Origin of the sequence: Pseudomonas sp. KU43P, assembly GCF_033095865.1 — a bacterium.
Taxonomy (GTDB): Bacteria; Pseudomonadota; Gammaproteobacteria; order Pseudomonadales; family Pseudomonadaceae; genus Aquipseudomonas.
Window position 1 is genome coordinate 4,293,456 of sequence record NZ_AP019365.1, and the last position, 112,533, is coordinate 4,405,988.

105 protein-coding genes, 6 tRNA genes and 4 pseudogenes (2 of these 115 running past the window's edge) are annotated in these 112,533 nt (G+C 61.1%); 39 read left to right on the top strand and 76 right to left on the bottom strand.

Annotation, left to right across the window (positions count from 1 at the left end):
• The 5 genes from KU43P_RS19600 to KU43P_RS19620 all read right to left on the bottom strand — a co-directional run.
• Nucleotides 1-32: the 5' portion of a Trm112 family protein gene (locus tag KU43P_RS19600; protein ID WP_003247142.1), read on the bottom strand. The gene continues 154 nt to the left of window position 1, outside the view; 32 of the gene's 186 nt are visible here — the first part of the coding sequence; its start codon is at nt 30-32; its stop codon lies beyond the left edge, outside the window.
• Nucleotides 33-75: 43 nt separating this feature from the next.
• Entirely contained in the window at nt 76-1,083 is a 1,008-nt protein-coding gene (lpxK, locus tag KU43P_RS19605) for a tetraacyldisaccharide 4'-kinase (RefSeq protein ID WP_317659108.1), read from the bottom strand.
• A complete protein-coding gene (locus KU43P_RS19610) occupies nt 1,083-1,517 on the bottom strand; it encodes an ExbD/TolR family protein (RefSeq protein ID WP_317659109.1) in 435 nt (144 codons plus the stop codon). The genes lpxK and KU43P_RS19610 overlap by 1 nt, the downstream gene beginning before the upstream one ends.
• Complete coding sequence (locus tag KU43P_RS19615; protein ID WP_317659110.1) at nt 1,514-2,149, bottom strand: MotA/TolQ/ExbB proton channel family protein; 636 nt, start codon at nt 2,147-2,149, stop codon at nt 1,514-1,516. Before KU43P_RS19615 ends, KU43P_RS19610 begins: the two co-directional genes overlap by 4 nt.
• A gap of 68 nt (nt 2,150-2,217) precedes the next feature.
• Nucleotides 2,218-4,446 (bottom strand): DNA internalization-related competence protein ComEC/Rec2, encoded by a 2,229-nt coding sequence (locus KU43P_RS19620; RefSeq protein ID WP_317659111.1) that lies wholly within the window; start codon nt 4,444-4,446, stop codon nt 2,218-2,220.
• A 142-nt stretch (nt 4,447-4,588) separates the two neighbouring features.
• Between KU43P_RS19620 and KU43P_RS19625 the strand changes: the two are divergent.
• A pseudogene (locus KU43P_RS19625) lies at nt 4,589-5,086 on the top strand (DUF2062 domain-containing protein); the annotation flags it as partial.
• Nucleotides 5,087-5,098: 12 nt separating this feature from the next.
• Here KU43P_RS19625 and KU43P_RS19630 read toward each other — a convergent pair.
• From KU43P_RS19630 to KU43P_RS19640, 3 genes are all read right to left on the bottom strand, one after another.
• The gene (locus KU43P_RS19630; RefSeq protein WP_317659112.1) at nt 5,099-5,878 is read right to left on the bottom strand and encodes an ABC transporter permease; all 780 of its coding nucleotides are present in this window, start codon (nt 5,876-5,878) and stop codon (nt 5,099-5,101) included.
• On the bottom strand, nt 5,875-6,807 hold the full coding sequence (locus tag KU43P_RS19635; RefSeq protein WP_317659113.1) for an ABC transporter ATP-binding protein: 933 nt from the start codon (nt 6,805-6,807) through the stop codon (nt 5,875-5,877). The genes KU43P_RS19630 and KU43P_RS19635 overlap by 4 nt, the downstream gene beginning before the upstream one ends.
• A gap of 135 nt (nt 6,808-6,942) precedes the next feature.
• A complete protein-coding gene (locus KU43P_RS19640) occupies nt 6,943-7,566 on the bottom strand; it encodes a glutathione S-transferase (RefSeq protein WP_317659114.1) in 624 nt (207 codons plus the stop codon).
• Nucleotides 7,567-7,825: 259 nt separating this feature from the next.
• Between KU43P_RS19640 and KU43P_RS19645 the strand changes: the two genes are divergently transcribed.
• Together KU43P_RS19645 and KU43P_RS19650 are read left to right on the top strand one after the other, a co-directional pair.
• Nucleotides 7,826-10,273: an acyl-CoA dehydrogenase gene (locus KU43P_RS19645; protein ID WP_317659115.1), complete on the top strand. Its 2,448-nt coding sequence runs from the start codon at nt 7,826-7,828 to the stop codon at nt 10,271-10,273.
• A gap of 152 nt (nt 10,274-10,425) precedes the next feature.
• Nucleotides 10,426-10,836 (top strand): PA2817 family protein, encoded by a 411-nt coding sequence (locus KU43P_RS19650; RefSeq protein ID WP_317659116.1) that lies wholly within the window; start codon nt 10,426-10,428, stop codon nt 10,834-10,836.
• A gap of 109 nt (nt 10,837-10,945) precedes the next feature.
• Here the strand turns inward: KU43P_RS19650 and KU43P_RS19655 are convergent.
• From KU43P_RS19655 to KU43P_RS19675, 5 genes are all read right to left on the bottom strand, one after another.
• Nucleotides 10,946-11,021 (bottom strand) — tRNA-Gly (locus KU43P_RS19655).
• A gap of 86 nt (nt 11,022-11,107) precedes the next feature.
• A tRNA-Gly gene (locus KU43P_RS19660) sits at nt 11,108-11,183 on the bottom strand.
• Nucleotides 11,184-11,186: 3 nt separating this feature from the next.
• Nucleotides 11,187-11,262: transfer RNA gene (locus KU43P_RS19665), tRNA-Glu, on the bottom strand.
• Nucleotides 11,263-11,354: 92 nt separating this feature from the next.
• Nucleotides 11,355-11,430, bottom strand: a tRNA-Gly gene (locus KU43P_RS19670).
• A gap of 2 nt (nt 11,431-11,432) precedes the next feature.
• Nucleotides 11,433-11,508 (bottom strand) — tRNA-Glu (locus tag KU43P_RS19675).
• A gap of 318 nt (nt 11,509-11,826) precedes the next feature.
• Here KU43P_RS19675 and KU43P_RS19680 point away from each other — a divergent pair.
• Complete coding sequence (locus tag KU43P_RS19680; RefSeq protein WP_317659117.1) at nt 11,827-12,594, top strand: hypothetical protein; 768 nt, start codon at nt 11,827-11,829, stop codon at nt 12,592-12,594.
• Between the two features lie 108 nt (nt 12,595-12,702).
• Here the strand turns inward: KU43P_RS19680 and KU43P_RS19685 are convergent, their stop codons facing one another.
• Together KU43P_RS19685 and KU43P_RS19690 are read right to left on the bottom strand one after the other, a co-directional pair.
• Nucleotides 12,703-13,185, bottom strand: a complete 483-nt coding sequence (locus KU43P_RS19685) for a GAF domain-containing protein (protein ID WP_317659118.1) — start codon at nt 13,183-13,185, stop codon at nt 12,703-12,705.
• Nucleotides 13,186-14,073, bottom strand: a complete 888-nt coding sequence (locus tag KU43P_RS19690) for an ATP-binding protein (RefSeq protein WP_317659119.1) — start codon at nt 14,071-14,073, stop codon at nt 13,186-13,188.
• A 189-nt stretch (nt 14,074-14,262) separates the two neighbouring features.
• On the opposite strand from KU43P_RS19690, the gene KU43P_RS19695 reads away from it, so the two are divergent.
• Nucleotides 14,263-16,620 (top strand): response regulator, encoded by a 2,358-nt coding sequence (locus tag KU43P_RS19695; RefSeq protein WP_317659120.1) that lies wholly within the window; start codon nt 14,263-14,265, stop codon nt 16,618-16,620.
• On the opposite strand, the gene KU43P_RS19700 is transcribed toward KU43P_RS19695, so the two are convergent.
• Together KU43P_RS19700 and msrB are read right to left on the bottom strand one after the other, a co-directional pair.
• Nucleotides 16,610-17,098 (bottom strand): glutathione peroxidase, encoded by a 489-nt coding sequence (locus KU43P_RS19700; protein WP_317659121.1) that lies wholly within the window; start codon nt 17,096-17,098, stop codon nt 16,610-16,612. The genes KU43P_RS19695 and KU43P_RS19700 overlap by 11 nt on opposite strands.
• A gap of 2 nt (nt 17,099-17,100) precedes the next feature.
• Nucleotides 17,101-17,502 (bottom strand): peptide-methionine (R)-S-oxide reductase MsrB, encoded by a 402-nt coding sequence (gene msrB, locus KU43P_RS19705; RefSeq protein WP_317659122.1) that lies wholly within the window; start codon nt 17,500-17,502, stop codon nt 17,101-17,103.
• A gap of 168 nt (nt 17,503-17,670) precedes the next feature.
• Here msrB and KU43P_RS19710 point away from each other — a divergent pair, with 168 nt between their 5' ends.
• Both KU43P_RS19710 and htpX read left to right on the top strand, forming a co-directional pair.
• On the top strand, nt 17,671-18,882 hold the full coding sequence (locus KU43P_RS19710) for a pyridoxal phosphate-dependent aminotransferase (protein WP_085675507.1): 1,212 nt from the start codon (nt 17,671-17,673) through the stop codon (nt 18,880-18,882).
• 262 nt (nt 18,883-19,144) lie between these two features.
• Complete coding sequence (htpX, locus tag KU43P_RS19715; protein ID WP_317659123.1) at nt 19,145-20,032, top strand: protease HtpX; 888 nt, start codon at nt 19,145-19,147, stop codon at nt 20,030-20,032.
• 158 nt (nt 20,033-20,190) lie between these two features.
• Here the strand turns inward: htpX and KU43P_RS19720 are convergent, their stop codons facing one another.
• Nucleotides 20,191-20,838, bottom strand: coding sequence for a thiopurine S-methyltransferase (locus tag KU43P_RS19720; RefSeq protein WP_317659124.1), 648 nt, complete (start codon nt 20,836-20,838; stop codon nt 20,191-20,193).
• A 101-nt stretch (nt 20,839-20,939) separates the two neighbouring features.
• Between KU43P_RS19720 and KU43P_RS19725 the strand changes: the two genes are divergently transcribed.
• Entirely contained in the window at nt 20,940-21,707 is a 768-nt protein-coding gene (locus KU43P_RS19725; RefSeq protein WP_317659125.1) for a DODA-type extradiol aromatic ring-opening family dioxygenase, read from the top strand.
• Nucleotides 21,708-21,859: 152 nt separating this feature from the next.
• On the opposite strand, the pseudogene KU43P_RS19730 reads toward KU43P_RS19725, so the two are convergent.
• Together KU43P_RS19730 and KU43P_RS19735 are read right to left on the bottom strand one after the other, a co-directional pair.
• A pseudogene (locus KU43P_RS19730) lies at nt 21,860-23,573 on the bottom strand (DEAD/DEAH box helicase).
• Nucleotides 23,574-23,961: 388 nt separating this feature from the next.
• On the bottom strand, nt 23,962-24,717 hold the full coding sequence (locus KU43P_RS19735; protein ID WP_317659126.1) for a spermidine synthase: 756 nt from the start codon (nt 24,715-24,717) through the stop codon (nt 23,962-23,964).
• A 117-nt stretch (nt 24,718-24,834) separates the two neighbouring features.
• Here KU43P_RS19735 and KU43P_RS19740 point away from each other — a divergent pair, with 117 nt between their 5' ends.
• Nucleotides 24,835-26,181, top strand: coding sequence for a class II 3-deoxy-7-phosphoheptulonate synthase (locus tag KU43P_RS19740; RefSeq protein ID WP_317659127.1), 1,347 nt, complete (start codon nt 24,835-24,837; stop codon nt 26,179-26,181).
• Here KU43P_RS19740 and KU43P_RS19745 read toward each other — a convergent pair.
• Together KU43P_RS19745 and KU43P_RS19750 are read right to left on the bottom strand one after the other, a co-directional pair.
• On the bottom strand, nt 26,162-27,382 hold the full coding sequence (locus KU43P_RS19745; RefSeq protein ID WP_317659128.1) for a winged helix-turn-helix domain-containing protein: 1,221 nt from the start codon (nt 27,380-27,382) through the stop codon (nt 26,162-26,164). The two genes, KU43P_RS19740 and KU43P_RS19745, sit on opposite strands and share 20 nt — an antisense overlap.
• Before the next feature lie 132 nt (nt 27,383-27,514).
• A complete protein-coding gene (locus KU43P_RS19750; protein ID WP_317659129.1) occupies nt 27,515-27,733 on the bottom strand; it encodes a DUF1127 domain-containing protein in 219 nt (72 codons plus the stop codon).
• Between the two features lie 96 nt (nt 27,734-27,829).
• On the opposite strand from KU43P_RS19750, the gene KU43P_RS19755 reads away from it, so the two are divergent.
• The gene (locus KU43P_RS19755; RefSeq protein WP_317659130.1) at nt 27,830-28,681 is read left to right on the top strand and encodes a LysR substrate-binding domain-containing protein; all 852 of its coding nucleotides are present in this window, start codon (nt 27,830-27,832) and stop codon (nt 28,679-28,681) included.
• A gap of 26 nt (nt 28,682-28,707) precedes the next feature.
• Here the strand turns inward: KU43P_RS19755 and KU43P_RS19760 are convergent, their stop codons facing one another.
• Nucleotides 28,708-29,457 (bottom strand): sulfite exporter TauE/SafE family protein, encoded by a 750-nt coding sequence (locus KU43P_RS19760; protein WP_317659131.1) that lies wholly within the window; start codon nt 29,455-29,457, stop codon nt 28,708-28,710.
• 114 nt (nt 29,458-29,571) lie between these two features.
• Between KU43P_RS19760 and KU43P_RS19765 the strand changes: the two genes are divergently transcribed.
• The 3 genes from KU43P_RS19765 (at nt 29,572) to KU43P_RS19775 (ending at nt 31,609) form a co-directional block, all read left to right on the top strand.
• Nucleotides 29,572-30,528 (top strand): LysR family transcriptional regulator, encoded by a 957-nt coding sequence (locus KU43P_RS19765; RefSeq protein WP_317659132.1) that lies wholly within the window; start codon nt 29,572-29,574, stop codon nt 30,526-30,528.
• A gap of 55 nt (nt 30,529-30,583) precedes the next feature.
• Nucleotides 30,584-31,039, top strand: a complete 456-nt coding sequence (locus KU43P_RS19770; RefSeq protein ID WP_317659133.1) for a MarR family winged helix-turn-helix transcriptional regulator — start codon at nt 30,584-30,586, stop codon at nt 31,037-31,039.
• Nucleotides 31,040-31,180: 141 nt separating this feature from the next.
• On the top strand, nt 31,181-31,609 hold the full coding sequence (locus tag KU43P_RS19775) for an organic hydroperoxide resistance protein (RefSeq protein WP_317659134.1): 429 nt from the start codon (nt 31,181-31,183) through the stop codon (nt 31,607-31,609).
• Nucleotides 31,610-31,798: 189 nt separating this feature from the next.
• Here KU43P_RS19775 and efp read toward each other — a convergent pair whose 3' ends face one another.
• Both efp and earP read right to left on the bottom strand, forming a co-directional pair.
• Nucleotides 31,799-32,368 carry an elongation factor P gene (gene efp, locus KU43P_RS19780; protein ID WP_317659135.1) on the bottom strand — a complete coding sequence of 190 codons (570 nt, stop codon included), beginning with the start codon at nt 32,366-32,368 and terminating at the stop codon, nt 31,799-31,801.
• A 48-nt stretch (nt 32,369-32,416) separates the two neighbouring features.
• Nucleotides 32,417-33,550 (bottom strand): elongation factor P maturation arginine rhamnosyltransferase EarP, encoded by a 1,134-nt coding sequence (earP, locus tag KU43P_RS19785; protein ID WP_317659136.1) that lies wholly within the window; start codon nt 33,548-33,550, stop codon nt 32,417-32,419.
• A 133-nt stretch (nt 33,551-33,683) separates the two neighbouring features.
• Between earP and KU43P_RS19790 the strand changes: the two genes are divergently transcribed.
• Both KU43P_RS19790 and KU43P_RS19795 read left to right on the top strand, forming a co-directional pair.
• Nucleotides 33,684-34,076, top strand: coding sequence for a hypothetical protein (locus tag KU43P_RS19790; RefSeq protein WP_317659137.1), 393 nt, complete (start codon nt 33,684-33,686; stop codon nt 34,074-34,076).
• A 2-nt stretch (nt 34,077-34,078) separates the two neighbouring features.
• Nucleotides 34,079-34,549, top strand: a complete 471-nt coding sequence (locus tag KU43P_RS19795; protein WP_317659138.1) for a transcription elongation factor GreAB — start codon at nt 34,079-34,081, stop codon at nt 34,547-34,549.
• 22 nt (nt 34,550-34,571) lie between these two features.
• Here KU43P_RS19795 and KU43P_RS19800 read toward each other — a convergent pair whose 3' ends face one another.
• Nucleotides 34,572-35,510 carry a LysR family transcriptional regulator gene (locus KU43P_RS19800; RefSeq protein WP_317659139.1) on the bottom strand — a complete coding sequence of 313 codons (939 nt, stop codon included), beginning with the start codon at nt 35,508-35,510 and terminating at the stop codon, nt 34,572-34,574.
• A 117-nt stretch (nt 35,511-35,627) separates the two neighbouring features.
• Here KU43P_RS19800 and KU43P_RS19805 point away from each other — a divergent pair, with 117 nt between their 5' ends.
• Complete coding sequence (locus KU43P_RS19805) at nt 35,628-36,377, top strand: 3-oxoacyl-ACP reductase family protein (RefSeq protein ID WP_317659140.1); 750 nt, start codon at nt 35,628-35,630, stop codon at nt 36,375-36,377.
• A gap of 43 nt (nt 36,378-36,420) precedes the next feature.
• Here KU43P_RS19805 and KU43P_RS19810 read toward each other — a convergent pair whose 3' ends face one another.
• The gene (locus KU43P_RS19810; protein ID WP_317659141.1) at nt 36,421-37,299 is read right to left on the bottom strand and encodes a LysR family transcriptional regulator; all 879 of its coding nucleotides are present in this window, start codon (nt 37,297-37,299) and stop codon (nt 36,421-36,423) included.
• A gap of 107 nt (nt 37,300-37,406) precedes the next feature.
• Between KU43P_RS19810 and KU43P_RS19815 the strand changes: the two genes are divergently transcribed.
• The 3 genes from KU43P_RS19815 to KU43P_RS19825 all read left to right on the top strand — a co-directional run bounded on the left by KU43P_RS19815 (nt 37,407) and on the right by KU43P_RS19825 (nt 41,300).
• A complete protein-coding gene (locus KU43P_RS19815) occupies nt 37,407-38,600 on the top strand; it encodes an MFS transporter (RefSeq protein WP_317659142.1) in 1,194 nt (397 codons plus the stop codon).
• A 93-nt stretch (nt 38,601-38,693) separates the two neighbouring features.
• A complete protein-coding gene (locus KU43P_RS19820) occupies nt 38,694-39,074 on the top strand; it encodes a hypothetical protein (RefSeq protein ID WP_317659143.1) in 381 nt (126 codons plus the stop codon).
• 87 nt (nt 39,075-39,161) lie between these two features.
• Nucleotides 39,162-41,300, top strand: a complete 2,139-nt coding sequence (locus KU43P_RS19825; RefSeq protein WP_317659144.1) for a TonB-dependent siderophore receptor — start codon at nt 39,162-39,164, stop codon at nt 41,298-41,300.
• A gap of 95 nt (nt 41,301-41,395) precedes the next feature.
• Here the strand turns inward: KU43P_RS19825 and KU43P_RS19830 are convergent.
• Nucleotides 41,396-41,485 (bottom strand) — tRNA-Ser (locus tag KU43P_RS19830).
• 289 nt (nt 41,486-41,774) lie between these two features.
• Here KU43P_RS19830 and KU43P_RS19835 point away from each other — a divergent pair.
• From KU43P_RS19835 to KU43P_RS19845, 3 genes are all read left to right on the top strand, one after another.
• Nucleotides 41,775-42,464, top strand: coding sequence for a crotonase/enoyl-CoA hydratase family protein (locus KU43P_RS19835; RefSeq protein WP_317659145.1), 690 nt, complete (start codon nt 41,775-41,777; stop codon nt 42,462-42,464).
• Between the two features lie 120 nt (nt 42,465-42,584).
• Nucleotides 42,585-43,304, top strand: a complete 720-nt coding sequence (locus tag KU43P_RS19840; RefSeq protein WP_317659146.1) for a lysophospholipid acyltransferase family protein — start codon at nt 42,585-42,587, stop codon at nt 43,302-43,304.
• Nucleotides 43,305-43,367: 63 nt separating this feature from the next.
• Nucleotides 43,368-44,339 (top strand): magnesium and cobalt transport protein CorA, encoded by a 972-nt coding sequence (locus KU43P_RS19845; RefSeq protein ID WP_317659147.1) that lies wholly within the window; start codon nt 43,368-43,370, stop codon nt 44,337-44,339.
• 86 nt (nt 44,340-44,425) lie between these two features.
• Here KU43P_RS19845 and KU43P_RS19850 read toward each other — a convergent pair.
• Nucleotides 44,426-45,159 (bottom strand): annotated as a pseudogene (locus KU43P_RS19850) (amidotransferase).
• Nucleotides 45,160-45,685: 526 nt separating this feature from the next.
• Here KU43P_RS19850 and KU43P_RS19855 point away from each other — a divergent pair.
• Nucleotides 45,686-46,486 (top strand): cytochrome c, encoded by an 801-nt coding sequence (locus tag KU43P_RS19855; RefSeq protein WP_317659148.1) that lies wholly within the window; start codon nt 45,686-45,688, stop codon nt 46,484-46,486.
• A gap of 117 nt (nt 46,487-46,603) precedes the next feature.
• On the opposite strand, the gene KU43P_RS19860 is transcribed toward KU43P_RS19855, so the two are convergent.
• From KU43P_RS19860 to KU43P_RS19875, 4 genes are all read right to left on the bottom strand, one after another.
• On the bottom strand, nt 46,604-46,936 hold the full coding sequence (locus KU43P_RS19860) for a ribonuclease E inhibitor RraB (protein WP_016391955.1): 333 nt from the start codon (nt 46,934-46,936) through the stop codon (nt 46,604-46,606).
• A 174-nt stretch (nt 46,937-47,110) separates the two neighbouring features.
• Nucleotides 47,111-47,347: a hypothetical protein gene (locus tag KU43P_RS19865; protein WP_317659149.1), complete on the bottom strand. Its 237-nt coding sequence runs from the start codon at nt 47,345-47,347 to the stop codon at nt 47,111-47,113.
• 152 nt (nt 47,348-47,499) lie between these two features.
• Nucleotides 47,500-49,554, bottom strand: a complete 2,055-nt coding sequence (locus KU43P_RS19870; protein WP_317659150.1) for an LTA synthase family protein — start codon at nt 49,552-49,554, stop codon at nt 47,500-47,502.
• A 144-nt stretch (nt 49,555-49,698) separates the two neighbouring features.
• Nucleotides 49,699-49,890 (bottom strand): PLD nuclease N-terminal domain-containing protein, encoded by a 192-nt coding sequence (locus KU43P_RS19875; protein ID WP_317659151.1) that lies wholly within the window; start codon nt 49,888-49,890, stop codon nt 49,699-49,701.
• Nucleotides 49,891-50,017: 127 nt separating this feature from the next.
• Between KU43P_RS19875 and KU43P_RS19880 the strand changes: the two genes are divergently transcribed.
• Complete coding sequence (locus KU43P_RS19880; RefSeq protein WP_317659152.1) at nt 50,018-50,956, top strand: ZIP family metal transporter; 939 nt, start codon at nt 50,018-50,020, stop codon at nt 50,954-50,956.
• 120 nt (nt 50,957-51,076) lie between these two features.
• On the opposite strand, the gene KU43P_RS19885 is transcribed toward KU43P_RS19880, so the two are convergent.
• A complete protein-coding gene (locus KU43P_RS19885) occupies nt 51,077-51,607 on the bottom strand; it encodes a hypothetical protein (RefSeq protein ID WP_317659153.1) in 531 nt (176 codons plus the stop codon).
• 60 nt (nt 51,608-51,667) lie between these two features.
• Nucleotides 51,668-52,192 carry an ankyrin repeat domain-containing protein gene (locus KU43P_RS19890; RefSeq protein ID WP_317659154.1) on the bottom strand — a complete coding sequence of 175 codons (525 nt, stop codon included), beginning with the start codon at nt 52,190-52,192 and terminating at the stop codon, nt 51,668-51,670.
• Between the two features lie 267 nt (nt 52,193-52,459).
• Here KU43P_RS19890 and KU43P_RS19895 point away from each other — a divergent pair, with 267 nt between their 5' ends.
• Nucleotides 52,460-52,732, top strand: coding sequence for a DUF3509 domain-containing protein (locus tag KU43P_RS19895; RefSeq protein ID WP_317659155.1), 273 nt, complete (start codon nt 52,460-52,462; stop codon nt 52,730-52,732).
• A gap of 122 nt (nt 52,733-52,854) precedes the next feature.
• On the opposite strand, the gene KU43P_RS19900 is transcribed toward KU43P_RS19895, so the two are convergent.
• The 3 genes from KU43P_RS19900 to aroC form a co-directional block, all read right to left on the bottom strand.
• Nucleotides 52,855-53,391 (bottom strand): oxidase, encoded by a 537-nt coding sequence (locus tag KU43P_RS19900; RefSeq protein WP_317659156.1) that lies wholly within the window; start codon nt 53,389-53,391, stop codon nt 52,855-52,857.
• Nucleotides 53,391-54,545, bottom strand: coding sequence for an MFS transporter (locus KU43P_RS19905; protein ID WP_317659157.1), 1,155 nt, complete (start codon nt 54,543-54,545; stop codon nt 53,391-53,393). Before KU43P_RS19905 ends, KU43P_RS19900 begins: the two co-directional genes overlap by 1 nt.
• 132 nt (nt 54,546-54,677) lie before the next feature.
• Nucleotides 54,678-55,769, bottom strand: coding sequence for a chorismate synthase (aroC, locus tag KU43P_RS19910; RefSeq protein WP_317659158.1), 1,092 nt, complete (start codon nt 55,767-55,769; stop codon nt 54,678-54,680).
• A gap of 236 nt (nt 55,770-56,005) precedes the next feature.
• Here aroC and KU43P_RS19915 point away from each other — a divergent pair, with 236 nt between their 5' ends.
• Together KU43P_RS19915 and KU43P_RS19920 are read left to right on the top strand one after the other, a co-directional pair.
• Nucleotides 56,006-56,968: an alpha/beta hydrolase gene (locus KU43P_RS19915; protein ID WP_317659159.1), complete on the top strand. Its 963-nt coding sequence runs from the start codon at nt 56,006-56,008 to the stop codon at nt 56,966-56,968.
• A gap of 81 nt (nt 56,969-57,049) precedes the next feature.
• On the top strand, nt 57,050-57,838 hold the full coding sequence (locus KU43P_RS19920; protein WP_317659160.1) for a hypothetical protein: 789 nt from the start codon (nt 57,050-57,052) through the stop codon (nt 57,836-57,838).
• Between the two features lie 109 nt (nt 57,839-57,947).
• Here KU43P_RS19920 and prmB read toward each other — a convergent pair whose 3' ends face one another.
• Complete coding sequence (gene prmB, locus KU43P_RS19925) at nt 57,948-58,856, bottom strand: 50S ribosomal protein L3 N(5)-glutamine methyltransferase (protein WP_317659161.1); 909 nt, start codon at nt 58,854-58,856, stop codon at nt 57,948-57,950.
• Between the two features lie 179 nt (nt 58,857-59,035).
• On the opposite strand from prmB, the gene KU43P_RS19930 reads away from it, so the two are divergent.
• The 5 genes from KU43P_RS19930 (at nt 59,036) to KU43P_RS19950 (ending at nt 61,768) form a co-directional block, all read left to right on the top strand.
• Entirely contained in the window at nt 59,036-59,626 is a 591-nt protein-coding gene (locus tag KU43P_RS19930; protein WP_317659162.1) for a cysteine hydrolase family protein, read from the top strand.
• 72 nt (nt 59,627-59,698) lie between these two features.
• Entirely contained in the window at nt 59,699-60,019 is a 321-nt protein-coding gene (locus tag KU43P_RS19935; protein ID WP_317659163.1) for a hypothetical protein, read from the top strand.
• A gap of 142 nt (nt 60,020-60,161) precedes the next feature.
• Nucleotides 60,162-60,722 carry a Smr/MutS family protein gene (locus KU43P_RS19940; protein ID WP_317659164.1) on the top strand — a complete coding sequence of 187 codons (561 nt, stop codon included), beginning with the start codon at nt 60,162-60,164 and terminating at the stop codon, nt 60,720-60,722.
• 70 nt (nt 60,723-60,792) lie between these two features.
• Complete coding sequence (folE, locus tag KU43P_RS19945) at nt 60,793-61,338, top strand: GTP cyclohydrolase I FolE (RefSeq protein WP_054900422.1); 546 nt, start codon at nt 60,793-60,795, stop codon at nt 61,336-61,338.
• A gap of 58 nt (nt 61,339-61,396) precedes the next feature.
• Nucleotides 61,397-61,768 (top strand): glutaredoxin, encoded by a 372-nt coding sequence (locus KU43P_RS19950; RefSeq protein WP_317659165.1) that lies wholly within the window; start codon nt 61,397-61,399, stop codon nt 61,766-61,768.
• A gap of 114 nt (nt 61,769-61,882) precedes the next feature.
• On the opposite strand, the gene KU43P_RS19955 is transcribed toward KU43P_RS19950, so the two are convergent.
• A complete protein-coding gene (locus KU43P_RS19955) occupies nt 61,883-62,485 on the bottom strand; it encodes a glutathione S-transferase family protein (protein ID WP_317659166.1) in 603 nt (200 codons plus the stop codon).
• 144 nt (nt 62,486-62,629) lie between these two features.
• On the opposite strand from KU43P_RS19955, the gene KU43P_RS19960 reads away from it, so the two are divergent.
• On the top strand, nt 62,630-63,820 hold the full coding sequence (locus tag KU43P_RS19960) for a benzoate/H(+) symporter BenE family transporter (protein WP_317659167.1): 1,191 nt from the start codon (nt 62,630-62,632) through the stop codon (nt 63,818-63,820).
• 105 nt (nt 63,821-63,925) lie between these two features.
• Here the strand turns inward: KU43P_RS19960 and KU43P_RS27110 are convergent, their stop codons facing one another.
• The 3 genes and pseudogenes from KU43P_RS27110 to KU43P_RS19970 form a co-directional block, all read right to left on the bottom strand.
• A complete protein-coding gene (locus KU43P_RS27110) occupies nt 63,926-64,798 on the bottom strand; it encodes a methyl-accepting chemotaxis protein (RefSeq protein ID WP_411567263.1) in 873 nt (290 codons plus the stop codon).
• Nucleotides 64,799-64,834: 36 nt separating this feature from the next.
• Nucleotides 64,835-65,866: pseudogene (locus tag KU43P_RS27115) on the bottom strand (methyl-accepting chemotaxis protein); the annotation flags it as partial.
• Between the two features lie 214 nt (nt 65,867-66,080).
• Nucleotides 66,081-66,842, bottom strand: coding sequence for an SDR family oxidoreductase (locus KU43P_RS19970; protein ID WP_317659169.1), 762 nt, complete (start codon nt 66,840-66,842; stop codon nt 66,081-66,083).
• Between the two features lie 170 nt (nt 66,843-67,012).
• Here KU43P_RS19970 and KU43P_RS19975 point away from each other — a divergent pair, with 170 nt between their 5' ends.
• Both KU43P_RS19975 and kdsA read left to right on the top strand, forming a co-directional pair.
• On the top strand, nt 67,013-68,014 hold the full coding sequence (locus KU43P_RS19975) for an NADP-dependent oxidoreductase (RefSeq protein WP_317659170.1): 1,002 nt from the start codon (nt 67,013-67,015) through the stop codon (nt 68,012-68,014).
• Nucleotides 68,015-68,202: 188 nt separating this feature from the next.
• Nucleotides 68,203-69,045 carry a 3-deoxy-8-phosphooctulonate synthase gene (kdsA, locus tag KU43P_RS19980; protein ID WP_317659171.1) on the top strand — a complete coding sequence of 281 codons (843 nt, stop codon included), beginning with the start codon at nt 68,203-68,205 and terminating at the stop codon, nt 69,043-69,045.
• Nucleotides 69,046-69,100: 55 nt separating this feature from the next.
• On the opposite strand, the gene pyrF is transcribed toward kdsA, so the two are convergent.
• Nucleotides 69,101-69,802 (bottom strand): orotidine-5'-phosphate decarboxylase, encoded by a 702-nt coding sequence (gene pyrF / locus KU43P_RS19985; protein WP_317659172.1) that lies wholly within the window; start codon nt 69,800-69,802, stop codon nt 69,101-69,103.
• Between the two features lie 181 nt (nt 69,803-69,983).
• On the opposite strand from pyrF, the gene KU43P_RS19990 reads away from it, so the two are divergent.
• Nucleotides 69,984-70,151 carry a DUF2897 family protein gene (locus KU43P_RS19990; protein WP_003252762.1) on the top strand — a complete coding sequence of 56 codons (168 nt, stop codon included), beginning with the start codon at nt 69,984-69,986 and terminating at the stop codon, nt 70,149-70,151.
• Between the two features lie 118 nt (nt 70,152-70,269).
• Here KU43P_RS19990 and KU43P_RS19995 read toward each other — a convergent pair whose 3' ends face one another.
• The 3 genes from KU43P_RS19995 to rfbB form a co-directional block, all read right to left on the bottom strand.
• Nucleotides 70,270-70,602, bottom strand: coding sequence for a ComEA family DNA-binding protein (locus KU43P_RS19995; protein WP_317659173.1), 333 nt, complete (start codon nt 70,600-70,602; stop codon nt 70,270-70,272).
• A 171-nt stretch (nt 70,603-70,773) separates the two neighbouring features.
• Nucleotides 70,774-71,673: a glucose-1-phosphate thymidylyltransferase RfbA gene (gene rfbA, locus KU43P_RS20000; protein WP_317659174.1), complete on the bottom strand. Its 900-nt coding sequence runs from the start codon at nt 71,671-71,673 to the stop codon at nt 70,774-70,776.
• Nucleotides 71,670-72,752 carry a dTDP-glucose 4,6-dehydratase gene (gene rfbB / locus KU43P_RS20005; RefSeq protein ID WP_317659175.1) on the bottom strand — a complete coding sequence of 361 codons (1,083 nt, stop codon included), beginning with the start codon at nt 72,750-72,752 and terminating at the stop codon, nt 71,670-71,672. The genes rfbA and rfbB overlap by 4 nt, the downstream gene beginning before the upstream one ends.
• Before the next feature lie 180 nt (nt 72,753-72,932).
• Between rfbB and KU43P_RS20010 the strand changes: the two genes are divergently transcribed.
• Nucleotides 72,933-73,514, top strand: a complete 582-nt coding sequence (locus KU43P_RS20010; protein ID WP_317659176.1) for a hypothetical protein — start codon at nt 72,933-72,935, stop codon at nt 73,512-73,514.
• Nucleotides 73,515-74,077: 563 nt separating this feature from the next.
• Here the strand turns inward: KU43P_RS20010 and KU43P_RS20015 are convergent.
• From KU43P_RS20015 to mtnA, 29 genes are all read right to left on the bottom strand, one after another.
• On the bottom strand, nt 74,078-75,712 hold the full coding sequence (locus KU43P_RS20015; RefSeq protein WP_317659177.1) for a D-glucuronyl C5-epimerase family protein: 1,635 nt from the start codon (nt 75,710-75,712) through the stop codon (nt 74,078-74,080).
• Between the two features lie 92 nt (nt 75,713-75,804).
• Nucleotides 75,805-77,799: a nucleoside-diphosphate sugar epimerase/dehydratase gene (locus KU43P_RS20020; protein WP_317663870.1), complete on the bottom strand. Its 1,995-nt coding sequence runs from the start codon at nt 77,797-77,799 to the stop codon at nt 75,805-75,807.
• A 120-nt stretch (nt 77,800-77,919) separates the two neighbouring features.
• Entirely contained in the window at nt 77,920-78,939 is a 1,020-nt protein-coding gene (locus tag KU43P_RS20025) for a glycosyltransferase family 4 protein (protein ID WP_317659178.1), read from the bottom strand.
• Nucleotides 78,940-79,003: 64 nt separating this feature from the next.
• The gene (locus KU43P_RS20030; RefSeq protein ID WP_317659179.1) at nt 79,004-79,963 is read right to left on the bottom strand and encodes an NAD-dependent epimerase/dehydratase family protein; all 960 of its coding nucleotides are present in this window, start codon (nt 79,961-79,963) and stop codon (nt 79,004-79,006) included.
• The gene (locus KU43P_RS20035) at nt 79,960-81,201 is read right to left on the bottom strand and encodes a glycosyltransferase family 4 protein (RefSeq protein WP_317659180.1); all 1,242 of its coding nucleotides are present in this window, start codon (nt 81,199-81,201) and stop codon (nt 79,960-79,962) included. Before KU43P_RS20035 ends, KU43P_RS20030 begins: the two co-directional genes overlap by 4 nt.
• Before the next feature lie 41 nt (nt 81,202-81,242).
• Nucleotides 81,243-82,307, bottom strand: a complete 1,065-nt coding sequence (wecB, locus tag KU43P_RS20040; RefSeq protein ID WP_317659181.1) for a non-hydrolyzing UDP-N-acetylglucosamine 2-epimerase — start codon at nt 82,305-82,307, stop codon at nt 81,243-81,245.
• Nucleotides 82,308-82,315: 8 nt separating this feature from the next.
• Nucleotides 82,316-83,425 carry a glycosyltransferase family 4 protein gene (locus tag KU43P_RS20045; protein WP_317659182.1) on the bottom strand — a complete coding sequence of 370 codons (1,110 nt, stop codon included), beginning with the start codon at nt 83,423-83,425 and terminating at the stop codon, nt 82,316-82,318.
• A gap of 14 nt (nt 83,426-83,439) precedes the next feature.
• Nucleotides 83,440-84,573 (bottom strand): N-acetyl sugar amidotransferase, encoded by a 1,134-nt coding sequence (locus KU43P_RS20050; protein WP_317659183.1) that lies wholly within the window; start codon nt 84,571-84,573, stop codon nt 83,440-83,442.
• A gap of 147 nt (nt 84,574-84,720) precedes the next feature.
• Nucleotides 84,721-85,476: an AglZ/HisF2 family acetamidino modification protein gene (locus KU43P_RS20055; RefSeq protein WP_317659184.1), complete on the bottom strand. Its 756-nt coding sequence runs from the start codon at nt 85,474-85,476 to the stop codon at nt 84,721-84,723.
• A complete protein-coding gene (gene hisH / locus KU43P_RS20060; RefSeq protein ID WP_317659185.1) occupies nt 85,476-86,084 on the bottom strand; it encodes an imidazole glycerol phosphate synthase subunit HisH in 609 nt (202 codons plus the stop codon). The genes KU43P_RS20055 and hisH overlap by 1 nt, the downstream gene beginning before the upstream one ends.
• Nucleotides 86,081-87,316, bottom strand: coding sequence for a lipopolysaccharide biosynthesis protein (locus tag KU43P_RS20065; RefSeq protein WP_317659186.1), 1,236 nt, complete (start codon nt 87,314-87,316; stop codon nt 86,081-86,083). The genes hisH and KU43P_RS20065 overlap by 4 nt, the downstream gene beginning before the upstream one ends.
• Entirely contained in the window at nt 87,313-88,629 is a 1,317-nt protein-coding gene (locus KU43P_RS20070; protein ID WP_317659187.1) for a hypothetical protein, read from the bottom strand. The genes KU43P_RS20065 and KU43P_RS20070 overlap by 4 nt, the downstream gene beginning before the upstream one ends.
• 3 nt (nt 88,630-88,632) lie before the next feature.
• On the bottom strand, nt 88,633-89,715 hold the full coding sequence (locus tag KU43P_RS20075; protein ID WP_317659188.1) for a DegT/DnrJ/EryC1/StrS family aminotransferase: 1,083 nt from the start codon (nt 89,713-89,715) through the stop codon (nt 88,633-88,635).
• A gap of 2 nt (nt 89,716-89,717) precedes the next feature.
• The gene (wbpD, locus tag KU43P_RS20080) at nt 89,718-90,293 is read right to left on the bottom strand and encodes a UDP-2-acetamido-3-amino-2,3-dideoxy-D-glucuronate N-acetyltransferase (protein WP_317659189.1); all 576 of its coding nucleotides are present in this window, start codon (nt 90,291-90,293) and stop codon (nt 89,718-89,720) included.
• Nucleotides 90,290-92,134 carry an acyltransferase family protein gene (locus KU43P_RS20085; RefSeq protein WP_317663871.1) on the bottom strand — a complete coding sequence of 615 codons (1,845 nt, stop codon included), beginning with the start codon at nt 92,132-92,134 and terminating at the stop codon, nt 90,290-90,292. Before KU43P_RS20085 ends, wbpD begins: the two co-directional genes overlap by 4 nt.
• Nucleotides 92,135-92,251: 117 nt before the next feature.
• Nucleotides 92,252-93,202 carry a UDP-N-acetyl-2-amino-2-deoxy-D-glucuronate oxidase gene (wbpB, locus tag KU43P_RS20090; RefSeq protein WP_317659190.1) on the bottom strand — a complete coding sequence of 317 codons (951 nt, stop codon included), beginning with the start codon at nt 93,200-93,202 and terminating at the stop codon, nt 92,252-92,254.
• Nucleotides 93,203-93,277: 75 nt separating this feature from the next.
• Nucleotides 93,278-94,588, bottom strand: coding sequence for a UDP-N-acetyl-D-glucosamine 6-dehydrogenase (gene wbpA / locus KU43P_RS20095; protein ID WP_317659191.1), 1,311 nt, complete (start codon nt 94,586-94,588; stop codon nt 93,278-93,280).
• A 296-nt stretch (nt 94,589-94,884) separates the two neighbouring features.
• Nucleotides 94,885-96,321, bottom strand: coding sequence for a Wzz/FepE/Etk N-terminal domain-containing protein (locus KU43P_RS20100; RefSeq protein WP_317659192.1), 1,437 nt, complete (start codon nt 96,319-96,321; stop codon nt 94,885-94,887).
• A gap of 66 nt (nt 96,322-96,387) precedes the next feature.
• Complete coding sequence (locus tag KU43P_RS20105) at nt 96,388-97,455, bottom strand: LPS O-antigen chain length determinant protein WzzB (protein WP_317659193.1); 1,068 nt, start codon at nt 97,453-97,455, stop codon at nt 96,388-96,390.
• A gap of 215 nt (nt 97,456-97,670) precedes the next feature.
• A complete protein-coding gene (locus tag KU43P_RS20110; RefSeq protein ID WP_317659194.1) occupies nt 97,671-99,098 on the bottom strand; it encodes an MBL fold metallo-hydrolase in 1,428 nt (475 codons plus the stop codon).
• A gap of 101 nt (nt 99,099-99,199) precedes the next feature.
• On the bottom strand, nt 99,200-99,463 hold the full coding sequence (locus tag KU43P_RS20115; protein WP_317659195.1) for a LapA family protein: 264 nt from the start codon (nt 99,461-99,463) through the stop codon (nt 99,200-99,202).
• Between the two features lie 19 nt (nt 99,464-99,482).
• Entirely contained in the window at nt 99,483-99,779 is a 297-nt protein-coding gene (gene ihfB, locus KU43P_RS20120; protein ID WP_012313292.1) for an integration host factor subunit beta, read from the bottom strand.
• Nucleotides 99,780-100,032: 253 nt separating this feature from the next.
• The gene (gene rpsA / locus KU43P_RS20125; protein WP_008095150.1) at nt 100,033-101,709 is read right to left on the bottom strand and encodes a 30S ribosomal protein S1; all 1,677 of its coding nucleotides are present in this window, start codon (nt 101,707-101,709) and stop codon (nt 100,033-100,035) included.
• 123 nt (nt 101,710-101,832) lie between these two features.
• Nucleotides 101,833-102,519, bottom strand: a complete 687-nt coding sequence (cmk, locus tag KU43P_RS20130; RefSeq protein WP_317659196.1) for a (d)CMP kinase — start codon at nt 102,517-102,519, stop codon at nt 101,833-101,835.
• Entirely contained in the window at nt 102,516-104,723 is a 2,208-nt protein-coding gene (locus KU43P_RS20135) for a bifunctional prephenate dehydrogenase/3-phosphoshikimate 1-carboxyvinyltransferase (RefSeq protein WP_317663873.1), read from the bottom strand. Before KU43P_RS20135 ends, cmk begins: the two co-directional genes overlap by 4 nt.
• Before the next feature lie 210 nt (nt 104,724-104,933).
• Nucleotides 104,934-106,028: a prephenate dehydratase gene (gene pheA, locus KU43P_RS20140; protein WP_317659197.1), complete on the bottom strand. Its 1,095-nt coding sequence runs from the start codon at nt 106,026-106,028 to the stop codon at nt 104,934-104,936.
• A complete protein-coding gene (serC, locus tag KU43P_RS20145; protein WP_317659198.1) occupies nt 106,028-107,113 on the bottom strand; it encodes a 3-phosphoserine/phosphohydroxythreonine transaminase in 1,086 nt (361 codons plus the stop codon). Before serC ends, pheA begins: the two co-directional genes overlap by 1 nt.
• Before the next feature lie 236 nt (nt 107,114-107,349).
• Nucleotides 107,350-110,112, bottom strand: coding sequence for a DNA gyrase subunit A (gyrA, locus tag KU43P_RS20150; RefSeq protein ID WP_317659199.1), 2,763 nt, complete (start codon nt 110,110-110,112; stop codon nt 107,350-107,352).
• A gap of 346 nt (nt 110,113-110,458) precedes the next feature.
• Complete coding sequence (mtnA, locus tag KU43P_RS20155) at nt 110,459-111,535, bottom strand: S-methyl-5-thioribose-1-phosphate isomerase (RefSeq protein WP_317659200.1); 1,077 nt, start codon at nt 111,533-111,535, stop codon at nt 110,459-110,461.
• A gap of 110 nt (nt 111,536-111,645) precedes the next feature.
• Here mtnA and ubiG point away from each other — a divergent pair, with 110 nt between their 5' ends.
• Together ubiG and mupP are read left to right on the top strand one after the other, a co-directional pair.
• The gene (gene ubiG / locus KU43P_RS20160) at nt 111,646-112,344 is read left to right on the top strand and encodes a bifunctional 2-polyprenyl-6-hydroxyphenol methylase/3-demethylubiquinol 3-O-methyltransferase UbiG (protein WP_176514224.1); all 699 of its coding nucleotides are present in this window, start codon (nt 111,646-111,648) and stop codon (nt 112,342-112,344) included.
• 2 nt (nt 112,345-112,346) lie between these two features.
• Nucleotides 112,347-112,533 carry the beginning of an N-acetylmuramic acid 6-phosphate phosphatase MupP gene (gene mupP / locus KU43P_RS20165; RefSeq protein WP_317659201.1) on the top strand. It continues 485 nt past the right edge of the window, so only the first 187 of its 672 coding nucleotides appear in the window; it begins with the start codon at nt 112,347-112,349; its stop codon lies off the right edge, out of view.

Genomic DNA, 112,533 nt, shown 5'->3' on the forward strand with positions numbered 1-112,533 from the left:
CAGGCCAGGATGTCGAGCAGTTTGGTGTCCATGGAAGCTTCCTTGAGGCCAGGTGGCCGGAAATTGAAAACAGGCTCAGGGCGTGCGCTGGGCCAGCAAACGTTGCAGCTGGCTGTCGAACCAGGCGGCGAAGGCCGGCGTGGGCTGGGCTTCGACAGCCAGGTACCACCAGTCATCAGCGGCGAAGGCCCGGCATTTCACCGCATCCTTCTCGGTCATCACCAACGGCAATGGCGGGCTGAACGCCAGGCGCTCGGCGCTGAATTCGGCGTGGTCGGCGAAGGGGTGCGGCACAGGCTGCCAGTTTAGCTCCAGCAGGGTGTTGAAGAAACGTTGCGGGTTGCCGATACCGGCGACCGCATGCAGGCGCTGGCCTGCGGGAAAGAAATCGAGTTCGCGTCGCTCGCCGCTGCGCAGGTTGACCAGGGCGCTGGGCTGCAGGCGGAACGCGAAGCCATCGCGGCGATCTTCGCTGGCGCCGTTGAACAGTACCGCATCGGCCTCCTGCAGGCGTTCGGCTGGCTCGCGCAAAGGCCCGGCTGGCAGGCAGCGGCCATTGCCCAAGCCGCGGGCCGCATCGATCAGCACCAGCTCCAGGTCTCGCGCCAGGCGATAATGCTGCATGCCGTCGTCACACAGGATGAGGTCCAGCGGCTCGCTGGCCAGCAGCGCCTGCACGGCGCGGGAGCGGTCCGGGTCGATCATCAGCGGCACGCCGGTGCGCTGGACAATCAGTAATGGCTCATCGCCGGCCTGTTCGGCAGACTGCTGCGCCTCGACGCGCCACGGCAGTTGCGGCGGCTTGGCGCCATAACCCCGGCTGACCACGCCCACCTTGAGGCCCTGACGACGGCAATGCTCGATCAGCCAGAGGATCATCGGCGTCTTGCCGGTACCGCCAATGGTGATATTGCCCACCACGATGACCGGTACCGGGGCGCGATAGCTGGCACTTTCACCACTGAGAAACCGCGCACGCTTACGCGTGACCACGCGGCGATACAGGGCCTCCAGCGGACGAAGCAGGACAAGCGCGGGATGCCCGGCATACCAGGCCGCCAGCAGACGGTCGGCGAACGCCATCAAGGCGTCCCCTGCGCCGCCTCGACAGTGGTCATGCGCAGGTGGCTGAAACCGAGCTTGCCGGCAGCATCCATTGCGGTGATCACGGCCTGGTGCGGCGTCTTGCCGTCAGCGCTGATTGCCAGGGGCAACGTGTTGTCGCCACCCGACTCGCGCTCGATGGCCTCGGTCAGGGTGGCCAGGTCGCTCTTGGGCAGCAGGTGGTTGTTCACCGAATACACCCCTTCGGCGCTGATGGTCACTTCCACCAGTTTGTCCTGGTCTGCGGGTGGCTGCTCGGCACTGGCGGCCTCGGGCAGCTCGACGCGCAACTGGGTCTCGCGTGTGAAGGTGGTGGTCACCACGAAGAACAGCAACAGGACGAACACCACGTCGATCAGCGACGCCAAGTTGATGTCGACGTTCTCCCGCTGGCGATTGCGCCGGAACTTCACGCCTTGCCTCCGGCCACTTCGACTTCGCGGTCGCCCTGGATGACTTCCACCAGCTTGATCGCTTCCTGCTCCATGCCCACCACCAGCTCATCGATGCGCCGCAGCAGGAAACGGTGGAAGAACACGGCAGGGATACCGACCATCAGGCCGGCCGCGGTGGTGACCAGGGCTTTGGAGATACCGCCCGCCAGCACGGCGGCATTGGCGGTCACCTGCGAACCCATGAAGGCGCTGAAGATGTCGATCATGCCCAGTACGGTGCCCAGCAGGCCGAGCAGCGGGGCCATGGCGGCGATGGTACCGAGGGTGCTGATGTAACGCTCGAGTTCGTGAATGACGCGCGAGGCGGCCTCTTCGATGCACTCTTTCATGATCTCGCGGCCATGGCGCGAGTTGGCCAGGCCGGCAGCGAGGATCTCGCCCAGGGGCGAGTCGGCGCGCAGGGCCTTGAGCTTGTCACTGGTGAGCTGCTTGTCCTTGATCCACATCCATACCTGGCCCAGCAGGTGCGGCGGCGTGACACGGCTGGCGCGCAGGGTCCACAGGCGCTCGACGACGATAGCCATGGCGGCGATGGAGCTCAGAATGATCGGCAGCATCATCCAACCGCCGGACTTGACCAATTCCCACACAGTAAACGCCCCTTCGGAAAAAGGCCGCCACTCTACCATACGCACGCCGAGGGCTCATCTGCCGAAGGTCAGGGAATTGGCGTCACGTCGCGCCAGAAACGGCGCTGTGCTCGCACCCCTTCAACCTCGCCCTGGCTGCCCAGCAGCAAGCGCAACGCGCCTTCCCGCGCCGTGTCATGAATCGCCAACCCATGCTGTCGATAGCGCGCCACCACCTGCGCATGGGGGTGGCCGAAGCCATTGTTGCGGCCGCGCGAAATCATTACCCCACGCGGCGCGGTGGCACGGATGAATGCTTCGGTGGACGAACTGCGGCTGCCATGATGCGGCGCCTGCAGCCAATCGATGGATTGCACCGGATGGTCGGCCAGCCACGCGCTCTCGGCGCCGGCCTCCATGTCACCGGCCAGCAGCAGGCGCTCGCCCTGCGCTTCGACCAACAGCACACAAGAGCGATCATTGCTGCCCTGCCCTTCGTCCCAGTGCCACAGCGAAAAACGCACGCCATCCCATTCCCAACTGTCCTGGCTGACGCACGGTTGCGCCGACAACGGCTCGGCAAGCGCCGGCGCCTCACCACTGAGCACCCGCGCCACCGGCAGGCCACGAGCGACCGCCAGCGCACCACCCGCATGGTCGGCGTGGGCATGACTGATCAGCATCAGGTCCAGTTGCTTCACACCCAGCTTGTACAACGTCGGCAGCACCACACGCTCGCCAATGTCGACGTCGCCCCGCGCCGGGCCCGCGTCGTACAGCAAGGCGTGATGACGCGTGCGCAGCAACACCGCCAAGCCCTGGCCGACGTCCAGGTGCCAGACCTCCACCTGCCCGTGCGGCAGGGTGTCTTTCGGCACCCACAGGGCCAACAACATGACGCCACCCAGGCCGCGCAATGGCAAACCACGCGGCAGCAGCACCAGCAGCGCCCCCAGGCAGACCAGGAACCAGGCCCAGAGCGGCAGGGCCGGCGGCAGCCAAGCCGGGCGCCAGCCCGCCAAGACCGCCAACGCCCGCAGCAGGCCATCCAGCAGCCCTCCCGCCAGCCACAGCAACGCCTCGCCAACGCCTGCCAACGGCAGTAGCAAGGTACCGAGCAGCGCCAACGGCAAGACCGCCAGACTGATCCAGGGCACCGCCACCAGGTTGGCCAGCGGTGCGCTCAGGCTGACCGGCAGCCCGGTGGCCAACAATGCTGGCAGCAAACCCACCGCGATCACCCACTGGGCGCGGGTCCATGCCTGCCATGGGCGCCAGCCGCCCAGGCGGGCACTGAAGCAGTAGACAAGGATGGCCACTGCAGCGAACGACAACCAGAAACCCGGCAGCAAGGCGGCCAGCGGCTCGATGATCAGCACCAGGTCAAGCGCTGCCAGCAAGGGGAAGAACGCTCCCAGGTGGCGAAAGCGCAAGCGCCACAGCAGCACCACCGCCAACATCAGGCAGGCGCGTTGCACCGGCACCCCGGCGCCGGCCAACCAACCGTAGGCCAGCGCCGCCGCCAGGGCCAGGCCACACGCCCATGGCAGCCAAGGCAAGCGCCGCGGCCATAGGCCCCAGCGCGCCAGCACCGCCACGAGCCCGTAAAGTAGCGCGGCCACGAGGCCGATATGCTGCCCGGAGATCACCAGCAAATGCACGGTGCCCGTGGCCTGGAGGACTTGCCAGTCGCTGCGGGCCAACCCCGAACCATCGCCGAGCACCAACGCCACCAACGCCGCTTCCCGGCCATTGGCCTCGACGGCCAACAGACGCTGGCGCAGTGCGTCGCGCCAACCCGGCGCCTGCGTTTCAAGCAACTGGCCGGCCTTGACCGTGCCAGTTGCGCCAATTCGCCGCGCCAGCAGTTGCGCCTCACGGTCAGGCCCGTGGGGGTTCAGCAACCCAGCTGGCCGCTGCAGCGTCACCGCAAGGCGCCAACGCTCGCCCGATCGTACTGGCGGGCCATCGAACCAACTCAGCTGCAGACGCGAAGGCAGCTCGGCGCGGCGCGACTGGGGTTGCGCCAACTCAAAGCGCACGCCCTGTCCGGTCTGGCCTGGCAGCCCTACCACCTCGCCCTCCAGCCACAGCGTACGGCCATCGAGCTGCGGCGCCAGACGCTGGTTCAGCGCCTCCTGCGCCGACCAGCAGGCCCAACACAAACCCAGCAGGAAACAGCCCACCGGCCACCCCCGCGAGCACAGGCAAAGCAGCCCGCCGCAGAGCAGCAGCCATAGCCATCCGACCGACGGCAATGCGGGTATAAGGCCCAGGCACAACAGCCCGAGTGCCAGCGCAAGCATCCCTGTGCGCATGAGGTAGAGCTCCAGAAGCACAATCGCTTACTGAGGCATAGCTGAAATGCCGGTCAGGCTCGCTCAACAATTGTCACAAACTCTGAACGAGCCTGCCTTGGAATCAAGGCATACTGCCTCGATCAACGCGCCAGGAGCCTACATGCCGCGCCGACTTTTCAAACGGTACATGCCGGATCCAACCAGCATCAGGGAACACAAGTCCCTGCGCTTTTTCGGCAAGTTGCTGCACGACCCGAACCTCTGGCACCTGAACCGCCATTCGGTGGCGCGGGCCATGGGCGTAGGCCTGTTCGCGGCGTTGATCCCGATTCCGATGCAGATGCTGCTGGCGGCGGCGCTGGCCATTCCGGTCCGTGGCAACCTGCCGATCGCAGTCAGCCTGGTGTGGCTAACCAACCCGTTGACCATGCCTCCGGTGTTCTTCGTCACCTACATGACCGGCGCCTGGCTGATGCAGGTGCCACCACGCACCTTGCCCGACGAACTGACCTTCGAATGGATCACCAACCAGCTGGCCACGCTGTGGCAGCCGTTCCTGCTGGGTTCGGTGGTGTGCGGGGTGGTGCTGGGCATCGCTGCCTACTTCACCACCATGCTGTACTGGCGCTGGTGGGTTGGCCGGCAGTGGCGCCGGCGCAAGCAAAAGGCTTCAGGCGCGCATGCCGCGGCCGCTGACCAGCAGGCGAATGCACAGCAGATAGAGCAGCGCAGTGGCCACCAGCATGAAGGTGATCGCCGTCCCAATGCTGATGTCCGACACCCCTAGGATGCCGTAGCGGAACGAGTTGACCATGTGCAGTACCGGGTTGGCCAACGACACGGTCTGCCAGAACGGTGGCAGCAGGTTGATCGAGTAGAACACCCCACCCAGGTAGGTCAGGGGTGTCAGCACGAAGGTCGGGATGATCGAGATATCGTCGAAATTGCGCGCGAACACCGCATTGACGAAGCCCAGCAGCGAGAAGATGGTGGCGGTCAACAGCACCACGATCACCGTCACGCCCAAGTGATGCACCTGCAGGTCGGTGAAGAACATCGACAGGATGGTCACGATCACCCCTACCGCCAAACCTCGGAGCACACCGCCCAGCACATAGCCGACAAGAATGGTATGCGGCGACACCGGCGACACCATCAGCTCTTCGATCGAGCGCTGGAACTTGCTGCCGAAGAAGCTCGACACCACGTTGCCGTAGGAGTTGGTGATCACCGACATCATGATCAGCCCCGGCACGATGTACTGCATGTAGGTGAAACCACCCATGTCGCCGATCTGACGACCGATCAGGTTACCGAAGATGACGAAGTACAGGACCATGGTGATCGCCGGCGGCAGCAGGGTCTGCGGCCAGATGCGCAGGAAACGTCGTACTTCGCGGTAGACGATGGTGTTCAGGGCGACCCAGTTGGTGCGCAGTTCCACACTCATATGGCCACCTTCGACAGGTTTTTTTCCACCAGGGACACGAACAGCTCCTCGAGTCGGTTGGTCTTGTTGCGCAGGCTCTGCACCTCGATGTTCTGCAGCGCCAGCTGGCCGAACAGCGCGGTGATGCCGATGTCTTTTTCCACCTGCACTTCCAGGGTGTGCGGTGTCAGCAGCCGGCAGGGGTAGCCTTGCAGGGTCGGTGCCTGGGCCAGGTCCTGCTTGAGGTCAAGCACGAAGGTCTCCACGTGCAGCTTGCCCAGTAGCTTGCGCATGCTGGTGTTCTCGACGATGGTGCCGTGGTCGATGATGCCGATGTTGCGGCACAGCTGCTCGGCTTCTTCCAGGTAGTGGGTGGTCAGGATGATGGTGATGCCTTTCTGGTTGAGCTCGGTGAGGAAGCTCCACATCGAACGGCGCAGCTCGATGTCCACCCCGGCGGTAGGTTCGTCGAGAATCAGCAGGCGCGGCTCGTGGATCAGTGCCCGGGCGATCATCAGCCGGCGCTTCATGCCGCCGGACAGCGAACGCGACTGCACGTCACGCTTGTCCCACAGGCCCAACTGGGTCAGATACTGCTCGGCACGCTCCTTGGCCAGCTTGGGCGGGATGCCATAGTAACCGGCCTGGGTCACGACGATGTCGAAGGTCTTCTCGAACTGGTTGAAGTTGAACTCCTGCGGGACCACGCCCAGGCAGCGCTTGAGCGCCGCCGGTTCACGGTCCAGGTCATGGCCGAACACGTTCACCGTGCCGCTGGTCTTGTTGACCAGGGTCGAGAGGATGCCGATGGTGGTGGACTTGCCGGCGCCATTGGGGCCGAGCAAGGCGAAGAAGTCACCTTCGGCAACCTCCAGGTCGATGCCCTTGAGGGCCTGGAAGCCGTTGCCGTAGGTCTTGGTCAGCTGTCGGATGGACAGGGCGGAACTCATAGCGGGTCACGTACCGAGTAAAGAATGGTTCAGGACACGCCAGGCGAAGTCACTGGCGCAGTGAGTGCGGCCATGGTGCAAGGCCAGGCCGCACAAGTACAGTCACATCTATTGATAATGACTATCGAAGCAGGGTCAGGTCAGCGCGGTCATCACCGCTGCCTGGTAGGCCGGACGCCGTTTCAGGCGTTCGTACCAGGCTTCGAGGTGGTGCATGGCCGGGCGTTCGATGGGCATTTCGAACCAGGCGTAGGCGAAGCTCCCAAGTGGGATGTCGCCCATGCCGATCTGGTCACCGGAAAGGTAAGGCTGATGCGCCAGGGTTTCGTCGGCAATCGACAGCAATTGGGCGCACTGCTTGTGCGCAGCGTTGATTGCCACCCAGTCGCGCTGATCCTCGGGCGTGCGCAGCAGGCCCCAGAACAGCGGGCGGAACGGGATGGCGAACGATGAGGTGGTCCAGTCCATCCACTTGTCGGCCAGTGCGCGCTGGCGCGGGTCGTCCAGGTACCAGCCCTGCTCGGCACCGTATTCGGCACAGAGGTAGCGGACGATGGCATTGGACTCCCACAGCACCAGGTCGCCATCTTCGAGCATGGGCACCAGGCCGTTGGGGTTGCGGGCGCGATATTGCGGCTCGTTGACCACGCCAAAGGCGCCGCCGGCGTCGATGGATTCGAAATCCAGGCCCAGCTCGTGGGCGATCCATAGTGCCTTGCGCACATTGCTCGAATTCTTGCGGCCCCAGATCTTCAGCATGGCAACGTCCTTATGAAATGCGGTGAGCGGACAGTCTACTCCAGAGCTCTGTCGCCTGTACTGGCCCAATCGCCGGCAAGCTGGCTCCCACAAGAACCCCACTGTGCGAGCCAGCTTGCCGGCGATTGGGCCAGTACAGGCGCTGATGAACTGAAACTCCCACCGCCACACCCTGTCACTGTTCTGACAGTGCCGCTCATTGCGTTGCGTCTAAGCTCTGTGGGACGGCCCAAACCCCTGGTTCCAAGGAGGACCGATTATGTTGCTGTTGTGGTTGGTAGTGCTGGTGATCGGCGCGGCATACCTCACGCACCGGCGCCTGGCGCCCTTGCAGATTCTCGGCATCATGGCGGCCTACGTGCTGCTCATGGGTATCTTCAGCACCGCCCCCGGCTGGCTGCTGACCCTGATCTGGGCCATCCTGGCGGTGAAAGTCGCCCTGGTGGCGCTGCCGGAATGGCGGCGCAAGGTGTTCACCGGCCCGGTGTTCAAATGGTTTCAGCGCACCCTGCCGCCGATGTCGCAGACCGAACGCGAAGCGATCGACGCCGGCACCGTCTGGTGGGACGGCGAGCTGTTCAGCGGCCGCCCCGACTGGCGCACCCTGCTTGATTACCCAGCACCGAAGCTGAGCGATGAAGAGCAGGCATTCATCGATGGGCCAACAGAACAACTGTGCGCGATGGTCAGCGACTGGCAGATCGGCCAGGACCTGGACTTGCCCGCAGAAGCCTGGGCCTTCATCAAAGAGCACGGCTTCTTCGCCCTGATCATCCCCAAGGAGTACGGCGGCAAGGGCTTCTCCGCCTACGCCCACTCCCAGGTAGCGATGAAATTGGCCACCCGCAGTGGCGACCTGGCCTCCACGGTGATGGTCCCCAACTCCCTGGGCCCAGCCGAGCTGCTGCTGCACTACGGCACCGACGAGCAGCGCAACCACTATCTGCCCCGCCTGGCCCGCGGCGATGAAATCCCCTGCTTCGCCCTCACCGGCCCGTTGGCCGGTTCCGACGCAGGCGCCATGCCCGACACCGGCGTCATCTGCAAAGGCCAGTGGCAAGGTGAAGAAGTCATCGGCTTGCGCCTGAACTGGGAAAAGCGCTACATCACCCTCGGCCCGGTAGCCACGCTGCTCGGCCTGGCTTTCAAAGCCTACGACCCGGAACACCTGCTTGGTGAGGAAGAAGAACTGGGCATCAGCCTTGCGCTGATTCCCACCGACACACCCGGCGTGGAAATCGGCAAGCGCCACCTGCCCCTGGGTGCCGCTTTCATGAATGGCCCCAACAGCGGCAAGGACGTTTTCGTGCCGCTGGACTTCCTCATCGGCGGCAAGGCGATGCTCGGCAAGGGCTGGATGATGCTGATGAATTGCCTGTCGGTGGGCCGCTCGATCTCGTTGCCTGCAGTAGGTACCGGCGCCGCCAAATATACCAGCCTGGTCACCGGCCAGTACGCCAACATCCGCGAACAGTTCAACGTGCCACTGGCGGCCTTCGAAGGCATCCAGGAGTCGATGGCGCGCATCGGCGGCAACGCCTGGCTGATGGACAGTGCCCGCTTGCTGACCGCCAAGGCGGTGGACCTGGGCGAAAAGCCGTCGGTGCTGTCGGCGATTCTCAAGTATCACCTGACCGAACGCGGCCGCGAATGCATCCAGCACGCCATGGACGTGCACGGCGGCAAGGGCATCATCATGGGCCCGAACAACTACCTTGGGCGTAACTGGCAGGGTGCGCCGATCTTCATCACGGTCGAGGGGGCCAACATCCTCTCGCGCAACCTGATGATCTTCGGCCAGGGCGCCATCCGCTGCCACCCGTTCGTGCTCAAGGAAATGGCCTTGGCCGGGCGAGAGGACCGCGACCAGGCGCTGAAGGAGTTCGACGACCTGCTGATGAAACACATCATGTTCGCCGCCGGCAACGCTGCCAGCACACTGATCTTCGGGCTGGGCCTGGGGCGCTTGGAACGCGTGCCGGGTGATGCGTTGAGCCAAGGTTACTTCCGTGCCCTGAACCGCCAGGCCGCCGCTTTCGCCCTGCTGGCGGACCTGTCGATGATGTTGCTGGGCGGCGCCCTCAAACGCCGGGAACGGCTGAGTGCAAGACTGGGTGATGTGCTCAGCCACCTGTACTTGTCATCGGCCGCACTCAAGCGCTACCACGACCTGGGCTCGCCGGAACATATGCAGCCACTGCTGCGCTGGGCCATGGAAGAGAGCCTGGGCCAGGCAGAACGTGCACTGGACCGCCTGCTGGACAACTTCCCCAACCGTTTTGTCGGCTGCGCACTGCGGGTACTGGTATTCCCGTTTGGGCGGTGCCACACCGGCCCGAGCGATGAGCTGGACGCCGAAGTAGCAGCGCTGATCGGCCGCAGCAAGGGTGATCCGGCACTGGAGGAATTGCTTGCCGGTTGCTTCAGGCCGCAGGCTGAAGGCGACCCGGTGGCGGCCCTGCAGCGGGCGAGCGATCTGCTGGATGAAGCGGTACCGTTGCACAAGGCGCTGCATCAGGCGACCAAGGACGGCAAGCTGAAACCGGCACCTGGGCAATCGGCGATCGATGCGGCAATCGAAAACGGTGTGCTGCAGCCGGGTGAAGGCCAGCGGCTGCATGAAGCAGAGAAGGCCCGCCGCCTGGTGATCGATGTGGATGCGTTCGACAAGGAAGAGTTATTGCCTGAACAGGGCAAGGTTCGCTGAAACAGAGGGGCCGCTTTGCGGCCCTATCGCCGGCAAGCCGGCTCCCACAGGAGCGCAGTGCATTCAGAGGCCGGTACCCTCTGCACATCCCCATACCCGTCCCAACCGGCGTATACTCCGCCCCCCGTTTCAACCACCCGAGGTCCGCCACCATGGCCAACCCCCACCTGGAATACCACCTGCAACTGCTCAATCACCTGCGTACCATTCTGGTCGCTCTAGGTGAAGCCGACCAGGTACCGGAGGAAAGCCACGCCCTGTTCCTAGAACGCTTCGACGAGTTGCTGACCCTGCTGCCGCAAGATCCACTGGAAAGCCAGTACCTGGGCCAGGACCTGATCTGCCAGGTGATCCAGCGCTATCCGCAGATCGCCCACCTGGTGCCCCGCGACCTGCTGTGGTTCTTTGCCGGCGACTGCCTGCACTTCATGCCCGACGAGGAGCTTGATATGTACCAGCAGCTGGAAGAACGTCGCTATGAAGCCGAGCAGAATGACGAACCGTTCGATTGGCACCTGGAAAAGCAACTGATGAGCACGCCGCCCCAGGGTGGCACGCACTGATCAGTGCCGAAGGCATGAAGTTGCGCTGAAACAGGCGCAGCTTCTGCCTAGGGCTCATTGTGCAGGGCAAAAAAAAACGCCACCTCGTAAGAGATGGCGTTTTCTGATTTGGAGCGGGAAACGAGACTCGAACTCGCGACCCCGACCTTGGCAAGGTCGTGCTCTACCAACTGAGCTATTCCCGCAATTTGAAGCTTTACCGCTAATCGGCGTGAAGCGCCATGAAGACCTTCACCACCACTGCACCGTGCGAACGCCACAGTATTTAAACTGGAGCGGGAAACGAGACTCGAACTCGCGACCCCGACCTTGGCAAGGTCGTGCTCTACCAACTGAGCTATTCCCGCAAATGGCGTCCCCTAGGGGACTCGAACCCCTGTTACCGCCGTGAAAGGGCGGTGTCCTAGGCCACTAGACGAAGGGGACACACAACACTTTTCAGTGCACCAGCTATTGAACCTCACGATTCAACCTGGATTTTCTTTTCCTGCCCCGCCGTGAGGCGTTGCCGGAGAAACTGGAGCGGGAAACGAGACTCGAACTCGCGACCCCGACCTTGGCAAGGTCGTGCTCTACCAACTGAGCTATTCCCGCATTGGCGTCCCCTAGGGGACTCGAACCCCTGTTACCGCCGTGAAAGGGCGGTGTCCTAGGCCACTAGACGAAGGGGACACGCTACAAGCATTGCTGCTTGCTTTCACTCCCTGCCGCGTTTCGCTGTGTGCTTTACGCTGCAAGTGGCGCGCATTCTATGGATGCCGTGAAAGGTCGTCAACCCTTTTCTATAAATTTATTTAAATCAATGACTTCGCTCTTTATAGAGGGTGATGGCGAGAGGCGCCCAAGGATTGGCGTTGATTTTCTGACGGCCTGGACGCAAAGTGCCATCACTGAAGAAATCCGGCGACGAGCCGACACAGTGTCACGTGGCGACCTGCCTGGCGTGTTCGCTACACTCTCAATGTAAAACTTCCTGATGAGGCGTTAACGGTGACACCACTTCTGATCACACTGCTCATCGTTGCGGGTATCGCGTTGCTGATCGTGATCGGCTACCTCAACAACGTGGTCGAGAACAGCAAACTGGAACGCGCGCGGCTGAAGATCGAACTCGCCGACCGCGTGCGCCGCTGTGGCGAAATCACCGAAACCTTCCCCGGCCAGTTCATGACTCCGGCCCTCAAGCTGCTGCTGGCGCGCCTGGAACTGAGCCTCAACCAGCGGCAACTGGCGCTGGACAAGCACAATGCCCAACTCAAGGCACGCATTGCCGAACTGGAAGATTTGATCGGCCAGGGCGAGCGGATTCCGGTGAACAATCCACCTAGTCCGATCCAGACCGAGGTCAAGGCCAAGGATGTGCGCTTCCTGCTCGAAGCCCTGCACACCCAGATCGTCAAGGCGACCCAGGAGAATGTGCTGCAGAATGCCGAGGGCAAGCATTGGGTCAAGGAGATTCGCCATCTGCTGGTGCTGCTGCACATCGAGTTCTTCAACAACCTCGGCCAGCAGGCGCTGCAGCAAGAGCAGCCGGGTCAGGCGCGCCTGGCGTTCGAGCGGGGGGTGCAGTACCTGCGCAAGCAGCCTGAGCCGAAGGTATATGAAGAGCAGCTGACTTATCTTGAGAAGCTGCTGGCAAGGGCCAATGCCCAGGTGCTGGACAAGATGGAGCCAGCCGAGAACGAACAGAACGAACTGACCGAGGGGCTCAAGACCGATGAGGACGAGACCTGGAAGAAGCGGGTGATCTACGACTGAGTTCTCCTGCACCGGCCTCATCGCGTATGAATCCGCTCCTACAGGTTCATCGCCGACCCGGTAGATGCGGATTCATCCGCGATGAGGCCGGCACAGGCAAAGCCTCAATCAGCAGTCAGTCAATTCCAGAAAGATCGCCACCAACCGCTCCAGCCCCACCTGGTCTGCCTCACTGAAACGCGCCAGCTTAGGGCTGTCCAGGTCCAGCACGCCAATCAACCTGCCCTCTTTCACCAGCGGAATCACCAGCTCGCTGTTCGACGCACTGTCACAGGCGATATGCCCGGGGAAGGCATGCACGTCCTCCACCCGCTGGGTCTGCCGGGTAGCCGCCGCCGCACCACACACGCCCTTGCTGAACGGAATACGCACACAGGCCACCTGCCCCTGGAACGGGCCAAGCACCAGCTCTTCGTTGCGGTTGAGGTAGAACCCTGCCCAGTTCAGGTCGTCCACCTGGTTATAGAGAAACGCCGAGAACTGCGCGGCATTGGCGATGAAGTCGCGCTCGTCGGCGAACAGCGCTTGTACTTGCGCCGCCAGCAGGTTGTAGCCGTCGAGGCCGGCGCCACTGGCATTGAGGTCGATCATTTATTTCTGCTCCAACAATTGCAGCCCGACCCAGTAGCGGGCGAACTGATAGGCACAACGGCCATTACGGTTGCCGCGGCCGGTGGCCCAGCGCACGGCGAGGATGTCGAGTTCTTCGCTGCGCTGCCATTGAAGGCCCGCAGCCTGGGCGAGCTGGCCGATCCAGTGCTCGACCACATCGAGGAAGTGTTCCTGGGTGAAGGGGTAGAACGACAGCCACAGGCCGAAACGGTCGGACAGGGCGATCTTGTCTTCCACCGCTTCGCTGGGGTGCAGTTCGCCGTCGACGCGCTTCCAGTTCTCGTTGTCGCTTTCCTTCTCCGGCACCAGGTGGCGACGGTTGGAGGTGGCGTACAGCAGCACGTTGTCCGGCGCCTGCTCCAGCGAGCCGTCGAGCACGCTCTTGAGCACCCGGTAGTCGCCCTCCCCGGCTTCGAACGACAGGTCGTCGCAGAACAGAATGAAACGCTGCGGCAATTTTTGCAGTTGCTCGACCACCCGTGGCAGGTCGGCCAGGTGATCGCGCTCGATCTCGATCAGGCGCAGCCCGGCGCCGGCGTGCTCGGCCAGCAAGGCGCGTACCAGCGACGATTTGCCGGTGCCGCGCGAGCCCCACAACAAGGCGTGGTTGGCCGGCAGGCCGTGGATGAACTGGTGGGTGTTGCGACCGAGCTGGTCGCGTTGCTTGTCAACACCGATCAGGTCGGTCAGGCGGATGTCCAGGCTGACTTCCAGCGGCATCAGGTAGCCCGTGCGGCCATCGCGCTGCCAGCGGGCGGCCAGGGTGCTGGACCAGTCGATGGTCGGGCGTGGCGCTGGCAACAGCGGTTCGAGACGCGCCAGCACCGATTCTGCGCGTTCCAGGAAAGCGTTCAAGCGAGCGTCCATGAGGACTCCTTCAGATTTCAGTTCTTTGGGGCCGCTTTGCGCCCCATCGCCGGCAAGCCGGCTCCCACAGGGTCTGCATGAGTTCCAGGTGGGAGCCGGCTTGCCGGCGATGGGCCGCGTAGCGGCCCCCTCATCAGCGATCAACTGAAATGAATAGACAGACCCGCCAGCAGCCGGGGCTGATCGGCTATGCTTGCGCAGCGCAAGGGACGTGAAACCGGCTCGGGACTCATGGATATCAAGTTCACCAATCGCCTGTCATACAAGCAAGCCCGGTTGACAGTCCTGGTCGGCTTCATCCTGGGTACATTGCTCAGTCTCATCCAGATCGGCATCGATTATGCCAGCGAAGACGCATCCATCAACCGCGAAGTGCAGGCGCTGCTGCAAATCAGCCACAACCCGGCCTCGCGCATCGCCTACAACATCGATTCGGAACTGGCCCTGGAACTGACCCGCGGCCTGCTGCAATCGCCTGCGGTCATCCGCGCCCGGCTGATCGACAACAACGAGACCGTGCTGGCCGATGTCGAGCGCCCGCGCTTGCAAGATAGCTACCGCCCGCTGAGCGACTTCCTGTTCGGCGACCAGCGCCAGTTCCAGGACCGGCTGTACCTGGCGCACATGCCACAGGATTACCTCGGCACCCTGTACCTGCAGGTGGACACCTTCGCCTTCGGCAGCCGCTTCCTCGACCGCGCCGAGGTCACGCTGCTCAGCGGCTTCGTCCGCAGCCTGGTGCTGACCGGGATCCTCCTCGGCCTGTTCTATCTGATGCTGACCAAGCCCCTGGTGACGGTGATCGGCGCCCTCAGCGGCGGCGACCCGCGCCAGCCCCGGCAAACCCGCGTGGAATGCCCGCCCGGCCACGAGCTGGACGAGATCGGCGTGCTGGTCAAGGTCGCCAACCAGCAGTTCGTCAGCATGGCCACCGAGATCCAGCAGCGGCGCAGCGCGGAAAATCGCCTGACCGACTACCTCAACGAGCTGGAAAACATCGTTTCGGCGCGCACCGACGAACTCAAGGCCAGCAACGCCCGCCTCAGCCAGTCCAACCAGGAGCTGGAAGAAGCGCGCCAGCGCGCCCTCGACATGGCGCAGGCGCGGGCGGCGTTTCTGGCCAACATGAGCCACGAGATCCGCACCCCGCTCAACGGCATGCTCGGCATGATCGCCCTGGCCCTGGACAGCCCGCTGGCCAGCGAGCCGCGCCAGCAACTGGCAATCGCCCACGACTCGGGCAAGGTGCTGGTGGAGTTGCTCAACGATATCCTCGACCTGTCCAAATTCGATGCCGGGCAACTGGAGCTCGAGCGCATCCCGTTCGACATGGGCGCGATGGTTGAAGACACCGCCAACCTGCTCTCGCAGAACGCCGCCCAGAGCGTCGAGCTCACCTGCCTGATCGCCAGCGACTTCCCAAGCTCGGTGCTAGGCGACCCGACCCGGGTGCGCCAGGTGGTCAGCAACCTGCTGTCAAACGCCCTCAAGTTCACCCGCTTCGGGCGCGTCGACATCCGCTTGGTGCGCATCGTAGCCGGCGTGCGCCTGGAGGTGAGCGATACCGGCATCGGCATCCCCGAGGAAGCCCAGGCGCGGATCTTCCAGCCGTTCGCCCAGGCCGGGGCGGGCATCACCCGCCAGTATGGAGGTACAGGCCTGGGGCTGACCCTGACCCATAACCTGTGCAAGGCCATGCAAGGGCGCCTGCATATCTACTCCGAGCCCGGCTTTGGCAGCCGCTTCAGCGCCGAGCTGCCGTTGCTTACTCACACCGAAGCCATCGCTCCTGCGCCGCTGCATGGCCGAGTGGTAGCCCTGAGCGGCGCCGCCAGTGGCCTCAGCGAACTGCTGCAGAGCCTGCTGCCGCGCTGGGGGCTGAGCTACCAGCGCCACGACAGTGTCGCCAGCTTGCCCGCCGACGCCATCGACCTGCTCATCACCGATGACATCGACCACCTGCTGCAACTGCGCCCCGCGCTGCAGGCGCCGATCCTGCTGGTGACCGCGTACGGCAACTTCCTGCCTGCCGAGCAGTCGGCGCAACTGGCGCCACTGCACCAGCTGGCACGCCCCCTGGCGCGCAATACCTTGTACCAGACATTGCGCCGCACCCTCCAGGGCCAGGCGCCGGAGCACCCGCTGGCCGCCCCGACGCTCAATACCGAAGACGGTCGCGCACGCATCCTGCTGGTGGAGGACAACCCGGTGAACCAATTGGTGGCCAAAGGCATGCTGGCCAAGCTCGGCTGCCAGGTAACGCTGGCCACCCAGGGCGCCGAGGCCCTGGAGCTGCTGGCGCAGGAAGATTTCGACCTGGTGCTGATGGACTGCAACATGCCGGTCATGGACGGCTACGAGGCCAGCCGGCGCATCCGCCAGAGCGGCCGCTGGCCCGACCTGCCAATCGTCGCGCTTACCGCCAATGCCATGCCCGAAGAGCGCGAGCGCTGCCGCGCAGCGGGCATGAACGACTATCTGGCCAAGCCGTTCCGCCGCGAAGAGCTACTGGCACTGATCGACCATTGGGTGCCGATCAGCGGCTGAGCAGGCGCTCGATATCCGTTTCCAGGGCCTGGGGCTTGGTGGTGGGAGCGTAGCGCGTGACCTTGCCAGTGGCCGGGTCGACCAGGAACTTGGTGAAGTTCCACTTGATCTTCTGCGACCCCAGCAGGCCCGGCGCACGCTGCTTGAGCTCGACGAACAACGGGTGCGCGCCGGGGCCGTTGACCTCGATCTTGCGAAACAGCGGGAAGCTCACGCCGAAGTTGCGCTCGCAGAACTGCGCGATCTCACGTGCCTCACCCGGTTCCTGCTTGCCGAACTGGTTGCAGGGAAAGCCCAGCACCACCAGGCCGCGCTCGCGGTAATCCTGCCAGAGCTGCTCCAGGCCTTTGTACTGCGGGGTGAAGCCGCACTGGCTGGCGGTGTTGACCACCAGCAGCGCCTTGCCCGGGAAGTCGCCCAGCACCTTGTGCTCGCCGCCCAGGGTCACGCAGGGAATGTCCAGCATCGATGCGGCCATGATCAGGCTCCGTCGCGGGGTTTGAAGTCCAGGCACACCGAGTTGATGCAGTAGCGCAGGCCGGTCGGCTTTGGGCCGTCGGGGAATACGTGACCCAGGTGGGCATCGCACTGGGCGCAGGTGACCTCGGTGCGGATCATGCCGTGGGAGGTGTCACGGATCTCGACCATCGCGCTTTCCTCGATCGGTGCATAGAAGCTTGGCCAGCCGCAGCCGGAATCGAACTTGGTCTGCGAGTCGAACAGCGGCAGGTCACAGCAGATGCAGTGGAACACACCGGCGCGGCGCTCGCTGTTGTACTTGCCGGTGAACGGCCGCTCGGTACCCTTCAGGCGGCACACCTGGTACTGCTCCGGGTCGAGCATTTCACGCCATTCATCCAGGGTTTTTTCGATCTTTTGCATGTGGGAACCTCGGCAGGCTGAATTTCACCTCACGCCGTCTTTTCCAGGGCGCGGGTGGCACGTATATTAGTTGGCTTCGTGTGCAAGGCTCCAAGTCTGGCACCCGCGCCCTGCCCTTTCAAACCTTTCGACGGCGGCGCACCGCGTATTCTCAATCGGGATCACATCATGCAGTTCAGCAAATCGAACAAGCTCGCCAATGTCTGCTACGACATTCGCGGCCCAGTGCTCAAGCACGCCAAACGCCTGGAAGAGGAAGGCCATCGCATCCTCAAGCTGAACATCGGCAACCCGGCGCCGTTTGGCTTCGAGGCGCCGGACGAAATCCTTCAGGATGTGATCCGCAACCTGCCCACCGCCCAGGGCTACAGCGATTCCAAAGGGCTGTTCAGCGCCCGCAAGGCGGTGATGCAGTACTGCCAGCAGAAGGAAATCGAAGGCGTCACCATCGAGGACATCTACCTCGGCAACGGCGTTTCCGAGCTGATCGTCATGTCGATGCAGGCGCTGCTCAACAACGGCGACGAAGTGCTGATCCCGGCCCCGGACTACCCGCTGTGGACCGCCGCCGTGAGCCTGGCCGGCGGCAAGCCGGTGCACTACCTGTGCGACGAGCAGGCCGACTGGTTCCCTGACCTGGAAGACATCAAGGCCAAGATCACCCCGAACACCAAGGCCCTGGTGATCATCAACCCGAACAACCCGACCGGTGCGGTGTACTCCAAAGAGCTACTGCTGGGCATGCTGGAGCTGGCTCGCCAGCACAACCTGGTGGTGTTCTCCGACGAGATCTACGATAAGATCCTCTATGACGAAGCCGTGCACATCAGCACCGCCTCGCTGGCCCCGGACCTGCTGTGCCTGACGTTCAACGGCCTGTCCAAGTCGTACCGAGTGGCCGGTTTCCGCTCTGGCTGGCTGATCATCTCCGGGCCCAAGCACCACGCCCAGAGCTATATCGAAGGCATCGACATGCTGGCCAACATGCGCCTGTGCGCCAACGTGCCGGCCCAGCATGCCATCCAGACCGCCTTGGGCGGCTACCAGAGCATCAACGACCTGGTGCTGCCGCCTGGCCGCCTGCTGGAGCAGCGCAACCGCACCTACGAGCTGCTCAATGAAATTCCGGGCGTGAGCTGCGTGAAGCCGATGGGCGCGCTGTATGCCTTCCCGCGTATCGACCCTAAAGTCTGCCCGATCCTCAATGACGAGAAGTTCGCGCTGGATCTGTTGCTGTCTGAAAAGCTGCTGATCGTCCAGGGTACTGCGTTCAACTGGCCGTGGCCGGATCACTTCCGTGTGGTGACCTTGCCGCGAGTGGATGATCTGGAAGCGGCGATTGGCCGAATTGGCAACTTCCTGCGCACATATTCGCAGTAAGTACTGGCCTCATCGCCGGCAAGCCGGCTTCCACAGTGCCTGTGGGAGCCGGCTTGCCGGCGGTTGAGCTGCAAAGCAGCCCCTTACACCCCCAAAGAAAGTTTCTTACATCCTGCAACGCTCTAGCTCACAGCCCCCGCCACATCCTCTGCCATACTCCGCCGTACACAGTTTGAAATAGTCGCCCGATTGAAACCGTGCGATCAGCCCCTTATATACCCCGCATACGCAACAACCCTTCCGTCAGGAGAACGTAACAACCATGATGCGCATTCTGTTGTTTGTAGCCACCAACCTTGCGGTGGTGCTGGTTGCAAGCATTACCCTGAGCCTGTTCGGCTTCAACGGGTTCATGGCCGCCAACGGGGTTGACCTCAACCTCAGCAGCCTGCTGGTGTTCTGCGCCGTGTTCGGCTTCGCCGGCTCCCTGGTCTCGCTGTTCATCTCCAAGTGGATGGCGAAGATGACCACTGGCACCCAGATCATCAGCCAGCCGCGCACTCGCCACGAGCAGTGGCTGTTGCAAACGGTCGAAGAGCTGTCGCGCGAGGCCGGCATCAAGATGCCCGAGGTGGGTATCTTCCCGGCCTACGAGGCCAATGCCTTCGCCACCGGCTGGAACCGCAACGACGCCCTTGTCGCCGTTTCACAAGGCCTGCTGGAGCGCTTCTCGCCCGATGAGGTGCGTGCGGTGCTGGCCCACGAGATCGGCCACGTGGCCAACGGTGACATGGTCACCCTGGCGCTGGTGCAAGGCGTAGTGAACACCTTCGTGATGTTCTTCGCCCGCATCATCGGCAACTTCGTCGACAAGGTGATCTTCAAGAACGAAGAAGGCCAAGGCATTGCCTACTACGTGGCAACCATTGTCGCCGAGCTGGTACTGGGCATCCTCGCCAGCATGATCGTCATGTGGTTCTCGCGACGCCGCGAGTACCGTGCCGACGAAGCCGGCGCGCAGCTGGCCGGCACTGCCGCGATGATCGGCGCCCTGCAGCGCCTGCGCGTGGAACAAGGCCTGCCGGTGCACATGCCGGACACCATGAAGGCCTTCGGCATCAACGGCGGCCTCAAGCACGGCCTGGCCGGCCTGCTGATGAGCCACCCGCCACTGGAAGAACGCATCGAGGCGCTGCGCCGCCGCGGTTGATTCCTCGGGCAAAGAAAGGGCGACTTCGGTCGCCCTTTTTCGTTTGCCTGGGCTGGCCCTATCGCCGGCAAGTCGGCTCCCACAGGTACATCGCAGTTCTGAAGATCTGTGCCCTCCCTGTGCGAGCCGGCTTGCCGGCGATAGGGCCAGCCCAAACATCAGAACTGTACGCGATAGACCCGCTCGACCAGGCGCTCAACCCCTGCCTGCAAGAACTTCGGGCTATCCCCGATCACGTCCTGCGCCTCCACCTCCTCTACCCGCCAACCGGCAAATCCACGCCGCACCTCGTCGTCCACCACCGAAAACGGCGGCCCGGCCAACCGTTCCTGCTGGTAGTCCAAGGTCACCAGAAGCCCACTGCCCGCTGGCAGCAACTGCGACAGCAAACGCATGTAGCCTGAACGCATCTGCGGCGGCAGAGCAATCAACGCCGCACGGTCATACAACCCCACGCAATCGGCCACATCCTCGGCCCGCAGGGCAAAGAAGTCGCCGCACCACAGCTCCACATCACCACTGCGCCAGACCTCGAATGCCCCTTGGTGCGACACCTGCGCCTGAAGCCCCTGCTCCTGAAAGAAATCCTCCACCGCCCGCCGCGACAGCTCGATACCCCGCACGCGATAGCCCTGACCTGCCAGCCAGGCCAGATCCAGGCTCTTGCCGCACAGCGGCACCAGCACCCTGCTACCAGCAGCCAGGCCGAGCCCCGGCCAGTAGCGCTGCAGATAGGGGTTGGCCTGGGCCTGGTGAAAGCCGATCTGGTTGTCGGCCCACTTTCGATGCCAGAACGCCGGCTCCATGTTTCCTCCTGGTTTTTCGATGGATTGAGCGAAAATCTTATATTGGATATCGATCGGTATCTGATCGAAGATGAGGGCATCTTAACCCTCAGGACCTCGCCATGCTGCCCAGCCTGTTCATTTCCCACGGTTCCCCCATGCTTGCCCTGCAACCTGGCGCCAGCGGGCCGGCGCTGACCGCACTGGCCAATGCCCTCCCGCGTCCAAAGGCGATCGTGGTGGTGTCAGCCCACTGGGAAAGCCGCGAGCTGCTGGTGACCGGCAACCCGGCGCCTGAGACCTGGCATGACTTCTACGGCTTCCCCGCAGCGCTGTATGCCGTCCAGTATCCCGCGCCTGGCCAGCCGCAACTGGCCGCGAACGTTAGCGAGCGGCTGAACGCTGCCGGCCTGCCGGCGCGCCTGGACGCCCAGCGGCCGTTCGACCATGGCGCCTGGGTGCCGATGTCGTTGATGTATCCCGATGCGAGCATTCCCATGGTCCAGGTATCGCTGCCAAGCCACATGGGGCCGGCGCTACAGCTCAAGGTTGGTCAGGCACTGGCCGGGTTGCGCGATGAGGGTGTCTTGCTGGTAGGGTCTGGGAGCATCACCCACAACCTGGGCGAGCTTGACTGGCATGCCGGGCCGGACGTGATCGAGCCTTGGGCCTTGGCATTCAGGGATTGGGTGGTGGAGAAACTGGGTGAGGAAGACCAGGCGGCACTGCTGGACTTCAAGCAGCAGGCGCCGCATGCGTTGCGCAACCATCCCAGCGATGAGCATTTCTTGCCGTTGTTCTTTGCCCTTGGGGCTGGGGGCAGGTTTGGCATCGTGCATCAGGGATTTACCCTGGGGGCGCTGGGCATGGACATTTATCGCTTCGACTGAAAGGCCCTATCGCTGGCAAGCCAGCTCCCACAAGTCGCCCGCAGAACCAAGTGCTGCGCCGTACCTGTGGGAGCTGGCTTGCCAGTGATGAGGCCGGTACAGGCCAAAAAAAATCCCCGACCTAGGCCGGGGATTTTTTCATTGCGCCAGGATCAATCCTCGCGGTAGCGGCGCAGCTTGAGCTGCTTACCGGCTACGCGGGTGTCCTTGAGCTTGGACAGCAGACGCTCCAGGCCATCTTCCGGCAGCTCGATCAGGCTGAAGCTGTCGCGCACCTGGATACGGCCGATGGCGTCACGTGCCAGGCCACCTTCGTTGAGGATCGCACCCAGCAGGTTCTTGGCAGCGATGCCGTCACGGGCACCCAGGGCGGTACGGCAACGCACGCGGCCTTCGGCCAGCGGCATCGGCGCACGACGCTCGCGGTCGCCACCCTCGCGGCGCTCACCACGGTCAGCGCGTTCGGTGCGCTCGCCACGTGGGGCGAAGCTCGGTACCAGCGGCTGCTCGCGCTCTACCGCGGCAAGGTCCAACGCCTGGCCATTGGTGGCCTTGCGCAGCAGGGCCGAAGCCAGGGCGCGGGCGCTGCAGCCCAGGTCGGTGGTCAGGCGGTCGAACAGTTCGCCATGGGTGGCTTCTGCTTCGGCTACCAGCGGAGCCAGGCTCGAGGTCAGCTTCTTGATACGCGCATCAAGCACCGCTTGGGCGTTTGGCAGACGTGCTTCGGCAACCTTCTGCCCGGTCACGCGCTCGATCACCTGCAGCATGCGGCGTTCACGCGGGGTGACCAGCAGCAGTGCGCGGCCTTCGCGACCGGCACGGCCGGTACGGCCGATACGGTGCACGTAGGACTCCGGATCGTACGGCATGTCCACGTTGAACACGTGGGTGATGCGCGGTACGTCCAGGCCACGGGCGGCGACGTCGGTGGCGACTACGATGTCCAGGCGGCCATCCTTGAGCGAGTCGATGACGCGCTCACGCTGGTTCTGGGCGATGTCACCGTTCAACGCGGCAGCCTTGTAGCCCTTGGCTTCCAGCGCGGCGGCCAGGTCCAGGGTGGCTTGCTTGGTACGCACGAAGGCGATCAGCGCGTCGAACTCTTCGACTTCCAGCAGACGCAGCACAGCCGGGATCTTCTGGTCGGCGTGGACCATCAGGTGGGCCTGGTCGATCGCGGTGACGGTCTGGGTCTTGCTCTGGATCTTGACGTGCTTGGGCTCGCGCAGGTGGCGTTCGGCGATCGAGCGGATCGACGACGGCAGGGTGGCGGAGAACAGCACGGTCTGGCGCGAGGCCGGGATGGCATCGAAGATCACTTCGAGGTCGTCCATGAAGCCCAGCTTCAGCATTTCGTCCGCTTCGTCCAGTACCAGGTACTGTACGGTGGACAGGACTTTCTCGTCACGACGCAGGTGGTCGCACAGACGGCCCGGGGTGGCGACGACGATTTGCGCGCCGTTGCGAATGGCACGCAGCTGTGGGCCCATCGGGGCACCACCATAGACGGCCACGACATTCACGCCTGGCATCTGCTTGGCGTAGGTTTCGAAAGCGGTAGCTACTTGCAGCGCCAACTCACGGGTTGGCGCCAGGATCAGGGCTTGCGGTTCGCGCTTGCTCACATCGATCTTGTTGAGGATCGGCAGGGCGAAGGCAGCGGTCTTGCCGGTGCCAGTCTGCGCCTGGCCGATCATGTCGTGACCGGCGAGGATGATCGGGATCGATTGTTGCTGAATGGCGGACGGTTCTTCGTAGCCGGTCGCCAGAACGGCAGCAACAATATTCGGATTAAGATCGAGAGCGGCGAAGCCGCCGGTTTCCTGGGTCATGGGTCTGCCTCTAGGTGCATCCGCAAAGACCCATGCTCCAAAGCTGCACATGCCTTGAAAGACCGTTAGGTCACCCAGGCAGCTTTGGCGGCGGGGATTTGCGAAAACGATTGAAAAAGAAAACTTGGGAAGGTCCGCCTAGCGGACGTGCAGCCGAAGCTGGACTCGGAGGATTTGCACCACCTGATTTTGAGGTCCGCTAAAAGACCGGCGCGTACTATACCCGAATTAACAGAAGGCAGTGAGGAAAATTTTCTCGAGTGAAGGCCAGTATGGGGCCATCAGCGATGGGCGGCTGAAACGTTACTTCTTGGTTGAAATCACTGGCCCTATCGCCGGCAAGCCGGCTCCCACAGGGGACAGTGGTGAGCCTGTGGGAGCCGGCTTGCCAGCGATAGGGCCACTGGCCACAAAGCAGCCCTTCAGGTTGCCGCCCGAATCTCCCGGATCAACCCCTCCAGGCTGTACCCCAACCGTGGTGCCAGGGCCTCGGCCCGCGCCCGTACACCCTCCAGGTCCAGCCCCTGATCCAGGTCCGCCGGCACCAGCAGGATCACATTGCCTTCCTTCACCGGCAGCTCCCAGTAATGCCGGTGGTACAACCCACGCAGCAATGCCGCCCCCAGCGGCCTGCCGTCATCGCTGGCCCACTGGTTGATCACCAGCCAGCCACCAGGGTTGAGCTGCTTCTGGCAATTCTCCAGGAAGGTCCAGGCCAAGTGGCCGACACCCGGCCCGTGGTCGGTGTACAGGTCGACGAACAGCAGGTCGGTCTTCTCCGCCGTGGGCAGCAATTCCAGGGCATCGCCGATGCGTACGTACAGCCGTGGGTCGTCATCCAGGCCCATGTATTCCATGGCCAGGCGCGGTACGTCCGCGCGCAGTTCGATGGCTTCGATGTCTTCGAGCGGCAGGAACTTCATGCATGCCTGGGTCAGGGTGCCAGCCCCAAGGCCCAGGAACAGCGCGCTTTCCGGCTGTTCATGGCACAGCGCACCTACCAGCATCGCGCGGGTGTAGTCGTACTCCAGCCAGCTGGGGTCGGCGGTGAACACGCAGCTCTGCTCGATGGCATCGCCGAACTCGAGGAAGCGGTAGTCGTCCACCTCGTACACGCTGATCACGCCAAAGGCATCCTCGACCCGGGCCAACAGCCGCTCTTCCCGCTCCGTCGCCATGACTTGCCACCTGCCCGCGCAAAAACGCGCATTGTCCGCCAACACCCCCGATGCAACAAGCGCGGCGGCAACTGTTACCATGGCAGGCATGCCCAACCTGACCCGACCGAGCCTGTGATGAACCGACCGTGGAGCCCTGATAGCTGGCGTGCCCTGCCGATCCAGCAGCAACCGACCTACCCCGATCCCGAGCACCTGCTCAAGGTCGAGCAGACCCTGGCCAGCTACCCGCCGCTGGTATTCGCCGGTGAAGCGCGCGAGCTGCGCCGGCAGTTCGCCGAGGTCACCGAAGGCCGCGCCTTCCTGCTGCAGGGCGGCGATTGTGCAGAAAGCTTCGCCGAGTTCTCGGCGGCGAAGATCCGCGACACCTTCAAGGTGCTGCTGCAGATGGCCATCGTCATGACCTTTGCCGCCGGCTGCCCGGTGGTCAAGGTCGGGCGCATGGCCGGCCAGTTCGCCAAACCGCGCTCTTCAGGCGACGAGACCATCGGCAACGTCACCCTGCCGGCCTACCGTGGCGACATCGTCAACGGCATCGGCTTCGACGAGAAAAGCCGCGTACCGGACCCGGACCGCCTGCTGCAGGCCTATCACCAGTCCACCGCCAGCCTCAACCTGCTGCGCGCCTTCGCCCAGGGCGGCTTTGCCGACCTGCACCAGGTGCACAAGTGGAACCTGGACTTCATCGCCAACTCGGCGCTGGCCGACAAGTACCACCAGCTGGCCAACCGCATCGACGAAACCCTCGCCTTCATGCGCGCCTGCGGCCTGGACAGCGCCCCGCAACTGCGCGAAACCAGCTTCTTCACCGCCCACGAAGCGCTGCTGCTCAACTATGAAGAAGCCTTCGTGCGCCAGGACAGCCTGACCGGCGACTACTACGACTGCTCGGCGCACATGCTGTGGATCGGCGACCGCACCCGCCAGCTCGACGGCGCCCATGTCGAGTTCCTGCGCGGGGTGCACAACCCGATCGGGGTCAAAGTCGGCCCGAGCATGAACCCTGAAGAATTGATCCGCCTGATCGACACGCTCAACCCGGCCAACGACCCAGGCCGCCTGAACCTGATCGTGCGCATGGGTGCCGGCAAGGTCGGCGAGCACCTGCCAGGGCTGATCCGCACCGTCGAGCGTGAGGGGCGCAAGGTGCTTTGGAGTTCCGACCCGATGCACGGCAACACCATCAAGGCCAGCAGCGGCTACAAGACCCGCGACTTCGCGCAGATCCTCGATGAAGTGAAGCAGTTCTTCCAGGTGCACCAGGCCGAGGGCAGCCATGCCGGTGGTATCCACATCGAGATGACCGGGCAGAACGTCACCGAGTGCATCGGCGGTGCTCGCCCGATCACCGAAGATGCACTCTCGGACCGCTACCACACCCACTGCGACCCGCGCATGAACGCCGACCAGTCGCTGGAGCTGGCCTTCCTGATCGCCGAAACCCTCAAGCAAGTACGGCGCTGAGCAGCGCCTGGCGCAACTGGCTGCCCTCCTGGCGAGGGCAGTTCAGTTGCACGCGCTCAAGCCCTAGCCACTGGGCCAGGCGCAGCAGCTCCAGGGCCAACGCTTGATAGCCTGCCTCGCCCAATCCTTCTGCCTCGCCATGTACCGCATGCACCGCCAGTTGCCCCAAGGCGCGCTCGGCACGCAAATCCACGCGCGCCGCGATGCGCCCGGCGAACAGGAATGGCAGCACGTAATAGCCGTACACACGCTTGTGAGCGGGCGTGTAGATCTCTAATCGGTAGCGGAAATCGAACAAACGCTCTGTGCGGCTGCGCTCCCAGACCAACGAATCGAAAGGCGACAGCAAGGCGCTGGCGTCGATTCGCCGGGGAATGCGTGGGGTACCTGCACAGTAGGCGGGTTGCTTCCAGCCGTGTACCTGAACCGCTTGCAAGCGACCATCGCCGACCAATTCAGCCAGTGCCGCCCTGCCCTGCTCAGGCGCCAGGCGGAAATAGTCGCGCAGGTCGCGCTCGGTCGCCACGCCCAAGGCCGTGGCGGCGTGCAGCATCAGGCCCTGATGGGCTTCGGCCTCGCTGGGCTGGGGCTGATCCAGGACCGCCCGCGGCAGCACCTTGTCCGGCACATCGTAGAGCCGCTCGAAGCCACGTCGCCCCGCCACCGTCACCTCGCCTGCGGCGAACAGCCATTCCAGCGCATGTTTCTCCTCGCTCCAGTCCCACCAGGGGCCGGCCCGTTCCTGGCGCGTCGACAGGCTGCCGGCGCCCACTGCGCCCTGTTCGCGCACGGCTGACAGTACCCGGGCGATCACATCCTGGCGTTCGCGGCCGAACTGCGCCAGCTGGCGATAGATGCCACGGCCATCGGCGGCGTGGGCCATGCGCCAGCGCAGCAACGGGTAGAGGCTCAGTGGTAGCAGCGAGGCTTCGTGGCCCCAGTATTCGAACAGCTGACGTTGCCGGCCACGGCCCCAGGCGAGCTGGTCGAGCATGTCGGGGGAATATCCGCCCAGACGGGAAAACAGCGGCAAGTAATGAGAGCGAACCAGGGCATTGACGGAGTCGATCTGCAACACACCCAGGCGTTGCAGCATGCGCTTGATGACGGGCAGCGTTGGTGGGAGTCGGGGCTGTTTGCCGAAGCCTTGAGCGGACAACGCCAGGCGCCGGGCCTGGTTGATGGACAGGTTGAGGGGCAATGGTCGTACCTCCCTGCAGGGCTGTTGTCCCTCTAGTGTCTTCAATGGCCCTATCGCCGGCAAGCCGGCTCCCACATTCAAAGCACCAACTGTACCTGTGGGAGCCGGCTTGCCGGCGATAGGGCCGTTGCGTCACTTGCGCAGCGGGTCGTCCCAGAAATGCCGATCGGCCTCTTGCTGGATATCCGCCCTGCTCAACCCAAGGTCGTGCAGTGTCGCATCGCTCAAGCTCGCCAGCTCGCGGCGCTGACGGTACAGCTCGTACCAGCGCACCGAGCGCTCGAGCGCCGCGTGCCACAGGTGGTTCAGTGAAATGACAGGTTGCTGGATGCTGCTGACATGACCTTTCATCGTGAAGCCCTCCGTGTTGATGGCTCCAGTCTCCTGCCAGGCTTAAGATCAATCCAACGAATGTTTCTGATGCCATGCATCTCGGAGATTGATGCAATGTCCCAGTACCAGAGCCTCGATGCCGACGTGCTGCGCACCTTCGTCGCCATCGCCGAGCAAGGCGGCTTCACTCGCGCCGGGGAAGTGGTCAACCGCACCCAGTCGGCGGTCAGCATGCAGATGAAACGCCTTGAGGAAGACATCCTGCAGCGCCAGCTGTTCGAGCGCGACGGCCGCCAAGTGCGCCTGACGGCCGAAGGCCAGGTGCTGCTCGGTTATGCCAGGCGCATTCTCAAGCTGCATGGCGAGGTGTTCAATACGTTGCGCATGCCGCACATGGTGGGGTTGGTGCGCATCGGCACACCTGATGATTACGCCATGCGTTTCCTGCCGAAAATCCTGTCGAGCTTTGCCCAGGCCTACCCGCTGGTACAGGTGGAGGTGCATTGCGATTCGTCCAAGCAGCTGATGCTGCGCCAGGACCTGGACCTGACCATCGTCACCCGTGAGCCAGGCAACGAGGTGGGCCAGCTGCTGCGCCAGGAGCGCCTGGTGTGGGCGGCTGCCGAAGGCTTTTGCCCGCAGGAACAGCGGCCGATTCCGCTGGCCCTGTTCAATACCGACTGCTTCTGCCGCGGCTGGACCTGCAATGCCCTGGAAGCCCAAGGCATCGACTACCGCATCGCCTACACCAGCCCCAGCCTGGCGGCGATCTTTGCCATCGTGACTGCGGGGCTGGCGGTGACGGCGCAGCTGCAGAGCCTGATTGGCGGCAACATCCGCATCCTTGGCGAGCAGGATGGGTTGCCGCAGTTGCCGGTGGCGAATGTGATGCTGTTGCGCAATACGCAGACCCACTCACCGATTACCAACTGCATGGCGGATTACATCGTCGAAGGGTTTCAGTGAGCCGGGGGCGCTATGCGCCCCCATTCTCAAAGCTCAAACCCGAGCATGACCGCACACACCACCAGAAACACACAGAACATCCCTCGCAATACCTTCTCCGGCAGCGCATGCGCCAACCGCACCCCCCAACTGATACTCAGCAGCCCCCCGATCGCCAACGGTATCCCCACACTCCAGTCGACACTCTGGTGCACGCCATAGGTCAGCAAGGTGACCGTGGTACTCGGTGCCGCCAGCGCCAGCGACAGCCCTTGCGCCACCACCTGGGTCGTGCCGAACACGCTGGTCAGGATCGGCGTGGCCACCACAGCACCACCCACCCCGAACAACCCGCCCATGGCCCCGGCAAAACTGCCCAGCACCCCCAGCCATGGCCATGGATAACGCAGCTCGCTGCTGGCCGGTGCCACCTTGAGGAACATCCGCGCCACGTTCCACACCGCCAGCGCCACCAGGAACCCCACAAACCCCAGGCGCATGGCATGCGCATCGATACCCACCGCCCAGATCGACCCCAGCCAGGCAAACAGGAAGCTGCACAGCGACAGCGGCAACGCATGGCGCAGCTCGATGCGATTGCGCTGGTGGTAACGCCACAGCGCCAGCAGCACGTTCGGCACCACCATTACCAGCGCCGTGCCTTGCGCCAGCTGCTGGTCGAGGCCAAACAACACTCCCAGTGCCGGAATGGCGATCAACCCGCCACCAATGCCGAACAAGCCTCCCATGGTGCCCAAGGCGGCGCCCAGGGCGATATACAACAACCACTCGATCATCAGGGCCTCGTCCGCCTGCGTAAGTAATGCCTGCATGCTATCGAGTGCGGGCTGGCAGGGAAACGCACAGCAACGCACAATGGCTGTGCGTTTCATGCATAAGCAAGGTTGCCCATGAGCCCGGATACCCTGACCGACCAACTGAGTCTGTTCCTCGATGTGCTGGAGGCCGGCAGTTTTTCCGCTGCCGCTCGCCGCCACCCGCTTACCCCTTCCGCCGTGGCGCGGCGCATCGACAACCTGGAGAGCGCGGTCGGCAGCCGCCTGTTCACCCGCAGCACCCATGCCGTGCGTGCCACCCCCGCCGGCAAGGCATTCGCCGAACGCGCCCGGCGCATCATCGAGGAACTGCGCCTGGCCCGCGCCGAAGCAGTGTCGCTGAGCAATGCACCGGAAGGCCTGATCCGCATCGACGCCCCTGCCGCCTTCGGCCGCCGCCACCTGGCCCCAGCCATTGCCGACTTTCTAGTGGCCTACCCGGGCCTGGACGTGCAACTGCGGCTGATCGACAGCTTCGTCGACTTGCACGGCAGCCACTTGGGCGAGGTCGACCTGGTACTGCGCGCCGGCCCCCTGGCCGACACCCGCCTGGTGGCCACGTCACTGGCGTACATGGTGCGTATCGCTTGCGCCAGCCCCGCCTACCTGGCCAGCCGCGGCATACCCGATTGCCCCAGCCAACTGCCCGAGCACGACGGCCTGGACTGGGACGGCTTGGCGCCGCCCTTCGCCTGGCGCTTCACGGTCGAGGGCCAGGCGCGCCAGTTCCGACCTTCACGCATGCGCATGACCGCCAACAATGCCGAAACCCTGCTGTTCGGCGCCCTCGCCGGCCTGGGTATCGCCCATCTGCCGACCTGGCTGATCAGCGATTACCTGCTGCGTGGCGAGCTGGTGCCGCTGTTCTGCCACAGCGGCCTGCCCGCTGCCGAATCCAGCGGTATTTATGCGCTCCGTCTGGAACATGAAACGAACTCTCGCAGCCGATTGCTGCTCGAATTCCTCAAGAGCCGCTTCAGCCCGATTCCACCCTGGGACCTGGCCCTGCGCAGCGAATTGCGCTGGCAATGAGCGCACTAACCATCAGCGTGCTAGATTTCTCTATCGATGACATTCAAGGACCTGCATGAACGCCGACACCCAAGCCTCTTGTGACGAGCTGCTGCTGGACAATCAGGTCTGTTTCGCCCTGCACTCCACCTCGTTGCTGATGACCAAGGTCTACAAACCCCTGCTTCAGGCACTGGGCCTGACCTATCCGCAGTACCTGGCCATGCTCGTGCTGTGGGAGCAGGACGGCCTCACGGTGGGCGAAATCAGCCAGCATCTGCTGACCGACCCCGGCTCACTCACGCCCCTGCTCAAGCGCCTGGAGAGCGAGGGCCTGCTCGAACGCAACCGCAGCCGCGAGGACGAACGGGTGGTGCTGGTGCACCTGACCGACAAGGGGCGTGCCTTGCAGGAGCAGGCCAAAACGGTGCCACCGTGCATTCTCAAGGCCAGCGGACGCAGCCTCGAACGCCTGCAGCAGCTGCAAGCCGATTTGCTGGACTTGCGTGACAACCTGCAAAAGCACCTCTGACGGCTAAGCTGTGTGATGCCCGTTCCGATGAGCGGTGAGCATTTATCTTGCGCACAAACTAATTGCGCGCTAATTTAAATTCCGTACCCACCCGGCGCTCCTGCCTTGATCAGGGCGCACAGCACATTCGCGAGGATCATCATGCAAAAGGTCGACCCGCTGTACATCGCAGAAGCCACCTCCACCGGCGGTCGCGACGGCAAGTCCCGCTCCAGCGACGGCAAGTTGGAAGTCACGCTGAGCACCCCCAAAGAGCTGGGCGGCGCGGGTGGTGACGGCACCAACCCCGAGCAGATGTTCGCGGCCGGTTACTCGGCGTGCTTCATCGGCGCGCTGAAGTTCGTGGCCGGTCAGGAGAAAAAGCAGCTGCCCGCAACCGCCTCGATCACCGCCAAGGTAGGCATTGGCCAGATCCCCGGTGGCTTTGGCCTGGATATCGACCTGAACATCAATCTGCCGGGCCTGGCACAAGCTGAAGCAGAGGGGCTGGTGGAGAAAGCGCACAAGGTTTGCCCGTATTCCAATGCAACCCGTGGCAATGTGGATGTGCGACTGCATGTGACGGTCTGAAGCCGCTGCTTTCTAACTGTGGGAGCCAGCTTGCCGGCGATTGGGCCTGAGCAGGCAACCTGAATAGCCTGGTCGGGCCCTATCGCCGGCAAGCCGGCTCCTACAGGGATCGGTGCAAGCATCGGAATTTGTTACAGGCACAAAAAAACCCGGCCAAGGCCGGGTTTTTCGTGCGCGTCGCAAGAAGAATTACTTCTTGGAACGGCCCTTGAAGCTGTTGTCGCGAGTGTCGATGTCGATCCACTCGTCGATCTGGATGAAGTCGGCAACCTGGATCTCAGTGCCGTTCTTCAGTTTGGCAGGCTTCATGACCTTGCCGGAGGTGTCGCCGCGGGCAGCGTTCTCGGTGTAGACAACCTGACGGCTGATGGTGGTCGGCAGTTCAACCGATACCAGGCGGCCTTCGAAGAAGACGGCTTCGCAGATGTCTTCCATGCCTTCTTCGATGTACGGCAGAACGGCGTCGATGTCTTCGGCGTTCAGTTCGTACATGGTGTAGTCGGTGGTGTCCATGAAGGTGTACGCGTCACCGCTGATGAACGACAGGGTCGCTTCTTTGCGATCCAGGATCACGTCGTCCAGCTTGTCGTCCGCACCGTAGACGGTTTCGGTCTTGTAGCCGGTCAGCAGGTTCTTCAGCTTGGTCTTCATGATCGCGCTGTTGCGACCCGACTTGGTGAATTCGGCTTTCTGGACCAGCCACGGGTCGTTGTCGATCCGCAGTACGGTACCGGGTTTCAGTTCTTTACCAGTTTTCATTACGAAGTATCCGAATCTGGATGGATTTATAAAAATCGAGGCCGCGTATCATAGCGAATTTCGGTAAAACTGTACCAGCGCCTTGGCGAGGTCCGGCCGAGCGGCCTGGCGGGACGCCCAGTCGTGGGCATGCTGCTGCAGTTCTGGCCAGTGTTTACGGGCCCGTTGCCAGGCCTGGCGCATGTCGAAATTCATGTTCCAGGCACGCCACAATGCCATCAGTGCCTGCGCGGCATCATCCGACAAGCCCTGTCGATAATGGCCAAGAAAAGCTTCGAGCTTTTCCCAGTGGGCATTTTCTTCCTGCACGTAGATATGCCAGAGCATAGGGCGGCCGGCCCACTGCGCCCGCACGAACGAGTCCTCGCCGCGCACAGCGTTGAAGTCGCAGCACCAGAGCAGGCGGTCGTAGTCGTCCTGGCTGACGAATGGCAGAATCTGCACCGTCAGCGCGCCGCGCTGGTGCAAGTCGCCCACGGCCAGCCCAGGCTCGCCCAGCCAGTTGCCGAGGTCGGCAAGGATGCGGCCTTGCGGTACCAGCAGGTGCGTGGCGCAGGTGTCGGTGGCCAGTGCATCGAGCCAGGCCCCGAGCTGCGGATTTTCGTAGGCGAACAGGGAAACGAGCTGCGCATCGCCCTGTGCCTGAACACCCAGCCCCTGCAAGAACGCCTCGCGCGCTTCGGCCGATTGCTGCAAGACGTCGCGCTGCCCCAGCAACGACGCTTCGCGCAGCAGCCCACCGGTCTTGTCGGTAAACCCCGGAAAGAAAAACACCTTGCGCAGGCCATTGGCTTGCGGCGATGGCAGGCCGTGGCACCCTTCGACCCAGTCCTCGGCGCTGAGATAATCGAGGTTCAGCCACAGGGGGGGCGTGGCACGGGCGCGCATGGCGTCGATGTACGGTGCTGGCAACTGGCAGGCAAAGGCACCGATGACCACATCGGCCGGCTCAACGGGCTGCCACTGGGCCGGCCAAGCGCGCACCTCGACGCCCTGCTGCCATTGCTGCAGGGCACTGGCGTGCGCGCCTGGGCACATGGGTACGAAGGCGTTCAGGTCATCCACCCACAGTCGTACCGCCAGATCATGCTCGGCCACCAGCTGCCGGGCCAGGCGCCAGGTCACGCCGATATCGCCATAGTTGTCGACGACGGTACAGAAAATGTCCCAGGTGACCTTCATTTACCCTCCGCTCGCCCAGCGCAAAAACCGCGAATTCTGCGGCCAAATTGTCGCCGACAAAAGCACTGGCGCTGAAATTGCGCCCGATGCCATGCGACAATGGCGGCTCGACCCGCCCTGCCAGGAGGCCGCCATGCCCCGCCAACGTGAACTGAAGATCACCCTCAAGCCCCTGCAGCTCATCGCCTGCGTGGCCTTTGGCCTGTGGCTCGGCGCCGTGGCCATTGCCCTGAGCCTGTGGCTGGCCCTGCAGCTCTGGCCGGAGCACGTGCAACCCGTGGCCCAGGCGGTCGTCCCTGCTGTCGCCGCACCGGCGGCTGCCCCCGAGCCACCGACCAATGCGCAGAGCGAGATGTTCGAACGTTACAAAGACATTCTGCACAAGCAGGAACTGCAGCAGGCCGCCGAAGCCGCCCAGGGCAACCCGCGCAACCTCAACAGCCCCAAGTGCCAGTTCTGGCTGTCGCAGAATCGCACTGCGCCGACCGACAAGAGCCAGGCCAACGTGCTGGAGTTCTGTTACTGATCATGGACAAGGCCGCCCTGCTTTCTCGCATCATCGTTGCCCTGCAAGCGGACATGGAGGTTTTGCGCCGCGCGGCGCAGACCGCCTACGAAACCGCCACCGCCGAAGAGAACATCGCCGAGAACAAGTATGACACCCTGGGCTTGGAAGCGTCGTACCTGGCCACTGGACAGGCCCGGCGCACGGCCGAGATTCGCCAGGCGCTGCTGACCTACCAGCAATTGCTGCTGCGGGACTATGACCCGGCGCGCGGGGTGCAGGTGAGCAATCTGGTGACGCTGGAAGATGAGGATGGCGGGCAGCGCTTGCTGTTTCTGGGGCCTGAGGCGGCCGGGTTGAAGATTGGCGAGGGTGAAGGGCTGGTGACTGTGATTACTCCGCGTTCGCCCCTGGGGCAATTGCTGGTCGGAAAGAAGGTCGATGATGAGGTGAGCCTGGGGTCGCAGGCGTTCTTCGTGATCGAGGTTGTCTGAGCCGGCCCTGTCGCCGGCTCGCCTACACGCCCGCCAACGCATCGAACCGCCCTGCCAACCCCCGCGCAGCAAACTGCTCCACCACAAAGTCGATGAACGCCCGGGTCTTGCCCGGCAACAGCTTGTGCCCGGCGTAGTACAGGCTGATATGCCCATCGTCGACATACCAGTCAGGCAGCACCCGCTGCAGCGACCCTGCATCCAAATACGGCACGGCAAACGGCAGGCTGACCAGGGCAATTCCCAACCCCTGCACGGCCACTGCGCAAGCCGCATCCGAATCGCTCATGGTCATCGCCTGGCGCAACAACAGGGGCTGCTGCTCCTGCCTGCGGCTGGTCAACGGCCAGGACCGTACCCGCCCGGTTTGCGGTGAACGGATCAAGATCCCATCGTGACGTTGCAGCACCTCGGGGTCTTCGATCGGTGCGTGTCGCTGAAGGTACCCGGGCGACGCCACCAATACCCGGTGCGCCACCGTCAGCTTGCGCGCCACCACCCCGGGCGGCAGCTCGAAACCACCCCCAATGGCGGCATCGAAGCCCTGGCCGATCAAGTCCACCTGCCGGTTGTCGAAATGCCAGTCCGGCGTGATCGCCGGGTACCGCCGCAAGAATTCGCCCAGCAACGGCAGCACATACAACCGGCCGAACACCGTGCCCATGCTCACCCGTAACAGCCCCGCCGGCTGGCCTTCGGCGCTGGCCAGGTTGGCCACGGCGTACTGGATGGTGCGGAAGCTGTCACTCACCTCACCCAGAAAACGCTGCCCTGCTTCGGTCAGGGTGAGCTTGCGCGTACTACGCTGGAACAGCCGCACCCCGAGGCGCGCTTCCAGCTGGGCAACGTGCTTGCCCACCGCCGCCGGGGTCAGGCTCAGGCGCCTGGCTGCCTCGGCGAAACTGCCGACCTCGGCGCTGCGAATGAAACACTCAAGGGCGCTGAAGGATTCAGTAGCCATGATTACCAACCAAAAGTTCACTCTGCTGATAGTGATTGCCATCTTATCAGCAGGTAATCATGAGTCGATACTGCGCCCATCCAAGGCATTCGGCCTTGCTTCCAGCAGGAGATCAGCATGTCCAAGCAACTTACTCTCGAAGGCAAAGCAGCCCTGGTCCAGGGCGGTTCGCGCGGCATCGGCGCTGCCATCGTGCGCCGCCTGGCCCGCGAAGGCACACACGTGGCCTTCACCTATGTCAGCTCCGAAGGCCCGGCCCAGGCCCTGGTCGAAGAAGTGCAGGCAGCCGGTGGCAAGGCCCTGGCCCTGCGCGCCGACAGTGCCGACGCCGCCGCTGTGCAACTGGCTGTGGACGACACCGTAAAAGCCTTCGGCCGCCTCGACATCCTGGTCAACAACGCCGGCGTGCTGGCCGTGGCCCCGCTGGCCGAGTTCGACCTGGCGGACTTCGACCGCACCCTGGCAGTCAACGTGCGCAGCGTCTTCGTCGCCAGCCAGGCCGCCGCACGCTACATGGGCCAGGGCGGGCGCATCATCAACATCGGCAGCACCAATGCCGAGCGCATGCCGTTTGCCGGCGGCGCACCGTACGCCATGAGCAAGTCGGCGCTGGTCGGGCTGACCAAAGGCATGGCCCGCGACCTGGGGCCGCAAGGCATTACCGTGAACAACGTGCAACCGGGGCCGGTTGACACCGACATGAACCCTGCCAGCGGCGAGTTCGCCGAGAGCCTGATACCGCTGATGGCGATCGGGCGCTATGGGCAGGCCGACGAGATTGCCAGCTTCGTTGCCTATCTGGCGGGCCCGGAAGCGGGTTACATCACCGGGGCCAGCTTGACCGCCGATGGTGGCTTTGCAGCGTGATATCACCGGTTGCCGGCCACGGCCTGTGCCGGCAACCGCTTTTTCAGCCAGGCACCAGAAGCTGCTCCATCATTTCCAGAAACGCCCGCGCCGCAGGCGTCGGGCTTTGCGACCACACCGCATACAAATGCCGCACCGGTGCATCGGCCAACCGCGCAACTGCCACCCCCGAGATGCCCTGCGCGATGCGCTCGGGTACCAGCCCGACCGCCATGCCGCGCTGCACGAATTTCTCCACCAGACGAATATGCCCGATCTCGAACTTCACCCGTCGCACCACCCCCGCCGCCAGGAACGCTTCATCGGTCTGGCGCCGTGCCCCGGTACCCTCGGGGAAGTCCACCAGCACCTCGTCGGTCAGATCTGCCAGCGTCAGTTGCCCCCTACCTGCCAGCCGATGGCCTGGCGGCAACAACGCCACCAGTTCCTCACGCGCCAGCAAACGATGATGTACCCCATGCAAGGCTTCGCCTTGCCACAGGCCGATAAACCCCACATCCAGGCGTCGCTCGCAAACGTCGGCCACCAGCCATTCACTCTTGGCGGTGAGCCAGCGCACGTCCACGTCCGGGTAACGGCCGTGGAATACCGCCAGCAGTTCGACCAGGTCGAGCGCAGTAAGCGAACTGATCTCGCCAATCGACAACCGCCCACGTACCTGGCCACAAGCGGCAGCCACATCATCGGCAATCCGCCCCGCAGCCTCGACGGCCGGCCGGGCGCTGAGCACGAAAGCCTCGCCAGCAGGCGTCAGGCGCACGCGCCGCGAACTACGCTCGAACAGGCTGACCCCCAACTGCGCTTCCAGACGCGCCACCTGATGGCTGAGCGCCGATTGCACCACATGACAGCGTTCGGCTGCGCGGGTGAAGCTGCCGGTATCGGCCACGGCCAAGGCATATTCGAGTTGCTTGAGGTTCATTGATCTATCTGCTTTCGAGATGGATAAGCTGATAACTATACATTGGCGTCATGCCAGACAACTTCAGATACTGATTGCCACATACCACTGCCCGCACCGAGATTGCCATGAACACCCCGACCTTGAGCCGTGCCTTGATTCTGCTGATGGCCACCGCCACCGGCCTGGCCGTGGCCAGCAACTATTACGCCCAACCCCTGCTGCACAGCATCGCCGAGCAGTTCGGCCTGAGCACCGCCAGCGCCGGCAGCATCGTCATCGCCGCCCAGCTCAGCTATGGGGCCGGGTTGCTGTTGCTGGCACCGCTGGGCGACCTGTTCGAACAGCGCCGGCTGATCGTGGTGATGACTGCGATTTCCACGCTGGGCCTAGTCATCAGTGCCTGCGCGCCGAGCCTGTCCTGGTTGCTACTCGGTACCGTGCTGACCGGCCTGTTTTCGGTGGTGGCGCAAATTCTCGTGCCATTGGGCGCCACCTTGAGTGCGCCAGAGCAACGCGGGCGTGCAGTGGGCACCCTGATGAGCGGCCTGCTGCTGGGCATATTGCTGGCCCGTACGGCTGCGGGTTTCATGGCAGAACTGGGCGGCTGGCGTAGCATCTACGTATTGGCCGCGGTGCTCATGGCAATCACCGCCATCGCCCTGTACCGCAGCCTCCCACAGCACCACAGCCATGCCGGGTTGAAATATCCGGCGCTGATCGGCTCGGTGTTCCGTCTGTTCGTCGAGGAGCCCGTGCTGCGCTTGCGTTCGTTGCTGGGCCTGCTGGCGTTCAGCCTGTTCGCCTTGTTCTGGACGCCATTGGCGTTTCTCCTGGCCAACGAGCCCTACCACTATTCCGACGCAGTCATCGGCCTGTTTGGCCTGGCCGGTGCTGCGGGTGCGTTGTCGGCCAACTGGGCCGGGCGCCTGGCAGACCGTGGCAAGGGCTCGCTGGGCACTACCGTGGGCCTGGTGGCCTTGCTGCTAGCTTGGGTGCCGCTGGGCTTCGCCCCGCAGTCGCTGGCGGCCCTGCTGCTAGGCGTGCTGGTGCTGGACCTGGCCGTGCAGCTGGTCCACGTGAGCAACCAGAATGCGGTGATCGCATTGCGACCTGACGCACGTACGCGCCTGAATGCTGGCTACATCACCTGTTATTTCATCGGCGGCGCGCTAGGCTCGTTGCTGGGCACGCAATTGTTCCAGCATCAAGGCTGGATGGGCATCGTGGTCGCCGGATTGTCGATCGGGGCATTGGCACTGGTGGTCTGGGTTTGCGCCGAACGCAAGCGCCAGCGCGCCATGCAGGCCCCTGCGGCATAGCACCGCTACCCTCCGTCGCCTGATCGTTGACTTGCCTGCCTCGGCGGCGCTCAGTAGGCGCTGGTCAAGCCCTTTCACTGACAGGACGACTCAATGACAAGACTCACGGTTCAATCCGGCGATTTCTTGCAAGGTGAAGGCGAATTTCGCAATGGATCGCTCACGCTCAAGACCCCCCGCAGCCCTTCGCCTGGCGAGCGGATTTCCCTTGCCCGCATCAGCGACCTGCGCCTTGCCAGCCTCGAATCCAACCGCAGCCTCGGTACCGCCATTGGCTGGGGAGTGGCCGGAGCCCTGGTGGCCGGCCCGGTGGGCTTGCTGGCCGGGCTCTGGCTGGGCGGCAAGGAGGAAGAAGCCACGTTCCTTGCCACCTTCAAAGATGGCCGCAAGCTGATGGCAGTCACTGACGGCAAGACCTGGTCGAAGATCGACGACAGCTGGCGCCAGCACAGGCGGCCCGCCAACTCAGACTGAGGGTCTTGCGGTAACATGGCGGCTTTTTGACCGCACTGCCCCTGCACCCTGGCTCAGTGCGGTTAACGCCACTCAAGGACTCCGGTAATGCCCCTGCCCCACCCCCGCCTGCCCCTGAGCCTGCTCAGCCTGGGCCTGGCCTTGCAGTGCCCGCATGCTACGGCCGAAGACAGTGTCATCCTGGCCCCCGTGCAGGTTTCCGATACCTACGGTGATGAGGGCTACCAGACGCGGGAAGCGTCGGTGGGCGGGTTCCAGGCCGCACCGCTGCTCGACACGCCTGCGGCGGTCAGCGTATTCAACCAGCAGCTGATCGAAGACCGCCAGGTGCGCCTGCTCAGCCAGGTTTTGCAAAGCGATGCCTCGGTCGGCGAAAGCTACGCACCTATCGGCTACTACGAAAACTTCAACGTGCGTGGTTTCGAGCTCAACGCTGCCAGCAGCTATCGCATCAATGGCCAGACCATCGCGGGCGAGCAGAACGTGGCGCTGGAAAACAAGCAGCAGGTGGAACTGCTCAAGGGTTTGTCCGGGCTGCAAAGCGGTGTATCGGAGCCCGGCGGGTTGATCAACTACGTGACCAAGCGCGCCGCGGATGTGCGCAGCGTGACGGTCTCGACCAATGAACAGGGTGAACGCTACCTGGCCACCGACCTCGGTGGCTGGTTCGGCAGCGAGCGCCAGTTCGGCCTGCGCGCCAACCTCGCCCATGAGGACATCCGTTCCTATGTCGACCACGCCGACGGCAAGCGTGACTTCGCTTCGCTGGCGTTCGACTGGCAGATCAACCCGGATGCCACCCTGCAGCTCGATGCCGAATATCAGCACCGCGAGCAACGCTCGGTGCCTGGCTATCAACTGCTTGGTGGCACTGCCCTGCCCCACGGCGTCGACCCGGAAGATCGCCTGGCCTACCAGCAGTGGGCAAAGCCTGTGCAAAGCGATTCGCTGAACCTGGGCGGGCGCTTCGAGTACCGCTTCAACGATGCCTGGACCGGCACCTTGAGCGGCTCGCGCAGCAAGGTGGTTATCGATGACTACAGCGCCTTTGCCTGGGGCAGCGAAGGCGGTTGGCAGTCCCACTTCAGCCCGGATGGCGACTACGACATCTACGATTTCCGCAGCCCCGACGACACACGCCGCATCGATGAAGCCCAGGCCATGCTCAACGGCCGGTTCGACGCATTCGGCGTCGGCCATGAGCTGACCCTGGGCAGCAGCGCGCAACGCCGCACCCTCGACCAACGCCCCTACTACAACGAGCTGGTCGGCAGCGGCAACATCTACACCGGTGCGCCGGCAGTGCCACCTTCCGACAAACCGACAGGCGCCAGCGAACGCCGCCTCGACAGCCGCCAGTATGGGCTGTTCATCAGTGACCGCATCACCTTCAGCGAGCAGTGGCAGACCGTGCTCGGTGCCCGCGAAGTGCGCCTGGACGAAAAGACCTGGGACGAGAATGGCGTCGCCGGGCGACATACCCGGCAATACCAGTTGCTGCCCAATGCCGCGCTGATCTACAAGCCGCGGCCCGATACCACGCTGTATGCCAGCTATGCCAAGGGATTATCGGCAGGCGGCACCGCGCCCTGGTTTGCCAGCAATGCGGCAGAAATTCTCGCGCCCACCCTCTCCCACCAATTGGAGGTGGGGATCAAGCGCGATTGGCAGGCGATGAGCGTCAGTGCCGCCTTGTTCCAGATTCGCCAGGCATACCAGTACGCACGGCCGGAAGGTGACGGCAGCTTTACCTACGTGCAGCAGGGCCAGCAGAAGAATATCGGCCTGGAGCTGGGTGCCCTTGGTTGGGTGACCTCGAACCTGCAGCTCCAGGCCAGCGTCGCAGCGATACGTGCCCGCGTCGAGAACAGCGACACCGGTGCCTACGAAGGCCATCAGGCGATCAACGTGCCGAACCTGCGCGCCGCCTTGCAGGCCGACTACAGCTTGCCAGTGCCAGGCCTGGCGTTGCTTGGCGGCGCACGTTACAGCGCCAGCAAGTACGCAAGCCAGGCGGGCAATGTCGAGGTCGGTGGCTATACCGTATTCGATGTCGGCAGCCGATATCGCACGCGCATCGGGGGTTGCGACACTGTGTTGCGGCTAACGGTGGATAACGTGTTCGACAAGCGTTACTGGCGGGATGTGGGGGATTACCTGGGCGACAACTACCTGTTCCAGGGGGCGCCGCGCACGGCACGTTTGTCGGCTTCGGTTTCGTTCTGAGATTTTTAGGGGCCGCTTTGCGGCCCTTTCGCGGCACAGGGCCCAGAATGCAAAAAGCCCCCGAACTCTTCAGCTCGGGGGCTCTTCGCAGAATGTGGCGGTGAAGAAGGGATTTGAACCCTTGATACGATTTCTCGTATACACACTTTCCAGGCGTGCTCCTTCGACCACTCGGACACTTCACCGTTTCTCTTCAAGGCTTTCACCCTGTCGAGGCGCGCTAATTTAGTGGAAGCGCTTTTCTTTGGCAAGCATTTTTTTCAAATTTTTCATGCATTTAAGCCCATCCACTGAAAAACCCAGGCTGCCAGGGCAATGCTGCCAATCTCGCCTGCGCTTTTACGGCCCGGGATCGCTCTGCCCCGGTGCGGCAAGGCGTGGCGCCTGCCCGCTGACTGGCCGGTCAGTCTTGCTGCTTTACCTGATCCCCGCCGCTGGGTAACGTCGTCGCCACGCCACCTAAAGGACTCTGTCATGAGCGAGCTGATTACTTACCACGCCGAAGACGGCATCGCCACCCTGACCCTGAACAACGGCAAGGTCAACGCGATTTCTCCCGATGTCATCGCTGCATTCAATGCCGCACTGGACCGTGCTACCCAGGAACGCGCGGTGGTGATCATCACCGGCCAGCCGGGGATCCTCTCGGGCGGCTACGACCTCAAGGTGATGACCTCGGGCCCGCAGCAAGCGGTCGGCCTGGTCACCGCCGGTTCCACCCTGGCCCGTCGCCTGCTGGCGCACCCGTTCCCGGTGATCGTGGCCTGCCCTGGCCATGCGGTGGCCAAAGGGGCTTTCCTGCTGCTGTCGGCCGACTACCGCATCGGCGTCGAAGGCCCCTACAAGATCGGCCTGAACGAAGTGCAGATCGGCATGACCATGCACCACGCCGGCATCGAACTGGCACGCGACCGCCTGCGCCGCTCGGCCTTCCACCGCTCGGTGATCAATGCCGAGATGTTCGACCCCAAAGATGCGCTGGATGCCGGATTCCTGGACAAGGTAGTGCCGGCCGAACAGCTGCTGGAAACAGCCTTGGCTACGGCGCGTGAGCTGAAGAAGCTGAACATGCTGGCGCACAAGAACACCAAGCTGAAAGTGCGCAAGGGGCTGCTCGATGCCCTGGATGAAGCGATCGTGCTGGATCAGGGGCATATGGGCTGACCTGCTGTGCCCTATCGCCGGCTCGCCAGCGATAGGGCCATTACAGAACACACACCAAGGTTTGCCCCAACCAGTGCACAGCCGTACACTGCGCCGCGACTGTCTGGTGTGAGTTGTACAATGCTCTACTCCCTTCGCATGCTCCTGCTGGCGCTGCACTTTCTCCTCGTCGGTGTGATCGGCCTGCTGATCGGCCTGCTGCGCCCCTTCAACCGCGACAACAGCCGCGTATTCGCCCGCCTGTACAGCATCCCGGCCACCTGGCTGATGCGCATCAAGGTCAAGACCGAAGTCGGCCCGCTGTGGGACCAGCCGCCAGGCTGCGTGATCATCGCCAATCACCAATCCAACTTCGACCTGTTCATCCTGGGCCACGTGGTGCCACAACGCACCGTCGCCATCGGCAAGAAGAGCCTGGGCTGGATTCCGCTGTTCGGCCAACTGTTCTGGCTCGGCGGTAACGTGCTGATCGACCGCAGCAATGCCTACCAAGCACGCAAGGCCATGCAGGTGACTACCCGCATCCTGCGTGACGACACCTCGATCTGGATCTTCCCGGAGGGCACGCGCAACCCTCGGGAACAGTTGCTGGCCTTCAAGAAAGGTGCTTTCCACATGGCCATCGAGGCCGGCGTGCCGATCGTGCCGGTGTGCGTCAGCCGCTATACCCGGCGCCTTGGCCTCAATAGCTGGCGCAAGCGCACGGTGATCGTGCGTTCGCTGCCGCCAATTGCCACTGCCGGGCTCAACCAGCAGGACCTGCCGGCGCTGATCGATCAGTGCCGCACGCAGATGCAGCAGTGCATCGACCGCATGGAAGGTGAACTGCCTCACCACTAGGTTGCCTTACAGACCACTACAGCCCAAGCTGTAACCCGTGTGCAACCGAACAAGTGGATCACCATGGGTCGAGTCGTGGCATCGGCGGTGTACGCCGCCGGCAGGAAGGTCACCAACATCAGCATCGACGAAGGCAGCGAATGGGCACGCAAGCCGGGGCATTTCGTCTGGATAGGCCTGGAAGAACCCAACGCCGAAGAGCTGGCCAACCTGCAGCGGCAGTTCGGCCTGCACGAACTGGCCATCGAGGACGCGCTGGAAAAGCACAGCCGGCCCAAGCTGGAAACCTTCGGCGATGCACTGTTCATCGTCACCTATTCGCCAGTGCGCCATGAAGGCAAGCTGGAGTTCATCGAAACCCACATCTTTGCCGGCAACGGCTACATCATCACCTGCCGAAACGGCCACTCGAAATCCTATGCCCTGGTGCGCCAGCGCTGCGAAGCGCGGCCGCTGCTGCTGGAGCATGGCGAGGATTTCGTGCTGTATGCCCTGCTCGACTTCGTTACCGAGAACTACCAGCCCGTCAGCGAGGCGATCCATGGCGAAATCGAGGAGCTGGAGCAAAGCGTGCTGGGCGGCTCACTGCAGGAAGAAGACATTCGCCGTCTGCACGGTCTGCGCCGCGACCTCCTGCGGCTGCGGCGCTACGTGGCGCCGATGGTGGAAGTGAGCGAGGAACTGCAGCGGCTGAGTTTCCCGTTCATCGACAAGAACATGCGCCCGTACTTTCGTGATGTGCAGATCCATGTCACGCGGCAGATGGAAGACCTGGCCGGGATTCGCGACATCGCCAGCCAGACCATCGAGATCGGCATGCTGCTGGAGTCGTCGCGGCAAAGCATCGTGCAGCGCAAGTTCGCGGCTTGGGCGGCGATCCTGGCATTCCCTACGGCGATTGCCGGGATTTACGGGATGAACTTCCAGAACATGCCAGAGCTGGGCTGGCATTACGGGTATTTCGGGGTGCTTGGGGTGATCGGGCTGGGGTGTGCGGGGCTTTTTGCCAGTTTCAAGAAATCTGGGTGGCTGTAAAGGCCTCATCGCCGGCAAGCCGGCTCCCACAGGGTTCGGTGCGGTACCTGTGGCAGCCGGCTTGCCGGCGATTGGGCTGCATATGATCAGGCCGCGCTGTCCTTGGCCTTGCCCGACTGCTGGACGAAACGCATCATCCACTCCCCTACCAAGTCACCCTGGTGCTCGGTAGCCAGGCTCGCCACCGCCTTGTGGTACACCTCGTCACCCAGGTAATCCTGACGCGCATCGAGCAGCGCCCGCGAATAGTCGTGAACGAACTCAGGGTGACCCTGGAAGCACAGCACCTGGTCGCGAATGTGATAAGCCGCGTTCGGGCAGAAATCGCTCGAAGCGATCACCGTGGCGCCCTCTGGCAGTTCGGTCACCTGGTCCTGGTGGCTGATCAGCAAGGTCAGCTCGGACACTTCCGGATCCATCCACGGCGCATGGGCCGCCAGCGAATAACGGTGAATGCCCACGCCCCAACCTTTGTCGGCACGCTCGGCCTTGCCACCCAGGGTCAGGGCCAGCAACTGGTGGCCGAAGCACACGCCCAGCAGCTTCTCGCCACGCCCGTACAGCTTGAGCAGGTACGCCTTCAGCGTCTGGATCCACGGATCGTCGCCGAACGAGTCAGCCTTGCTGCCGGTCACCAGGTAGGCATCGAAGCGTTCGCCGTCGGGGGGTAGTCGCCGTTCATCACGTTGTACACACAAAACTCGGCTGCGATCGGCTGCCGCGAGAAGAGCTGCTCGAACATCCTTCCGTAGCCCTGGTACTGCGCGGTCAACTCCGGTCGCAGGACATCGGTTTCAAGGATGCAGATGCGTAACGACATAGGGATAGTCCTGAACGACATGGGTGGGAATCTGGTGTAAAGACTGACGCGAAAGGCACGTACAAGCAAGTAGGCTGCACTGACGAACGGTCACATTTTGTCGGACTGTCGATGGCAGTTTCGCGGGCGTCTAGTCAGGACGTGCCAGCGAAATGGCCAATGGCCTCATAGCACGACGCGATTTTAATTCGAACTAATAGAACAAAGGGTTCTGAAACAGGGATGACGCAGCCCCTACTGTTGGTTGTATATCGATTTCAAAGAGGCATGCAGTATCGGCGTGCATCACGCCACTGTGATCGACCCGAAGCGCGACAGGGAAGCCAACGGGTATTCAGGAATAACAACAAGAAGGCGGTCCGCCATGTTCAGACAATCGAAACTTCGCCAAGCTGGGCTCATTCTGTTCGCCACTACGCTGCTGCTGATTCTGCCGAACCTTACACGCTTGTTCGGATGACGGTGGCTGTGGCCTTCTCAGGCAATGCACAGGTAACCTGCCGGCCTTGATGGTCGGAGATTGCCCATGCACCGTTGCCTTGCCCTGCTTGCCTTGCTATCGAGCCTGCCGCTGTCGGCGGCGCAGCTGCACCTGGAACTGGGTGGCGCGCCACGCCAGCTGGACAGTACCGAATTGATGAGCCTGCCGCAGGCCCGCGAAATCAGCATCGACCAAGACGTTTCCTACAAGCGACCCATGCGCTATCGCGCGGTGCCACTTGCAACGCTGTTGCCGGGCATTGGTGCCGATGACCACCTGCAGGCCGTGGCACTGGATGGCTTCGCCGCCGAGATGCCCGCCGCACCGCTACTGCAGAACGGCCCGGCACGCGCCTGGCTGGCAGTCGAAGACTCGGCCAAACCGTGGCCCCCGCTGGGCGATGGCAAACCCAGTGCCGGGCCGTTCTACCTGGTGTGGACCGACCCTCAGGCAAGCGGCATCCGCCCAGAGCAGTGGCCGTTCCAGATCACCACGATCCGCCGTCTGGCCCCTGTCGAACAACGCTTCCCGGCATTGCTGCCAGACCCGAAGCTGCCGACTGGCGACCGTGTGCGCCAGGGTTTTGCCTTGTTCCAGCAGAACTGCCTGGCCTGCCACCGGCTCAATGGCGCGGGCGATGCGCAGTTCGGGCCGGACTTGAATGTGCCGCACAACCCGACCGAATACTTCCAGCCGGCGTTCCTGCGCCAGTACATTCGCGACCCGCAGAGCTTGCGGCGGTGGCCACAGGCGCGGATGCCGGGCTTTGCCGAAAGCGTGTTGAGCGAGCAGGAGCTGGATGCCTTGTTGGCTTATCTGGGGCATATGGCCAAGCGCAAGCCTTGAGGGCGAATCGCCGGCAAGCCGGCTCCCATAAGTGCCGCGCAGTTCTTGAGTGCTGCGCAGTACCTGTGGGAGCCGGCTTGCCGGCGATTGGGCTGCAGAGCAGCCCCTTTTGGGTATTCAGGCAATCGGCCGTTCGTGCTTGACGCCCCACCCTTCGACCTCTCCGCCGTAAGGTGAAACAACCTGCTCGAACGCTTCCTCGAAGTCACCGATGCCGCCGTAAGTGGCATACATGACCTTGCTCAGCTCCAGGTGCCACACGCCATCATCCCGTTCGTGGACCTGGGCATTGAGCGATTCGCCACGAAACTGCCCAGCCGCCCGGCGCGCATTGGCTTCGTCGGCAAATACCGCGTAGAACTCGATGGGATGGATACGGGTGAAGTCGAAACCGCCAGCTTTCATCTGGCGCAGGACATTGCTGCTGATATCGTCGTTCTGGCTGCTCATGAATCGTCCTCCCGAATAAAGCGATGGATAGACTTTCCGTGCACTACGCACCTGCCGAAACGACCGGCAGATCGAGCTGATGCAAGACGCGAACCGAATGGGTGTGGCCCCGCAGAAAAGGCCGACACCTCCCACCAGCGTAGTGCCTGCATGGGCACCACGCCAACCTGTGGGTCAGGAAGCTGCTTTGATACTGGTGATGATCACGCCGTTCTGCTCCTTGAGCCAGCGTGCAGTAGGGGATGGGGCGCGGTCCTGGAAGTCGTTGAGGTCCAGCTCATCCATGACCGGAAACAGATGCGAACGAATGGCGCGGGCCGCTTCTTCCTCGCTGGGGCACTGTTCACCGTGCATCAGCAGTGTGGTCGGCTCGCCTTTCTGGTCGGCAAAGATGACTTCCCACTCTTTCATCGAATAGCCCTCAAGCGGAGAACATCGGGGGTGATGCCTGTAATAGCTTGACCGTGGGCCAGGGGGTTTGTTCAGTCAGTTGCATTCAGGGGTGGCCCCATCGCCGTCAAGCCTGCTCCCACAGGGAGCCGACTTGCCGGCGATGGATTCACTTACTTAGGTGTGCCGTGCACGACACCGGCAGTGTTGTCCAGCAGGCTCTTGGTCGCGGTCTGGATGTATGCCTCGAGCTTCTTGAGCATCTCCGGTTGGTCCGGGCTCTCGATCAGCTCGGCCTTGAACTCGCGACCCAGCTGGTAGCGGTACATGCGCGGGGTCATGTCCTTCGACTCGATGAGGATGCGATCACCCTGCACCAGGCCGACGATCTGCTCGCTGCCCGACGGCTTGATCATGCCCACGCCCTGGTCGCCCTCAGGCAGGTTGAGCAGGTCGCGGCCCCAGCACTGGTGGCGGGCCTCACCACCGAGGCGGCCCATGATGGTCGGCACGATGTCGACCTGGGTACCCACGGTGTGGTTGACCGCGCCGAACTTCTCCTGGATGCCCGGAGCGATGAGCAACAGCGGTACGTTGAAGCGGCCCAGGTCGAGTTCGGTGACCTGCTGCTGGTTGCCGAAACCGTGGTCACCGACGATGACGAACAGGGTGTCCTTGAAGTACGGCTCCTTACGCGCTTTCTCGAAGAACTGGCCCAGGGCCCAGTCGGAGTAGCGCATGGCGGTCAGGTGCTCGTCCAGGCGGCCTTGGCCTGTGACCTTCTCGACCGGCAGGTCTTTTGGCAACGCATATGGCGTGTGGTTGGACAGGGTCTGCAGCAGCGCGTAGATCGGCTTCTTGCCGTCGTGCTTGGCCAGCTCCTCGTTGCCACGGTCGAACATGTCCTGGTCGGACACGCCCCAGGTCGGGTCGGAGAACACCGGGTTGACGAAGTCGTTACGGCCGATGAAGGTGGTCATGCCTTGGTTGCCGAAGAAACCGGACTGGTTGTCCCAGGCGAAGTCACCGTTGTAGACGTAGACATCGTCGTAGTCGCGGGCGCTGAGCAGCGCTGGCAGGCCGGACAGCTTGTGGCCGCCTTCCGGCGTCTGCATCAGGTATTCGAAGCCCGGCAGGTTGGGGAAGCAGGCCATGGTGGCGAACATGCCCTGGTGGGTATGGGTGCCGTTGGAGAAGAAGCGGTCGAACAGCAGACCCTCCTTGGCCAGCTTGTCGAAGTACGGGGTGATGTTGTTCGGGCTGCCCAGTGCACCTACCGAGTGGCCGGCGAAGCTTTCCATCAGGATCACCACGACGTTCTTGATCGGCAGGGTACGCTCGGCCGGCGGCACGAAGTCACGGCGGATGGCGGCCTCGTCGGCATCGACCAGGGTGTCGTAGGGGGTCAGCAGGTGCTCGCGCACGGTCTGGGTGGCCAGGTTCTGATCGAGCACCGGCTTCCAGATGTTGGCGCGGTCTTCGCCGAAACGGCTCTTGGCAGCGTCGATCAGGGTCAGGGTGCCGTTCAGGCCCAGTTGGTTGACGAAGTTGGAGTCAGTGGTGAAGGCATCACCCCAGCGCATGGGCGGGCCCTGGCGCAGGGTGCCACGGGCGGCGACCACGGCCACCAGCAGGATCACCATGAACACTGCCAGACGGTTGTACCAGGGAGCCACACGTTGCAGGCCATTGCCCCGGGTCAGGCGATCGATGCCTTTGAACAGCAGGCTCAGCAGCCAGGTGCCGAACAGCCAGGCAAGGATGTAGCGAACCACCGGGAAACCGTACCAGAGCATGCTCAGCACGGTTTTCGGATCTTCCTTGATGTACTGGAAGACCAGGCCGTTGAGGCGCTGGTGGAATTCGCGGTAGAAGTCCATCTCCATCAGGCCGAGGAACATCACCACGCTCGAGGAGAGCGTCAGCCAGAAACGGAACAGGCCGCGCTGGGCCATGGCCCATGGGCTGAGAATCGCCAGCAGCAGCGGGATGCTCAGGTACACCACTACGCGCAGGTCGAAGCGCAGGCCGTTGAGGAAGCCTTCGGCGACTGTCGAGTAAGGGGTGTCGCCGATCATGTCGCTGTTGTAGACCAGCAGCGCCAGGCGCACCAGGCTGAGCATCAACATGATTACCAGGCCGCTGAGCAGCGTATAGGCCAGGTGCGATTTCAAGGTCGGCGTGAAAGCTCGCGCGCCCTGTTGCTTCAAGGCATCCGTGTTAGCCATGAAAGAGGAAGTCCTAGGATTGCGGGTTTGCGGAGATGGCGCTGGTGCTAGACCAACGCAGCATTGTGCGGGTGCGGATTCTGTTTAAACCAATGTGAAAATTTTGTCACGGCTCTGTTGCTGATTTTGTCTGTGACGGGCATTTCAGACCCGTACATTGCCCCGCGGCCCGGCGATTGCCCAGATCACCAGCCCTAGCACCGGTAACAAGGCGATCAGCAGGATCCACAGCACCTTGATCCCCACTTCGCTGCCACTCTTGATCACATTGAGAATTGCCCAGATATCCAGGGCCAGGATGATCAGGCCGACCAGGCCATTGAACGTCGAACCCATGCCAATCACTCCCATTGAAGGCTGATGAGGCTGAGCATAGTCAGCTATCAGGTCGATAGAAGGGAATCCTTGGCCACCCACGCCGGTCACTGGATAGACTGCCTGTATCCATCAGTTCGAGGTGCCCATGCCCCCAGCCCACACCCAAAGCACCGCCCCGCCTTCCCTGCTGAACGCCTGGCGGCAGCAGGCGATCAACACTCCGTGGCTCAGCGCCGGCCTGGGCGTGAGCCTGCTGGCAGTGATCGTGCTGCTGGCGGCGAGCTTCTGGAACGCCATTCATGGCGACCATGCCGACAACCTGCACCTGGCGGTGCTCGGCGGCCTTTCCGGTTTCGGTGCCACGGCACTGGGCGCGGTCCTGGCCGTGGTGCTGCGCGATGTCAGCGCCCGCAGCCAGGACGTGATGCTGGGCTTCGCCGCCGGCATGATGCTGGCGGCCAGCTCCTTCTCGTTGATTCTGCCGGGCCTGGATGCCGCCCGCGAGATCACCGGCAACGGGCCGGCCGCAGCCTTTACCGTGGTACTGGGCATGGGCCTTGGCGTGTTGTTGATGCTCGGCCTGGACCGCTTCACCCCGCATGAACACGAAAGCACAGGCCCCTGCGGCCCCGAGGCGGAGCGCATCAGCCGGGTATGGCTGTTCGTGCTGGCGATCACCCTGCACAACCTGCCCGAGGGCATGGCCATCGGCGTGAGCTTCGCCAATGGCGACATGAACATCGGCCTGCCGTTGACCAGTGCCATCGCCATCCAGGACATCCCCGAAGGCCTGGCCGTGGCCCTGGCATTGCGCGCCACCGGGCTTTCGAACTTGAAGGCGGCACTGGTGGCGATCGGGTCGGGCCTGATGGAACCGTTGGGCGCGGTGATCGGCCTGGGAATTTCCACCGGCTTCGCTCTGGCCTACCCGATCAGCATGGGGCTGGCGGCAGGAGCGATGATTTTCGTGGTTTCCCACGAGGTGATTCCCGAAACCCATCGCAATGGACACCAGACGGCGGCGACCTTGGGGCTGATGGGTGGCTTTGCGGTGATGATGTTTCTGGATACGGCGCTGGGCTGAGGGTTTGGGTTGGCCATGGCTGCCCTATCGCCGGCAAGCCGGCTTCCACAAGGAACAGCTGTGGTTTACCTGTGGGAGCCGGCTTGCCGGTGATAGGGGCAGTGCAACCATCCCAGCCACTCAGACGTGAACAGCAACCTTCAACGCCTCGAGCGCCGGCTCCACCTTGATACCTACCTCGCCGCCCAGCTCCAGCACGCGCGCCAGGTCGTGCTGGCCCACCATCACCATCTGCAGCTCGTCATCGAGCAACTGGCTGAAGTTAAGAAGCACGTACCCACCTGCCTCCTTGTTCAGCGCGCCCATCTGTACCTGGATTCGGTTGAGCGCAGTCAGCGGCTCAGTGCGCGCCAATTGCTTGGGCTTGAGGGTGAACGGCACGGTCTTGTCGAAGGAGTCGCTGATGTGCTGGAACAGCTCTTGATAGCTGTCGGCCTGAAACACCACGGTATCGGGCAGGCTGCCGAGCACCACCCACTCACCCAGCGGGATCGGGAAGCTGTCGTCGTAGTTGATGTCGGGGTTGGCGGCCAGGAAAGCGACGGGGTCGGCGTAGGCCTGGGCGGCCTCGTCGGCGATGCGCTCGATGTCTTCATCGCGCATGCAGCCAGCGGCGATGAGGCGGATGAATTCGAGCAACTGGTTTTTCATGAACGGGGGCCTGCGACAGGTGAAAAGTCGCCAAGGATAGCCGCAAACGCCCCCGAACGGTTAGCCGGCCAGCGCCTGCAGGCGTGCCGCTGCCTCTACCGCGCCCATTGTCTGGGCCGCCATCAGTGCGGTGACACCACGGGCATCCTGGTGCGCCGGGTCGGCGCCGTGGGCCAGCAGGTAGTCGAGGATCTCGCCGCGGTTGAACATGGCCGCGAGCATCAGTGCGGTGCGCCCGTCCTGAGCGGCAGCGTCCACCGGCACGCCGTGCTCCAGCAGCACGCGGATCATTGCCAGGTCGCCCTTGAACGCCGCACCGGCAATCGGCAACTGGCCGTTGTCGTTGGCGATCAGCGGGTCGGCGCCGTGCGCCAGCAGCACCTGCACTGCGTCATGGTGGCCGTGGTAACTGGCCAGCATCAGCAGGGTGTCGCCCTTGTGGTTACGCAGATTGGCCGGCAGGCCGCTGGCCAATAGCCGCTCGAGCATGACGGAGTCGCCTTGGCGGGCGCGCTCGAATACCTGTTCGGCGAACGCCGCTGTCTCATCATCGGTCATGGCGGCGGGAGCGTGTTGTTCGGACATCTGGAACCTCCTGGCAGAAAAGATTGCCCAAGTGTTTGTCAGGCACGGCCACAGGGTCAAAGGTTCAGAATCTATGGGGCCGATAGGGTCTGCCCCCTTCGTGCAAAATGCACTGTGCAAAATGCACGACCATGCAGCCTGCACGATACATGCTCTAGAGAAATATCATAAGCAATTGAATTTAAAGGAATTTTATCAATCACAGAAGCTGGCACGGTCACTGCAACAATCAACTCACGTCTGCCCACCTTACAGTCAGGAGTTGATATGGACCTCATCCAGGAAAAGTTCGTCTCGGTGTTCTCGGCCTACCAGGTCGCCACCCAGCCTCGCCCCGATGGTGGCATCCTGCTGACCCTTCGCGCCGCTGACGGCAAAGTGACCCGCCGGGTACTGACCTACGGGCAACTGCACAGCGCCGAACAGCTGTCCTGGGCGATCAGCGCCATTCGCCGTGACTTGGCTGAACAGGCCAGTGAACTGCCGGTGATTTCGATGCTGCAGAGCCAGCAGCGGTTTGCTCTGCCGACCTATCGTTGAGTTTGTCTGTGCCGGCCTCTCGCGGATAAATCCGCTCCTACGCACGGTTGCTGCATTGCCCATAGGGATGGCGGGGCACCGTCGTAGGAGCGGATTGATCCGCGATGAGGCCCGGTCAGACACTACAATTCATCGATCCCGAGGAACGCCCGGGCCGTTTCATCCCCGGTAAACCGTGGCTCCACACCCTGCTCGCTGGCGAATAGCCGCAGCGCCACACAGAACGGATTATCCCCCAGCTCCACCCAGCGCCGCGTCTTGGCCGGCACTACCAGCTGGTCGCCCTTCTCGCACAACAGCGCATACACGTTGTCACCCAGGCGCATCCCAACCTGCGCTCGGCCAGTCATTACCGCAAATACCTCTTCGGCGTCATGGACGTGCTCGTCACGCAGGTCGACCTGCGCCGGCTGCGCGCCGTCACGATCAAGTACGCGCAAGGCCACACTGCCGTGCGCAGTCATCAGTTGGTCGAGCAGCTCACGGCACTCGTCCAGCACCGTTTGCTCGCCCGTGCCTGGCCGCACGCGGTGGACCAGCGGCTGGTGAGTGAAGCGCACACCCTGCTCGGCCAGCGTCGCGGCGATATCGTCGTGGTGGGTCAGCACTTTGTTCGGCAAGTCCGGGCTGGACGGGTGGAAAACACAGAGGATGCTCATCAGCGGCTTGTCCTGGTCGATTTCAAACGAGTGGCAATGATAACGGCTGCTGCCAGTGCTGCGGCGCTGGCCATACCAAAGGTGAAGGGCGGCCCCAGCAATTTCCAGCTGTAGCCCGAGTACAACGCCCCAAGCGCACCGCCCGTACCCGACAGCGCTGCGTACAACGCCTGACCCTGGCCTTGCTGGCGGGCCCCGAAACTGGCCTGCACGAAGGCAATGGACGCGGCATGGAAGCAGCCGAATGTGGCCGCATGCAGCACCTGAGCGAAGATCAGCACGGCCGGCTCGGCCGCCAGGTTACCCAGCAGCAACCAGCGCAACGCTGCCAGCAGGAAGCTGACCAGCAGCACCTGCTGCACGCTGAAGCGGGCGAAGACGCGGCTCATGACCATGAACATCAGCACTTCGGCCACCACCCCCAGCGCCCACAGCAGGCCGATGGCGCCACGGCTGTAGCCCAGGTGCTCCAGGTGCAGAGTGAGAAAGGTGTAATACGGCCCGTGACTGAGCTGCATCAACGCCACGCAGACATAGAAGCCGACCACCCCTGGGGCCAGCAACTGGCGTATGAATCCGCCCGCGCCCGGCCGCTCCCCCTGCTCCGCCGGCTGAGCGTTGGGCACCCAAAGGCTGGCGGCGACGATGCCGGCCATGATCGTCACCAGTGCAACCGGGTAGATGTCCAGGCTCAACCATTCGAACAACCGCCCCAGGCCGACCACGGTAAGGATGAACCCGATCGAGCCCCACAGTCGCACCTGGCTGTAGCGTGAGGTCTGGCCGTGCAGGTGGGCCAGGGTGATGACTTCGAACTGGGGCAGTACCGCGTGCCAGAAAAAGGCATGCAGGGCCATCACCAGCGCCAGCCAGGCGTAGCTCTTGCCGAAGAAGATCAGCGAGAAGGTGGCCAGGGTCGACAGCGCGCCCAGGCGCACGATCAGCAGGCGCTGGCCGCTGCGATCGCCCAGCCAGCCCCACAGATTGGGGGCGATGCAGCGCATCAGCATGGGGATTGCTATGAGTTCGCCGATGCGAGCCGGTGGGAAGCCGAGGTGATCGAAGTAGAGGGCCAGGAAGGGGGCCGTCGAGCCCAGCAGGGCGAAATAGAAGAGGTAGAAGCTGGACAGGCGCCAGTAGGGGATCGGGTTCATCGGGGCTCTGCCTGAAGGGTGGTTGCCTGTACCGGCCCTATCGCCGGCAAGCCGGCTCCCACAGTTACCCCCACTGATGTGTGGTGACCCTGTGGGAGCCGGCTTGCCGGCGATAGGGCCGGCAAAGACGAATCAGAGCTGGCCCAGTACCGGAGTACCGACCTTCACCTCGGCATTCTGCGCACGGTGGCGCAGCAGGTGATCCATCAGCACGATGGCCATCATCGCCTCGGCGATCGGCGTGGCGCGGATGCCCACGCACGGGTCGTGGCGGCCTTTGGTGATGACGTCGACCGGGTTACCGTGAACATCGATGGAGCGGCCCGGCACGGTGATGCTGGAAGTCGGCTTCAGCGCCAGGTGGGCGACGATCGGTTGACCCGAGCTGATACCGCCGAGAATGCCGCCAGCGTTGTTGCTGAGGAAACCCTCCGGGGTCAGCTCGTCACGGTGCTCGGTACCGCGCTGGGCGACGCTGGCGAAACCTGCGCCGATTTCCACACCCTTGACCGCGTTGATGCTCATCAGGGCGTGGGCCAGCTCGGCATCGAGGCGGTCGAAGATCGGCTCACCCAGGCCCGGCATCACGCCTTCGGCAACCACGGTGATCTTCGCCCCGACCGAGTCCTGGTCACGGCGCAGTTGATCCATGTAAGCCTCGAGCTCAGGCACCTTGTCCGGGTCGGGGCTGAAGAAGGCGTTGTTCTCCACCGACTCCCAACCCTTGAACGGAATTTCGATCGGGCCCAGCTGGCTCATGTAACCGCGCACCTGAATGCCCTGGGTGGCCAGGTACTTCTTGGCGATGGCGCCGGCCGCCACGCGCATGGCGGTTTCACGGGCCGAACTACGGCCACCGCCGCGGTAGTCGCGGATGCCGTACTTGTGATGGTAGGTGTAGTCGGCATGGGCCGGGCGGAACAGGTCCTTGATGGCCGAGTAGTCTTTGGACTTCTGGTCGGTGTTGCGGATCAGCAGGCCGATCGAGCACCCCGTGGTGCGGCCTTCGAAGACGCCGGAGAGGATCTCCACTTCGTCGGCTTCCTGGCGCTGGGTGGTGTGCCGGCTGGTGCCGGGCTTGCGCCGGTCGAGGTCGTGCTGCAGGTCGGCGAGGGAGATCTCCAGGCCCGGAGGGCAGCCATCGACAATGGCGACCAACGCCGGGCCATGGCTTTCGCCAGCGGTGGTGACAGTGAACAGCTTGCCGTAGGTATTGCCGGACATGGACGCTCCGCGAGTCTGCCTGAAGTGAACGAAAGCGGCAGTATACGGAAAATTTCACCAGGAATGCTCGCCTGTACCGGCCTCATCGCCGGCAAGCCGGCTCCCACAAGCCCTCGAGGGCGGCAGAGAACCTGTGGGAGCCGGCTTGCCGGCGATGAGGCAACACGCCACACCCCAACCTCCGAACCTTCCAGCAAGGACAGTGTCAAACCGCTATCTCACCCATGTAGTCCCCCATGATGTCGCGCCTCGTCGCCCTGCTCTTCCTGCTCTGCGCCGGCCTAGCCCAGGCCGCCTCCCCCACCGTGCTGCAACGGCCCATCGACCTGGACACCGGCCAGGGCGTGCTGCACGGCAGCCTGCTGCTGCCGCAACAGGCCACGCCACCGCCGGTGGTGCTGATCATCGCAGGCTCCGGCCCGACCGACCGCGATGGCAACAACCCGGCCTCGGGGCGCATCGACAACCTCAAGCGCCTGGCCCTGCTGCTGGCCAACGAACACATCGCCAGCGTGCGCTTCGACAAGCGTGGCGTGGCCGCCAGCCAGCCGGCCACACCCGATGAACGCAACCTCAGCGTCGAGCGCTACGTGGCCGACGTGGTCGCCTGGAGCCGCAAGCTCAAGGCCGACCCTCGCTTCGGCCCGTTGATCCTGCTCGGCCACAGCGAAGGCGCACTGATCGCCAGCCTGGCCGCCGAGCAAGCCGGTGCGAGCGCGGTGATCACCCTGGCCGGCAGCGGCCGGCCGATGGCGGATGTGGTGCGTGAGCAACTGGCACGGCGCCTGCCACCGGCGCAGCTCGAACGCAGCAATGCCCTGCTCGACCGCCTGCAAGCGGGGCAGACCAGCCTGGATGTGCCTGCGCCCCTACGCCAGGTATTCCGGCCCAGTGTGCAGCCCTACCTGATCACGTTGTTCCGCCAGGACCCGGCGCAAGCCTTCGCCCGCCTGCCCATGCCTGCCCTGATCGTGCAGGGCCGTAATGACGTGCAGGTGGATGTGGTCGATGCCGAGCGCCTCAAGGCGGCCAAGCCGGACGCCCAGCTGGTGCTGATCGACGGCATGAACCACATGTTGCGCATTAGCCCCAAGGAAATGCGCCTGCAGCGCGACAGCTACCTCAACCCGGAGCTGCCCCTGGCGCGGGAGCTGGGTGAGCGCGTGGTGAGCTTTATTCACCAACTGCCCTCGGCCTGAGGAGATCGCTGCACAATGGCCTCACGTCCTGGGCGATACGGCCGATAAGCTCGGTATTGGCCTGTATGCGAGAACACCCTGATGACCGATGCACCCGCTGCCGTAGAGCCGGCCGAAGAGCCGCAAGCCCCGGAAAGCGCCCCACTCCCCTGGGCCGACCTTACCGTCGAACACTTCCAGCTCCTGCGCCTGGCGCCGCTGCCCACCGACCGCAACAGCGGTGCTCGGCCGCTGCGCTTCGTCGAGTTCGGCCACGCCGAGCGCCACGATAAGAACCACAGCCTGCTGCGTATGGAGATTCGTCTGCCAGGGCAGAAGGTGCGCAAGGAACAGAACCAACTGGATGTGCGCATCGATCATGCCGAACGCCTGGTTCGCATCGGCAGCGACAGCGGCCTGCAACTGGAGCCCCTCAACCGTGGCCTCGGCCGTTTCATGATGGGCCAGGCCGTGCAGTGGCTGCAGCGCAAATGGTCGAACTACCGCGTCGAAGGCATGGCGCTGCCGAACCGGGATGCGCTGAACGAAGACACCCGCCTGCGCCGGGATCGCTTCCTGACCGCCACCGGTTTCGAGGTGGTGTATGCCGACCCGCAGCACCTGAAGGGCAGCACCGTGGAGACGACCGTCGGCCAGCTCAAGAACGGCTGGAATACCGAGAAGGTGCAACGGGTGGACATGCTGGAAGCCGCTGGCATGTTGCAGCAGGCCGAGCAGCAGTTGCTGGAGAAGGAGGCGCAGTTGCGCGAGCGGGATGAGCGGGTGGCCAAGTACCGGCGTGAGGACAGCGGATTGCGCTTTACCATCACTTGCCTGGTTGCATTTGCGGTGTTTCAGGCGGGGTTGCTGATCTGGATCGCTACCCGCTAGACCGTGTCGCCTGCATCGCCGGCAAGCCGGCTCCCACATCAGATCACCGCCGACCTCGTGGGAGCCGGCTTGCCGGCGATTGAGCTGCAAGGCAGCCCCAGATTCACCCTCAGACGCGAGCCTTGAACAACTCCTGATGCTGCCGGCACTGCTCGGCAGTCAGCATGAACACCCCATGCCCACCGCGCTCGAACTCCAGCCAGGTGAAATCGACCTCGGGGTACAGCGCCTCGACATGTACCTGGCTGTTGCCCACCTCGACGATCAGCAAGCCCTTCTCGCTCAGGTGCTCGGCCGCCTCGGCCAGCATCCGCCGCACCAGGTCCAGGCCGTCATTGCCGCAGGCCAGGCCCATTTCCGGCTCATGGTGATACTCCGCCGGCATGTCGCCGAAATCCTCGGCATCCACATACGGTGGGTTGGACAGGATCAAATCGAAACGCTGCCCCGGCAGGCCGCCGAAACCATCGCCCTGCACGGTGTACACGCGCTCTTCCAGGCCATGACGCTCGATATTCTGGTTGGCCACTTCGAGCGCCTCGAAGGACAGGTCGGCCAGCACCACTTCAGCCTCGGGGAACACTTCGGCGGCAACGATACCGATGCAACCGGAGCCGGTGCACAGGTCGAGGATGCGCGCAGGCTCGGCGGCCAGCCAAGGCTCGAAGCGCTTCTCGATCAGCTCGCCGATCGGCGAACGAGGCACCAGCACGCGCTCGTCGACGATGAACGACATGCCGCAGAACCACGCCTCGCCCAACAGGTAGGCGGTCGGCACACGGTCTTCGATGCGGCGTTTGAGCAGGTGCTGCAGGCGTACACGCTCATCGTCCTCGAGCTGGCAGTCCAGGTAGCTGTCGGCCACCTCCCACGGCAGGTGCACGGCACCCAACACCAGCAGGCGCGCTTCGTCCCAGGCATTGTCGGCACCGTGGCCGAAGAACAGCTCGTGCTCATGGAAGCGGCTGACCGCCCAGCGGATATGGTCGCGCAACGTGCGCAGACGAGATGTGATCACGGGGTACTCCTATTCAGACCGGACAAAAGTCTAACAGCCCTACCCGCACATTTGTTGCCGCGAATCGCCCTGCAGCTAGCCACAGGCCAGTAACCACGCCGCTTACGATGTCAACCATTCCCATTGGCGCCAAGGCAAGGGAGAATAGGTATACAAAAGCCCTACCCAAGGAGCCCTTGATGTCCGTTCCAACCACGATGTTCCGCCTCACTGGCCGCGACTACCCGCCGGCCAAGCTGAGCCAAGCCAGCCTGATCATCATCGATGCGCAAAAAGAGTACCTCAGTGGCCCTCTCGCGCTGTCGGGCATGGACGAGGCCGTGGCCAACATCGCCAGGTTGCTCGACGCCGCCCGCAAGGCTGGCCGTCCGATCATCCATGTCCGCCACCTCGGCACCGTTGGCGGCCGCTTCGACCCGCAGGGCCCGGCCGGCGAGTTCATCCCTGGCCTGGAGCCGCGCGAGGGTGAAATCGTCATCGAAAAACGCATGCCCAACGCATTCAAGAACACCAAGCTGCACGAAACCCTGCAGGCGCTGGGTCACCTGGACCTGATCGTCTGCGGTTTCATGAGCCATTCCAGTGTCAGCACCACGGTTCGCCGGGCCAAGGACTATGGTTATCGTTGCACCCTGGTGGAAGACGGGTCGGCAACCCGCGACCTGGCACTGAAGGATCGGGTGATTCCCGCCGCGCAGATTCATGAATGCGAAATGGCCGTGATGGCCGACAACTTCGCCTGTGTCGCCCCGACCGCCAGCCTGATCTGACCGCCCGGCAGCCAGGCGGAACCCGAAGGCAGGCGGCCGGTCCAATTCCCGATGTCCACAGAGGAAATCGGAATGAAGCTAAAAGGCAGTTTCGACGCCAAACGCCTGCGCCCACGCGAACCGCGCAACTGGGGCGCTCGCCTGGCGGCTGGCCTGTCGGCCCTGCTCGCCACGCTCGGCGTGCTGCTGGCCATGGCCGGCTTCGCCGGGCTGCTCGGCAACTACACGGCCCTGGCCGAACTCAATGCCAACCGGCCGCTGGCTGCGGTGATCACGGTGGCCGGGCTGCTGCTGCTGTACTTCGGGGTGAGGTTCTGGCGGCGCAGCCGTATTCGTTTGCGTCGCGGGCGAGAGCTGAACCTGTCGCCGCACCTGATGAAAAAGCACGACTGAACAGCTTCTCTAGCCCTATCGCCGGCAAGCCGGTTCCCACAGGCTTTGTGGCGCACCCGTGGGAGCTGGCTTGCCGGCAATGAGGCCGGTACTGACGCCACAAGGCTGATGGCGTAAACTACGCCGCCCACGTGGAGGCAGCATGCAAGACGATGATTTTTCCCTGTTCAGCGCCGAGGTGCGCGGCGTCAAGCCGATCAAGCACGATCGCGCCGATGTCGGCAAACCCAAGGCCGACCGCAAGCAGCTGGCCGGCCTGCGCCAGGCCGCGACCGTGCGCAGTGACCAGCCGCTGGTGATCGACGGGCTGTCCGACCAGTTCGTCATCGACGTCGGCGCCGAAGACGAGCTGATGTGGCGCCGCGACGGCGTGCAGGAAACCCAGATCCGCAAGCTCAAGCTCGGCCAGATCGCCTTCGAAGGCAGCCTCGACCTTCACGGCATGAGCGTGGAAAAAGCCCGCGAGACCCTGTGGGACTTCATCGCCGAGGCCACCAAGCTGGAAGTGCGCTGCGTGCGCGTGACCCACGGCAAGGCGGCACGCCTGGACGGCAAGCGGCCGATGATCAAGAGCCACGTCAACACCTGGCTGCGCCAGCACCCCCAAGTGCTAGGCTTTACCTCCTGCCAGGCCCGCCACGGCGGCACCGGGGCGGTGTATGTAATGCTCAAGCGAACCATGATGGAAGGCCGCGACGAGTAACGCCACGCTTGCAGCGTAGGCTTTGCCGCCGTACCCTTCGTTTTTGCGATTTTTTCCCACAGGTAGATCCATGTCCCTGGAACAGAACTATACCGAGATCCTCAGCCAACTCGGCGAGGACGTCTCCCGTGAGGGCCTGCTCGACACGCCCAAGCGGGCTGCAAAGGCCATGAAGTACCTTTGCCGCGGTTATGAGCAGACGCTGGAAGAAGTCACCAACGGCGCCCTGTTCACCTCCGACAACAGCGAAATGGTGCTGGTCCGGGACATCGAGCTGTACTCGATGTGCGAACACCACATGCTGCCCTTCATCGGCAAGGCCCACGTGGCCTACCTGCCCAAGGGCAAGGTGCTGGGCCTGTCGAAGGTCGCACGAATCGTCGACATGTATGCCCGCCGCCTGCAGATCCAGGAAAACCTCAGCCGCCAGATCGCCGAGGCCGTGCAGCAGGTCACCGGCGCTGCCGGTGTGGCAGTGGTCATCGAAGCCAAGCACATGTGCATGATGATGCGCGGTGTCGAGAAGCAGAACTCGACCATGCTCACCTCGGTGATGCTCGGCGAGTTCCGCGAAAACGCCGCCACCCGCAGCGAGTTCCTCAGCCTGATCAAGTGATCGGCGCGTGACCCGAGCCGACCCTGTGGGGTCGGCTTTTTCTTTTCAGGAGTTGCCCATGATCGTCAAAGCCTTGCGGGTCGGCCTCGGCCAGCTCATCGTATTCGGCGACTGGATCAGCCGCCCGGCCAAGCGCAAGCGCGATGCCACGGCCCAGGCCCACGTCGCGCAACAGGCCAAGGGCCTTGCGCTGTACCAGTTCCATGCGTGCCCATTCTGCGTCAAGACCCGCCGCACCCTGCACCGGTTGAACGTGCCGGTGGCGCTGCGCGATGCCAAGAATGACGAGGTGCACCGCCAGGCGCTGCTCGAAGGTGGCGGGCGAGTGAAAGTGCCGTGCCTGCGCATCGAAGAGGCAGGCCAGGTGACCTGGATGTATGAGTCCAAGGCCATCATTGCCTACCTGGACAAGCGGTTCGCGTCGGTCTGATACATCGCGTCGGCCTCATCGCCGGCAAGCCGGCTCCCACAAGTACGCCACCAAGCCTGAGAGCGGTGGGTTACCTGTGGGAGCCGGCTTGCCGGCGATGAGGCCGGTACAGTCTCAGTCCACCATCGGCACATGCCGCGGATGGCTAGCCACCCTGGCCAGCCAGGCCCGCACCGCCGGATAATCCGCCAGCTCGAACCCACCCTGATGCGCCACATGGGTGTACGCATACAGCGCCACATCGGCAATCGAATACTGGTCGCCCACCAGGTACGGCGTCATCTGCAACTGCCGCTCCATCACCCTCAGCGCCTTGTACCCGCCCTTGTGCAGCTTGCGGTACTCCTCCACACGCTCGTCCGGCAGGCCCAGGTAGAACTGGATGAACCGCGCCACGGCAATGTACGGCTCATGGCTGTACTGCTCGAAGAACTGCCACTGCAGCACCTGGGTCCGCAAGCGCGGCTCGCTGGGCAGGAACTCGCTGCCATCGGCCAGGAAGTTGAGGATGGCGTTGGACTCCCACAGGCACGTGCCGTCCTCGAGCTGCAGCACCGGCACCTTGCCGTTGGGGTTCATGGCCAGGAACTCGGGCGTTTCGGTCTCGCCCTTGAGAATGTCCACCGGGTGCCACTCGTACGGCCGGTCCAGCAGGCTCAGCATCAGCTTGACCTTGTAGCAGTTGCCGGACTGGTAATCGCCATAGACCTTGTACATGCCCCTCCCCTCCCATGCAGTTGCGCGTCAGGGCCCAATAGTTGGCGACTGTACGGCTAAAAGCAATGCCCGCTGTATGACAAGGATCACGTGTGCCCGCGTTAGTCTGAAAAAACTGCTTACACATGGACAAGGACTCATCCCATGACCGATGCCACCTCCGCACGCCTGCGGCCCCTGGCAGACAGCTCCCCGTCGGCGGTGGTCGCCGGCTTCATCGCCATGCTCACCGGCTATACCAGCTCACTGGTGCTGATGTTCCAGGCCGGCCAGGCAGCGGGCCTGACCAGCGCCCAAATCTCATCCTGGATCTGGGCGCTGTCGATCGGCATGGCGGTGGGCAGCATCGGCCTGTCGTTGCGCTACCGCACGCCGATCACCATCGCCTGGTCGACACCTGGCGCGGCGCTGCTGATCACCAGCCTGGGCGGGGTCAGCTACCCCGAAGCCATCGGCGCCTACATTACCTGCGCGATACTGGTACTCATCTGCGGCCTGACCGGCAGCTTCGAGCGCCTGGTCAAACGTATTCCCGCGTCACTGGCGTCGGCCTTGCTGGCCGGCATCCTGTTCAAGATCGGCAGCGAGATCTTCGTCGCCGCGCAGCACCGCACGCTGCTGGTGCTGGGGATGTTCTTCAGCTACCTGCTGGTCAAGCGCCTGTCGCCCCGTTACTGCGTGCTGGCCGCATTGCTGGTGGGCACGGCGCTGTCCGGCACACTGGGCCTGCTGGACTTCAGCGGTTTCAGGCTGGAAGTGGCAACGCCGGTGTGGACCACACCGAGTTTCTCTCTTGCGGCGACCATCAGTATCGGTATCCCTTTGTTCGTGGTAGCCATGACCTCGCAGAACATGCCAGGGGTGGCGGTGCTGCGCGCAGATGGTTACCAGGTACCAGCCTCACCGCTGATCTCGGCCACCGGGTTTGCTTCACTGCTGCTGGCGCCTTTCGGCTCGCACGGGGTCAACCTGGCGGCGATCAGCGCGGCCATCTGCACCGGGCCGCATGCCCATGAAGACCCGAGCAAGCGTTACACCGCGGCCGTGTGGTGCGGGATTTTCTACGGGATTGCCGGGGTGTTCGGGGCGACGCTGGCGGCATTGTTCGCGGCATTGCCGAAGGAGTTGGTGCTGTCGATTGCCGCACTGGCGCTGTTCGGCTCGATCATGAATGGGCTGACAGTGGCCATGGGCGAGGCGCGCGAGCGAGAGGCGGCGCTGATTACCTTCATGGTGACGGCATCGGGGTTTACCCTGTTCTCGATCGGGTCGGCGTTCTGGGGGATTGTGGCAGGAGTTCTGAGCCTGTTGATTCTCAGCCCGCGCAGGGCCTGACCGCAGGGTTGACTGTACCGGCCCTATCGCCGGCAAGCCGGCTGGCACAAGGGCGATGGATCCGTTGTGGGAGCCGGCTTGCCGGCGATAGGGCCGATGCAGCGATCACAAACGGAAATGCCCCACCATCCCCTTCAGGTCGCTGCCCAACTGCGCCAGCTCGATACTGGACCGCGCATTGTCCTGCATAGCCAACGCCGCCTGATCGGCACTCCCACGAATCTGCGTGACACTGCGGCTGATCTCTTCAGCCACCGAACTCTGCTGTTCGGCAGCCGCGGCAATCTGCTGGTTCATCTGCTGAATCAACGACACCGCCGCCGCAATGCTGCCCAAGGCACTTTCGGTGTGCAGCGCGTCAGCCACGGCCAGGCGCACCAGCTCGGCACTGCCGCGTATCTGCGACACCGACTGCTGGGCGTTGCCGCGCAGGCTAGCAACCAGCCGCTCGATCTCCTCGGTCGATTGCCGTGTGCGCCGGGCCAGGGCCCGCACCTCGTCGGCCACCACCGCAAAGCCACGCCCTTGCTCGCCCGCCCGCGCCGCTTCGATTGCCGCGTTGAGCGCCAGCAGGTTGGTCTGTTCGGCCACGCTTTTGATCACGGCCAATACATCGCCGATGGTATGGATTTCGGCACTCAGGCTGTCGATGCCGGCACTGGCGGTTTCCGCCGCCGCCGCCAGTTGCTCGATGCGCTGCATGCTTTGACGCAGCACCTGCTGGCCGGAATCGACCTTGGCATCGGCAGCCTGGGCGGCCAGCGCTGCCTCTTCGGCATTGCGCGCCACATCGTGCACGGTGGCTGTCATCTGTTGCATGGCAGTGGCCACCTGCTCGGTCTCTTCCTTCTGGCTGCCCACTTCGCGGTTGGTCTGCTCGGTGACCGCCGAAAGCGCCTGGGCGCTGCCTGCCAGTTGCTCGATACCCTGCTGCAAACCACTGACGATGCCCGACAGGCCAGCGGCCATGTGCTGCATGGCCTGCAGCAACTGGCCGACTTCATCATTACGCGCCGCCTCAGGCTCCAGCCCCAATTCCCCGCCAGCAATGCGCTGGGCCCGAGCGATCACACGCTTGAGCGGGCCGACCACCGCGCGGGTGATCAACCAGCCGGCCAGCACGCCCACCAGCAGTGCCAGGCCGGTCGCCGCAGCGATGGCCATGGCATTGCGGGTCAGCTCGCCTTGCATTACTTGCTCTTGGCCAACGTAGGCTTGCTCGACCCGCCGAGTGACCTGCTCGGCACTGGCCTGCAACTGCGCCTTGAGGCCTTGCTCCTTGCCCAGCAGGTCGGTGTATTCGTTGAGCTTGTCGGAGAAACTGGCGATGTGCCCGGCTACCTCGCCCAACACACCCTGATAACCGGCATCGGCAACGCTCGCCTTGAGCTGATCGACCAAGGCGGCAGCCTCGACTGTCTGGGCGATACGCCCCTGGCTGGCGTCCGCCTCGCCCTTGCGGCTCTGCTCCAGGCGCACCCGAGCCTGGTCCATGGCCTGCAGCATCAGCCGCGACACCTGCGCCACCTGCGCGGACTGTTCGAGAAATTCACTGCCTTGCTGGCCCTGGGACTGCTTGAGGGTGTAGGCGCCATCATCGGCCAAGCCCGCCTGCATCACATCGAGGTTGTTGGCCACGCTGGACACCGACCAACTGGCCATGTCCAGCGCCAGCTCCTTGGCCTGCACCACCTCGACGAAGGCGTCGAATGCCTGGCCATAAGCCCCCAGCTCAGCTTCGGCGTCGGCCAGCGCCGGCATGCTACGGACACGCTCGCCCAAGTTGCGCAAGCCGCTGCGCAAGGCCTCGGCCTCTTCGCTGTCGGAGCGCAAGGCGAAGGCCTGCTCGTGCTGGCGCAAGCGCAAAAGATCGGTGTTGAACTGGCCCAGTTCGCGCAGGCTGTCGAAGCGCTGGCCGACACCGTGCAAGGCGGCGATGCCGATGGCCGCCACTGCCAGGGTCAGCAGCAATACCAGGGCAAAACCCAGGCCCATCTTGCGGGCCATGCCCAGGTTGGCCAGAACACCGTGCCTGCTCGCCGCCATCGCCGATCCCCCTTCACCTTGTCAGGTTTTCCCGAGGGCCAAGCGTGGCAACCTTGCCGCCCCACGCACAAGCGTTTGACGCCACAATAGTGTCAAATCGCTATGTACGTGTCGTTTTCAGCGTGCTGAAGGTCGCCCTGCATGCTGAAGCAAGGCTTGGGCACGGGTGTCCTGCCTGTTAGCGACATTGATCCGCAGCCCGTCACCGGATCACTCAGATTGCGGTAGCCCCGCCATCCACCGTCAGGCTATGCCCGGTGGTGAACGCCGCACCGTCGCTGCACAGGTAGAGTACGGCACTGGCAATCTCCTCGACCTTACCGATGCGCCCGACCGGGTGCATGGCGGCGGCGAACTCGGCCTTGCGCGGGTCGGCCTCATAGGCGCGGCGGAACATGTCGGTATCGATCACCGCCGGGCACACGGCATTCACCCGGATACCCTTCTTGGCATACTCGATAGCCGCCGACTTGGTCAGGCCAATCACCGCATGCTTGGAGGCGCTGTAGATGCTCATCTTCGGCGCCGCACCCAAGCCAGCTACCGACGCGGTGTTGACGATCGCCCCGCCACCTTGCGCCAACAGCAGCGGCAACTGGTACTTCATGCACAGCCACACGCCTTTGACGTTGACCCCCATGATGGCATCGAACTCTGCCTCGCTGCCCTCGGCCAGACGGCCCTGTTCGATCTCGATACCGGCGTTGTTATAGGCGTAGTCCAGGCGGCCGTAGGCCTGGATGGCCCGCTCATGCAAATGGCGCACGTCGGCGTCCTTGGTCACATCGCACGCCACGAACAGCGCCTCGCCGCCCGCCGCAAGGATTTGCGCCACCGTTGCCTCGCCGCCCGCCGGGTCGAGGTCGGCCACCACCACCTTCAGCCCCTCGCGGGCAAAGGCCAGCGCCGTTGCACGGCCAATACCTGCCCCGCCACCGGTGACCAGGGCTACCTGGCCGGAAAAGGTCATGCTCATGGGTTGCTCCCGATCTTGAAATATCGGCCATGAGTCTAGTCAGCCCACCACCCGGCTGGGCAGCATCATCAGGGCAACGGTTGGGCTACCATGCTTACCAGTGATTTTGCGGACCCGTTTGCATCAGCACGTTAAATTGACCGCTCCGCCTACTGCGAAAAGGACCTGCCATGACCCAGAGCAACCGCCGCTTCCTGCTAGCCAAACGCCCGGTCGGTGCCGTGCGCCGCGACGACTTCACCTTCGAGACGGTGCCTGCCGACGCGCCTGCCGCGGGCCAGATCCAGGTGCGCAACCTGTACCTGTCGCTGGACCCAGCCATGCGCGGCTGGATGAACGAAGGCAAGTCGTACATCCCACCCGTGGCGCTCGGCCAGGTGATGCGCGCCCTCGGCGTGGGCGAGGTGGTGGCTTCCGAACACCCCGACTACAAGCCGGGTGACCATGTCAGCGGCGCTCTCGGCGTGCAGGACTACTTCACCGGCGAACCCCAGGGCCTGCACAAGATCGACCCAAGCCTCGCCCCACTGCCGCGCTACCTCTCGGCACTGGGCATGACGGGCATGACCGCCTACTTCGCCCTGCTCGACGTTGGCCAGCCCAAGGCCGGCGACACCGTGGTCATCTCCGGCGCAGCGGGCGCGGTCGGCAGCATCGTTGGCCAGATCGCCAAGCTCAAGGGCTGCCACGTGGTCGGCATCGCCGGTGGCGCGCAGAAATGCCAGTACCTCAAGGACGAACTGGGGTTTGACGGCGTCATCGACTACAAGGCCGAGGACGTGCTCACCGGCCTCAAGCGCGAATGCCCCAAGGGTGTGGATGTGTACTTCGACAACGTGGGCGGCGAGATCCTCGACGCGGTGCTCACCCGCATCAACTTCAAGGCCCGCATCGTGATCTGCGGCGCCATCAGCCAGTACAACAACAAGGAAGCGGTCAAGGGCCCGGCCAACTACTTGGCGCTGCTGGTTAACCGCGCGCGGATGGAAGGGTTCGTGGTGATGGACCACGCCAAGGACTATGGCAAGGCCGCGCAAGAGATTGCCGGGTGGCTGGCCAGCGGCAAGGTCAAGAGCAAGGAAGATGTGGTGGACGGCCTGGAGACCTTCCCCGAGACGCTGCTCAAGCTGTTCAGCGGGGAGAACTTCGGCAAGTTGGTGCTGAAGGTCTAACCCGAAAGCACCTCTCCTCTGTGGGAGCCGGCTTGCCGGCGATGAGGCCGGTCCAGGCCAACATCGGCTCGGAGCCTAATCGCCGGCAAGCCGGTTGCCACAGGGATCGCGCAAGCTTTGCTCACCCAGATCTTGTAAGATCACCCATCGCCACTGAAACCAGTGACTGGGATTTGCAGAGAAAGAACATGATCAAGATCACCCCGACCATCGAGTGCTCCAACAGCGCACCCTTCGTCCTCTTCGGCGGCATCAATGTCCTCGAATCAGAAGACCTGGCCCTCAAGGCCTGTGAAGAGTACGTGCGCGTCACTCAGAAGCTGGGCATCCCCTATGTCTTCAAAGCCAGCTTCGACAAGGCCAACCGCTCCTCGATCCACTCCTACCGTGGCCCGGGCATGGAAGAAGGCCTGCGCATCTTCGAGAAAGTGAAGGCCGAGTTTGGCGTTCCGATCATCACTGACGTGCACGAGATCCACCAGTGCGCGCCCGTCGCCGAAGTGGTCGATGTGCTGCAGCTGCCCGCCTTCCTGGCCCGCCAGACCGACCTGGTGGTTGCCCTGGCCAAGACCGGCAAGCCGGTCAACATCAAGAAGCCGCAGTTCCTGAGCCCTTCGCAGATGCAGAACATCGTGCAGAAGTTCAAGGAAGCCGGTAACGACCAGCTGATTCTCTGCGACCGCGGCACCTGCATGGGCTACGACAACTTGGTCGTCGACATGCTCGGTTTCGGCGTGATGAAGCGCACCTGCGACAACCTGCCGATCATCTTCGACGTGACCCACGCCCTGCAGAACCGCGACCCGTCGGGCGCTGCCTCGGGTGGCCGCCGCGAGCAGGTCGTCGACCTGGCCCGTGCTGGCATGGGTGTTGGCCTGGCGGGCCTGTTCCTGGAGGCGCACCCGAACCCGGACCAGGCCAAGTGCGATGGCCCGAGCGCGCTGCCGCTGGACAAGCTGGAGCCGTTTTTGGCGCAGATCAAGGCGCTGGACGACCTGGTCAAGTCGTTCCCGCCTCTGGTTATTGCCTGAAGGACGGAATAAAAAAAATGGGGCTGCATTGCAGCCCCATTTTTTTGGGGGTGATTCAGCCGCGAATCTCGGCCACCACCGCCGCCAGCGCCTGGGCTGGGTCGGCCGCCTGGCTGATCGGACGACCGATCACGAGGTAATCGGAACCTGCATCCAGTGCCTGGCGCGGGGTCAGAATGCGGCGCTGGTCATCTTGCGCGCTACCTGCTGGGCGAATACCCGGAGTGACCAATTGCAGCGACGGATGCGCAGCCTTCAAGGCCGGTGCTTCCAGTGCCGAGCACACCAGGCCGTCCATGCCTGCCTTCTCGGCCAGCGCCGCCAGGCGCAATACCTGCTCTTGTGGGTCGACATCCAGGCCGATACCCGCCAGGTCTTCGCGCTCCATGCTGGTCAGCACGGTAACGCCGATCAGCAGAGGCTGCGCGCCGCTGCGCTTGTCCAGCACTTCGCGGCAGGCCGACATCATGCGCAGGCCACCGGAACAGTGCACGTTGACCATCCACACACCCATCTCGGCCGCTGCCTTGACAGCCATGGCGGTGGTGTTGGGAATGTCGTGGAACTTGAGGTCGAGGAACACTTCAAAGCCCTTCGCACACAAGGTCTCGACAATGCCCGAAGCGCTGCTGGTGAACAGCTCTTTGCCCACCTTCACCCGGCACAGGGCTGGGTCGAGCTGGTCGGCGAGCTTGAGGGCGGCGTCACGGGTGGGGAAATCCAGGGCGACGATCAGGGGCGTCTGGCAGGCGGACATGGTCGGGTCTCTTGGCAAGTCGAAATCGGCGCGCATTGTAAACGAAGTGGCACAGGCTTTGGGGGCCGCGGGTCATCAGAATTGGCCCGGCCGGGCGTGGCTCCTATAATTGAACCAATGGTCAGGGCTATCGCTCAAATTTCATACAAGCGACGCCCGCAATGTTCACAGGAGAACGACAATGCCCTGGTATGCCTGGCTGATACTCATCATAGCCCTCGGCTCGATTGTTGGCGGGCTGATGATGCTGCGCGATACGGCGAAGAAACTGCCACTGACCGAGGAGCAGCTGCGCAAGGTGCATGAGCGTAATGCCGAGGCGGATGCCAAGGATGCGCAGGACCGATAACCGAGATCGGAGCCCCCTGTGGGAGCCGGCTGCCGGCGATGAGGCCAGCACAGACAAGAAACCGGGCTGGCCCGATCGCCGGCAAGCCGGATCCCACAAGGAGCAGGCGATTACACCACTACTCCACCATTAGCCTGTCGCGATTTCGCTCCAGCAGCGCGCTGCCTATTCCCTTGATTTCGAGCAGTTCGTCCACCGTGGCGAATGGCCCATTGGCCTCCCGATACGCCACGATCGCCTCGGCCTTGGCTTTGCCAATCCCGTTCAGTTCCTTCTGCAACGTCGATGCATCGGCGGCATTCAAGTTCAAGCGTTGCACCGACGCCTGTACCTGGCTAACCAGCGGTACTGGCTCAGTCGGCACCGTCGCAGCCCCCGGCGCCGCGTTGAGGGAAAACGACAAGCCGGCGAACAGAGGCAATAGCAGGTAGTTGAGGACGGTATTGCGCATGAGGGTCACTCCTGTGAGTTGAGGTTTCGGACAGCCAGTTTCCTTGGCTGCACCTACAAACTAGCGGCACACAGGCAGTTGTTCCCAGCGGGCAATGGTTACCAAATCAGACGTCACAGCATGTTGCACACCTGCCGAAGAAACATCCTACGGCAGGCGTGCACGATACCTTCAACCCTGCAGGACAGGATCACGCAGCAGGCGCAGCAGGTATTGGCCATAGCCGTTCTTGCGCATCGGCTCGGCCAGCGCTTGCAACTGCTCCGCACCGATCCACTGCTGGCGGAAGGCCATTTCTTCCGGGCATGCGACCTTGAGGCCCTGCCGGCGCTCGAGGGTGGCGATGTAACCGCTGGCTTCAAGCAATGAATCATGGGTGCCGGTATCGAGCCAGGCATAGCCCCTGCCCATGACCTCCACCGACAATTGTCCGCGCTCCATGTAGAGTCGGTTGATGTCGGTGATCTCCAGCTCGCCACGTGGCGATGGCTTGAGCCCCTTGGCCATCTCGATCACGTCCTGGTCGTAGAAATACAGCCCGGTCACCGCATAGTTGGACTTTGGCTGTTGTGGCTTTTCCTCCAGGCTGACGGCCCTGCCATGGCCGTCGAACTCGACCACGCCGTAGCGCTCGGGGTCGGTCACATGGTAGGCGAATACACTCGCCCCTTCGCTACGCGCCATGGCACCGTCGAGCAACTTGTGGAAATCGTGGCCGTAGTAGATGTTGTCCCCCAACACCAGCGCCGACAGGTCGTTGCCGATGAAGCTTTCACCAATGATGAAGGCCTGTGCCAGGCCGTCCGGCGAAGGCTGCACCGCATAGGTGATGTTGATGCCCCACTGGTGGCCATCGCCCAGCAACTGCTCAAAGCGCGGTGTGTCCATCGGCGTGGAGATGATCAGGATGTCGCGGATACCCGCCAGCATCAGCGTGGTCAACGGGTAGTAGATCATCGGTTTGTCATACACCGGCAGCAGCTGCTTGGAAATCGCCAGTGTCGCCGGGTGCAGGCGCGTACCCGAGCCGCCCGCCAGAATGATGCCTTTGCGTGGTTTGATCGTGCTCATGTGTCGTGCTTCCCTGAACGGCCGCTGTAGTTCTTTTCTACCCATTCGCGATAACTGCCCGACTGCACGCCCTCGACCCAGGCGGCGTTATCCAGGTACCACTGCACCGTCTTGCGGATACCGGTTTCGAAGGTCTCGGCCGGTTTCCAGCCCAGCTCGCGCTCCAGCTTGCGAGCATCGATGGCATAGCGTCGGTCGTGGCCAGGGCGGTCGGCGACGTAGGTGATCTGCGCCGCATAGGGCTTGCCGTCAGCCCGCGGACGCAGTTCGTCCAGCAAGGTGCAAACGCACCTGACGATCTCGAGGTTGGGCTTCTCGTTCCAGCCGCCAACGTTGTACACCTCGCCCACCGTGCCGGCTTCCAGCACCCGGCGGATGGCGCTGCAATGGTCTTTGACGTACAGCCAGTCGCGAATCTGCTGACCATCGCCATACACCGGCAGCGGCTTGCCGGCCAGTGCGTTGACGATCATCAGGGGAATGAGTTTTTCCGGGAAATGCAGTGGCCCGTAGTTGTTCGAGCAGTTGGTGGTCAGCACGGGCAGGCCGTAGGTGTGGTGGTAGGCGCGCACAAGGTGATCGCTGGCCGCCTTGCTTGCAGAATAAGGGCTGTTTGGCTGGTACTGATGCGTTTCGGTAAACGCCGGCTCCCCGGCTGTCAGCGAGCCATAGACCTCGTCGGTTGACACATGCAGCAAACGGAACTCGGCGCGATCAGCCTCATGCAGGCTTTGCCAGTAACCGCGCACCGCTTCCAGCAACTGGAAAGTACCCACCACGTTGGTTTCGACGAAGGCCTGCGGCCCGTGGATGGAGCGGTCGACGTGCGACTCGGCGGCAAAATTGAGTACGGCACGGGGGCGGTATTCGGCCAGCAGGCGCTGTACCAGCGGGCCGTCACCGATATCACCGTGCACGAAAACATGCTGCGCGTTGCCCTCCAGGCTGGCCAGGCTCTGCAAGTTGCCGGCGTAGGTCAGCTTGTCCAGATTGACGAGGGTTTCGCCTGACTGGCTTACCCAATCCAGGACGAAATTCGCACCGATGAAGCCAGCACCGCCGGTTACCAGGATTGTCATAGGCTAGAACGCTTCTCGTGTGTTTCGGTTTGAAGATAGCTGGCGCAATTCTAGACGGGAATGCTGCAAGTGTGTGGCGGTAAGACGCTGTTCACGTTTTGACAGTTGTTCTGTCATTGCCAGCGGGGCAGAATACGAACCCTTCTCAGGAAAAGCCCACTTGGCTTACAGGGACAGTCCATGACATCCATTACCTCTACGGTCGCACTTGCGGCCTTGTTTGCTTCCGTGCCTGTTTGGGCACAGTCAGCACAGGTCGGTGACCGGGTGGTGACGCCTAGTGCGTTCCTGGGGGTTGATCTGCAGGGAGACTTCTTGGCCGAAGTACCGGAGTGTGCGGCGGGAGATGACAGTCCCGACGAGCCTTGCCGGGTTGAAACCAAGAAACCGGGGCGCTTTGAGGTGCGGGGGTTACCGTATCTGCCTATTTCGCCGGGTTATAAGCTGTTTGCCACCGTTGTTGATGGTGGGGTCAGGCAGTTGGTGTTGACGGGGAAAGCCGGTAATTTGTATCTGGTTAAAGAGATGTTGACTGATAGGCTTGGGAAGCCGGCAACGAGCACTTCTCGCTGGGTAAAACTGAGTTCAGGTGCCTCGTATGAGGTTGAAGATTTCAAGTGGAACACTCAAGAAGTCGCTGTTGACTTTGGTCGGGACCTCAATAATCTTGACCACTACTTAGTGACCTTTCATGCTCCGACACTTGGCGATGAAATGACTCTGGAAGAAAACGTTCAGACAACAAACATCCCCAGCCCATAAAAATTTGAGTTCAAACATCGGCAAGATCGCATGAAAGTGCAAATTCCACCTTAGGCCTTGGCGACCAAAGGTGGGCTCTGTACTAGATGTCGACATACGCATTCGCCATGCATCAGGACCCGAGCTTTTATAGAGCTTGCAGTGAGGTTTAAACCGATATTAAAAAGTGCCGAAACTTTCTGGAAGGCATGAAATGCACTCACAGTGCCTTATCATCCAAATCCCAAATGGTGAAGCAGACAGTGCGGTTGGATGTGTAAACCAGGCTTCGCTCGACTCATCCGTGTGGCGTCCGCATTTTTTGCATACCCCCAACGTAAACCCTCTAAAATCCGGCGCAGCGAAAGACCAATTCGATCCCTCTTCAGTAAGACATGCGAAGAAAATAACGATAAAGCGCCATCAATATTAAAAGTATGTAGACTAGCGCCAACCTAGGTACAACAGCCAAAGAAGGCGAGAGATCTTACCACTCACATGCAACCATCTCTTTACACACTGAAGAACCTTTCATCACACTTAGAACAAAGCCCCACCTCCATGCAGGGCTTTAACTCTATTAATTACTGCTGAGGAAAATTCGCATCAGCATGGCGAGTCATGAAATCCGCCAGATCCAGTGTATTTCTGATAACTGTGAGTTCTTTGATCGAAACCTTTAAAGGAGAAGCTCCTGGTTTCGTATATACCCGAAGCGACAATTTTGAAATATGTTTGTCGAGCTCAGACCCCTTATCGAAGCCGAGCATATTCAGGACAACAATATGGTCTTTCCCGGCTTTAAGGCTTGGGTAATACCTAGACGCCCGATGTCCTTTTATATCATCTACGATAAGACCTAATACAGCATCTTCAGTTGACGTCATGACAAGCGCGAGTGTCTGAGATGGCAATACATCGCGATCCACGTTCAATACAATTCTGCCCTCGCCAGCAGTTGCATTTTCACCCGATGCAGGAGTGACCAGAATTTTTCCATCGTCGGTTACGGCTGCTTGCAGCGCCACTGTATAAGCGACAGGAATATCACCATTGCTGGTTGACTGAACCACGTCAAACTGTTTCTGCTCATATATTGGTACATCAACACCGCTGTGAATGGAAACTTGACAAGCTTTAGGTTTGGCCTTGACAGGCAAACGCAAAATCAATCGATCAGCCAGCGGATCCTTACTATAAACTTTCGCATTGGTTGCTTTCACTTCTTTACCGCCTACGGAGCAACTTACCGTAACGGGGTATGTATCGGTCCAATAGGAATTAGGCGCCCCCATCATAGAAAACTGAACCTCCAGTCCCTTTTTGGTTTTAACCAAGGATAATGGATAGGCATTCTTGAAAATTTCTGCGCGGCGCTTAGAAGGTTCATCATAAACAGGATCACCAGTCAGCAACGCCATCGCACGAAACTGAGCGAGCTCAATGGTATTGTAATGAGTCGGATTGATAACCTTTGGCACAAGTTGATACCAAGTCCAGTTTCCGGCCGGGTTATAGTAGTCATGCAATCTTTCGACCGTCCCTGCCCTCGCACACTGATAGGCCTCGTTCAACTCCTTGTCCTTGGAAGCATCAGCAAGCATGTACAACGCCTGTAGCCCCCAAAGGTGGCCATTAAGCACATGGTATTCCTTATCGCGAGTCATACCGTTCCATGAGTACTCGGATATCCAACATGAGCCACCATCACGCCAAAGCACTCCCCCTTTGGTCGGATCTTCCAACATGAGTTTGGCGCTCTTCAAAGCAGCCTCACGATATCGCTCGTCTCCGGTCACCTGCCAACCCGCAAAAAGCGTCATTGGTCCAAAGAAGCCGTCCATTCCCGACCACCATGGTGCCTTAATCCCTTTGTCATAATCGAATCCATAATACCAGCGAATCCCTTCTGCATTTCGTGCAGCTGGCTGGTACTCGTCCAACATGTAATCCAGGGTGCGCTTGGCGCTCTCAAGGGACTTTTGATCACCAGTACGTTCGTAAATGGTTAATAAGCGAAACGCTAAAAAAAAAGGTCGGAGAGGATCTTTTTTTGCAACAGTCTTTTTCAATCCTTCCTCAGTGAATGAGACGGGATCCATCCAGGACCAAAGATAGGGAGCAAGCTCTGCGTCCGAACCGGCAGCAAGAGACTTCCCCGATGCCTGCGCTGTACCAAGCGCTGCCAGCATCGAAATCAAAAAAAAGGCAATTTTCATTTTTAAGCGTACATTCCCTAGCTTCAACAAATTTTTCAATTTACAAAAGAGCGCGCTCGCCTGCCAGCATCCCCGCCACTCTACGTATGTAGTTAAGAATCCTGACGACGCTGAAGGTGGACCCAGTCAACAATTTCACCATGCGGGGTGTAACCATTGACAGTTTCCCTGAGGATCTGCCGTACACCTCCAAAATCTTCGAGAGAAACAGCCGACAGTAAAGTATCGATCCTCTCCTTCAGCACATCCCAAGGTAAAAAGTCTTCATCAGCACTCATGATCATGGGATGAGGAGTGGGGACGACATTGTCGCCAATAAGAAGCTCCTCATACAACTTTTCCCCGGGGCGAAGCCCTGTGAACTCAATGGCAATATCACCACGCGGGTTCTTTTCAGATTTCACACTCAACCCGGAAAGATGAATCATTCTTTCGGCCAGCCGAGCGATGGTAACCGGCTCCCCCATGTCCAGTACAAAAACATCACCACCCTGCCCCATGGAACCTGCCTGGATGACCAACTGCGCGGCCTCCGGGATGGTCATGAAGTAACGGGTAATTTTCGGGTGTGTCACCGTAAGGGGGCCACCGTTCTTTATCTGCTTGTGGAAGAGTGGAATCACCGACCCCGAAGACCCTAGAACATTGCCAAACCGCACCATCGTGAACCGAGTTTTGTTGACACTCGCCACTTTGGCGTCAGCGCCATACAGCACCGGGGCAAGCTCTCGGCTCAAAGCCTGAAGTATCAACTCAGCCAAGCGCTTGCTACTGCCCATCACATTGGTAGGACGCACAGCTTTGTCGGTTGAGATGAGGACGAAGTTTTCCACATTGGCCTGCAGCGCAGCCTGCGCGGCAGAGAGCGTACCCATGGTATTGTTGAAAATACCTTCGGCGATATTGTGCTCTACCATTGGAACGTGTTTATACGCGGCAGCGTGATATACAGTGTTCACGCGCCACATGGTCATAAGCTCAGCCAGTTGGCCCTGATTCCTTACTGACCCCAGGAATGGCAATACTCGCACTGGCAGGGACTCAAGATTTACTCGCTGCTCAAGCTCACTCAGGATGCTATAAAGATTGAATTCACTATGATCGAACAGCAGCAGCACCTTCGGTCTCAGTGCCAATATCTGACGACAAAGTTCGGAGCCGATCGACCCGCCAGCACCGGTAACCATGACTATCTGCCCACTGATGCAGCGGGCCAGCAGGTCTTCTTGCGCAGGGACTGAATCACGACCGAGCAAATCGGCGATGTCCACCTCCTGAATATCATCTACTTTAACTCGACCACTGGCCAGATCCATGAATCCCGGAATGCTTCGAACATGCAGCGGAAAATTTTCGAGGGCACCGAGTATCTCCTTGCGCCTACCACGACTGGCAGAAGGAATAGCTAATAAAATCTCATCCGCCCCGGTGATATCGATCATTTTCTGAATGTCATTTCCTCGAAAGATTTGCAGTCCGGAAATGACTCGCCCCACCAGATCTTCATCATCATCGATGAAAGCGACAGGACGCATCATGCGCCCCATCCGAAGTGCGACGACAAGCTGGTTACCCGCCGCTCCGGCGCCATAAATTGCTACCTTGGGCAAATTGTCATGGCGATTGGTGAACGGGACATGCTGTGTCGTCGCATACCAGTCTTTGATGAAATACTGACGCATCAACAGGCGCAGCCCGCCCAACAGTACAAGACTGAGCCACCAATAGTTGAAGATGATAGAGCGAGGCACGATAACTTTATGGTTACTGTACCAATAAACGATAAGAGACAATATCAAAGCGGACAAACTTACCGCCTTGACAATCAAAATCAAGGCATCGTTACCAAAATACCGCAAGACAGCACGGTACATACCGAACCGGATAAAAATCGGGATAGCAACGACCGGCGCTGCGGCGAACAACCACACGTGATTGACAACCGTATCAATAAAATCATCAATACCAAGGCGGACAACAAACGCCGCCCACATTGCCAACCATACCAATATAATATCTGTTACGACCTGAATCGCTCTTTTATAGCGACGAGGCAACGCCAACATCCGTGACCTAAATTTGTCCATCATCCGACTCAACCTCACCTGAGCAGCTACAGCAAGTTGCAGATGTCAACTTCCTCAATCAGACAGTCCCTGACGGGCGTCATTGCCATCATTCTACTAGAGTCCCGCCCTCACCGCAGGTCAGGATTTCTCTGCGCTGCCCGACTTGTAAAAAATCGCCAGTATGCCCAAGGGAACGTAGGCAATCAGCACGCCGACCAAGCCATCCAACCAACCTAAGGCAACCGCTACTGCCAACGGCAGCAGCCACAACAGATCAATGAACAGAACACCCAGTGTCACCGGCAGATGGCGACCGTTACGGCGGGCGGCAAATTGATAGCCATGGCTACGATGAGCCTCATAGACCTTTTCGCCTCTCGCCAGACGGTGGACCAGGGTCCAGGTGGCATCCACGACAAAAACGCCAAGCAAGATCAACCAACTATAAAAGAGCGAAGGATCTGCCCAGGCCGCCTGAATCGATAGAGCCCCGATCACCACCCCAAGGAACCCACTCCCTGCATCGCCCATGAAAATTCTTGCTGGCGGGAAATTCCAGATCAGAAAACCTGCAACGGCGAAAGCGAGAAGCAACGGCGCTCCCCCAAGCGCTGCGTGTCCAGTGAGCCAGTAGATCAGGGCCCCACCGGTACACACGACAATTGCCTCCACGCTGGCGATACCATCGATGCCGTCCATGAAGTTGTAAAGATTGAGCATCCACACCAGATAAAAGGCGGCAAGCACATGCCTGATCCAACCGAGTTCAACAGCAGTCCCGAATACATCAAGAGGGGGAAAACCGCCGACCCAGATCAATAACCATATTGCAGCGAGAAAATGGCCAAGCAAGCGCCATCGCGCTGCGATGTGCCCATGATCATCAAGGAAACCGAGAAGAGCGATACCAGCACCTGCCCCGATCAACCCCCACCCCCAATGCTGGTCGATATGGCCAGATACCAGCATCCACAGCAGGGCCGCCAGGAATGCAGCGACGATCGCGACACCTCCCCCTCTTGGCGTGGGCAGGGTATGCGAACTACGGGCATTGGGCACATCCATCAGCTTTGCCGTCAGCGCATACCGACGCAGGCCCCACGTGGCAATGAATGACAGTATCAATACTGCCAAGGATGCTATAGACCAGATCATCATTTAAACGGAAACCCTTTCCAGAACCCAATGCTGTTATCAGCGTTATTATGCGAATTCCCGGCGCTCATTTAGCTTTTTTGTGCCGATGAATGAATTGCCGGCCAGCCTCCTGCAGCGCAGCAGGTGTCGTGTCTTCGGGGCGCCATCCAAGCAACCGACGCGCTTTGGACGCATCGATTTGAAGTGAGCCACAAAGCTGATCATACATATTTGCCTTGCCCAGGAGCCCTAGCGCCACCCTGAGCAGAGCGGCAGGACATGGGATAAGCAGCGGACGCTTTCCCATGCCTTGGCAAAGGCTCGTGACCATGTCGGCAGTGGAAACATCCTGGCCATCTGCAACCAGAAATAATTCGCCTGCAGCGCCAGGGTGGTCGATGCACAGCTTCAGGAAGCCCACCATGTTGTTTCGTGAGATCAGGCTTCGCGAGTTACCGACATGACGCAACGGCAGGGGAAATCCTTTGGCGATAAGCCGCATGAACCTTCCGAAGTTCCCAGGCGCATCACAAGCGTAAATCAAAGGAGGCCGGACGATCACCAGCTCCATTCCCTTGGCTTCCAGTTGAGCAGCCAATTCGATTTCGGCTTCCAGCTTTGATATCGCGTAGGGGGCATGTGGTTGCGGAGGACTTGCCTCTGTAAATGCACACTGTTCCGTTCGGTTGCCATTTACGCCAATGGAACTGACAAAAACAAAGCGCTTTACGCCTGCACTGAGTGCGCGATTGGCCAAGCGGGCTGTGGCATCGCGGTTTGCTTCTCGAAAGGCTTGAAGCGGATTTTCTGCCTCATCGTTCAAGACATGCGCACGCCCCGCAAGATGAATGATGCAGTCAACCTTTGGGAAGTCATGGGCGAGCGAATCTGCATGGGTCAGATCCGTTTCGATATATTCAACCGACGGAATCCGATTCTGAATATGCCTCACGATACCGACAACTGAATAACCCGCCCGGACAAGCTCACTGCACAGGCTCTCTCCGACGAAGCCTGAAGCCCCCGTTACCATCACTCGCTTCATGTAAGCCGCCCATCCTCAAGCCCAGCCAACACATTCATGGCTAACCGCTCGTAGGTATAATGCTCCAGCACTGCAGCATGTCCGTTATGCCCCATCTCCCGCAGTTGCGCCTCGGATAATCCCAGAAGCCTGGACACAGCTGCAGCGATATCTTCTGCAGAGTCAGGATCAGCCGTCACCCCGCAGCGATAATCACCAACAGGATCATTACCTGCTTTGCAGGCAAAGATGATCGGTAAGCCGACCAGCATGTAGTCCCACAACTTGTTCGGGCTTACGCCAAATCGGAAAATTGGCTCGGACTTGAGCGAGATGTATCCTGCCGATGCCAGCTTCAGTGCAGCCATCACGGCTTCCTTGGGTTGCTGATCGAAGAACTCGATCAATCCACTGGCATCGCTCGCTGCGATCTCCTTGAGCTGCGCCTTGCGCTCTCCTTTGCCCACAAGGATTATTCTGATGGGCACCGCGCTTCCCACCAGCAGCTTTGCAGAACGCACCAAACCTTCCAGTGCGTTAGGCTCACCGTGTGCACCCGCATAGATAATGACAAAAACACCCTGCTGCTTGAGACTCGCGACATGCTGCACGAAAGCGTTGGCGTGCATGTCGGAATGCGAGCAGATATCTGCGCTGTCTACGCCATTGGGTATCCAGAGAAACTTTTCCGCACGCAAGCCCTTGTCGACCATGTGAGCCTGCGCACAGGGCAGCAGGCTAATGACCTTGTCGGACCTGGCATATGCAAAGCGCTCTATCCAGCCAGTAACACGCACCAGAGGATTTGTCGCCTTCAGCCCGCCGAGTTCGATCAGACTCAAAGGCCAGATATCCCGCACTTCGAAGACGAATTTCGAGCCCAAGCAACGTGCGGCAAGCCAGCAGCTGATCACACCGAATGGATGAGGTGAAGAATAGATGATCGCGTCTGGTCGCCCCTGTTTGAACGCTTTAAACAAGCAGAACGGAAACAGCATCAAGGCAAATACGAACATGGAGAGCATTCTCCCCACACCGTTGCCCAGGTAGCGCAGTGTCGGCACGTACGAATAATGCGCTCCGTTTACATGCTGCGTCCCCCGTCGCTTCTCGTCAGGCTCAAGCAAATGGTGATAGCTTGCTGTAATGACGGTTGATTGGTGCCCTGTCTGATTCCAAAACTTAGAAAAATAATAAGGGCGCCAATACCGACCGATTCCCGGGCCGCCTGCGTAGGGATGTACATACCAGACATTCATGAAACTAGCTATATCCTATATTGGATGCGTGAAACCGGGCTTCAGAGCCGAGCCAAGGTATCGGCAATTCTGGAAGCTGCTTGCCCCCCACCGTAAAGCTGGCCATCATCCTGAATCAGCTTGCCCATGCTGGTGCTTACAGACGCCACGATCTTTTGTTGATCTGCACCTACCAGGACGTTGGCCCCACAACTTACCAACTCGACCCATTCAGTCTGGTCACGCATGGTCACGCAAGGCTTACCGAAGAAATACGCTTCTTTCTGAACGCCGCCACTATCGGTGAGCACCAGGCCACAACGCTGCAACAGTCCGATCATCTCCAGATAGCCAACTGGATCGATGACCTGTACTTCCAGCTTCAGTCCCAGACGCTCGATCACGCCGCGGGTACGAGGATGCAGCGGAAGAATGACAGGTGCGACGTTACGGTTGATCTCGTTCAAAGCCTGGACAATCGACGCCAGTCGAACAGGATCATCCGTATTTTCAGCGCGATGCAAGGTGGTCAAGACAAAGCCTTCCTGCTGATCGAGACCGATGGGCGCTGTAGCACGCTGCGCAAAGAACATCGCGCTGTCCTGCATGACGTCCCCAACATTCAGGATCTTGATCGGCTTTTCCTCAAAGCCTTCCTTGCGCAGGTTTTCGACTGCAACATCGGTTGGGCAGAACAAGATATCACTGACCTGATCGGTCAGGATTCGGTTGATCTCCTCGGGCATCCGCATGTTATAGCTGCGCAACCCAGCCTCGATATGAGCGGTGGGAATATGCAATTTTGCAGCAGCCAAGGCGCCGGCCAGGGTAGAGTTGGTATCGCCATATACCAGGACACGGTCTGGTTTCTCTTTCAGCATGACGGATTCAATTTCCATCAGCATGCGCCCTGTCATCTGCCCATGAGTCCCCCCGTGAATATCGAGTTGATAGTCAGGCTTGGGAATGCCGAGCTGTTCGAAAAAAATGTCCGACATATTGGCATCAAAGTGCTGGCCGGTATGAACGATGACTTCCGAAAGACTGGACTGCTCAAGGATCGCCTTAGAGACTACACTTGCCTTGATGAACTGCGGGCGAGCACCGATGATGGTCAAAACTTTCATTCAAATTCTCACTTATTCAGTAGATCGGAGTAGAACTGCAACAATTTGCGCCCTTCCAGATCCCAGTTATAGCGTTCGTTGACTGCGCGCTGGCCATTTCGTCCTAGCGCTGCCGCCTCATCCGGGTGCGTCACCAGGTAGTCGATTGCCTCGGCAATGGCAGCAGGCTTCAAGGGGTCTACGCAAAGCCCACAATTGCTCCCCTCGATGATCTCCCGCCAGAGTGGAAAATTCGAAGCGATTACCGGAATGCCCGATGACATGTACTCGAACATCTTGTTGGGCTGAGCATCGATGTGATTGGGCAACGGGTGGAATGTCACCAGCCCCGCTACCGAGTTGCCCAAAACCTCCCGAACCTCATGGCGATCTAACTGCCCATGCTCATTGACAGCTTTCCAGCCATCCAGCGTTCTTGCCTCACGCTCCACGGTCGGTTCGGAAAAACGCCCTACCAGGTTCAAGCGTGCAGATGTTTTCAATAATTCAAGACTATTGATCACTTCACGAATACCGCGGATGGAAGTTATACCACCGACGTAGCAAACCTCATCCTTTTTACTGGTCCAAGGCACCATGGCATCTAACTCACCCAACATGGGGAAGTTGTTAATATCCAAAACATTGCCATTGATGCTTTTAAACTTATCACGGATGTGCGGCGTTGCAGTAAGAATGGCATCCAGCTTTCTACAGGCGTATTTCTCATAACCCGAGAACAAAGCGGCCACTACCCGGCGCGCCAATGGCTGCAGATACGGTTTGCTCAGCAACTGCTTAGGCACATCTTCGTGCGAGTCAAAAATTACTTTCGCGCCGCTTTTCTTCAACCTGCTTCCCAAGGGTATGAGCTCAGGATCGTGCAGGTGATAGACATCAGCACTCAGGGCCAACGCGCGCTTGAGTACATTACGGGTAGTTTTGAAAATCCGATTCAGACGACCGGGTAGTGTCCCCACATCCAGGATCTGTACACCGTCCTTGACCTCATCGCCCTTCCCGTCGGCCACAACCAGATAAACCTCATGCCCGCCCTGGGCTAGCGTTCTGCATTGTTTGCGAAAGATCCGAATGTCATAACGGGAGTGAACCGAGGTCAGATGAGCAATTTTTGCCATGTCAGTTCCAGCCCTTAGGAATAGACATTGATGCGTCGACCCAGCAGGCGCTGAATCAATAACTGAAGTTTCTTCGCCCCCTGCTGTCGCGAGTCCCAATTGGCGAAATCGGAATAGTCGTGAATCGGCGCATTCATCAGCTCATCAAACTGGGCCTTGCTGATGCGCATTTTTTTGCAAAAATACTCGATATCCAACTGCAATTCCGCTGCATCGTAAAGGGGCTCGGCAAGCTTGTCCAAGGCTTCGTCACGCGTCATCTGCCCGGACAGGATCATGCTCGAGTAATGCAGCTTGCGCTTGTCGTAACCAAATTTGGTGGGCAAGTAATAGTTCTGGAACAGCTTCGTGAATATGGACTCGCCATGTTTGCGCGCATAGGAGCGGTAGCCGATCGTCTCCTGCAAGAACGCTTCCGCCTTCGCCTTGTCATAATTCATGAAATTCAGAGGGCGCACCGTACGCATTCCCTTGACAAAGGGATACCAAAAATAGTAATTCAAAAAACTGATGGTTTTGTAATCCTTGAGTGGCCGCTCGCCATACTGTTTGTGAATGGCTTTCAAGTTGATAGCGTCCATTGCGCTGCCGTGCCAGGTGTCAGGGAACACCGCCTCGGTAGCGAGATTACCACCACTGAGAATGTACTTGATATTATTCTCTACCGCGAAGTGATACATACTAGCGAAAAACGCGTGATCCTGCGGTACATCTTGGTTGGCGACAGCAGCTTTCATATAAGCCAACTGCAGATCACGGACTTCCTCCCAGTTCATGACATGGGTGTGCAGGTCATAGCCGCAATACTTGATAATCTTTTCAATATTGCTTACGGCGAGTTCACTGTTCCAACCTGCATCCACATGCACAACCAGCGGACGCAATCCCATGTCCTTGACCTTAACTGCAAGGTAAGAACTGTCTACCCCGCCACTGAGGCCAATGATGCAGTCGTAATCCTTGCCCGCACCTTCTTTCTTGATCTGATCGACGATTTTTTGCAGACGCTGCTCACCGCTCGCATCGGTGAAAAGCTGTTTGGACTGGACGTTGTCAAATTTATGGCAGTGATTGCACACTCCCGCATCATCGAACACAATTTCAGCGTCAGATGTATCCATGACACAGCGCGAACATACCTTGACCACTAACAACCTCCTGAAACGATTTTCTTCGGCTTGGCTCGCGGAACTCCCACCACCCATGCCTGAATTCTTATGACAATAGAGGCACTGTACAGCCTGCCAGGCGAAGGCGCTAAGAGGCTGGTACGCTACCTTTCGGATATTTGAAGCTTACCCGGCACTCAACCTGTTGATGTCTGGATAACTTATGAGCACAGCGCGGTGCTTGCCGTGGAAAACAAAAAGACTTCCCGCGGCCACGGCCGAGACGCCAGTACGCTCAAAGAGTTCGATCAGATCCGCCGTAGAACCCGCACCACCGCATGCAATAACGGGAACGTGCACCTGTGAAACGATGCTCTCCACCAATTCGGTGTCAAAACCCTTTTGTGTACCGTCACGGTCTACAGAGTTGAGGAAAATTTCACCCACGCCCGCTGACTCCAAAGCCTGCGCCCATTCTACAGGAGAACGCTTGGTGTCCTTGCTGCCATTTTCCGAGTATACCGAATACCCCCCCCAGAATCCCTTGCGGCAGTCCATGGCCCCCACAACGCTTTGCGAGCCGAACTTGTCAGCGATTTGCCGAATGAGCGTCACATCGTCGAGCGCGGCAGTGTTGATGGATATTTTTTCTATGCCGAGGGCAAATACCCTCTCCGCCTGTGCCAAGGTCTTGATTCCCCCCCCGTAACAGATCGGCATGAAGCACTCACCGGCCACCTCGGCGATGAGTTCGTAGTTGGGCTCCCGCTTCAACTTCGAAGCTTCAATATCAAGCAACACTAATTCATCGACTTCTTTTTCGTTGAAGATACGAATAGCATTAATGGGGTCGCCGACATACTTCGAATCCTTGAACTTCACGGTCTTCACCAGGCCGCGATCCTTGAGTAACAAGCAGGGAATGACGCGCCTCCTCACCATCAGACCAACTCCACGAAATTCTTGAACAATTGCATACCAAATTTGTGGCTTTTTTCCGGGTGGAACTGGAAGCCAAAAATATTGTCCTTGACCACAGCGGCGGTGAACTGCTGGTCGTAATTGGCCGTCAGCAGGGTATTCTCTGCGTGTCGTGGCAACATGTAATAACTATGGACAAAATAGAAACGGCTTAGCTCATCGATACCTGCCAGGATGGGATGCCTCAACTGTGGAGCGACTTCATTCCATCCCATATGCGGGACCTTGCGCCCGTCACGCTTTTCGAAGCGAACGATGTCCATGTCGATCCAGCCCAAACCAGGCTCGCGCCCCTCTTCAGAACCATTGCCGAGCATCTGACTACCCAGGCATACACCCATCACCGGCTTACGCTTGTCCAGCACTTGTTCGTTCAACGCTTCTATCAGGCCACTGTTGCGCAGTGTCTGCATGCCAGCATCGAACGCGCCTACGCCAGGCAAAATGAGCTTGTCGGCGCGCTCGATATCTTCACGGCTGTTCGATGCCTTGGCTGTAGCACCCACTCGCTTCAGCATATTCAAGACTGAAGCAATGTTCCCTACGCCATAATCAACAACGATGATCACTTGGCATCTCCCTTGGTGCAGTAGAAGGACATCCAAAAATAGATGAAATACATGATTGCATAGCCTATGGAGTAGAACCACAGCACCGAATCCACGCTATCCAGCAGGAAAAAGCATGCAAACGTCAAGGCCAACAGAGCCACCTGCCAGATCAGGTCCAGGTTCTGCCGCTGTGCGATGTAGATCGTGTAGCTGAGGGGGCTGACGACGAATCGCATGTAAAACAGCGGAATCATCAGCACTGCGTAGCGCCCCGACTCGGCCCAGGCGTCGCCAAAGATGAAGCCGAATGCCCATTCGCCTACAAACCAGAAAGCTATGAACGGAGGAAGCGCGAGCACCGCGAGCAGCTTGAACGTCTTGATAAAGATGGCTCGGCAACTTCCCGTCTCGCGGTAGTCGCGGGCAGCCTGCTCCTTGAAGACATCAAGCACAGAAGCGGCCAACAAGGAGATAGGAGCCCCCATCATTTTCAGGGTCAACGCGAACCAGCCCGCAGTTTCTCCACCGAACTTCGCCGCCAAGAGTACCACCGGAATCTGGCTGGCGACCGTATTTATCAGGTCGGCAGGCAAAGAGAATCTAGGGAAATTGATGTATTGCTTCGCGACTTGACGCACCGAACTCCAAGGTGTAGCAGCACAAGCCACGATGAGCGGCTTGCCGACCCAGATCGCCGCTAACGCCGTAGCCGCGACGACACCAATCAATTGTCCATATACCAACCCGGATACGCCCCCGGCAAAATAAGCTGCCGAAACCTGGGCAATGGCAATACAAGCCGCGAGGCTGATCCGCGCGATCCCCAGCCTGTTAAAGGACTGCTGGTAGGTGAGCAATGACACGACCAGCTTGTTCGCACCTAACCCTAACGAAACCAGTGCCAGCGCGAACCAGTAACTACCGACCACCTCAGGCACGATGCTCCACACCCGTCCAGCCAGGACTGCAAACACGGCGACGAGGGTGGAGATCAGTAAAATCAGCTGTAGAACAAGCTTGAGAACGGCGTGGAATTCAGCCGGCTCAGCAGTAGAGAAAATCGCGAGTTCATAACGTCCCGTCACCACTACAGAAAAGATAGTAGCGAACGAAAGCCACACACTGAATGCTCCCATTTCTGCCGGCGAATACAAACGCACCAGCAGAAACGTGACACCAATGGTAATAAGTTGCGCGCCAAGTGTGCCCACCAGCACGCGCGCCACACGCCCGATAAAGCCTGCGCTCATGAAGACATCCTCGATGACACTTTAAACGGAAACGAAATGAGCATCATGACAAGCAACATCACGAACACACCTGATCCCAATAACACGGTCAACAAGGACTGTTCCAGAATCTTGGTGGTAAACAGCAAGGCGATCGGTATGGCGATAAAGGCATGGTACCTTGAAAAGAGAAAATTCATGATCATAACGATAGCCGCTACGAATAACGACTCTGTCACTACACCTATATAACCCAACTGCATGTAGGCAATCGCGAAAAAGTTCACGTTTGCGTTCATGCTCGGGTTGTTGAATACCTCGGTACCTAAACGGAACGTCAGCGTCTCAGCACGCCCCTGCCCGACCAATGCCCCTAGCAGGGTGTCGCTGTAATAATTGGCGCCAAATTCCGCGACGAACTGATTCACAGCACCTAGCAAGGTGGAGGGAACAATAAATGCCCGCCGCAATAGGTAGTCGTTCAGGAATGAGTAACCGAGCACTTCGTGTTCCAAAGCCCCCATCAGGAGTAGCGACAACAGCGCACCGATCACCCAGGAAACCCTGACCTTGCCAAACCGACGGAAGTACATCATCAAGCCATAGATCAGGAACAACACGATAAACGGATACTTTTGACCGAACGCGCCCCACAAGATCAGTACATTGACCATCCCCAAGGCGATATAGAGCCACTGCCGCTTGTATACCCCCCAGGCAAGCAGCACTGGGAAAAACGCCTGAGTGCCAATCGAAGCAAGGTATCCATTGGCTGAGCCGGCAGCAAATACTTCCCTCGCTGCAGCCCGTCGCAGGTATTGCCCCGAATAATCCAGTGAGAAGTAGCCTGCACTCTTCGCAAGTATGAAAGCCAGCACCGCCAAATTGATTACCGACAACAGCGCTAGTACTCGCCTTCCTTGATCTTCGCGCGGTGGACTTTCACTCGAGTGAAACCTAATTTTGTTTACCGTACCGATGATCAGAATACCGATGAGTACCGCCAATGACGCACCCGACCACGGCTCGGCACCCAGCGAAAACTGATTTGCCCCGTTCAGCACCAATGCATGTGGAACAAGAACCACAATCAACAGCGTAACCAGTAGATCACCTGGCCTACGTATCTCAGCGCCACACAGCAATGCACATACGAATGCCAGGACCATCAGATATGAAATCAGCCCGAAATCGACTGGCTTCTTTGCCGCCCCCATATATTCATAGAGAATGTATATGTAATTGTTGTTCACCCACACCACAGCAACAAAGTAGGCGAACAGCAAGAAAGCATTGAACAGGAGAGACCTGTCGACTCGAGCGAGAACGTACATCCGTTAATTCGTCAACGCAGCACAAATGGTAGCGACGGACACCTCATCCAGATACGGATGCATAGGCAGGCTCATCACACGCATTGCAACCTGGTCACCGATCGGCAGCAACGCGTGCTCGTCCGCTACCGCTGGTTGCTTGTTGAGCGGGATGGGGTAGTGAACCGCAGTGGGTACGCCAGCAGCCTGCAGCCGCTTCTGGACAGCATCGCGATCATCCACTTGAACAGTATATTGCGCATAAGCGCTGACGTTACCGACCTCAATATAGGGCGCAGAGTCGATGCCGGCTTGCTTGAGCGCTGCGTCATACCATCCCGCCACTTGCTGGCGCAGTGCGATTTCCTCTTCGAAAATCTCGAGCTTGGGCAGCAGAATAGCAGCCTGCAGCGTATCTAGACGGCTGTTCACCCCCACACGGATGTGGTGATAGCGACGGTCCTGGCCGTGGCGAGCGATCTGGCGAATGACAGTGGCCAGCCCTTCGTCGTTGGTAAAGATTGCACCGCCATCGCCGTAGCAACCCAGCGGCTTGCTCGGGAAGAAACTGGTGCAAGCCACAGTGGTCAGGTTGCACGAGCGCTTGCCCTTGTAAGAAGCACCAAAGCTCTGCGCCGCATCCTCGATCACAGGGATGCCGTACTTGGCTGCAATGGCGTTGATCGCATCGTAGTCGGCACACTGGCCATACAGCGATACCGGGATGATGGCTTTGGTACGCGGGGTAATCGCAGCCTCGAGCAGTTGCGGGTCCAGGTTGTAAGTGCGTGGATCGATATCCACGTACACAGGCTTGGCACCCAACAACGCAACGGTTTCCGCGGTCGCAATATAGGTGAAGCCTGGTGTGATCACCTCATCGCCTGGGCCAATGCCCAGCGCCATCTGCACAATCTGCAAGGCATCAGTGCCGTTGGCGCAGGTGATGCAATATTTGGCGCCCACGAACGCAGCCAGTCGATCTTCCAGCTCCGCAACTTCAGGGCCAAGAATGTACTGACCATGGCTCAAGACACGCTGGATGCCGGCGTCGATCTTGTCCTTGATGCGTGCTTGCTGGCTTTTCAGGTCAATGAATTCAATCATGCTCAAACATCCATCTTGTTCAGTTGTTTGCCGTTCAGGACGTAGCGCGCCCCAGTGTGCGAGCAGATGGCTTCCCCCTGCTCACTCAGTTGCAATTGCTCGCCGAACTCACTCATCCAGCCAATCTGTCGGGCCGGCACACCCACCATGAGTGCGTAGGCAGGCACGTCCTTGTTGATGACCGCGCCAGCGCCGACGAAGGCGTACTCGCCAATGGTCACGCCGCAGACGATAGTGCAGTTGGCCCCGAGCGTCGCACCTTTCTTGACCAAGGTGTCCCGATACTGGTCCTTGCGCTCGATCAGGGAGCGTGGGTTGTAGACGTTTGTGAACACCATGCTGGGGCCGCAGAAAACGCCCTCTTCGAGTGTCACGTTGTCGTATACCGAGACATTGTTCTGGACTTTGCATTGATCGCCGATCACGACTTTGTTGCCCACGAAAACGTTCTGGCCAAGTGAAACACCGGCCCCGATCCGAGCGCCCCCACACACATGGACAAAGTGCCAGACACGGGAATTGTCCCCGATCTGTGCTCCTTCATCGACGATCGCACTTGGATGCTGATAGAAATTCATGGCTTCAGGCTCACATTGGGCTGAGGTTGATCGAAAGCTTGCTGCAATTGCTGCGCCGCATAGCGCCCATAACGAGTAGCGCCCACCTCGTTGAGATGGTGACTGTCACGATAGATCAGCACCCCCTTTTCATACGGGGCAGCTGCAAAGAATTCACTTTTGGAAAAATCCAGAAAACGTGCGCCTGGCGTGCGGTCGACAATGTCCTTTACCTGCTGGTTGGCTGCCTGCCACTGAGGATTTAAGGTCAATGGCGCCGGCAGACCTAGCTCGGTAAAGCGTCTCACCCGCTGGACATCCGTCTCGAACATCGGTACCTGGGCAAGCACTACAACGCTCTTGTTCGCTCGGGTTATGGACAGCAGATAGTCGGCCAGCGCTTTGGTGAATGGCGCGCTTTGCATCTGATACTGCCACATGCCTGCAACGATCACCTGCTCTACCTTCGGCAGCTCTCGTGCTACTGCCTGGATCTGCTCAAGGCAGGCTTTTTGCGCCCACCGTGGCAGGCGCTCAACATCGAAACCGGGAATCGGAACGCAACTGCTGGCAGTAAGTACACGATAAGCAACCCCCTCCTGCTTGCCCACTTCATCAAAGAAGTAGTTCAACTGGGCAGCATGACTATCGCCTATGACCAAGGTAGAAACGTCAGCATCGGGCTTGCCCCGTTTGCACTCACCCACCCAGCTCCCGTGGCAGATCGCTTCTGCTGCCGCATAGCGAGTCAGCTCGACAGGTAATGGGTCAACCAAAGACTCGTTCACTCGTGGCATACCCCATGCCAACAGCACAAGCACACTGGCGGCGATTGCCCACTTAGGTAACTGCCGTAAGAAGCCGGAAGCCTTTCTGACCGGAGTCTCAACAAATCGGTAGGACAGCCATGCCAGCCCAATAGACGCGGTAACGAAAAACAGCAACCAGGCTGACGTCAGCTCGTACTGCCCAGTGTAATAGCGAATGAATGCAAGAACTGGCCAATGCCACAGATAAAGTGAGTAGGAAATTCCACCCAGCCAAACCATTGGCCGCGTGGCAAGCAGCGTGCTTACCGGGCCTCGACGCGCCGCGATGATCAGCCCTGCGCCAACGCAAGGCAGAATTGCCCACAACCCTGGGAATTGTTGCTTTTCAATGACCAGTAACGCACACACCAATAGCAGCGCCCCGAGTACACCTAAGGAACTGGCGAACCTGGTATGCAACTCTCGCTGGCGCATCAGCAGGGCGACGACAGCACCAACCATAAACTCTGGAATCCGGGCCAGCAGTGCAAAGTACAACTGCTCACGCGCGCCACCGAGCGCTCGGTAGCCAAGCCAGGCAAACAAGGCGACCGCCAGCAAAGCAAAAACCGGTAGCCGCCAATGCCTTGGAAGACAAACGATCAATAACGGGAAAAACAGGTAGAACTGCATCTCGATGGCCAGCGACCAGGTATGCAGTAACGGCAGCTCATCAGCGCGCGGTGCAAAGTAACTACCAAAGCCAGCGAAATAATGGTTGCTCGTAAACTGCGCCGAAGACTTCAGGCTTTCGAAGAAGAATGCGAAATCAGCGGGAACAAACAGGATCGCCGACACGACACCAACGACCGCCAGCATCACGAAATACGCTGGCAGGATGCGCTTGACTCGGCTCGCGTAGAACGCTGGCAGGTCAATCCTGTCGCTACGCTCAGTCAACAACGCCGTGATGATGAAGCCGGAAATGACAAAGAAAACATCGACGCCCAGGTAACCGGCTTTCAACCAGCTGCTATTGGCGTGATAGAGCAAAACCGCCAGTACTGCGACTGCACGCAAACCTTGAACATCCAGGCGAATACCGCGCTTCATGTGCGTTTCACCCGTATCGTCCGGCTTATTGAAATTATCGTTCGACACGCTGGCTGGCGATCCTGCTAAAAACTAAAAAAAGGGTGGCGAGACGCCACCCCTACTGCGTATTGCGCGTCAGCGGTAAAGCGCCTGGACAAACGGATGCCCTTCGTTGTCCGCCGCCGCAACAATCGGTGCGCTACGAATGGTATTGACGGTTTCCACGCAGTGACGCGCATCCTCGATGCCGTAACCACGGCCGGCGAGAATCTCTTCGTAGCTGGTGGTGTGCAGGTCGGTGAAGCCTTCGGAGAATTCCATCTCTTCGCCGTTGACGGTGATCGAACGGTAGGTTGGCTTCTTGCCCTTGACCGAATCTGGCAGGTCGTTGGCATCGACCGACAAGAACCAACGTACGCGCGCTTTTTCGTATTCCAGGTAACCGGCAGCCTTGTGCTCGGAGGTGAAGTGAACAACGTTGCGCTGCAGCTTGCCGAAGATGAAGTGCAGCATGTCGTAGAAGTGCACACCGATGTTGGTGGCAACACCGAACGACTTGCGAGGGTCACCTTTCCAGCTCTGCAGGTACCACTTGCCGCGGGAAGTGATGTAGGTCAGGTCGACTTCATACTTGTGCGGGTTGTTCTCACGGGCGACCTTGTCCTTCAGGGCAATGATTGCCTGGTGGTGGCGCAGTTGCAGGATATTGAACAGGCGTTTGCCGGTTTCCTGCTCGACCAGGGCAAGCTGGTCCAGTTGCTGCGGGGTCGGCACCAGCGGCTTCTCGCAAATCACGTCACAGCCAAGGCGCAGGCCTGCGGCGATGTGCGGATGGTGCAGGTAGTTGGGCGAGCAGATCGAGACGTAGTCCAGGGCGGTTGCCGGGTCGCGCTTCAGGCCATGGGCGTGGTCGAGGAAGAACTCGAACTCGGTGAAGAACTCGCTCTGCGGCGAGATGCTGTCGATGATGCCGACCGAGTCATTGATGTCGTACGCAGAAACCAGGCGATTGCCGGTGTCCTTGATGGCGCGCATGTGGCGAGGAGCGATGTAGCCTGCAGCACCGATGAGAGCAAAATTTTTCATGAGGCTTCCTTTGAAGACGAATGATTCCGCCTGCCCCATCAGGGGCAAGGCGGATCAATTTGCTGGCAACGCCGATCAGGCCTTGATGATGTGGGCGGTCGGCGTGCGGTACTTGCCGCGGCTGTCGACGATCAGCTTGGCCTTGGCTTCGATCAGGGCGTAATCGAACTTGTCGTGGTCGGTGGCCAGTACCACGGCGTCGAAGCTTGCCAGGTTCTCGGCAGTGAGCGGTTCGCTGCTCAGTTCGAAGTGGTGCTCGCGCATTTTCGGGAACACAGGTACATGCGGGTCGCTGTAGGCAACCACGCCGCCTTTGGCTTCGATCAGTTCCATGATTTCCACGGATGGCGACTCGCGCATGTCGTCCACGTTCTTCTTGTAGGCGATGCCGAGGACCAGCACGCGGCTGCCCTTCAGTGCCTTGCCCGCGTCGTTCAGGCCATCCATCAGCTTGCCCAGCACGTACTCGGGCATGGCCTGGTTGACTTCACCGGAGAGCTCGATGAAGCGGGTGTGCAAGCCGTATTCGCGCGCTTTCCAGGTCAGGTAGAAAGGGTCGATCGGAATGCAGTGACCACCCAGGCCCGGGCCTGGGTAGTAGGGGGTGAAACCGAAAGGCTTAGTCGCCGCAGCATCGACAACTTCGAAAATGTCGATGCCCATGCGGTCGGCGACGATCTTCATTTCGTTGACCAAGCCGATGTTCACGGCACGGTGGATGTTCTCCAGCAGCTTGGTCATTTCGGCTGCCTTGGTGGAACTGACCGGTACGACCTGGTCGATCGCCTGCTCGTAAAGGGCGATACCTACTTCCAGGCAGTTGGGTGTATGGCCACCGATGACTTTCGGGATGGTGCGCGTTTCGAAGTTCGGGTTGCCCGGGTCTTCACGCTCTGGCGAGTAGACCAGGTAGATGTTCTCACCTACTACAAGGCCACCTTCCTGTACACGTGGCAGCAACTCTTCTTCGGTGGTACCAGGGTAGGTAGTGCTTTCCAGCGAAACCACCTGGCCGGCGCGCAGGTATGGCTTGATCGCATCGGTGGTATTGATCACGAAGCTCATGTCTGGCTCGCGATACTTGTTCAAAGGCGTCGGTACACAGAGGATGAGTGCATCGCACTCGCTAGCACGCTTGAAATCAACGGTGGCTTCAAAACCGGTCTCACGCGCCTTGGAGATGCTGGCAGCGGGGATATGCTCAATGTAGCTTTGGCCCGCGTTGAGCTTATCAACTTTGCTTTGATCAATATCAATACCGAGCACGTTGAAACCAATGGCGTTGTAACGCAGCATCAGCGGCAACCCGACATAACCCAGACCTACGATGCCAATCAAGGCCTGCCGGCTTTTGAACTTTTCTACCACCGCATTCATATCTGTCATGCTTTCCAACTCACCTTGAATTTACTTGCCCGTTTCACGACTGCATAACGGGTTATTGAACCTTCATCGATTCATTCGTCAGTCGAGTGAATCCATTCGGCGGCAGCGTGCTGTTGCCACGCTGCCGCGAAAAAAGCGCTCGGCCCATCTCGCCAGGGAAAGCAGCACACTGGCTGCCTATAATGAATGGCGCCACAATCATAGGCGGTTAGGCTGCCGTGTTCCATCAGAGTTTTCACTTGACATACAGGCCCGAAAACACCGGCAAAATAACATCACTCAGCAAGCCCTCAGGCCTAAGCACCTGCCAGCCGAGCGCTCGGATTCTGGGATACGTCATCCGGCAGGACACGGTGGGCTGAGCCTTTGATTTCAAGGACTCGCAGCTGCCGCAAATGATCCTTGAAGGCACCACGCAGCAAGGCGATGACCACCCCGAAAACCAATCCACCGATCAATGCGGCTAGGACGATAAGTGTTTTGCGTGGCTTGATCGGCTTGCTGGATGCCACTGCACGCTGGTCGACACTGACCAACTGCAACCCTTTTAGCTGAGTATCGACCGCCTGCAAGCGGGCGCGCTCGACTCGCAGCGCTTCGATGCCCTCGAGAAACACCTCCTCGCCGGCCCGAGACTTGATGGCCTCGACCTTGCGATTGGTCGACAGCATGATCAATTCCTTGCGTATCTGGCCGATCCGGGGCTCGACAAAATCATCGGATGAACGTTTACGCAGAGCAGAACGCTCAGCTTCAAGCACTTCAGTACCCATGAAGTACAGCGGCACGGGGCGACCATTGACTTCCGTGCGAATTACACTGCCGGCTGCGACTTGCTCATCAGCCATTAACGACGGGGTCGAGGGTCTTTTCAAGCCCAGGCTTCTGGCAATACCGATCGCCTCGTCAAGTTCTGCCAACCGTGCCTCGCGCCGCAACTTCAACTCCGCACGCAACGCCCTGAGCTCATCGTTCAATTGCGCACGTTTGATGGCGTCGGCTTCTTCAAGGCGGGCAATACGACTTTCATTGCCAACTTGATACTCCGATACTGCAGAGTTCAGTTTCGCATCGATTTCTGCCAAACGGTTGGCACGAATAATTTCCATATCTGTTGAAATCTGAGCACGCTCGCGCTCCACTGCGTAATCGACAAAATCATTGAGTATGCCGGGGCCGTCAATTGCTTTCTCGTAACGCATTCTCAGGCCGATGAAGTCGCTGAGCAAATCGGTTTTCTTCGGGTCGGCCTGCACTACGCTAAGCGCCGATTTATTGAAGTCGTCAAACGCCTGCTCAAGACTCTGGCCCTCAGCTTGAAAGAAATCAACGAGGTCGGGCCTTGAGCGAAAAAAGTCCAGGCGCGCGTTGTAGGAATCCAACGTGGCACCGACCCTCTTCAATGCATCGGTCGGAGGCAGCGTGTAGATTTTCGAGCGGTTGAGGGCGTCCAGCTGGTTCAACGCGACAGGCCTAAGCGTTGTGGACGTCTCGTAAACAGGCGTGATCGTATAAGCGATTGCAGCCCCGATGACCGCACAGGCAACCGCTATTCCAACGATGAGCACGCGCCTGCGCCAGAGTGTACGGAAAATACGGAAAAGGTCGATTTCGCCAGAAACGGCCGTAGAAGGGACGCGTGCGATACTGTTCATTGCTTGCCTGCATTGCAGTGGGTTTAACCAAGACAGGCAGGGCAGATCAGCATCGTGCTCGCTCTTCCAGTAATCCATGTCATCGGCGACGAAGGTGCATTGTTACACCTTCGGCAACCGACAACAACGATTTGCGACCAATTCTCAGCGAAGAAGTTCCCCACCGCTCGTCGCCTTGCGCTGCAACCAGAAATCTCGGCTGAGCGCCACCAGCACACCGAGCCCTACACCCGCCAGGATCGATAGCAACAGGATGATGGCTTTTCGCGGCTTTACCGGTTTATCAGGCTGAGAAACTGCACCGTCCTGTTGATACATAGCAACCAGCGACGGGTCAATTTTCAGGTTACGGAGAAAATTCAGCTTTTCTTGCGTTTCCCGTAAATCGGGAATGAACGGGTCATCAGATGCGCGAGATTCAAGGTTGGCGATCTCCCCTTCCAACGCCTTGGATCCGCGCATGTAGGTCAGCGCCCCGCTCATGCCTGCGGACACCTCACCGGACAGCGTATCGGCAATGATGGGTGGTTTTTCCAGGCCGATTGAACGAGCGACCCGCAGCGCCTCCTTGAGTTGCGCTATCTGATCGGCGCGCTGGCTGCTAGCACTGGCCCGCGAGGCCTTGATCCGCTGCTCAAGGTTGTCGGCCATGATCGAAATATCGCTCCGAGCACCACTAAGCAGCTCGTTCTTCGCCCGCTCCGCTGCCATTTCCGCGTAGTTGGAAACCCAAGTTGCCGCCAGGCGCGGATCTTCCACGTTCGCCGTAAGCACATACAGATCAGGCGTGTCCTTACCCGCCTGGGCGACCTTCATCATGCTGTTGAACTGGGCATACAAAGCGTCCCGCGAGCCGGCTCGCTCCTGCTCGGTGAGCGTGGGGAGAAATTCATTGCGGAAGAATTTGTCACGCACCGCTTCAGACTGCAGGGCCCTGAGGTATATGTTGTATACGTCTTTGACGCCGAGCGGGGCCAGCCCAGTGTCCTGACCCCGCCCGAAGTTGAGCTGAGCAATCTCATTCTGAGAAGGTGGTTGAATGTAGAGTTTCGCCTCATACACGGGCGATACAAGCTTGATGTACGCAACGCCCAACAAAATGATCGGTACTGCTACCAGCCCCACCCAAATCTTCTGCCGCCAAACGCCTTGCACAAGCTCAATCAGGTCTATCTCGTCGCTACCACTCAGGCGCTCGCGTTCATTGCGCATTTAGTCTTTTTTTCCTTGGGTCCGTCTGATTGCGTTATCAAGAAGCCCCGCCTCCGCCCCCGCGGAAAGCGGTCTAGCCCTCCCAGCTCAAGCGTAGCGGCATTTTGCCAACATGCCCGCCGCACCCCACTCACTTCGCATTAATCAGTGTTCGAGGGAACCTTCCCACAGAAGTTCCTCACTTTTCGACAGGCATCGCACCTCCCGCCCAATGGTCATTGCGCTATTGTGACGCCCACCTCATTTCCCTCATGCTCAAATGCACCCTTCAGGGCCCGGGCCAGCGCCTGCTTCGCTCGCATTTCACCATGCACCAGCACCACACGTCGAGCCCCACAACCTTGCGCAAACCTCACTAACCCCGCCTGATCCGCATGCCCCGAATAACCGCCCAATGTCGCCACCTTGGCCCGAATGTCATACATACCCCCATCCAGGTCAATCTGCACAAAACCCTCCGCACCCTCACTCGCTTGAATCACTGCGCCCGGGGTACCCTTGGCCTGATACCCCACGAACAGCACTTCATGCCGTGGGTCGCCCAGCATGGCCTTGAGGTAATTGACGATGCGGCCTCCTGAGCACATGCCATTGCCGGCGATGACAATTGCTGGGCGCCCGGTACTTTTCAGGTAGTTGACCACCTGCTGGTGGCGGGCATGGGTGTCGACGCATACCAGCTGATTGAACCCTAGCGGGTCGCGCCCTTGGCTCATCAACGCCTTGGCCTCGTCATTCCAATAGACATGTAGTTGCCGGTAGACGGCGGTAATGCGTTGCGCCAACGGCGAGTCGAGGATGATTGGCAGTTGCGACCAGGCGAAGGTGCCGCCCCCGGGTATCACGGGAGGGTCACCCAGCAATGCCTTGCGATGGAGGATGGCTTCTAGCTCAAACAGCAATTCCTGAGTGCGACCCAGGCTGAAGGCGGGAATCAGAATAGTGCCGCGGTCTTGCAGAGCGCGCTCGATGATTTGCTCGAGCTGCTGCTGGCGATTGCTGCGGTCTGAATGCAGGCGGTCGCCATAAGTACTTTCCAGTACCAGCAGGTCTGCTCGCTCTGGTGGCTGCAGAGGGCGCAGCAGCGGGTTGCCTTCGGGACCAAGATCACCGGAGAAGACGATGCGGTGATTGCCCTTTGACTGGACCACCTCGCACTCCACGTAAGCAGAACCCAGCAGATGGCCGGCGCGCTGAAGGCGGATCTGGCACGTGAGGCTGGGCTTGTCGACCACAGAGTGCCATTGCCCGAAGGGAATCGGCACGATCAGCTCGGCAATGAACGCCAGGTAATGCGTCACCTGGGCTGGCTCGCTGCTGATGGTCAGCTTGTACGCGTCCTCAAGGATCAGCGGGAGCAACTTTGCAGAGGGCTCGCTGCAGAGGATGGGGCCGCGGAAGCCCGCGGCAAGCAGCGCGGGGATACGACCAACATGGTCGAGGTGCACATGGGTGACAACGAGGGCCTGGATACCCGCCACGTCAAAATCAAGCGCGGTTGACGCGCCGCAGGGCGCTGCGTCCGCCCCCTGCTCCATGCCGCAATCGACCAGCAGACTGGTTACTGAATCCAGGTGGAGTTGGTGGCAAGAACCTGTAACGCCGCGGGTGCCACCATGGTGGGTAAGGCTGGGAAATTGCATACTGCTGAACGCTCGCCTGGACCGTTGAAGGGGCGCCCATTACTCCATTTCGCAGGCTGCACGCACAGGCGTCGCTTCCTATATAGCTGCAGGAATTTGCCTTAATTACCGTCCAATACCGCCTGCCGCGCTGATGCCCGAATCTTGCGCTTGCTACGCTGCACGCCGTAAGCACCGAGCAAAGGCCCCACCGCCAGGCCTACCACAAGGGCTGCCAGCACCGGCACCGCTACCGGCAAGGCTGGAGCCGACCAGCCAAACAATACCAGCGATACGGCCTGCTGATTCTCCAGCACGAAAAACAGCACTACCGCCGCCAGCAGCAGTACGAACAACGCCGCCAGGGCGCGCTTGAGGTTACGCATCAAACTGCTCCTTCATCGCTCAGGGGTGCTCGTGTTCTTCTTCGTTAACCCGATCACGCAGCTCCTTGCCCGGTTTGAAGTGCGGCACGAACTTGCCTTCGAGCTCGACCGACTGGCCGGTCTTGGGATTGCGCCCAACCCGCGGTGCGCGATAGTGCAAGGAAAAGCTGCCAAAACCACGGATCTCGATACGATCACCAGTGGCCAGGCATTGGGACATCTGTTCAAGCATGGTCTTGATGGCCAGCTCTACGTCCTTGGACGAAAGCAGCCCCTGATGGGTGACAATACGTTCGATCAGCTCCGACTTCGTCATATTTTTCCCTTCGTTATCAAGCAGCTAGATCATTGCTTAATCAGTTTGTAGCACGCTCGGAGGGATTTGAACAGGGCGGATCTTGACTTAATAAAAAAATTCAAGATCGGGGCGCAGGGAAACTAGAGCAGGGCTGGTTCGCAGCCCATTGCCGGCAAGCCGGCTCCCACAAGGGGTAACGCTGGCGCGAGGGAAATCAGGCATAAAAAAAGGGTGGCCCGAAGGCCACCCTTTTTTACCGATCAAACAGAACTCAGTTCTGCTTGGCCATTGCTTCGCGCAGCAGCGCAGCCATGGTGGTATCGGCAGCCGCTTCCGGAGCGTTTTTCAGGCTCTGGATGGCTTCACGCTCTTCAGCGTCGTCTTTCGATTTGATCGACAGGCTGATTACGCGGGACTTGCGGTCAACGCTGATGATCTTGGCTTCGATCTCTTCGCCTTCCTTCAGGACGTTACGCGCGTCTTCAACGCGGTCACGGCTGATTTCGGAAGCTTTCAGAGTGGCTTCGATGTCGTCGGCCAGGGTGACGATGGCGCCTTTGGCGTCAACTTCTTTCACGATGCCCTTGACGATAGCGCCCTTGTCGTTGACAGCAACGAAGTTGGAGAACGGATCGTCTTCCAGCTGCTTGATGCCCAGGGAGATGCGCTCGCGCTCTGGGTCAACCGACAGGATGACGGTTTCCAGCTCGTCGCCCTTCTTGAAGCGACGCACGGCTTCTTCGCCGGTTTCGTTCCAGGAGATGTCGGACAGGTGAACCAGACCGTCGATGCCGCCGTCCAGACCGATGAAGATACCGAAGTCGGTGATCGACTTGATGGTACCGGTGATCTTGTCACCCTTGTTGAACTGGCCGGAGAAGTCTTCCCATGGGTTGGACTTGCACTGCTTGATGCCCAGGGAAATACGACGACGCTCTTCGTCGATGTCCAGAACCATGACTTCCACTTCGTCGCCAACCTGAACGACTTTCGACGGGTGGATGTTCTTGTTGGTCCAGTCCATTTCGGAAACGTGTACCAGACCTTCAACGCCTTCTTCCAGCTCAGCGAAGCAGCCGTAGTCGGTCAGGTTGGTAACGCGAGCCTGTACGCGAGTACCTTCTGGGTAACGCGAAGTGATAGCTACCCACGGATCTTCGCCCATCTGCTTCAGACCCAGCGAAACGCGATTGCGCTCACGGTCGAACTTCAGAACGCGTACGTCGACTTCGTCGCCAACGTTAACGATTTCCGACGGGTGCTTGATGCGCTTCCAGGCCATGTCGGTGATGTGCAGCAGGCCGTCGATGCCGCCCAGGTCCACGAAGGCGCCGTAGTCGGTGAGGTTCTTGACGATACCTTTGACCTGTTGGCCTTCCTGCAGGGTTTCCAGCAGGGCTTCGCGCTCGGCGCTGTTCTCGGCTTCCAGCACGCTGCGACGGGAAACGACAACGTTGTTGCGCTTCTGGTCCAGCTTGATGACCTTGAATTCCAGCTCTTTGCCTTCCAGGTGGGTGGTGTCGCGCACAGGGCGGACATCAACCAGGGAGCCCGGCAGGAACGCACGGATGCCGTTAACGTCGACAGTGAAGCCGCCCTTAACCTTACCGTTGATAACGCCCTTGACCACTTCTTCGGCGGCGAAAGCTGCTTCCAGAACAATCCAGCACTCGGCGCGCTTGGCTTTTTCACGGGACAGCTTGGTTTCGCCAAAGCCGTCTTCGACCGCGTCCAGCGCAACGTGAACTTCGTCACCGACCTTGATGGTCAGCTCGCCAGCTTCGTTGTAGAACTGCTCGAGCGGGATGACGCCCTCGGACTTCAGACCAGCGTGTACGGTAACCCAGTCGCCGTCGATGTCGACAACGATACCGGAGATGATCGCACCCGGCTGAAGATTGAGGGTTTTCAGGCTTTCTTCAAAGAGTTCTGCAAAGCTTTCGCTCATTTTAATTCCTGTAGATTCGGGCGAAACAGACGCCCATAGCCACATTCCAGACAATGTGGGTTTCGTTAAGTAAAGGAAAACAGGCAGGACGTTGACTGGTGCCCCTGCCGGCTTTCCTGGCGATCAGACCAAGTCGCGCTGGGCGAGCTCGCTTCTGATCCGTTGCAACACCTGCTCGATGGACAACTCGGTAGAGTCCAGCTGAATGGCATCGGCCGCTGGCTTGAGCGGGGCCACTGCACGCTGGGTGTCACGCTCATCGCGCGCACGAATCTCATCTAGCAGACTCGACAGACTAACATCTTCACCCTTGCCCTTCAACTGCAGGTAGCGGCGACGGGCACGCTCCTCGGCGCTGGCGGTCAGGAAAACCTTCAGCGGCGCGTCCGGAAACACCACCGTACCCATGTCGCGACCGTCGGCAATCAGCCCTGGAGCCTCACGGAAGGCACGTTGACGCTGCAGCAGCGCTTCACGCACCGCCGGCAGCGACGCCACCATCGAAGCACCGGCACCGACCGTCTCGGTGCGGATGACATTGCTGACATCCTCGCCTTCAAGAATGATCTGCTGAAGCTTACCCGGCTCGGCGGCGATGAACTGCACATCCAGATGGGCGGCCAAGGCCTTGAGCAGCTCTTCGTTGGTGAGGGCGACGCCGTGGTTGCTGGCGTTGAACGCCAGCAGGCGGTACAGCGCGCCGGAGTCCAGCAGCTTCCAGCCCAGCTCGCGGGCCAGCAGGCCTGCAACGGTGCCCTTGCCCGAACCGCTCGGGCCGTCGATGGTGATGACCGGTGCTTGCGAATTCACGACTTGCCCTCTTCGGCGACGCGGATGCCGACTTCGGCGCACAGTTTGAGGAAGTTCGGGAACGACGTAGCGACGTTGGCGCAATCGTGGATGCGGATCGGCGCACTGGCACGCAGCGAAGCAACGCTGAAGGCCATGGCGATACGGTGGTCGCCGTGGCCGTGCACTTCGCCGCCGCCCAGCGGGCCGCCGTCGATGATGATGCCGTCCGGGGTCGGCTCACACTTCACACCCAGGGTGATCAGGCCGTCGGCCATGACCTGGATGCGGTCGGATTCCTTGACCCGCAGCTCTTCGGCACCGCGCAGCACGGTACGCCCTTCGGCGCAGGCCGCAGCCACGAACAGTACCGGGAACTCGTCGATGGCCAGCGGCACCAGATGCTCGGGGATCTCGATACCCTTGAGCTTGGCACCACGCACGCGCAGGTCGGCAACCGGCTCGCCGCCGACTTCACGCGGGTTCTCCAGGGTGATGTCGCCACCCATAAGACGCAGGATGTCGATCACGCCAGTGCGGGTCGGGTTGATGCCGACGTGCTCGAGCACCAGCTCGGAGCCTTCGGCGATCGAAGCGGCTACCAGGAAGAAGGCTGCCGAGGAGATGTCCGCCGGCACCTCGATGCGGGTTGCAGTGAGCTTGCCACCCGACTCCAGCGAAGCGACCGGGCCGTTGCTTTCGACCGAGTAGCCGAAGCCGCGCAACATGCGCTCGGTGTGATCACGGGTCGGTGCAGGCTCGGTAACGGTAGTCTTGCCTTCGGCATACAGGCCAGCCAGCAGCAGGCACGATTTGACCTGGGCGCTGGCCATCGGCAGCGTGTAGGTCAACGCCTTGAGCTTGTGGCCACCGCGAATGGTCAGCGGTGGGCGACCTTCCGGGCCGGTTTCCACAACCGCCCCCATTTCGCGCAGCGGGTTGGCCACGCGGTTCATCGGGCGCTTGGACAGCGAGGCGTCACCGGTCATGGTCACGTCGAACGGCTGGCCGGCCAGCAGGCCCGACAACAGGCGCATCGAGGTACCGGAGTTACCCACGTAGATCGGCCCGGGTGGCGGCTTCAGGCCGTGCAGGCCAACGCCATGGATGGTCACGCGGCCATGGTTCGGGCCTTCGATGACCACTCCCATGTCACGGAACGCCTGCAGGGTCGCCAGGGCATCCTCACCCTCGAGGAAGCCTTCGACTTCGGTCGTGCCTTCGGCCAGCGAGCCGAGCATGATCGAACGGTGGGAAATCGACTTGTCGCCCGGTACGCGGATTCGCCCGGTCAGGCGGCCACCCGGTTGGGCCAGGAAAATCAGATCGTTGGCGTTCATAGCGTCCACATAGGCCCGGCGGGCCAGGATTTTACTGAAATGCTCGCGGGCAACGCGTGCGCGGGTGAATACACCCAGCAGCTGGTGCCCGTCCCCAGCATCGACCGCGTCGCGCAAGGCGTCGAGGTCGCTGCGAAATGTGTCCAAGGTGCGCAGGACAGCCTCGCGGTTGGCGAGAAAGATGTCGTGCCACATGGTCGGATCGCTACCGGCGATTCTCGTGAAATCGCGGAAACCTCCCGCAGCGTACCGGAAGATCTCGAGGTTTTCATTGCGCTTGGCCAGCGAATCGACCAGACCGAATGCCAGCAGGTGCGGCAGATGACTGGTCGCGGCCAGCACTTCGTCGTGACGCTCTACCGGCATGTGCTCGACATCGGCATCCAGCGCACGCCACAGGCGGTCGACCAGGGCCAGGGCGGCCGGGTCGGTTTCCGCCAGCGGCGTGAGGATGACTTTGTGGCGACGGAACAGGCTGGCGTTGGAGGCCTCTACCCCGCTCTGCTCGGAGCCGGCGATCGGGTGGCCCGGAACGAAGCGCGAAAGGCGCTCGCCGAACACGTCCCGGGCGGCGCGCACCACGTTGCCCTTGGCACTGCCGACGTCAGTGATGACAGCCTTGCCCAGGTCGAGCTGTGCCAGACGGGCCAGCAGCTTCTCCATGGACAGGATCGGCACGGCCAACTGGATGACATCAGCGCCGACACAAGCGACGGCGAGGTCTTCCTCGCAGCGATCGACCACGCCCAGGGCCACGGCCTGCTTGCGCGAAGGGGCATCCAGGTCGACGCCGACCACCTCGCGGCACAGGCCGCTTTCGCGCAGGCCCTTGGCGAAGGAGCCACCGATCAGGCCGAGGCCGACGACGACCAGGCGGTCGATGATTGGTGCGGGTTTGTTTGTTACAGCATTGACCACGAGTGCGAACCCTGTTCAGAAATCAAGACGGAACTGTGAGACCGCAAGGGGGTTGCTTCGCAGCCCATCGCCGGCAAGCCGGCTCCCACAGGTACAGCGCAAACCTTGAGGTGTGCGCGATCCCTGTGGGAGCCGGCTTGCCGACGATGGGCCGCACAGCGCCCCAACGGCCTCGAATCAAAGCACCGCCTTCGGATACGACCCCAGCACCTTCAGCGCCACGGCCTCCTGACTGATCTGCTCCAGCACGGCCTTGATCAGCGGGTCTCGATGGTGGCCGACGAAGTCGATGAAGAACACGTAGGTCCACTTGCCACTGCGCGACGGCCGCGTCTCGATGCGGGTCAGGTCGATACCGTTCTCATGGAACGGCACCAGCAGCTCATGCAAGGCACCTGGCTTGTTGCTCATCGACACGATGATCGAGGTCTTGTCGTCACCGGTCGGTGGCACTTCCTGGCTGCCGATCATCAGGAAGCGCGTGGAGTTGTCCGGGCGGTCCTCGATTTTCTCGGCCAGGCGGGTCAGGCCGTACAGGTTGGCCGCCATGTCGCCGGCGATCGCCGCCGAATTCCACTCGCCCTTGACGCGCTTGGCCGCCTCGGCATTGCTCGACACCGCCACCCGCTCGACATTCGGGTAATGCGCGTCCAGCCACTTGCGGCACTGGGCCAGGGACTGGGCGTGGGAGTAGATGCGGGTGATGCTGTCGGTCTTGGTGTTCTCGCCCACCAGCAGGTGATGGTGAATGCGCAGCTCCACTTCACCGCAGATCACCATGTCGTGCTCGAGGAAGCTGTCCAGGGTGTGGCTGACCGCGCCTTCGGTGGAGTTTTCCACCGGCACCACGCCGAAGTTGACGGCACCGGCCGCCACTTCGCGGAACACTTCGTCGATCGCCGCCATCGGGCGGCTGATCACGGCGTGGCCGAAGTGCTTCATCGCCGCGGCCTGGGTGAAAGTACCCTCAGGGCCGAGATAGGCGATCTTCAGCGGCTCTTCCAGAGCCAGGCAGGACGACATGATTTCGCGGAACAGCCGCGCCATCTCTTCGTTGTCCAACGGGCCCTTGTTGCGCTCCATGACGCGCTTGAGCACGGCAGCCTCGCGCTCGGGGCGGTAGAACACAGGCTTTTCGCCTTCGGCCAGCGAAGCGGTCTTGACCTTGGCCACTTCCTGAGCACAACGAGCACGCTCGCTGATCAGCTCGAGAATCTTCTCGTCGAGGCTGTCGATGCGTACACGCAGCGCCTTCAACTCCTGATCGGACATCAGCCGTGCTCCTTCTCGAATTCGGCCATGTAGGCAACCAGGGCGTCAACCGCCTCCAGGCCCAGGGCGTTGTAGATGGAAGCACGCATGCCGCCCACCGAACGGTGGCCCTTGAGGTTGAGCAGGCCACGGGCGTCGGCGCCGGCCAGGAAGGCTTTGTCCAGGCGCTCGTCAGCCAGGCGGAACGGCACGTTCATCCACGAACGGGCGTTGTGGCTGATTGGGTTGGTGTAGAACTCGCTGGCGTCGATGAAACCGTAGAGGCGGTCTTTCTTGGCACGGTTGCGCTGCTCCATGGCCTCGACACCACCTTGCTCCTTGAGCCACTCGAACACCAGGCCCGAGAGGTACCAGGAATAGGTCGCCGGGGTGTTGTACATGGAGCCGTTGTCGGCCGAAACCTTGTAGTCGAGCATGGTCGGGCAGCTGCTACGGGCGCGGCCCAGCAGGTCTTCACGCACGATCACCACCACCAGGCCGCTCGGGCCGATGTTCTTCTGCGCACCGGCGTAAATCAGGCCGTACTGGGACACATCGATCGGGCGGGAGAGGATGTCGGACGACATGTCGACCACCAGCGGTACGTCACCAGTCTCAGGCACCCAGTCGAATTGCAGGCCGCCGATGGTTTCGTTGGATGCGTAGTGAACGTAAGCGGCGTTCTTGCTCAGCTTCCACTCGTTCTGGCCAGGGATGGCCAGGTAATCGTAGGGCTTGGCACTGGCAGCGACGTTGACGTTACCGAAGCGACGCGCTTCCTCGATGGCCTTTTTCGACCAGATGCCGGTTTCGATGTAATCGGCGGTGCCGTCTTCCGGCAGCAGGTTCAGCGGAATTTCGGCGAACTGCTGGCTGGCACCGCCCTGCAGGAACAGCACCTTGTAGTTCGAGGGGACGGACAGCAGGTCACGCAGGTCCTGCTCGGCCTTCTCGGCGATGGCCACGTAGTCGTCGCTGCGATGGCTCATTTCCATCACCGACAAGCCCTTGCCACGCCAGTCCAGCATTTCGGCCTGGGCACGCTGCAGGACAGCTTCAGGAAGCGCGGCAGGGCCTGCGCAGAAGTTAAAGGCTCGTTTGCTCACATCCACTCTCGCTCTGCCAAATAGAACAAAATCGTAATTCGATGGTGCCTGCATTGGGGCGGCTTCGCAGCCCATCGCCGGCAAGCCGGCTCCCACAGGGGGCGCAAATCTCAAGGCTTGCGCGGTACCTGTGGGAGCCGGCTTGCCGGCGATGGGCCGCACAGCCGCCCCAATGGCCTAGCTTTATCAGTCAAACGGGGCGACCTTGGTCGCCCCGCTCGGGTTGTTGCGCTTGCTTACTCTTGCGGTGCCTCTTCGGCGCCCGCGCTTTGATCGTCCAACGCATCGGCCTCGACGTCTTCCGCGTCCGTCTCGATCAGGTCATCGAGTTCGTCCTCGGAAGGCTCCTGGATACGCTCCAGGCCAACCAGCGTTTCGTCAGTCGCCAGCTTGATCAGCGTCACACCCTGGGTGTTGCGGCTCAGGCTGGACACTTCACCCACCCGTGTGCGCACCAACGTGCCTTGGTCGGAAATCAGCATGATCTCTTCGCCTTCCTGCACCTGGATGGCACCGATCAGCAGCCCGTTGCGGCCCTTGGTGCCCATGGCGATCACACCCTGGCCACCACGCCCGCGACGCGGGAACTTCGACAGCGGCGTGCGCTTGCCGAAACCACGCTCGGAAGCGGTGAGGATCTGCGCGCCGGACTCCGGAATCAGCATGGAGATGATGCGCTGCCCCTTGCCCAGTTTCATGCCGCGCACGCCACGGGCGGTACGGCCCATCTCGCGAACCACGCTTTCGGCGAAGCGGATCACCTTGCCGGCGTCGGAGAACATCATGACTTCCTTGGCACCATCGGTGATGGCCGCAGCAATCAGGGTGTCGCCTTCTTTGAGCTTCAGGGCGATCAGGCCGTTGGAGCGAGGACGCGCGAACTGCACCAGCGGAGTCTTCTTGACGGTACCGGAAGCGGTGGCCATGAAGATATAGGCGCCGGTCGGCTCAGCCACCCACTCAAGGGTGTCGCCGTCTTCTTCGTCGACTTCTTCGACCTCTACCACTTCACCTTCGATCACGCCCTCGTCGCCGTCCTCCAGCTCTTCGTCCGGATCAGCGCTCTGCTGCAAGGCCTCGAGGTCGATCTGCAGCATGGCGGTGATGCGTTCACCCTCCTCCAGCGGCAGCAGGTTCACCAGCGGGCGACCACGCGCAGCGCGGGAGGCCTCTGGGATCTCGTAGGTCTTCTTCCAGTACACCTTGCCCTTGCTGGAGAACAGCAACAGGGTGGCGTGGCTGTTGGCGACCAGCAGGTGCTCGATGTAGTCCTCGTCCTTGACGCCGGTCGCCGACTTGCCCTTGCCGCCACGGCGCTGGGCCTGGTAGGCGGACAACGGCTGGGTCTTGGCATAGCCACCGTGGGAGATGGTCACCACACGCTCTTCTTCCGGGATCATGTCGCCGTAGTTGAGGTCGTGGCTGGCGTTGAGGATCTCGGTGCGACGGGCATCGCCGTATTCGGCACGGATCGCTTCGAGCTCTTCGCGGATCACTTCCATCAGGCGCTCGGCGCTGCTGAGGATGCGGATCAGCTCGCCGATCTGCTCGAGAATTTCCTGGTACTCGGCCAGCAGCTTCTCGTGCTCCAGGCCGGTCAGGCGGTGCAGGCGCAGGTCGAGAATCGCCTGGGCCTGTTCCGGCGACAGGAAATACTTGCCGTCGCGCAGGCCATACTGCTCGGGCAGGTCTTCCGGGCGGCAGGAGTCGGCGCCGGCGCGCTCGACCATGACCTGCACGGCACTGGACTCCCAGGCAGTGGAAATCAACGCTTCCTTGGCTTCCGACGGCGTCGGCGAAGCCTTGATCAGGGCGATGACCGGGTCGATGTTGGACAGCGCAACCGCCTGGCCTTCAAGGATGTGGCCGCGTTCGCGGGCCTTGCGCAGCTCGAACACGGTACGGCGGGTCACCACTTCACGGCGGTGACGGACGAACGCTTCGAGCAGGTCCTTGAGGTTGAGCAGGCGCGGGCGACCATCGATCAGTGCCACGACGTTGATGCCGAACACGCTCTGCAACTGGGTCTGCTGGTAGAGGTTGTTGAGCACCACCTCCGGCACCTCGCCGCGACGCAGCTCGATGACGATGCGCATGCCGTCCTTGTCGGACTCGTCGCGCAGCTCGGTGATACCTTCGATCTTCTTCTCTTTGACCAGCTCGGCGATCTTTTCGATCAGGCGTGCCTTGTTCAGCTGATACGGCAGCTCGGTGACGACGATCTGCTGGCGGCCCCCGACCTTGTCGATGTCTTCGACTTCGGAGCGTGCGCGCATGTAGATGCGGCCACGGCCGGTGCGGTATGCCTCGATGATGCCCTGGCGGCCGTTGATGATGCCGGCAGTCGGGAAGTCAGGGCCGGGGATGAACTGCATCAGCTCATCGATGGTGACTTCCGGGTTGTCGATCAGCGCCAGGCAGCCGTCGATGACTTCACCGAGGTTGTGCGGCGGGATGTTGGTCGCCATGCCCACGGCGATACCGCTGGAACCGTTGACCAGCAGGTTGGGAATACGGGTCGGCATGACCGCCGGAATCTGCTCGGTGCCGTCATAGTTGGGCACCCAGTCGACGGTTTCCTTGTGCAGGTCGGCCAGCAGCTCGTGGGCCAGCTTGGCCATGCGCACTTCGGTGTATCGCATCGCTGCGGCGTTGTCGCCGTCGACCGAACCGAAGTTGCCCTGGCCATCGACCAGCAGGTAGCGCAGCGAGAACGGCTGGGCCATACGCACGATGGTGTCGTAGACCGCAGTGTCGCCGTGTGGGTGGTACTTACCGATCACGTCACCGACCACACGGGCGGATTTCTTGTACGGCTTGTTCCAGTCGTTGCCCAGTTCGCTCATCGCATAGAGAACGCGACGATGCACGGGCTTCAAGCCGTCACGCGCATCGGGCAGCGCTCGCCCGACAATCACGCTCATCGCGTAGTCGAGGTAAGACTGTCTCAGTTCGTCTTCGATATTGACCGGGAGGATTTCTTTGGCCAGTTCGCCCATGAGAAGCCTGATTCCTTTTTCTGGTGAAACTTCGTAGCTCCATCAAGGGCCGAACGAAGCTCGCCGCCGCAGCGCTTAGGGGTGCGACGACTTACGACAAATCAATGAGTTGTGCCATGGATCTGCGCAAAATTGGCCGCCGTGATGGGCGGTCTTGGAAACTGCCGGATGTTATCACAAAGGCAGTGGCGGTGGGGAGATCTGGCAGGTTGCCGCTAGGCAATGAATATGAGGGTGTTTGCACGGGCCCAATCGCCGGCAAGCCGGCTCCCACAGGTTCACCGCAGGCTCGAACACTGTGGGGTACATGTGGGAGCCGGCTTGCCGGCGATTGGGCAAGACCTGCCTAGTGCAAACGCTTGCGGCACACCAACTGGGCAAGCTTGATCGCATCCGGCCGTTCGACGATGCCGCGCTCGGTCACGATCACATCGATCAGGTCTGCCGGGGTCACATCGAACACCGGGTTGAACACCTCGACATCCGGCGCCACCCGGGTTCCGGCATAATCCAGCAGCTCGTCGGCGTCGCGCTCTTCCAGCGGAATGTCCTCACCCGTAGCCAGGTTAAGGTCGATGCTGGTGCTCGGCGCCACCACCATGAAGCGCACGCCATGGTGCATGGCACTCACTGCCAGCTGATAAGTGCCGATCTTGCTGGCCATGTCGCCATTGGCCGCGATGCAGTCGGCGCCGACCACCACCCAGGTAATGCCCTTGGTCTTCATCAGGTGGGCCAGGGCCGAGTCGGCGCACAGGGTCACCGGGATGCCTTCGTTGGCCAACTCCCAGGCGGTCAGGCGCGAACCCTGCAGCCAGGGCCGGGTTTCGCCGGCATACACACGCTCGACCATGCCTTCGAGATAACCCGCACGGATCACACCCAGCGCGGTACCGAAGCCGCCGCTGGCCAGCGCACCGGCATTGCCGTAGGTCAGCAGGGTCTGGGCGTTGCCCTGGTGCCGGCGAATCAGCTCGATGCCGTACTGGGCCATGGTCAGGTTGGCCTCGCGGTCGCTTTCATGGATGGCCATTGCCTCCGCTTCCATGACCGCCAGCACATCTTCCTCGGGGCGCAGCCGCTGCAGGCGCTCGCGCATGCGGTTGAGCGCCCAGAACAGGTTGGCCGCGGTTGGCCGCGCCTCGGCCAGGCTGAGGAAGTCCTCTTCCAAGTCCATCTCCCAGTCGCCACCCTCGGCAAGGCGCTCCTCCAGAGCCAGGACCAGGCCATAGGCCGCGGCAATGCCGATGGCCGCCGCGCCGCGCACCGCCATGTCACGGATCGCCGCAGCCACCTGCGCGACATTGTCGCAGGCCAGCCAGCACTCCTGCGACGGCAGCAGGCGCTGGTCGAGCAGGTGCAGGACGCGGTGCTGCCAGCGAATCCCGGTCACCTTCTCCGCCGCCAAAAGTCGCTCGCGCATCGCCTCTCCCCGTCGTTCGGATATCAAAAGCCGGCGATTATAGCGACCCTCGGGCCTGGGCGCTCGGGTATACTCCGGCGCAATTCGTAGAAGATTCAGAGGATTGTTCAATGAGCAACGTCGACCACGCCGAAATCGCCAAGTTTGAAGCCTTGGCGCACCGCTGGTGGGACCGCGAAAGCGAGTTCAAGCCGCTGCACGACATCAACCCGCTGCGCGTCAACTGGATCGACGAGCGCGTCAGCCTGGCCGGCAAGAAAGTCCTCGACGTGGGCTGCGGCGGCGGCATTCTCAGCGAGGCCATGGCCCTGCGTGGCGCCAGCGTCACCGGCATCGACATGGGCGAGGCGCCGTTGGCGGTTGCCCAGCTGCACCAGCTGGAATCGGGCGTGCAAGTGGAGTACCGGCAGATCACTGCCGAGGCCCTGGCCGAAGAAATGCCCGAGCAGTTCGATGTGGTCACCTGCCTGGAGATGCTCGAGCACGTGCCCGACCCCTCTTCGGTGATCCGCGCCTGCTACCGCATGGTCAAGCCTGGCGGCCAGGTGTTCTTCTCGACCATCAACCGCAACCCCAAGGCCTACCTGCTGGCCATCGTCGGCGCCGAATACATCCTCAAGATGCTGCCGCGCGGCACCCATGACTTCAAGAAGTTCATCCGCCCGTCGGAGCTGGGTGCCTGGAGCCGCGTTGCCGGCCTTGAAGTGAAGGACATCATCGGCCTGACCTACAACCCGCTGACCAAGCACTACAAGCTGTGCAGCGACGTCGACGTCAACTACATGATCCAGACCCTGCGCGAGGAATGAGCATGCGTTTGCGAGCGGTACTCTTCGACATGGACGGCACCTTGCTCGACACGGCGCCGGACTTCATCGCCATCTGCCAGGCCATGCTGGCCGAACGTGGCCTGCCGGCCATCGATGACAAGCTGATCCGGGACGTGATCTCCGGGGGCGCCCGCGCGATGGTCGCCGCGACCTTCGCCATGAACCCTG

What these genes read in the sequence shown, in the direction of transcription:
- lpxK (WP_317659108.1), bottom strand. Translation starts at nt 1,083, where the DNA reads ATGGCGTTCGCCGACCGTCTGCTGGCGGCCTGGTATGCCGGGCATCCC.
- KU43P_RS19620 (WP_317659111.1), bottom strand. Translation starts at nt 4,446, where the DNA reads ATGCGCACAGGGATGCTTGCGCTGGCACTCGGGCTGTTGTGCCTGGGC.
- KU43P_RS19630 (WP_317659112.1), bottom strand. Translation starts at nt 5,878, where the DNA reads ATGAGTGTGGAACTGCGCACCAACTGGGTCGCCCTGAACACCATCGTC.
- KU43P_RS19635 (WP_317659113.1), bottom strand. Translation starts at nt 6,807, where the DNA reads ATGAGTTCCGCCCTGTCCATCCGACAGCTGACCAAGACCTACGGCAAC.
- KU43P_RS19640 (WP_317659114.1), bottom strand. Translation starts at nt 7,566, where the DNA reads ATGCTGAAGATCTGGGGCCGCAAGAATTCGAGCAATGTGCGCAAGGCA.
- KU43P_RS19645 (WP_317659115.1), top strand. Translation starts at nt 7,826, where the DNA reads ATGTTGCTGTTGTGGTTGGTAGTGCTGGTGATCGGCGCGGCATACCTC.
- KU43P_RS19650 (WP_317659116.1), top strand. Translation starts at nt 10,426, where the DNA reads ATGGCCAACCCCCACCTGGAATACCACCTGCAACTGCTCAATCACCTG.
- KU43P_RS19685 (WP_317659118.1), bottom strand. Translation starts at nt 13,185, where the DNA reads ATGATCGACCTCAATGCCAGTGGCGCCGGCCTCGACGGCTACAACCTG.
- KU43P_RS19690 (WP_317659119.1), bottom strand. Translation starts at nt 14,073, where the DNA reads ATGGACGCTCGCTTGAACGCTTTCCTGGAACGCGCAGAATCGGTGCTG.
- KU43P_RS19695 (WP_317659120.1), top strand. Translation starts at nt 14,263, where the DNA reads ATGCTTGCGCAGCGCAAGGGACGTGAAACCGGCTCGGGACTCATGGAT.
- KU43P_RS19700 (WP_317659121.1), bottom strand. Translation starts at nt 17,098, where the DNA reads ATGGCCGCATCGATGCTGGACATTCCCTGCGTGACCCTGGGCGGCGAG.
- msrB (WP_317659122.1), bottom strand. Translation starts at nt 17,502, where the DNA reads ATGCAAAAGATCGAAAAAACCCTGGATGAATGGCGTGAAATGCTCGAC.
- KU43P_RS19710 (WP_085675507.1), top strand. Translation starts at nt 17,671, where the DNA reads ATGCAGTTCAGCAAATCGAACAAGCTCGCCAATGTCTGCTACGACATT.
- htpX (WP_317659123.1), top strand. Translation starts at nt 19,145, where the DNA reads ATGATGCGCATTCTGTTGTTTGTAGCCACCAACCTTGCGGTGGTGCTG.
- KU43P_RS19720 (WP_317659124.1), bottom strand. Translation starts at nt 20,838, where the DNA reads ATGGAGCCGGCGTTCTGGCATCGAAAGTGGGCCGACAACCAGATCGGC.
- KU43P_RS19725 (WP_317659125.1), top strand. Translation starts at nt 20,940, where the DNA reads ATGCTGCCCAGCCTGTTCATTTCCCACGGTTCCCCCATGCTTGCCCTG.
- KU43P_RS19735 (WP_317659126.1), bottom strand. Translation starts at nt 24,717, where the DNA reads ATGGCGACGGAGCGGGAAGAGCGGCTGTTGGCCCGGGTCGAGGATGCC.
- KU43P_RS19740 (WP_317659127.1), top strand. Translation starts at nt 24,835, where the DNA reads ATGAACCGACCGTGGAGCCCTGATAGCTGGCGTGCCCTGCCGATCCAG.
- KU43P_RS19750 (WP_317659129.1), bottom strand. Translation starts at nt 27,733, where the DNA reads ATGAAAGGTCATGTCAGCAGCATCCAGCAACCTGTCATTTCACTGAAC.
- KU43P_RS19755 (WP_317659130.1), top strand. Translation starts at nt 27,830, where the DNA reads ATGTCCCAGTACCAGAGCCTCGATGCCGACGTGCTGCGCACCTTCGTC.
- KU43P_RS19760 (WP_317659131.1), bottom strand. Translation starts at nt 29,457, where the DNA reads ATGATCGAGTGGTTGTTGTATATCGCCCTGGGCGCCGCCTTGGGCACC.
- KU43P_RS19765 (WP_317659132.1), top strand. Translation starts at nt 29,572, where the DNA reads ATGAGCCCGGATACCCTGACCGACCAACTGAGTCTGTTCCTCGATGTG.
- KU43P_RS19770 (WP_317659133.1), top strand. Translation starts at nt 30,584, where the DNA reads ATGAACGCCGACACCCAAGCCTCTTGTGACGAGCTGCTGCTGGACAAT.
- KU43P_RS19775 (WP_317659134.1), top strand. Translation starts at nt 31,181, where the DNA reads ATGCAAAAGGTCGACCCGCTGTACATCGCAGAAGCCACCTCCACCGGC.
- efp (WP_317659135.1), bottom strand. Translation starts at nt 32,368, where the DNA reads ATGAAAACTGGTAAAGAACTGAAACCCGGTACCGTACTGCGGATCGAC.
- earP (WP_317659136.1), bottom strand. Translation starts at nt 33,550, where the DNA reads ATGAAGGTCACCTGGGACATTTTCTGTACCGTCGTCGACAACTATGGC.
- KU43P_RS19790 (WP_317659137.1), top strand. Translation starts at nt 33,684, where the DNA reads ATGCCCCGCCAACGTGAACTGAAGATCACCCTCAAGCCCCTGCAGCTC.
- KU43P_RS19795 (WP_317659138.1), top strand. Translation starts at nt 34,079, where the DNA reads ATGGACAAGGCCGCCCTGCTTTCTCGCATCATCGTTGCCCTGCAAGCG.
- KU43P_RS19800 (WP_317659139.1), bottom strand. Translation starts at nt 35,510, where the DNA reads ATGGCTACTGAATCCTTCAGCGCCCTTGAGTGTTTCATTCGCAGCGCC.
- KU43P_RS19805 (WP_317659140.1), top strand. Translation starts at nt 35,628, where the DNA reads ATGTCCAAGCAACTTACTCTCGAAGGCAAAGCAGCCCTGGTCCAGGGC.
- KU43P_RS19810 (WP_317659141.1), bottom strand. Translation starts at nt 37,299, where the DNA reads ATGAACCTCAAGCAACTCGAATATGCCTTGGCCGTGGCCGATACCGGC.
- KU43P_RS19815 (WP_317659142.1), top strand. Translation starts at nt 37,407, where the DNA reads ATGAACACCCCGACCTTGAGCCGTGCCTTGATTCTGCTGATGGCCACC.
- KU43P_RS19820 (WP_317659143.1), top strand. Translation starts at nt 38,694, where the DNA reads ATGACAAGACTCACGGTTCAATCCGGCGATTTCTTGCAAGGTGAAGGC.
- KU43P_RS19825 (WP_317659144.1), top strand. Translation starts at nt 39,162, where the DNA reads ATGCCCCTGCCCCACCCCCGCCTGCCCCTGAGCCTGCTCAGCCTGGGC.
- KU43P_RS19835 (WP_317659145.1), top strand. Translation starts at nt 41,775, where the DNA reads ATGAGCGAGCTGATTACTTACCACGCCGAAGACGGCATCGCCACCCTG.
- KU43P_RS19840 (WP_317659146.1), top strand. Translation starts at nt 42,585, where the DNA reads ATGCTCTACTCCCTTCGCATGCTCCTGCTGGCGCTGCACTTTCTCCTC.
- KU43P_RS19845 (WP_317659147.1), top strand. Translation starts at nt 43,368, where the DNA reads ATGGGTCGAGTCGTGGCATCGGCGGTGTACGCCGCCGGCAGGAAGGTC.
- KU43P_RS19855 (WP_317659148.1), top strand. Translation starts at nt 45,686, where the DNA reads ATGCACCGTTGCCTTGCCCTGCTTGCCTTGCTATCGAGCCTGCCGCTG.
- KU43P_RS19860 (WP_016391955.1), bottom strand. Translation starts at nt 46,936, where the DNA reads ATGAGCAGCCAGAACGACGATATCAGCAGCAATGTCCTGCGCCAGATG.
- KU43P_RS19865 (WP_317659149.1), bottom strand. Translation starts at nt 47,347, where the DNA reads ATGAAAGAGTGGGAAGTCATCTTTGCCGACCAGAAAGGCGAGCCGACC.
- KU43P_RS19870 (WP_317659150.1), bottom strand. Translation starts at nt 49,554, where the DNA reads ATGGCTAACACGGATGCCTTGAAGCAACAGGGCGCGCGAGCTTTCACG.
- KU43P_RS19875 (WP_317659151.1), bottom strand. Translation starts at nt 49,890, where the DNA reads ATGGGTTCGACGTTCAATGGCCTGGTCGGCCTGATCATCCTGGCCCTG.
- KU43P_RS19880 (WP_317659152.1), top strand. Translation starts at nt 50,018, where the DNA reads ATGCCCCCAGCCCACACCCAAAGCACCGCCCCGCCTTCCCTGCTGAAC.
- KU43P_RS19885 (WP_317659153.1), bottom strand. Translation starts at nt 51,607, where the DNA reads ATGAAAAACCAGTTGCTCGAATTCATCCGCCTCATCGCCGCTGGCTGC.
- KU43P_RS19890 (WP_317659154.1), bottom strand. Translation starts at nt 52,192, where the DNA reads ATGTCCGAACAACACGCTCCCGCCGCCATGACCGATGATGAGACAGCG.
- KU43P_RS19895 (WP_317659155.1), top strand. Translation starts at nt 52,460, where the DNA reads ATGGACCTCATCCAGGAAAAGTTCGTCTCGGTGTTCTCGGCCTACCAG.
- KU43P_RS19900 (WP_317659156.1), bottom strand. Translation starts at nt 53,391, where the DNA reads ATGAGCATCCTCTGTGTTTTCCACCCGTCCAGCCCGGACTTGCCGAAC.
- KU43P_RS19905 (WP_317659157.1), bottom strand. Translation starts at nt 54,545, where the DNA reads ATGAACCCGATCCCCTACTGGCGCCTGTCCAGCTTCTACCTCTTCTAT.
- aroC (WP_317659158.1), bottom strand. Translation starts at nt 55,769, where the DNA reads ATGTCCGGCAATACCTACGGCAAGCTGTTCACTGTCACCACCGCTGGC.
- KU43P_RS19915 (WP_317659159.1), top strand. Translation starts at nt 56,006, where the DNA reads ATGATGTCGCGCCTCGTCGCCCTGCTCTTCCTGCTCTGCGCCGGCCTA.
- KU43P_RS19920 (WP_317659160.1), top strand. Translation starts at nt 57,050, where the DNA reads ATGACCGATGCACCCGCTGCCGTAGAGCCGGCCGAAGAGCCGCAAGCC.
- KU43P_RS19930 (WP_317659162.1), top strand. Translation starts at nt 59,036, where the DNA reads ATGTCCGTTCCAACCACGATGTTCCGCCTCACTGGCCGCGACTACCCG.
- KU43P_RS19935 (WP_317659163.1), top strand. Translation starts at nt 59,699, where the DNA reads ATGAAGCTAAAAGGCAGTTTCGACGCCAAACGCCTGCGCCCACGCGAA.
- KU43P_RS19940 (WP_317659164.1), top strand. Translation starts at nt 60,162, where the DNA reads ATGCAAGACGATGATTTTTCCCTGTTCAGCGCCGAGGTGCGCGGCGTC.
- folE (WP_054900422.1), top strand. Translation starts at nt 60,793, where the DNA reads ATGTCCCTGGAACAGAACTATACCGAGATCCTCAGCCAACTCGGCGAG.
- KU43P_RS19950 (WP_317659165.1), top strand. Translation starts at nt 61,397, where the DNA reads ATGATCGTCAAAGCCTTGCGGGTCGGCCTCGGCCAGCTCATCGTATTC.
- KU43P_RS19955 (WP_317659166.1), bottom strand. Translation starts at nt 62,485, where the DNA reads ATGTACAAGGTCTATGGCGATTACCAGTCCGGCAACTGCTACAAGGTC.
- KU43P_RS19960 (WP_317659167.1), top strand. Translation starts at nt 62,630, where the DNA reads ATGACCGATGCCACCTCCGCACGCCTGCGGCCCCTGGCAGACAGCTCC.
- KU43P_RS27110 (WP_411567263.1), bottom strand. Translation starts at nt 64,798, where the DNA reads ATGCAGCACATGGCCGCTGGCCTGTCGGGCATCGTCAGTGGTTTGCAG.
- KU43P_RS19970 (WP_317659169.1), bottom strand. Translation starts at nt 66,842, where the DNA reads ATGAGCATGACCTTTTCCGGCCAGGTAGCCCTGGTCACCGGTGGCGGG.
- KU43P_RS19975 (WP_317659170.1), top strand. Translation starts at nt 67,013, where the DNA reads ATGACCCAGAGCAACCGCCGCTTCCTGCTAGCCAAACGCCCGGTCGGT.
- kdsA (WP_317659171.1), top strand. Translation starts at nt 68,203, where the DNA reads ATGATCAAGATCACCCCGACCATCGAGTGCTCCAACAGCGCACCCTTC.
- pyrF (WP_317659172.1), bottom strand. Translation starts at nt 69,802, where the DNA reads ATGTCCGCCTGCCAGACGCCCCTGATCGTCGCCCTGGATTTCCCCACC.
- KU43P_RS19990 (WP_003252762.1), top strand. Translation starts at nt 69,984, where the DNA reads ATGCCCTGGTATGCCTGGCTGATACTCATCATAGCCCTCGGCTCGATT.
- KU43P_RS19995 (WP_317659173.1), bottom strand. Translation starts at nt 70,602, where the DNA reads ATGCGCAATACCGTCCTCAACTACCTGCTATTGCCTCTGTTCGCCGGC.
- rfbA (WP_317659174.1), bottom strand. Translation starts at nt 71,673, where the DNA reads ATGAGCACGATCAAACCACGCAAAGGCATCATTCTGGCGGGCGGCTCG.
- rfbB (WP_317659175.1), bottom strand. Translation starts at nt 72,752, where the DNA reads ATGACAATCCTGGTAACCGGCGGTGCTGGCTTCATCGGTGCGAATTTC.
- KU43P_RS20010 (WP_317659176.1), top strand. Translation starts at nt 72,933, where the DNA reads ATGACATCCATTACCTCTACGGTCGCACTTGCGGCCTTGTTTGCTTCC.
- KU43P_RS20015 (WP_317659177.1), bottom strand. Translation starts at nt 75,712, where the DNA reads ATGAAAATTGCCTTTTTTTTGATTTCGATGCTGGCAGCGCTTGGTACA.
- KU43P_RS20020 (WP_317663870.1), bottom strand. Translation starts at nt 77,799, where the DNA reads ATGGACAAATTTAGGTCACGGATGTTGGCGTTGCCTCGTCGCTATAAA.
- KU43P_RS20025 (WP_317659178.1), bottom strand. Translation starts at nt 78,939, where the DNA reads ATGATGATCTGGTCTATAGCATCCTTGGCAGTATTGATACTGTCATTC.
- KU43P_RS20030 (WP_317659179.1), bottom strand. Translation starts at nt 79,963, where the DNA reads ATGAAGCGAGTGATGGTAACGGGGGCTTCAGGCTTCGTCGGAGAGAGC.
- KU43P_RS20035 (WP_317659180.1), bottom strand. Translation starts at nt 81,201, where the DNA reads ATGAATGTCTGGTATGTACATCCCTACGCAGGCGGCCCGGGAATCGGT.
- wecB (WP_317659181.1), bottom strand. Translation starts at nt 82,307, where the DNA reads ATGAAAGTTTTGACCATCATCGGTGCTCGCCCGCAGTTCATCAAGGCA.
- KU43P_RS20045 (WP_317659182.1), bottom strand. Translation starts at nt 83,425, where the DNA reads ATGGCAAAAATTGCTCATCTGACCTCGGTTCACTCCCGTTATGACATT.
- KU43P_RS20055 (WP_317659184.1), bottom strand. Translation starts at nt 85,476, where the DNA reads ATGGTGAGGAGGCGCGTCATTCCCTGCTTGTTACTCAAGGATCGCGGC.
- KU43P_RS20065 (WP_317659186.1), bottom strand. Translation starts at nt 87,316, where the DNA reads ATGAGCGCAGGCTTTATCGGGCGTGTGGCGCGCGTGCTGGTGGGCACA.
- KU43P_RS20070 (WP_317659187.1), bottom strand. Translation starts at nt 88,629, where the DNA reads ATGTACGTTCTCGCTCGAGTCGACAGGTCTCTCCTGTTCAATGCTTTC.
- KU43P_RS20075 (WP_317659188.1), bottom strand. Translation starts at nt 89,715, where the DNA reads ATGATTGAATTCATTGACCTGAAAAGCCAGCAAGCACGCATCAAGGAC.
- wbpD (WP_317659189.1), bottom strand. Translation starts at nt 90,293, where the DNA reads ATGAATTTCTATCAGCATCCAAGTGCGATCGTCGATGAAGGAGCACAG.
- KU43P_RS20085 (WP_317663871.1), bottom strand. Translation starts at nt 92,134, where the DNA reads ATGAAGCGCGGTATTCGCCTGGATGTTCAAGGTTTGCGTGCAGTCGCA.
- wbpB (WP_317659190.1), bottom strand. Translation starts at nt 93,202, where the DNA reads ATGAAAAATTTTGCTCTCATCGGTGCTGCAGGCTACATCGCTCCTCGC.
- wbpA (WP_317659191.1), bottom strand. Translation starts at nt 94,588, where the DNA reads ATGACAGATATGAATGCGGTGGTAGAAAAGTTCAAAAGCCGGCAGGCC.
- KU43P_RS20100 (WP_317659192.1), bottom strand. Translation starts at nt 96,321, where the DNA reads ATGGATTACTGGAAGAGCGAGCACGATGCTGATCTGCCCTGCCTGTCT.
- KU43P_RS20105 (WP_317659193.1), bottom strand. Translation starts at nt 97,455, where the DNA reads ATGCGCAATGAACGCGAGCGCCTGAGTGGTAGCGACGAGATAGACCTG.
- KU43P_RS20110 (WP_317659194.1), bottom strand. Translation starts at nt 99,098, where the DNA reads ATGCAATTTCCCAGCCTTACCCACCATGGTGGCACCCGCGGCGTTACA.
- KU43P_RS20115 (WP_317659195.1), bottom strand. Translation starts at nt 99,463, where the DNA reads ATGCGTAACCTCAAGCGCGCCCTGGCGGCGTTGTTCGTACTGCTGCTG.
- ihfB (WP_012313292.1), bottom strand. Translation starts at nt 99,779, where the DNA reads ATGACGAAGTCGGAGCTGATCGAACGTATTGTCACCCATCAGGGGCTG.
- rpsA (WP_008095150.1), bottom strand. Translation starts at nt 101,709, where the DNA reads ATGAGCGAAAGCTTTGCAGAACTCTTTGAAGAAAGCCTGAAAACCCTC.
- pheA (WP_317659197.1), bottom strand. Translation starts at nt 106,028, where the DNA reads ATGTCCGATCAGGAGTTGAAGGCGCTGCGTGTACGCATCGACAGCCTC.
- gyrA (WP_317659199.1), bottom strand. Translation starts at nt 110,112, where the DNA reads ATGGGCGAACTGGCCAAAGAAATCCTCCCGGTCAATATCGAAGACGAA.
- mtnA (WP_317659200.1), bottom strand. Translation starts at nt 111,535, where the DNA reads ATGCGCGAGCGACTTTTGGCGGCGGAGAAGGTGACCGGGATTCGCTGG.
- ubiG (WP_176514224.1), top strand. Translation starts at nt 111,646, where the DNA reads ATGAGCAACGTCGACCACGCCGAAATCGCCAAGTTTGAAGCCTTGGCG.